Here is a 96910-nt window from a genome sequence, read left to right as displayed (position 1 = left end):
CAGCTTTTGATGACGGGTCTCAAAATCCCAAAATCCTTGTTGTCCCATCAGAAGTCTCCCTGTCAACCCTAATCCGTAACCATGATCTCATATTGAGACTCTATTTTTGAATTAATCGAGGTGCCCACAAGCTACAATATAGCCATGAATACAGCACATCCAGACATTGTCGTAGTCAGTCCTGATGGGGAATATTTAATTGTCGTTGAAGTAAAACTCAATAACAGCTTCACTCATCTTCCAAGTGCTATCCAGCAACTCAAAAGCCTAATGGTTTCCATGGGTTGCTCAGTTGGCCTAGCTGTAACTGGCGACCATATTTTGCTTCTCCGTGATTCTCTAGAAAAGTCTCATGGTGAATCGATTGCAGTGGTTAGTGAAGCAATGCTACCAGAGCATTTATTGCCTTCTGCAAATGAGCAATGGAAAGGGAACTATGGCCTGGAATTTGAATCACGGGTTCAACAGTGGCTTGAGACATTAAAGCAAACTTCAAGTTTAGAAAATTTGCCCAGTGATTTAAAGCAGCTTTTTAGTGAGCCCACCATTAGTCTTCTGAGACTTGGTGAAATTCGGGCAGCTGGCCCCAGGTGGAGCAGAGTAGCCAGTTGAAACCCAGCATAGTTTTAGTGGAAACAAATTGGGTTGTAGATCTTGCGGCACCAGCCCATTTACAGAGTCCACAGGCAATTCAATTATTACAACGAGCTGACGCTGGCGAGTTTCGGCTATTTGTTCCCGCGATATGTCTGGCGGAAGCTCGTGAAACTGTACCTCGGAGATTTACACCCCGATCGCGTTCAGAAGATTTACGCAAATTTGTGCGATGGGCGAGGGATGAGGGGCGCATAAACCTTGAAGATGCAGAAGCCGCATTTCAGGTATTTAACCAGTTTGATGGATTAGTCGTCAATGAACTGACAAAGGTTTCAGAAAGATTAGAAATGTTAGCCTCCCACCCAGGACTCAGTGTTTTTCCACTGTCCGAGTCGATGCTAGAGCGTCAAGTTACGATTGGTGCTATAGGCCTTTCTTTAAAACCCTATGATTTGGCGATTTTGGCAGCTGTGCTCGTTAAATCTGAAGAACTACAGCAAGATGGCTATCCTTGGGTTGGCTTTTGTGAATTGGATTCCGATCTTCAACCTTGGGATAGGTTGGGTACCCGCAAACCAATTCTCAGTAATCTTTATAATGACTCTCGGGTATGGGTTTATGGTGACTTCTTGCTAGAAGAACTTAATAAATTGCCCGAGGGTTGGATCTCTCAAACCTAGCAACTAGAGCCTCACTTCAAGGTCAGCGGCACTTGCTCATCAGGTGTCAATAGAATTTTCTCACCTTGATTTGTAGGATTCGGTGGATTACGCGAATAATCGCTAATCCACCCTACATTTGTTGTTAATCGACTCTGATGCGCTTGGTCAAAATCGCCATTACCTCATTAGGTCGCCCGGTGGGTAAGGGCTTACTCCAATCATTCGGTTCGGCGTAGTTGAGCTTATGCAGTAGCTTCATCGTGTTGCGCACAGCGGTGAGGGTGCCAAACAGGATATGACGCACCGTTTCAAATTGGTGCTCTGGCAAGGGAGCTGGTTCAGATTTCGGCATGACTGCGGACTGGTCTTGAAACATGGATTCTGATCTCCAAAACTTAGAGTTTGCAAGGAAACCAGAACCGAATGCCTTAGCAAACCTCACAAGATGTATGCACACCGAGGGTGCTAAGGCATAATAACCAAAGCCCGCAGTCTGCCAGTTCAGCTGTGGGTCAGCTGTCGGTTAGGTGTGCCACCACCTGCCGACAGTGCCAGGTATTCAGTTCTGTAGTAGAGTCGCCATAAAAACGACTTGCGAGAAACTATAAATCTCTTTTAGAGCCGAGTCAAGATATAGATTGTTAAGACCGATGACAAGAGTTGTTGCTTCGCCTAAAAGCAATACACCTCAGTAATTCAGGCATTGTTATGAGAATTCATCAAAAATACTTGATGAATTAAACCAAGTTTATCGATTCGATGGATTATACAGATCCTGGATAATCCAACCTACACAAGGTTGTTGTCCATGCTGTCTATATCCTCAACAGATAAACCTACCACGCCAGCAATAGCAGCCGTATCCATCCCCGACTGTCGTAAATTTCTCACCACCTGTCGCAGCCGTGCCTCCGCCTCATCTGCCCTTTCCATCGCCTCATCTGCCCGCTGCGCTGCTAATTCCGTATCCGTCAGCAGCCAGTTACCTTCAGCATCACACCACCGCAGCCAGTTATGGTCAATCCCCTCAAAAATCCCAGACCAAATACCCAATCCCAGGTCTAACTCGGGCATCCAAATCTGCTGCTGAGCATCCTGCAATAATTGCTCCTCATATCGTGCCCCCACCAATCGAAAGAACCTCACCACTCCCGTGTAACGGCTAAACACCACATAGTACGGCACCCGCAAAATCTGCTCATATACTTGCCACTTTCGCGGTGGTGATGGCTGACCGTTAGTCTGCTGACCGTTTACAGTTTCAAGAGCCTCTCCATCCCTATAAAACGGCCCTAAATCCTCCGCTTCAGTCCCCGGCGACAAAAACTCAACCACAACCAGTGGGCTTACTCCTTCCTGCCATACCACATAGCTATTGCGCAAATCCTTGCCACCATAGAGCCTTGGTACATCCACCGCCAAAAACCAATCAGGTCGCTTATGCCACAGCGGGTTGCGCACATCATAGTAGAGGTTAATGTCCGTACCTGTGAAATAGTTATCAGCCGCATACTGAGTCAAGCGCAGAGTGCGACTCAGCAGCTGGGGTTGCAAATCATGAAACTCGTCAGGCAAGCCAGGTTCCTCGGGAAATTCACTCGGCAGATCGTACATCGTCGGCAAACTCTCCGACGGTGGCACCGGTGGCACCGGTTGTAGCAACTCTGGGGACTCTTTAGCCTGAGTCATACAGGTACAGTTGTAGGTGTACATCTCAATAGTACTCTGCTACTCCGTAAACCACATCTAAATCACATACCAAGAGCTATAAAGCCCTTTTACCTATGAAGCCCGAAAGACATAGCTGTCTCTCGGGCTTTGAGCAGATATGTAACTATCGAAATATTAGATCGATAGCTGATGTTTTCTCTTCTCTAGTTAACACGACAGTTCTGAACAATTGCCTGAGTGACTTGCTTCACCTCAAGTGCCCACTCTTCATCATTCTGCATCGCCTGCTCCACACTCTCTAGAGCCTGATAAAACAACTGCCAACCAGCTTTCTCACCCTCATAGGTCTTTTGCAGGTTGCTGGGCTCTCCCTGGATAAAGTCTAGACCTTCTTGCAGCTGGAAAACACCTGTTTGGATAAACTCAGTTGCCTCGTCTGACTTGCCGGCATTAAACAGATTTGCCACCTTAAGAGAGAATCTCAACATCGCCACTGTGATCGGGAGTCGAGATACAAAGCAACCTGTAAACGGAGCAATATCTGCTTTAATGCTTTCTGTCGCTTCGGGGAGTGCCTCAGCATACTTGGAGAACAACAGAATCCGTAGATAATCTCCTACCTGCTTACCCACCTTAGCCATGGCAATGGCTTCCTGGGCAAAGCCTTCTTTGTCATGGCGCATAATCAAACCAGACGCATGGGCATATCCCAGGTTAGGCTGCTGCCCACGGGCCGAGAGAATGTAAGCTTGATCTTCTGCACGACCAATAAAGCTAGGCGTAAATGTGTGATAACGGCGTAGAGTATCCACCAATATCCCGTTAGTACCACCGGTCACGTGAATCCGCTGGATGGCTTTCGTCTCTCCATCAAAGTCAGTGCCCGCCTCATAGCGAGTCATCATTTCTGCCTCTGTGGATAGCGCCTGGGGCAGTTTGCTAAAGAACACATACTCATCGGGAGCAAGCTTAGTTCCTGGAACTGTCACGTCAGGTGTAAATACACCTTTGTGAATATCCTTTTGGTTAACCAATGCGCCAGCAATCATGCCTAGCTCAATGGGCTGACCGGCGGAGTCTTTGCCTGTTGCACCCCAGAGAGGTGTCTTTAGATGGCCAAAGGCAGTGTCACCAGTTTGCTCTAGCAACTTAGCCTGGGGAAAGACCTGATCCAGATCAATCTTAAATGTGGCTTTAATCTTAGGATCGACTAGCGCATTCCACAAAGCAACAATCGCCTTTAGGAAGCTGTAGTGGCGGCCATAACGACCATCCACGCCAAAGACAGCCAACATTTCTTTGGCATCTTCACTAGAAGAGGATTTCTCTAAGATAGGCAGTAAGACTTTCTCAATTAGCTTATTAGTATCTGTCTCTGTGAAGGCAAAAATATTCAGATGGTCCAACGGCTCACTGGCCGCTAACACCTGCTTTAAATAGCTCTTACCCAATGTTTGCAAGCGCTCATGGGTGACTGACACTGACAACACACAGTTGACTTTGTCGGTGCTGCCTGATTGCTCATTCTCGTATGCAACTGCATGGTTCAGGTGCTTGAGACCATATAGAATCTCATTGTTCTCAGCGGCGACACCAATGGGAATGGGGTGGTCATACCAGTAAAGCTGAGGATCATCCGCCGCATCTGCTAGTTCGGATTGAAAGTCAGCATCAAATGCGGACAAGTCTGCTGAGCCCAGGGGCATTGTTAGCAGAGCATTAGAGGTGAAGAGCACCTGCTTGGCAGGGTTCTCAATTGGATTGGGGTTGAGCTGATCAATTGAAACTGTACGCTTTTCACGCAATGCGGCAACTTGTTCAGCTTCTCTTTCCCAAATGCCAGTACCTTCGGGAAACAGTACAGACCAAACTGTATTAGCGGCAGCAACTGTATCATCAGCTACACCGTCCAGGGTGGTGGCTACATACTCCAACTTGGACTTTAGATCAGCATCTTTCTCGCAAACTTGCTCTAATTCTTGAGCAATCAGCTGAGCACTTTGGATGTAAAACTTAGCGGCTTTACCCCACTCTGGTGACGTGGATAATTTCTCTAGATAAGTTTGAGCGTTAGAAAAGCTGGGGTGGGTCTCACCAGCCAAAACCATAAGAAATGCCGCGTTAAGACTTTGCAATGACGCTGTTGTATCTTGCCCATCAGCGACACTTGTTAGCTCTAAAGGCAAAATCGCTGCAGTCCCAGAACTTGAGGGCTGGGTTAGAAAATTCAGAATAGGATTGAGGGCTGTCATACGTTTAAAAAAACCGTTTATGGGACAACTCAAACGAAGTAAATGGGATACACCCCATACAGTTTTATGCGAATTTGCCCTTGAATATGGTGATGCGGACTTCAAAATAAGTCGAAGTTCTGCTGAAGTTTTTTGCGAATACTCAAAATTGTGATGAAAAATTTTTGGCCCACGCGAAATGGGGTAGGCACAAGGCACTACCCCTACGTGATCCAACATCATTTTTTATACATGAAGGTGCCTGTGGGCATGGCTAGGCCGTTGCAATGGGCGATCTAATCGCAGCGATCGCAAACCCCATACACAGTCACTTCATAACTATCCACGGTCAACCCAGGACGCAGCTGCGCCGTATCCAAACACTGAAACTTTTCCCACGGGATATCTTCGATGGAGCCACACACCTTGCAGCGAAAATGGTGATGCTGGCCCACATTGGCATCGTAACGGCATACACCTTCTTCCAACAGCACCTCGCGTACCAGGCCGACATCCCGTAATGCCTGTAGCGAACTATATATGGTCGCCTGGGAAGACCGGGGCACATCCTTATTAACATCGCTCAGGATTTGCTCAGCTGTTGGATGATCCTCACGAGAAAGCAGGTTGGCATAGACTGCAAATCGCTGAGGGGTAACCCGCAGATGCTTAGATTTGAGGACTTTTACAATTTCTTCCGTCTGCAGAGACATCGCCGATTAAATCTAAAGAGAATGTGAATGGAGTTTCACACACAAAAGCATTAGAGCATGCAAGATATAGGCATGTATGACGCTGATAGTGCGAGCAAAGTAGTACCATCTTAGCATTCACATTATCTAACAGCTACTTCGAAATTTGAATAATTTCCAATGTTGACATTTTTTAAGATAAGAATTATTCTGATTTAGGAAGTGACCACTCAATGAAATCTGTAAGTCTGTCGTTTGTTCAGTTTGAGCTTTGCTGACAAACAGACAGTACGTTTTCAGTTACTGATCCACCTAACAATTAATCTACAGGAAATTATCATGGCTGTTATTGAGAAAGTGCCCAGCGTTGTTTTTAAGACTCGCGTTCGTGATGAGTCCGTTGAAGGCCCTAACCCCTACCGCTGGCAGGATACTACTACCCAAGATATTTTTGCTGGTAAAAAAATCGTTGTCTTCTCTCTTCCTGGTGCGTTCACTCCCACTTGCTCCTCTAACCACTTACCCCGTTATGAAGAGCTAGCTGATGAAATGAAGGCTCTGGGTGTTGATGATATCTACTGTCTCTCCGTTAACGATGCCTTCGTTATGTTCCAGTGGGGCAAGCAACAGGGGGCTAAGAACGTGAAGCTATTACCCGATGGTAACGGCGAATTCAGCCGCAAGATGGGGATGTTGGTAGACAAGTCTAACCTGGGTTTTGGCATGCGCTCTTGGCGCTACTCCATGGTTGTTAACGATATGGCCATCGAGAAGCTATTTGCTGAGCCTGATTTTGGTGACAACTGTCCCACTGACCCCTTCGAGGTCTCTGACGCTGACACTATGCTGGCTTACCTCAAGGGTGCTGCTGCTCCTGGTGTATCTGCCCCTCGTAAAGAGTTTGTTGGCTAAGCCCTATCAAAATTAAATCCTGTAGGGACTGAATCTTGTGCGTTCGACTGAGGTTTCAACGGTGAGGCTTCGACGGTGAGCTCAGCCGAACCGCTCAGCCGAACTGTTCACGCCGAAGTCCAGCCCTGCAACACTAGACGGCAAAGAAGGCTAATGGTAATGTCTTCTTTGCCGTCTGTATCTCTAGGTACTCAAGGTGTTCTCATTGCTTGAGATAAACACCCATGGAGTTATCCATATTCACTACCAACAGACTCATCCCCAACGCCCGCTTAGGGCAGGTTAGAAAACAATGAAACTATCTAGTGCAAATATTGAAAATCATCTTGATACCCTCTATGACGCGATTGTTGTCGGTGGTGGTATGGGAGGCCTATCAGCCGCTATTTATCTGGCGCGCTACGGTCTGAAATGTCTTGTTATTGAAAAAGGCAAAGGACGCTCCCTATGGATGCAGGATACTCGTAACTACCTTGGCTTAGACCCTAACACTCCGGGACGAGATATCCTCACCCATGGTGCAAAGCAGGCTATGGATTGGGGCGCTGATCACCTGCGAGCATTTGTGGAAGAGGTGACTGACGAAGGGGATACCTTTGCAGTCAAGGTGAAAATCGGCAAGAAAAACGTCAAGTACTATACGCTTCGCAGTAAGTATTTGATTGCCGCCTCTGGCGTCATTGACGTCTTACCTGAGTTAGACGATATGCAAAATGTCTATGATTATGCGGGCTACACGCTGCACGTTTGCATGATCTGTGACGGCTTTGATATGTGGGACCAGAAAGCGGTAGTCATGGTCAGCCGCGAATCTCAAATTAATGTGGCCTTTGTGCTGAACTGGTTCACACCTTATATTTCTGTGCTCACTAATGGTTTCACCGTGGGTCCTGAAATGAAGCAAAAGTTAGCAGACCATGGCTATCCTCTCTATGAAGCACCCATTGCTCGTGTTTTGGGCGAGAACCACAAGATGAGCGGTGTGGAACTCAAGGACGGCACCATTGTGGAAGCGACCACAGGGCTGATTAATATGGGGTCGATTTATCATAATCATTACCTCAAAGGAATTGAGGGTCTGACCTGGGATGGTGAAAACTTGGTGACTAATGGGATGGCTCAAACGACCCACGATCGTATTTTTGCCGTGGGCGATTTGAAGCAGGGTCTGAACCAGGTATCGGTGGCTGTCGCCGACGGTACATTGGCGGCAACCCAGATCTGGCGATATATTCGCCGCGCCAGTGCACCACGGAAGTGGGAAGAAAATCTGATGTCAGTATCGGTTTAGATATCTGTCTAAAAGACCATTAAATACGTCCCCATGGGAGAGACGGGGCCATCAAGTGTTAAGCTTCTGAATCGGTCTATCCTGACTATTGGGCCCGTTTACTTATTCGCTTATGCCGTGGATCCGTATTGCTAGTGGTGGAGTTGCGATCGCAATTGCCCTACTGATGATCATCTTAGGGGGGTGGTATTTCACAATCGCGTTCGGCATTATCGTCTACCTCGGCCAGCTAGAGGTCTTTGCCCTGACCAAAGCCAAAGGTATTAACGCGGCTGTTAAAACCACCCTGATTGTCAGTCAGGTGCTGTTGATGTCAGCCCACATCGCCCCACCCCTAACGGATGCGATTTTATCTTTGGCAGGCACGTGCATCTGTTTTTACGTGTTATTCCAGCCCAAGTTTGCCACCATTGCTGACGTGGCAGCGTCTATTTTAGGCTTGTTTTACGGCGGCTATTTACCCAGCTACTGGATTCGCCTACGAGACTGGGGCAGTGATTTAACGAATTTGCCCCTGGGTGGCTATTGGCCCACCGATTGGCATTTAGAGAGCTTACCCATTGGTTTGGTGCATACCTTTTTAGCCTTTGCCTGCATTTGGGCGGCTGATATTGGTGCCTATGTAGCTGGCCGCACCTTTGGTCGCACTCCCCTGACCAACATTAGTCCTAAGAAGACGGTTGAGGGAGCCTTTTGCGGCATTATCGGTAGCCTATTCGTGGGTTGCACTGGAGCCTGGCTGATGCAGTGGCCCCTGTGGTGGATTACCGGCCCTGCCTTTGGCACCATGATCGGTGTGTCTAGCCTTTTGGGCGATTTGACCGAATCTTTGATGAAGCGCGATGCTGGTGTTAAGGACTCAGGTACCTTAATTCCAGGCCACGGAGGCATTCTAGACCGCACGGATAGTTATGTCTTTACCGCACCGCTAGTGTTTTATTTCATCACCATGTTGTTGCCTAGTTTGCCTGGTGTGTGGCCAGGTAGCTAGGGCTGCACCATAATTCGGCACTGGCACATCAGCTGATCATCTTGCACCTGAAGTGACTGCAAATCAGTCTGTTCGCCTAGATTCCAACAGAAATCTGTGAGGGCATCGCTGCGCACATGCTCTCCAGAAGGCAAGCGCCACTGGGCGGTGGTTAAGCGGAGGATATGGCCATGATCAACGTCTAGAGATCCCCTCAGGCCAATTTCTGATTGCTCGTTACGCACAAGATGCAACATCAAATCTGTGTCCAGGGTTTGCAATTTTGATTGGTACTCAGAGAGCTGTGGATCTTTGAGGGCGGCAATGTTGGCACCATAGTGAGTTGCTATTTCTGTGGCCACATCCTCTTTAGCCACAAGGGTTTGCCAGAAGTCAAGAAGACCATCCGCCAGAATCGATTCTGTGGCAGATGCTGCGAGCGCATCCATATCGAAGGCAACCTGCCCCTCAATGGGAAATTCCTGTTGCAGGCGTAAAGGCTTACCTCGTAGAACCTGACCAATATTGATCTTGATGTCACTGGCTTGCACATTGACATGAGTAATCCGCACGCCCTGATATATCGCCTGCTGTGCCGATAGGGTAATGCCAGGAATATAACCCGATAATACTTGCCGATCGGTGGCTTGAATTTCAAAGGCCAACTCCCCAATTTCATCGAGCTGCGTTTGCAGCCAAAATTTCACAGCCACAGGCAACACACGACTAATGAGACGGCTGCCTTTTGGTGCTGATGGGGCTTGGGTCATAGGACAGTGCTGAATAGTTCCGAACCAATCATTGCATATCTGCTAATGACATATCTGCTTATGGCATATTTGCCGATTGCTGGGTTGCGATCGCACACCCTACGTTCATTTCAAGCAGCATAGGCGAGAACTGATCCCCAAATGTCATGAAAATGTGACATTATTTGCGGGCTAAGTGGCTGCATGGGATCAATAAATCATGAATTCATGACATTTTGTTTCCTGAAAATACTGAATTCTCGATGTGGCCTTGATTTCGTGGGGATCATTTTGGTTGATCCCCACGGGCTTTCCTGGCATGATGAATTCCAAGAGCGATCCCCGGTGGGAGATTTAGCTGTTTGTTCTGCAGTGCTGGAAGTCAAAGGTATGGCCATGGGTAACGGTACAAGGGTTCCATTAGAAGAAATGACGTTGCGACAGCTGCGTCTGGTAGCAAGCGAGTACGAGGTATCTCGCTACAGCCGTATGCGTAAAGTTGACTTAGTTGAAGCAATTCGTTCAGCACAGGCGGCTCGTGGTGAGAGTGCACCTGCTCCCAAAGCGGCAACGGTTGCAACAACTATTGAAGCGCCTGCTCCAGGTATGACCATGGAAGAGCTAGCCGCTGTGGATGATGGGTTTGGTGATTTGCCTGGTGGCTACGGTGAAAGTCGCATTGTATTAATGCCTCGTGACCCTCAATGGGCCTATGCTTACTGGGATATTCCTGGTGTCCACAAAGAAGAAATGCGTCGTCAGGGCGGTGTGCGTCTAGCAATTCGTTTCTACGATGTGACTGACATTGATATCAACTCTGTTGCTCCCCACAGTCTTCAGCAGTATGAATGTGATGAGATGGCACGGGAATGGTTTTTGCCTATACCCGTTAGCGATCGCGACTATATTGCTGAAATCGGCTATGTGGCTGCCGACGGTCGTTGGTTGTTGATGGCGCGCTCTGCACCCATCCACGTTCCTCCCGTTTATCCCTCTGACTGGGTCGAAGACCACTTCGTTTCTGTTAACTGGGATGAAGATCTACGCGGCAAGACCGTGATGACCCTGGTGCCCCCCAGCAAGAAAGCTGCTGGTGTGATGGATGCTGAAGGTAACCCCATTTACGATGAGATCTTTGCCAAGGCTCAGTCCATGGAAGCTCAGCGTATTGCGGGTTCACTGTTTGGCTCCATGCATCAGGTCCCTGAGCAAGCCGTTAGCTCCTTTGTCTTCCCCTCTGGTGTGGGGATGTGGGCCCTGCCAACGGCTTCTGGTATTAACATGTCGGGCGTTGGCTTCTCTGCTTCTGCCCCGCCGGTTCGTCCTCGCAAATTCTGGTTGATCGCGGATGCTGAGCTAATTGTTTACGGTGCCACTGAGCCGGATGCAACCGTTACTATCGGTAGCCGTAAGATTGACCTGAAGCCCGACGGTACATTCCGCTTCCAGATGTCTTTCCAGGATGGTCTAATTGACTATCCCATCAAGGCTGTAGCGGCTGATGGTGAGCAAACGCGCTCCATCCATATGAAGTTCACCCGCGAGACTCCCGAGCGTAACACCAATACTAAGGCGGAAGCGGTTGAAGAATGGTTTGCGTTTTAGTCTAGTTAACGCAAATCGCTTGAGACACGGAAGACTGCTTCCTTAAATCAAATTAGATAGGCAAATTAGATAGGAGGTGTGCGATCGCACACCTCCTTTTTTATTGGGCAAAGTTAGGCGCTAAGTTGCGTTATGGTGCCATAAGGAGGTCTGCCATGGCCGTTGTTTTTGTTCATAGATGAATGACTCCCCAAGATATTACCCACCTGCTTCAGACACGCTTTGGTAATAGCGCCAGCAAAATGGATACGCCTGACGCTTGGCAGGTAGAAACCCCTGAAATGCGACTGCTAGTCCTTTTTACCAATAGCCAAACCTGGCTACGGCTCCTTGTCCCCATTGTCCCCATTGCCGAAGCTCAGCCTTTTTTAGGGGAGATTCTAGAGGCCAACTTTGAACAGACTCACATGGCTCACTACGCTAGCTATGACAACAATCTATGGGGAATATTTCGCCACAAGCTAGCCACCTTAGAAACGGAAACATTCATGTCGGCAATCGATCAATTGCTCGCCATGAAAGAAGCCGGCGTCAGTCCTTTCTTCAATACCTTGATCGAAACTCGGGTACGCCAAATCATTCACGCGGCTAAATTACAGGGACAGTCCTTAGAAAATACCATGCAACTTATCAACCGTTTCTATGCAGAGGGCATCATGGGTGATATGAAAGACAGTGACTATGGTGATCGGGCGTTAGCTGCATGGCAACGTCAGCTAGAGCGGTTATGGTCAGAGGTTAATCCATCAGAATCTGCCAAAAATGAGTGAGCCAATAGCCATGACGGTAATCGAGCAGATTAAAGCAGATTATGCCCGTTTTCCTGAGGCGCAAAGCTATCAAATCTATGCCAAGGATGTCTATTTCAAAGACCCCATAAATGAGTTTCGTGGCATAGAACGCTATCAGCGCATGATCGGGTTTATTGCACAGTGGTTCCATAATATCGATCTGGAACTGCACAAGGTAGAACAGCCTCAGGCGAATACAGTTATCACTCGATGGACGCTGCACTTTACAGCGCCTACGCCCTGGCAACCCAGAATCTCTATTCCGGGTTGGAGTGAGCTACAAATTAATACAGAGGGGCTCATCTGTGCCCACATTGACTATTGGAATTGTTCACGATGGGACGTATTCAAACAGCTATTCGCCCCATGAAATCTCCTATCTCAGTACCTTGCCATGACCAGTCTCAACCCAACGGAACGATTTTCAGATCGAGTGGCAGACTACATTAAGTATCGCCCCGACTATCCAGAAGCTCTTTTTGCACAATTAAAAGAACAGTTTGGTCTCTCAGCATCTCATGTTGTGGCAGACATCGGCTCAGGTACAGGTTTGCTAACAAAACACTTTTTAGACAATGGCCATCGGGTGTACGGAGTAGAACCCAATACCAATATGCGTCTTGCCGCAGAAAGTATTTTGAAAGCATATCCTAGGTTTACCAGCATTAATGGCCAAGCCGAAGCCACCACTCTTCCCGATGCTTCTGTCGATTGGGTGGTGGCTGGTCAGGCTTTTCATTGGTTTGATCTAGAAAAAACACCCGGAGAATTTGAACGCATTCTGAAACCAGGCGGTCATGTCGCTGTGATTTGGAATGTTCGTTTAGAGAGTGATCCGTTTCAGCAAGCCTATGAAGAGTTTTTGCTAACCCACTGTATTGAGTACAAACAAGTTAACCACCGTCGTCTAACATCTGCAACGTTAGCGGATATTTTAGCCCCACGTTCTATGGAAATGGCCGCCTTTGAAAATTCTCAAATATTTGACTATGAAGGATTAAAAGGCCGCCTGTTATCGTGCTCCTATGCCCCCAAAGCAGATGCGTCTAACTATGACATGATGCTGACTGAGCTGAGAAACCTCTTCAATCGCTATAGCCAACAACGAGAAATTGTGTTTCGCTACCGAACCAAACTCTACTACTTTGGCACGTCGTAGCCTTACGAATAAAGCGGCCTCAATATTCACTCAATGGCCCTGATCTCTTCTGCGAAGAGATCAGGGCCATCAGATGCTTCAATTTTGCAACCGTCTTAAGCGGCAAACTTGATCTTTAAATAATCATCTTCCATCTTGGCACCAGCAGGTTGTAATGCGGCTAAAGCCTGGGGTAGAACCAAATTACGGCGGTGGTTACCAATACGAATATTCAATTCATCAGCACTTTTACTGAGTTCAATTTGGCTCTTAGGAATACCTGGTAGATAAACTTCCAGACTATAATTATCCTGCTCTTGAACCACCCGTAATGTAGTCTCCTTATAATATACCTGGGTAGGATCTTCATCGCCGTAAATTGTCTCTTTGAGACGCTCTAGAGCTTCAATGCCACACATCTCTTCAGAGAATAGGGGGACTTCCTTCACAGGCAAGGGACGGAAGTCATCATGAATCTCTTGTCGATAAATTTGCTGATTCTCTTTCCAACGCTGAAAGAACGGATCAGTAACCGTCTCTGGAATGATTCGATTGGCCACCACCATGTCGGTGCCCACATTGTAGAGACTGAGATATGCATGGGCACGAAGAGATTCTTTGATAACCATCTTTTCAGGGTTGGTTACCAGCCGTACGGATGTGGTAGTAGTATCGGTGAGCACCTTCTCCAGCTCGACTAGCTGCTCGTAGAATTCATAAGGTGCATCCATCACCTCAGTAGTCGGCAAAGAGAATCCGGCAACGGGGCGGAAGAGAGGCTCCACAATGGGCCTTAGGGCTGCAGATACGGCCTGAAAAGGCTTATATAGCTTACGCATATACCAGCCTGCAACCTCTGGCAAACTCAATAAGCGCAGTGCGGTACCGGTGGGAGCTGAGTCAATAATCAGCACATCGTACTCACCTTCATCATGGTGACGTTTCATGCGCACCAGACTAAAGATTTCATCCATTCCTGGCAGAATCGCAAGCTCTTCAGCTTCTACCCCTTCTAGACCACGGGCCTGCAGCACTTGAGTGATGTAGCGCTTGACCGCACCCCAATTACCTTCGAGTTCACGCAGGGCATCCAGCTCTGCACCCCAAAGATTGGGCTTGACTTCACGCGGTGTATGCTCCAACTCCATATCAAAGCTATCGGCTAAAGAGTGTGCTGGATCAGTACTGAGCACTAAAGTCTTATAGCCAAGTTCTGCACAGCGTAACCCCGTCGCCGCTGCCACCGACGTTTTACCCACGCCGCCTTTTCCAGTCATCAGGAGTACGCGCATATATACCTTAGAAACGTTTACATTGTTTTACTTTAGCGACTTTTCGCCGTTTCCGGCAGAAGTCTTTAGACTGCATTATGAAATCCTATGGGTTATGCAGCCCAAGGGCCAATTTTAAAGATGGCTAAGCAACTCGTACCCTCCATCGGTAACCGCAAAACATCTGTGCTTAGCTGCTGCATCACTAGCACGACGTTTAAGAAAAAACATGGCAGAGCTTTGCAACCGATAGCTTTGCACTGCTGAGGGAACTCTGAAGAGGATAACGGCCCATCGTCTGCGATGGCGGCCTCCAGCGTCTGCCATAACTGCCATTTCTCGGGCCTCAATCGCCAGCTATGGAACGCATCAATCCGTTAAGTCGGCTTCTACCTATAGAGGATTTGTCATGCTTAAAAACTTACTTTTTCTAAGCTCTGCTTTGGTGATCGCGATCGCGACTCCAGCTGTTCGAGCAGCTGACTGTGTCTACCGATGTGGCTCTAATGAAATCCAATTTGCCCCTGGCCAGGCAGTAACACTGCAAGTCGTCAACCGTACCGGGGGGCGCGTTAGCCTCGAACGTGTTTTGGATTTTGAACCCTACGGCATGTGGCCTGATCAGACCATCACTATTGATGCCCAGATTGGCATAGGCGATTTATCAGTTGTATTTTGGGAAGCGGCTCAGCGCCCGATTGAAGTCAGGCTGCATCGTCCAGAAGCAGATACCCTACAAATTGAATTGCTGCCCAGTGGTGCAGTTAATGACAGTGCTGTACACATTGTTAACGACGGACGCGTGATGATTTATTAAACGATATAGTACATTTGTTGCCGTTGCTGATTTATACACGTAAAAATTAGCAGCCATCATTTGTCTTTATCGTTGGTTGAGTTGTCATGGCAATCATTTCTTCCAAGCAGCCGGAATCAAATAAGCCAGACGATCAGCCACAGAAAGCTCAGTCAAAACCATCACCACCGGCTGCTCCAGCCAAAAAAAATCAGCTCTTAGAAACCTCAGCTCGCCCCGATGAGGTGAGTCGTAATGAAGACGGTATCCGACCTCACAGTTTGGATGATTACATTGGCCAAAAAGCGCTGAAAGAAGTCCTACAAATTGCGATTCAGGCCGCGCAATCCCGTAAGGAGCCCTTGGACCATCTGTTGCTTTATGGACCGCCGGGTCTGGGCAAAACCACCATGGCCCTGATTCTGGCCCAGGAAATGAAGGTGGATTGCAAAATTACAACGGCACCAGCGTTGGAGCGTCCTCGCGATATTGCCGGTCTACTAGTCAATGCAAAAGCCGGAGACATCTTATTTATTGATGAAATCCATCGGTTGTCGCGGGTGACCGAAGAAATTTTGTATCCAGCAATGGAAGATGCTCGCCTGGATATCACCATCGGTAAGGGGCAAAGTGCCAGAACCCGCAGTATTCCGCTACAGCCCTTTACCCTTGTAGGTGCGACTACAAAAGTAGGTGCCCTAACATCACCCTTGAGGGACCGGTTTGGTTTGATCCAGCGGCTACGGTTCTATGAGTTAGATGAACTGACCAGCATCATTTTGCGTACAGCCACCGTGCTCAAAACCGATATTGAAGAATCGGGAGCCATGGAAATTGCCCGGCGAGCTCGGGGCACACCGCGTATTGCTAACCGGTTACTGAAGCGGGTGCGGGACTATGTGCAAGTCAAAGCGTCAGGGCCAATTACGGAACAGATTGCTGGGGAAGCGTTAGAGCTGTTTAATGTGGATCCCTGCGGTCTCGATTGGACCGATCGACGGTTGCTATCGGTGATGATTGAGAACTTTAACGGTGGTCCAGTGGGTTTGGACACTATGGCTGCGGCCACTGGCGAAGATGCCCAGACCATTGAAGAGGTCTACGAGCCTTATCTGCTACAGATTGGCTATTTGCAACGCACACCGCGAGGTCGGATTGCCACTCCAGCTGCTTGGAAACACTTAGGCTACGATATACCCGAGCGACCCATTTTAATAACATCCACTCAGATTGATAGTGACAACGATCAACTATCTCTCATGTAATACAATATGAGAGATAGAGACATAGATTCTATCCTTTACACGCCAAGCTCCCAATCCTCCAATCGTAATCCTTCAACTCGGTCAAATTCACGAGTATTATGGGTCACTAATGTTAAGCCATTAACCATTGCAATTGCCGCAATCTGCAAATCATATGCCCCAATTGGTGTTCCTACACTGGCCAATTGTGCTCGAATCCTCCCAAACGCTTTGGCAGCTTCATCGCCAAAAGGTAATGAAACAAATTGCTGCAAAAATTCTTGCTGACGTTTAACAGTTTCAGTGGGATTATTGCTTCGCATTGCACCATAAAAAAGCTCAGCTTTAACCACCGAACAAACTGCCATTTCATTCAAGGGTGTTGCCAGCAAACGATCTCGCACCTTGGTAGAACGTCCATTCAAATACACTACGCAGACGTTTGTATCCAACAGGTAGTGCATTCCTAATCAAAAGCTCCAGTTAGATCATCATCAAGAGTCTCTGCAACACCCTGGGTATCAAGACTAATTGGATCATTAGCGCATACCCCATAGAGTTGAGCCAGGGGAGATGTCGTCGCAACTAATACCTGTACTGGCTGGTAAATAACCATAACCTCGACTTCTCGATCGATTACCCCAACCGGAATCTCAAGATGAAGGATGCCATCGTTGCCAATATGCTGCCGTACTCTGACGCTCTCCATGCTGGATGACTCCAAACTTATAAACTGAATCTTCTTTTATTCTCGCAAGATCCTTTGTAATTCTGCCATAGCAGCTATGTCTCAACACATCTTTGCCTGACGATTACCTGATAAGATCGGCAGGTTATAAATTTTAACGCGACCTTGGGTGTAGAACTTCGTAGCTACGTATATATTGACAACTTGCAACCTCAGCACGCTGCCTATATGGGCAGCGTTTCCATTGGCTTTTTGCCACTGCCGGGCGACGCTTCTTTATGGGTTGAAATTTCCCCCGGCATTGAGATTAATCGTATTACTGACGTTGCCTTAAAGTCGGCTGTAGTTACCCCTGGTGTACAGATTGTTGAACGTTTATATGGTCTACTAGAAATTCACTCCGGTAGCCAAGGTGAAGTGAAAGCAGCTGGGCAAGCGATTTTAGATGTGCTTGGCGTGAAAATGCGCGATCGCTTAAAACCACGTATGGTGTCTAGCCAGGTGATCCGTAACTTGGACCCACACCATGTGCAGCTGATCAACCGCACCCGACGCGGCAATATGATTCTGGCTGGGCAAACCCTATACGTCATGGAAGTGGAACCTGCAGCTTATGCATCTTTGGCCGCAAATGAAGCCGAAAAAGCCGCCCAGATCAACATCCTGCAAATTTCCTCCATCGGTAGCTTTGGCCGATTGTATCTGGGGGGTGCGGAACGGGATATTTTGGCCGCTGCACGGGCAGTTGAATCAACTTTGGAAAATGTACCGGGTCGCGATCGCAACACCCTAAAACTCGAATAACCGATACCCCATAACTCCAATCACAAAAAAGAAATCACAAAAAAGAAAATCAACGACCATCCCTAGCGCGTTATCCAAAGGATGGTCAGTTGATTAGCACTTTGCGTCCTGCCGCCAGAAAACCCGATATCACTTGATCAACGTCACTTGCTCAATGTTAGTGAAAGGGTCAGCTGCCAATGGCAACGAAAACCTGAACCGGGGATGTTATTGGGTAGATGCTAGGGACAGATATGGCCCATAGATACGGAGGACGCAAATTGGCAGTTGACCGCCAGTGCATTTGCTATGTGGATATACGGTAAAGGTAAACAAGGTTATGCAGTTCATAACCAAAGTTATGAATTAAAGCGGACTCATCACTCATCGCCCCAAAATTGTCAGATCTAAACCAAATATCCCTTAGTGCAGTTCCAATTCTTGGGCCATCAGCACGGGTACATTCCTATCAAAAATAAACTCGCTATAGTCTGCTAAGTCATCGATCCCCAGCATTGACAACACAATTTCTGCTGCTAACCACACAAAAAATTTACCGAAGACAAATCTCCATCGAATATCCATGCAAGGCTTCCTCGACTGACCTGTGCATCGTAGAAAAGCTGCCAATCAGGAGCGCCATAACTGTCGTTATGAATTTAGTGTGATTACCGAAAACCAGACAGGCCCTAGCGTCATCCCCTTATGATAGAGACGCCTATGTGGTTGATGGTATTAACGTGCGTTCTAAAAGCCTGACAAAACGATGGTTTAAGCTGCTCATACTGGCCATAGCGGCACAGGTGCTATGTCTGTTGTTGTGGGGGGTGACCTGGCCAAAACCACCCGCCACAGAACTTTCGTTTGTAGTTCCCCAAGATGAGGTGCAACCTTGGGAAACTGTCATCACTGGCTTTGAAAAGAAATACCCCAATATTCGCATTCACCTGGTTACCGATTTAGAGATTGGCTACACTACGGACCAGCGCAAAGCCATCTACACCGCTGATTTTCAAGCCAGTGTCGCCCAATACGACCTGGTGTATATGGATATCGTCTGGCCACTACAGTTTGCAGAGCATTTACGGGATTTAACCCCCTATGTCCAGAAAGACCACCTAGATTTGTCAGATTTTTTAGCCAGTGACGTGGCAGCGGGGCAACTAGATAACAGCCTGTATCGCTTACCCATGCGGGCAGATGTTGGGGTTTTGTACTATCGCCAAGATCTGCTTAAACAGGCAGGCATGACGTTGCCCCAAACTCTGGATGAATTATCCCAGGCTGTGGACACGCTTAAATCCTCTATCAATACGGGTTACCTGTGGCAGGGCAGTCGTTATGAAGGCTTAATCGCGAATTTTGCAGAGGTCATGGATGGTCTGGGGGCTCAATGGATTGAGCCAGAAACGGACAATGTCGGCTTAGATACGCCCCAAGCGATCGCATCGGCCAACCTATTAAAACAGCTGATTCAACAGAGGATCTCACCTGATGAGGTGATTACTTACACCGAAAAGGATGGGCTCCAACGGTTTTTGGAGGGACAAACCGTATTTTTGAGGGGCTGGCCCTATTTTTGGGAAGAGATACAGCAGTCAGACCTGGCTGGGAAGGTTGCGATCGCACTCCCCTTTGCTTTCAATAACACCCCTGGCATAGGTTGTCGTGGCGGCTGGGGGTTTGGCATTGCCCAAAATGCCGCCCACCCTGAGGAAGCGTGGACAGCCATCAAGTACTTCACCAGTGCAGCCGCCCAAAAACAATTTGTCCTCGCCTCCGGCTTTTTGCCCAGTCGTGCCAGCCTATTCCAAGACCCAGAAATTGTGGCGAAATACCCACAAATGCCCCAGCTACTGGACTACCTGGAAAATTCATCCACATTTCGTCCCTTTATCAAAGAATACGGAGCCGCCTCAGAAATTTTGCAAACAGCCCTGGGCGATGTTTTAAGCGGACAACAATCTGCCGAAACCGCTATGAAGTGGGCCCAAGCTGAGACGGAGAAATTGCTACGCCCGGTATCTCAGGGCGATTAAAGGTTTGCTCAGTCATGCGCTGACGTGCAGACCACCATTGCCAACCCACAAACAGTTGCAATAGCAACAGTCCTATGTTGATGGCCATTAGCCAACGAATTTTGGTTTTCTCACTGTTGCCGTTAGTTTGCTGAACTAGAGACGGATTATTCAGCCGCGCCAGGAGGACCTCGGCGTTGAGGGGACGCTGCCCTGGGAAGGGGGCCATCATGTCATCCAGCAGTTGGACAAACCAGGCATCTAGCTGAGCTGCCTGATCCAGCCAGGTGAGCCGACCAGTGGTGTCATCTTCGGGTAAATCAATGGGATGTTTGCCAGTTAGCAAATATACAAAGGAGCGACCCAGGGCGTAAAAGTCAGACTGAGGCACGGCACGGCCATTGATCTGCTCCAGGGGGGTATATCCCGGTGATACCACACTGGTGATATCTCGCTGACCGGCCACTTTGGCAAAGTAGGTGCTGGTCATGGGGCGGACTGTGCCAAAGTCCACCAGGGCCAGCTGACCCGTGGGACGCAGCATAATGTTGGCTAGCTTAATATCCCGGTGAAAAAGTTCTTCCTTATGGAGCTGAGCCAGCAGATCCACCAGCTGTCTGATCCAATCTATGGCCTGAGCTTGATCGATGGGGCCATGCTGCTGTAACCATTTATCCAGGTTCACCCCCTGGATATTCTCCATCACCAAACAATACAGCTGTCGCCCTTCAATCTCTAACGAGAAATAGCCATCGGGGTCTACCTGAGGAATACCCGGATGCTTCAGGGTTTGCAACGTAGCAGCTTCGCGCTCAAACAGGGGCTGCAAAATTTTCTTTTTGAGCACCTTAAGCACTTTTGTCTGGCCCTGGTCATCAATTTCAAACACCTCAGATGGTTCCCATTCATCTAACTCCCGCAGCGGTCGCAGCAGGCGATAACGACCTTCTATCAATAAAGGCGTTTGACACGACTTACAGTGGGACAGCCCGTCGGGGTTATCGCGATGGCCACACCGGGGGTTAATGCAATAGCTCATGGGTGATTCAGGACGGTAATGTCCGATCGGGTCTTAGGGTAGCTGCTCACGCACATATTCCATCACCACGGGAATCAGGGTAAAACCAGCGGGGCTTTTTTCAATCAGGGATTTACTTAGGAGAGCACTGATGGCAGCGAGTCCATCAGGATGTTTGATGTCTTCAATGGACATGGGCTCTGCTTTTTCAGCCAGCTGCCCCAGAATATCTTGTTCTGCTTCGGACAGACGCTCATACTGCTGATCGATGAGATATTTAATATCGCCAAACATGGTTCTGCCATGTCTGCGGAAGCGATCCACATCGCCATCAAACAACTCCTGAATAGTCATGGCGACAATTCTCAGCATCAGTGGATTCCCCCGATACTGGTTGATCAGGCCTTTCCAATGGGGCTTACCTGAGGCGGGTAGCCGTTCTGCAGTTAAGAGCTGCGCCCCATCATCGTACTTTAGCCCCCCTAATTCTAAATAACGCACAGGACTATTGGTGGCCCTTGACCCGGCAAGTTCGCGGTTACGTTCGCGACTGGTGACCACGATACAGCTCTGGTGAGGCTGTTCGCCCAGACGCTTTAATAGCTCGCGATAGTTGCTGTAGTCTGGTGCATACTCACTGACAAGACTGCCGCTGCTGAGAATACTTTCTAAGTTATCGAGTACCACCAGACAACGGTGCTGTTGTAGGTAAACCATTAGAGCGCTGAGCTGGTCATACCATTCATCTGAATGGGGAATCACATCGTCCGGTAGTTCATTCAGCCACTGACCTAGAACATTATCGAGGGTAGGTCGATGACGCAGGGATTGCCAAATAACCCCATCAAACTGAGTGTGCACTGCCTTGGCCAGGGTAATGGCGAGGGATGTTTTGCCCATCCCCACGGGACCAATAATGGATACAAATCGGCAGGCTGATGTGCCTAACATCCATTGTTGGAGCTGATCTAGCTCTACCTGACGACCATAGAGGACCGGAACATCTGGCATTTGGTCCCAGTTAATGGCCACTTGGGTAGTGCGGTAACCTGCTGCTTCGAGCCAATGGGCGACGTCACGCCAGCTTTCTAGGGCATTGCGATCGCGACCCGTCAGTTGCTCCACATAACGATACAACCCCTGGCTTAAGGCAACTTCCACCGTACGCGCTTCAATCCCCTCATGGTCAGAGATTGCCGCTGGGCTATACCTCAGCAGTAGGCCCCGCAGTCGCGTTTTCTCTAAATCCGTCAGCCCGTAGCGCTTATGGGGCATTAGTTCTGACTTAGCTTTTGCCAAATCCCCATAAAGCTGATCTAGATTCCACTGTGCCGCCGCTTGGGCAAAAAGCTGTTCTGTAGCCATCGATAGGACAACGAACTATGAATGATATTACCCGATCGTCTTCAGCGATATGCATCTATACACCATCAGTCCCAACATTCAGGTTGAAACCCCTTTGACAGTCTCAGGGCAAGACCTACTCCCCAACACTTCATAACCTAATCCATAACCAGCAATAGCCTCTAACCAACAATCAACGCTCCTAATCTGAGGTCATGCACCAAGAGGAATGAGCTTATGATTGCCGTTAAACGAAGAGCGGGTTGGGGATTATGCGCCACCATCTTTACCTGTGTTCTCTGTTTTAGTATCAGCCTGGCCCAGGCAGCCACACCGTTTTTTTGGGATTCCATTGATGTGGATATGACCCTGGAAGCGGATGGTGACCTATTAGTAACAGAAACTCAAAAGTATGTATTTACCCAACCCCACAGCAACGAACGCTATCGCTATATTCCCTTAGAAGGGATTGATAGCATCGCAGATGTGGCGGTTTATGAAAACAATGAACCGTTAACGGTTCAAACGGGTCGCCGCAATAATGATTATTGGATTCGTTGGCAACATTCCTTGAATGCTCCTGCCGCCCATACGTTTGTACTTCAATATCGTGTTGTGGGGGGTATTCAGGTCAAAGGAAACCGTAGCCAGCTTTATTGGAACGCACTCTTTCCTGAGCGGAGTGCTCCGATTAATCGCGGTAACGTAACGCTGCATGTGCCAGAGATATTAGCCGATCAAGTGAATAGTTTTCAGGGTGAAGGGGTGGCGAGTCGCGATCGTAAACTCAATCTCACCACCTATGAGTTTGTGACCAGTGGCCCTCTGGCACCACAACAGTTTTTGAATATTCGGCTCGAATTCCCCACCAGCGCGTTAAATATCCCACAGGCCCAGACAGATTATTGGAGCATCAAGCAGTCATCTTGGGCTCCATTCTTTAGCTGGGCAGTGCCAGGCATCTTTGTGCTCGGTGTTTTTGGCAGCATTGTAGCGATTAGAAAACGTTGTCCCAATTGTGGCCAGATGACTCTGAAACGAACTAATCGAGTTGTGCAGAAATCAACCCGATCTAGGCGAGGAACAAGAGAAGTCAGACACGTCTGCCAAAATTGCAACTACGATCGCAGGTTTAATCAAACCATTCCTCGTAAGTCGGCTTCTAGGTCCCATACGACTGTGTGGGGTGGCTACTATGGTGGCGATGGCAGTGGTGGCAGCGGTGGCAGTAGTGGCTGTGGCAGTAGTGGTTGCGGCGGCGGTGGCTGTGGAGGAGGTGGTTAATGCATACAACTCAACAGCCACGGATGAATTCTCAACAAGCAGAGCTTTATAAACGGCTTCAGATCTATGCTCTAGATCAACCAGGTGTACAGTTTTCGTTTAGTCAGCGTCTCGCCCAGGAAAATTGTTGGTCATTTAAGTACACGTGCAGAGTAATTGAAGAGTATAAGAGATTTGCGTTTTTGGCGGTCGTTGCTGGACATCCGGTAACACCGTCTGACCAGGTGGATCAGGTGTGGCATTTACATCTCACCTACACGCGCTCATATTGGGAGGATTTTTGTCCCAATGTTTTACAAATGTCGTTGCACCATGAACCAACTCAGGGAGGAGGTGTTGAGCATGACAAGTTTTTGGATTGGTATTCGCGTACGTTGGCTAGCTATAGGCAATTGTTTGGTGAGGAGCCGCCTAGGGATATTTGGCCTGAACCGGGAGAGCGGTTTGGGCAAGAGTTGGAGTTTGTAAGGGTGAATTTGCAGAGGAATTGGCTGTTGCCTAAGTTAGGCATTATTAAGACTTTAAAGTGCTGCTTACAGTGGGTTAGACAACGATGTTGGAGAGTATCGCGTCGTTCTATCAAATTCTTTGCTTCATAGTGATTTTTGTTTGAGCCATCTTGTCAAAATACTGATAAATGGGGTGATGGGGCTGCTCAGGGCTTTCCTCCCTGAAACCCTCCTGTTCGTGGGGGCCTAAACTCCCCCACACCCCCCGACAGGGTAGTCGTTTATGGCAACTATTTTGGGTTGGGAGAAGGTTACGGCTAAGTCGATTATTAAGGTTCAGTATCCGTCACTAGATTGGCTTTACGATAGACGTCTTTTAACTGTTATACTCTGGCGATGATGGGACCATGTCAGATAGCTGTTCGCTATCTTCTACCCAGGGCATATCTACAGAAAAGGTTGTGCCAACGCCTACCTGACTTTCTACTTCAATTTTGCCGCCGTGGAGTTCTAAACATTTTTTGACAACGGCTAGTCCTAAGCCACTGCCAGACAATGATTTTACGTTTTGACCACGATGGAAGGAGTCAAATAAGTGTTGCTGGTCGGCGGCTGGAACGCCAATACCTTGATCGCTGACTTGAAACCGAGTTCGACTGTGTTCACCCCAAATATTAAGTTGAATTTCACTTTCTGGGGGTGAATATTTGATGGCATTGGTCAATAGGCTCATCAACATAGCGCGTAATAATCTCTCATCTAGAAAGGCTTCGTCATAGGTCCCTTTTTGCTGTACTAAAATATGGTGCTGCGACTGGGTATTAAATTTGACTTCCTCGACCAGGTGTTCGCAAAAAGATTGTAAATCAATCGTTTGAGGGTTAAATTCTAGCTTGCCTGCTTCAGCTCGGGTCAGTAGCAAAATATCGGACAACAGCTGTGCCATGGTCTTCGCGGCAGACTGAATGCGTCTAAGATTACGGGAACGTTTCTCTTCAGACCAGGCTACATTGCGGTTATCTAACAATTGTGCAGAGACTAAAATGGCGCTCAAGGGAGTTCTTAGCTCATGGGAGGCCAGGGAGAAGAAATTAAGTTTTAGATCGGTTAATTCCTTGGCTTGTTCAATCTCTTTATAGGTGGTTTCGATTTCCTGGCGACGGTTAAGCTCAGTGGTTAAAATCTCTTCTGTATTTTGTAAGGCATTTGTTTTAGCTTGAAGCTTATGGGTGAGCGCCTCTGTTTCTCGTTGCTGTGTTAACAGGGTTTGCTGGTGCTGCTTTAGGGTTTGCATCAGCCAGCCGTACAAAATGCTCAGGAGAATCACACCAAAGCCAGCTACCAACCCTGTCAACCAAAGATCATTATTGATGCTGACGCTGGTGTCTGCCATTTCCCACTGTAGTGCGGCGCTGCCCTCGTCTAACAATGCCTGCATCGCCAGATGGGCATCAACGCGAACTTCACTGCTTTGCTGGGCAATGTCTAGTTGCGCGGTTAGGTCCAGTTGTCCATTGTCGTATTGTTCAATGCCATCTTCTAAAATTTGAATGTGGGTTTCAGTGGCAACCCGTAACCGTTCTAAGGCTTCTCGATACACTAAATCTTCTTCAAAGGCGGCCTCTGTGTCTTCTAAATTTTCATGCTCTGCATCTAGCTCTTCAACATAACTATTAATCAGTTCCAGCTTTGTTTGATAGCGTTCTAAGGCTTCTTCCTCACCTGTATTAAGATAAGAACGATGACTGGCTTCCGCTTCTGCGATCGCAACTAACAAGCCATTCAAATAGGCATATTCATTCCCCTCCACCGCCACCCAGTCAGATGGATTAACTCGACCGACAATTGCATTACGCGCCAGCAAGGCAGTCCCTAGTAGCGTTGCGATCGCAACACCAAATCCTACTGTTAGCCATTGCTGAGTGCGAGAACGATTCATCGGACAGAAGGGGGCAGACCCCTACCTTGAAACTTAAGCTTGCAGGATCCACCATAATCTAGACAGCGCGATTTAACCGTCGTTATAGTCAGAGTAAGGGTCGTTGTTGATTGGGGACATCCCGTCGGAGCTGTGATGACTCTGAACCTCACAGCTTATTCGTACCAAGGATCAGCAACGCCGAGTAATTCACTGGCAACATTTTCCCATGCGCATTCTCTTAGTCGAAGATGACCTACAGCTAGGTGAGGGATTGAATGAAGCACTCACCGATGAAGGGTACGTAGTGGACTGGGTAACGGATGGAGAAATGGGTTGGATTCAGGCAACTGACTTAACCTATGACTTGATGGTACTGGATGTCATGCTACCCAAAATCAACGGCATCCACTTATGTCGACGGCTACGAGAAACGGGCAGACGTTTGCCAATCCTGATGTTGACCGCTCGCGATACCAACACTGATAAAGTTGCTGGCTTAGATGCCGGGGCAGATGACTATGTGGTTAAACCCTTTGACTTACTGGAGTTGCTGGCCCGATTACGGGCGTTATTGCGGCGTGGCACTTTGAATGACACTGGCACAATGCTGGTGTGGGGACAGGCCCAGCTCGACTCAGTCACCCATGAAGTGTTTTACGATGGCTCTCCTCTCCAACTAACACCCAAAGAATTCAGCCTCCTGGAACTCTTTTTACGCAGTGGCCGACGAGTCTTAAGTCGATCCGTCTTGATTGATCAGTGCTGGGCAACCAATGCACTGCCTGACGAAGAAACCGTCAAATCCCACCTGAAAAGCCTACGCCAAAAGTTGAAAAAAGCCGGTGCTCCCGCAGATTTCATTGAAACCGTGCATGGAGTGGGCTATCGATTAAAGCAATCATAGGGGTTACAGCCACTAACCGATTTCTACCCGAATTATTCCCTAGATTCTTCCAAACTGTTTTTTAGAGTGGGTGACGTAGCCTCAAGGAAATCTTAATTTCCAAAAGATTATGAAACTTAAAACTTTGTCTGTTTTACTAGGCGCACTCTCACTTGTGGCAATGCCTTTAGTTCGTCAAGTGCAAGCTGAGGAATTGGTCTGTCCAGACGAGTTCGAGGGGATTGAACTGAGCGAGGACCAACAGGTGCAATTGCTAGCATTAGAAGAGCAGTTGGACGATAGAATTGAGTCCATTATGCCTGCCACGCCTGAGTCAGAGGCGCAATTGGAACAACTGGAACAAACTTTCGAACAGCAAGTCTCATCAATGTTGTCACCTGAACAGGAACAGCAAGTGGGTCAGCTCAATGCCTGGGTTGACGAAAGCGTCGCTAGCGTCGCTCCTGAGCTAGAAATAGAAGAGGATCCTGCCCTCTCAGCAGATCAGGAGGCAGCATTAGACATGATCGCAGAAGAATACGATCGCAACTTTCAGAGCATTTTGACACCTGAGCAACAGCAGCAGGTTGAAGTGCTTGAAGAACAGCTAGACGCCGAAGTAGAGGCTACCATGCCAGAGCCCAACGCTGAGCAAGCAGCCAGTATTGAAGCCGCAGAAGCAGAATATGAACAGGCTGTGCTTCAGGTTCTTACCCCAGAACAGCTACAGCAAATCGAAACCAATTTGGCCGCCTGTGCCGTAAACGAGTTCTAAATCACTCGGACACCGATCTTCTAGGCAATCCTGACTGATAGTGCTCGGTATCGTAGGGCATGGCTTCGACGGTGAGCTCAGCCGAACCGCACAAGGGAGTGCCCCTACAGGGTTGTCCATTTTAATTGGGTTTAATGGATTCGGATTTGATATGACAGGACATTCAGGGTGCTTCCTTTAGGATGCTTCCTTGACAAAAGGCGGTAGAGATTATTGGCTTGGATCTCTACCGTTTTTTATAGAAAAATATGTTGTACTTTTTTCTCTTGCCTTTTCAACAGGGCAAGCTCCAAAGTAAGCTAGCGTTGGGTCAGTAATAATACTTTAGAGCCTTGTTCATATGCGAAAGTCTCTTCTACATTGTATTGTGCTTTAATTTGCTGCTCAAAGTTGGGATAGTCTTGCTCCTTCACCTTTAAAACCAGCCATAGTCGAGTCGGCGCATCTGGAAAATTATCCAACCACTGGCCGATTTCAGCCTCACTTTTGACGCCACGACTCTTATTTGAATAGATCTCTAAAGACCCTTGGTAGTAATGGTTCAAGACGAGCTTTCGAGCAAAGAGAGACCACACAACCACATCTTCAGGTTGCTCATATTGTTCAATGGTTTCAACAATAAACTTATAATCAGGTCGATCTTGCACAGTGTAATAGCGCACCAATCCGCCGCTTACGGCGATTAGATAAGCCAGGCTGACAACTATGGCTGCAAGCCGCCACTGTCGCCATAGTCGGCTCAACCCAGCCGCTAACAGGAGAAATAGGTAAGGACTAACAAAAACAAGATAGCGATTGACCCAAATCGGGATCGATATATAAGAAAAGGCTAAAATCGGCAGCAATGGCAAGGCAAACCAGGCAGCTGCCCACAAAACCTGGGGGGACTTATGCTTTTGGAAAAGGGCTAGACCAATCAATCCTGCTAATAGAAAGGTGAAGAACCTATAAAACGAAGATGCGATCGCATCACTCTGCACTGAAAATGGCCACACCGTCCAGAACTTCAGGGTGCGTACCACATTGCTTAACCCTGGAGGATTGCGCCCAGGATGGTGTGATGCATAGGTAGAGTCTGGAGCAATGGCTTGAAAAACAGATAAAACAAAGGGCGACCACAAGACAAGTATCAAGACTAGCCAGCCTGCAAAGCGGATCAATGCAGCCCGCTGCTGGCGGAAGCGCAAACCATAGATGACAACATCGGGCAACAATAGCACCACATTGAGCGGCACAGCCAAAATTGCCAACCAACGAAATATACACCAGGCAGCCAGGGATACATGGCTGGGAGCCCCTGTTTTATCTGTGGGTTCTTCCATCAGGGCTTTAGCCAAATACCATGTGCCCGCTATCCCCAAACAGGCAGATAGCACATACATTCTGACTTCTTGGACGTGGTTAATAAATAAGGGAGAAAAGGCTAAAAAAGCTGCTGCTGCCACCCCTTCTACTTTTCCTAAAAGCCGAGATCCTAATCGGTAGATTAAAAAGATGGATGCGATCGCAAAAACCACCGACAGACTACGCAACCAGGCATCACTACTGCCAAACTGTTTCCATCCCGTCAGCAATATGTAGTAAAGCGGCCTTAACAAGTTTCTACCAGATTGGATGGCCGGTAGCTGAGAATCTTCGATACTACTGAGCTCATCCAGCCACAGCCCCTCTGCATTAATGCGATAAAAATATAGAACTGTCGCTAGGAGCATCAATAGCGTGATCGGCAACCATTGCTGAATATTAGGCCTAGTATTCTGATAGGTCTTCTCGACAGGGCTGATTTGATCAAGCTTCATCTAAATATCTCCCCTAAACAGAATGATTGAGATGTCTGACACGCTGTTCTTCGAAATCATGCTCAAATTGAACCAATCCCCTAAGTAGAATGTTGGGAAAGTGTTGATTAGTCAACACAATAGCCACAAAAAATTAGAAGCTAACCTTATCGCGAATACGATAAATGGGCTTATTCTGAGACTCATGATATGTTCTCATCAGCAATTCACCCAGTAGCCCAAAACAGAATAGCTGTATACCTGAGAGAAATAAAACCACAGCCAACATCAGCAGAGGACGATCACCAATGGCCTGGTTGAGAATAAATTTAAGAAATACGAGATAGATGGCCAAAAAAGACCCAACTGACAATGATGTCATCCCCAAAACCCCAAATACATGCATGGGACGGGTCAAGAAGGTTTTCATAAAATAGACGGTGAGCAGATCCATCATGACTCGAAATGTTCTGCCTAAGCCATATTTACTCTGCCCGAAACGGCGTGGATGATGCCGTACGGGAATTTCTGTGATTCTGGCACCTTCAATAAATGCTAATGCAGGCAAAAAACGGTGCAATTCTCCATACAGCTTCAGATCTGAAACTAGTTCAGCTCGATAGGCTTTGAGAGAACAACCATAATCATGGAGCTTAACGCCTGTCACCTTCGCAATTAACGAATTAGCAATTTTTGAAGGGAGAAGGCGTGTTAAGGCGGCATCCTGTCTCTGTTTACGCCAACCACTTACGAGGTCATATCCCTCTTTCATCTTCTCTAATAGTCGAGGAATATCTTGTGGATCGTTTTGTAGGTCGCCATCTAAAGTAATAACTATTTGACCTTGGGCATATTCAAACCCAGCCGCCATGGCCGCCGTTTGTCCATAGTTGCGGCGAAAGATAATGGCGCGCAGTTGCCCATGGGTTTGGGAAAGATCTTTTAACCGTTGAGTTGAGCCGTCTTTAGACCCATCATCAATACAAATAATTTCATAGCTATATGCTTCTTGATCTAGGACGGTTGAGACTTGCCCAATGAGCGTAGGCAGGTTGTCAAATTCGTTATAAATGGGAATGACTACAGACAGATATAGGGTCTCCTCAGATACTGCCGGTTGCTCAGACAAAAAATTGTTCGACAGGACATTGGGATGCACAGAAACCGAAGAGACCATAGTGTAAATCCTCAAACTTAGCGAATGATATAACCGCAGTCTAAAAATAAATTGAGAATATCCAGGAAACTCATTGAGTAACGAAAATAGAAAAGCCGAGTAGCTACAGAAATCACAATAAAAGACAGCCCTTTTTGCCCTAGTCCAGAAGCAAAAAGGTCAAATATTGATTTAAATATCACCAGGTCAGTACTTAATAAAACAGAGACACTGTTACTGACTGACCATCATCATCCTGCTTATAGAATACCTAGGAGATGCGTATCTCTACTGAGAAACATGTACGTTTTACGTAATCTTTACAAGTAATTGAGAGGTTTATGGTTTCTCCACACTTGCACATGTTCTACAGAGATTCTAACCGTAAACTCAGACAGCTTTACGGCATATATCAGCAGCTAAACTCACTAACTTTTGTCAAGAAAATAACGCTAACAACTATTTACTAAAGCCTAGCTTTTGTTGCAGTTGGTTAAGCATTGTGCGATCGCTACTTTCCAGACCGAACGTCAGCACCAATGCTGTATAAAGGGTCACAATTATGCCTAAAGTGCAGCTCACTCTTGTTAAAGTGGACCACCCTGCAAGTCCAGCGTTGATGCCAATACCGCATAATAGAGAAATACCTCCCGCAGTAATCACCTTAAGATATCCCCACTGAAACCCATGTATTTTTAACACAGAATACACTTGCAAGACACGCAACAGGTTAACTCCCAGAATGCTGATGCCTGTAGCTACCGCTGCTCCCATCAGACCCCATCGAGGAATCATAAACATGTTCAGGCCAATATTAGTGATGGCTAATACAATATCTCCCATGAGTTTGAGATTTTGATGGCCTGACATGGATAAAATGTGCATAGAAAATCCTCCAGGACCAGCCCTTGCCAATTGGCCAGCAGCAAGAATAATCAGGGGCAGCCAGCCAATTCCAAATTCTTGACCAAATACTTTTAGAATATCTTCGCCAATCACTGCTACGCTCAAAAAGAGAGGCAGTGTCAACGAAAAACTCCACCGAGAAGCCACGCAAAAAAGCTTATCCAACTCCTCTAGTTTGCCGCTGCTGTAAAGGTTGGCAATCATCGGGGTGAAGATAGTTACTAGCGATCGGGTGAACAGCGTCATTAGCAATGCTGTCTGGGATGCGGCTCGATAAATACCAACCTCAGCGGGCGGGCGAAAATATCCCAGCATCAGAATATCCGTCCACAGCATAATCAGCCACAGAAAACTCCCCAATGACAGTGGGATAGAAACAGCTAATAGCTTTTTGCTCTCAAAAATAGGACGAGGCCGTTGTTTGAAAAGAACAGGGCAAAGTCTTTGCAAAACACTGAGAGTGGCTAGCAGCGAAACAATGAGTGCTAACGTCCATGCCATAGCAGCGCCTCGAAGTCCCCAGCCCATATAAAATAAGGCGATCGCCAACACCAAATTTAGTAATGGCAGTAAGACTTCCCAAATAAAAACCTTGTAAGTGGCTGTCTGAAATCCAGTGGTGGCAAAGACACCAGCTGTCATGCTAGCTCCAAATGGAAGCGCTACCGCAAAAGCCTGTAGGGCAGGCACAAGCTCGGGCTGTCCAAAAACAATCTGAGCAACAGGCTCAGCAACCAAAAATAGAGCTGCCCCAAAAACGAGCCCACTGATCAAGGGAAAGCCCAGAGCCTGGAGCAACACACCTTTCAGTCGTCTCTGATCGTGTTGATCGTGATGAATTGAAACGTAGCGAATTGCGCCTGTTTCTAGACCCATCCTGGGAAACAGTTCTCCCAATTGATAGATAATAATACCTAAGGTATACAGTCCAAAGACCTCTGCACCCATTAACCAAGCGAGCAGCACTTGAGTCAGATACTTCAAACCAGTACTGATAACTTGGCCCAGGAAGGATAACCCAGCGCCCTTAATCAGCTTATTAAAAGTGGTATTTATCTGAGCCAAGCCCTATCTCCCGTGGTTAACTAGAAAAAATTTCCTATGATATTGCTATAACCCTAATCTGAGACGGGCATAAATCTGCAGCCTGCGCAGACCATCAGTATGACCTTTCCTATTTTTCAACATAGCCAGGATCTTTCGAGGTGGATGCTCCAGAAATCGAAATCGCATGGCTTCTAGAGCTGATACACGCGGCTGGCTTAGTTGTGGTGTATAGCCATACTGTTCAAGGGTAGTCCCAGCCACTGCTTCAAAAATATGGAGCTGTCGCGCTGTCATTTCAAGCCGCCATTTGCCAATGTTACTAACTAGCGGTGGTTTAGACAGATTTTTCTGATTATTACGATCTGTGGGATAAGCTGTATCTGTTTTATAAAAGGAAAGCATTTCAGGAGAAAACTCTTCATTTAGAAAAGTGCAGATCTTACGCACAACACTTTCGGGTTTTTGCAAGAGTTCTTCGTATTTCACATCCAAAAAAGAGCCATTATCCAGTTCTGTTTTAAGGACAGAAGCAATTTCAAGATGTTGCTTCCATTTTTGGGCCAGTGGATACATATGCTTGGGACCAAAGCGTGCTTTTTCCCAGGACAGAGCTACGTCCCGACCATCCCGCACAATATGTAAAACTTGCATCTTGGGGAACGCACTCAAAATTTCACGCCAATAAAAAAGATGTGCAGGCGTCTTTTCTCCCCAACGCTGTTTACCCTGGGCCTGGGTCCACGTTCGTAGAATGCCGTCCACAATTCCATGAAAGTTATACTGGGATATGGTTGCTAGTACCTCTTGACGGCTAAGACGAGGTGCCCAATCTCGCATAACCTCAGTTGCAAGAATGTCATCCACCAAGCGCTCACGATTTTTCAGCTGACCCAGATCTCCGTAATATTTGAGCCAGGGGTAAAAGGTATTATAAAGATGAGATTCAAAAGGTATGGCAATTCTGGGATGACTCCCAATCAGTCGACTCAGTAGGGATGTTCCTGAGCGAGGACAGCCAAAAATAAAAACAGGAGATTCAACAGTAGTGTGGCTCGGGGCTCCAGATGGGGACAGATTATTGATAATGCTTTGCTTGTTAGTCATTTGGCTAGATCTTTATAAAGCAGTAGCAACAATGAAAACGAAAAACACCATCACTCGGAGCGCTGACGCACCGCCTTAGCAGGTACACCAGTAGCCACGGTATAGTCGGGCAGGTTTTTAGTGACAACAGCACCCGCACCGACAATACAGCCCTTACCAATTTGAACGCCATCTAGCACAATGGCTCCTGCTCCTAACCACACATCATCACCGATCTTGACAGCACCTTTGGTATATACACCTTGTTGCATCATGGGCAAATCCAGCCGATCGGTAATGTAGCGTCCTCCACCGATGTAGCAATTACCCGCAATCAAAACAGATTCACCAATGGAGATGCCACCGCTAGAGGAAATAATGGTGTTACAGCCAATATCTGTATTGTTACCAATCGTGATAGCAGCGGTTTTACTTTGAATCACACAGTTACGAGACACAATCACATTATCCCCTAAGGTAATGCCTGCTGTGGCACCGCTAGCATCTAGTAACCCATAATCATCAATGGCGACACCTTGCCCAAGCGTTATTCGACCAGGACAACGCAGGGCGATCCCTTTTCCAAAAATAGCCCCTCCACCAATGTCTTTAAAGAGCATCGGATAGAGTTTTTTCCTGAGCAGATAGCCTAAGGTGCCTGGCAGATCGCTGAGGAAGAATGTGAATACCTCATAGGTAAGAAAAGGTAATAGTTTTGTGTTACCTAGAACCTTAGCCTGATATTTTGCCAATGCAGAACCGTTCCCTTGATTTAATTGTTCACTCAAGGGTGTCTTGTCAATTCGTTTTTGACCTTGATTTTGATGTTGGGAAGATATCATGGCTAACTTTTGGATAAATAGTTCACTATCAAGTTCAATGTCAAAGCTGCGGTTAGATTACGCTCTTTGTTTTGGATGCCTATGGGTTAGCCAACCGTTATCCAGGTACCATTGAGCCAGTTCGATTAACCCATCTTTATCTTGATGACTGGGGGCAAAATTCAACAGTGTTTGCATTTTGCTGGTATTAAAAGACCGATCTTTGGTGTAGAAAGCTAAACGCCGCCGATAGATTGGTGGCTCTATCCCTAACGGACGAAAGATGAGTTCACACAGATCGGCCAGGGCAAATAATGGGCTGGCTGGTAAGCTGAGAAATCTTGCAGAGACTCGATAGTAGTTGCCAATTAAGCCGACCATCTCTCGAAAGGTAATAGCTTGTTGACTGCCACAAATAAACACTTCACCAATAGCCTGGGGGTGAGTTGCAGCGTGAATAAAGAAATTAGTTAAATCATCCACATGGACAAAGTGCAACAGATTACTACCATTGCCAATGGCAGGCACCCAGCCCTGCATCACCATCTTGTAAATCTTTAGTAGTCGCTTTTCTCCAGGTCCATAGATGCCCGCTGGACGCACCACAGTCATGGGCAAGCCTGATTGTTGACCAAAGTCCCTAATCCAGATTTCACCTTCTAGCTTGGTTTCTTGATAAATATCTCCTGGTTTTAGGGGACAGTTCTCGTCACCAGGCGGCTCATCCACATGACCATGGACGCCAATGGTGGACACATGAACAAAGCGACGGAAGTCTGGCTGTTCTAAGGCCGCTTTTGCCAGGAGCTGAGTGCTCAAAACATGGACATTGTGATAGCCAATGTCTGGTGACTTTGCTTCCCGAAAGGGGGTCACCATGTGAAAGATATAGTTCACATTTTGGGTGGCGGCAGTAACTAAGTCTGGGTCAAAAACATCGCCTTGAAACCATGTGACTGGCAAGCCTTCAAAGGGCTTAAGGTTGGAAGTTTTACGGGCAATGGCAACAACCTCTACCCCCTGTTGTAGGAGTTTTTTTACCAAATTTGAACCGGTAAAACCAGTGGCCCCTGTAACCAGGGCTCGACTCCCAGATGGCAGTTGGTACTGAGTGCTTTCCATATAGGTTTGAATATGCGAGTTTAATCAGTCAAAAGATTACCTGAACCCTCTAACGCTTCTGAAATTTAGCAATCACAGGTGAACCCAATAATCGCGTTAACCCTAGCAGTCGGGGTGCTTGCTCTAATAGCGAAGAGGCTTTTGGCTTCCCTAATGTACGATGAAGCACCATCGGCCAAAAGAATTGAGCATAGCGTTGACTTGGGTGCCAGCCGATAGACTCGCAGTGGTCAATAATTTCTTGTTCGTGATAACAAACAAAGGGACGGGTATTGCCTTCTAACCCTTTTTTGAATTTGAAGAGGGCGGGTGCGATCGCATTTACACTACGCACCGTCGGATAGTCCACAATAACAGCCTTACCAGCCACTCTGATAAGCTCCCTGAGAAACTGCTGCCACTGGGTCACATGGGCCAAAAAGCGATAGCTAATCACCACATCAAAGGCATTATCTGAGTAAGGCATATCCAGCACATTGCCTACCTGAAAGGCGCACTGCCTCTGGTCAAGATAGGTCTGAAGTCTGGCCTTGCAGATCTCGGCACTCCCCAGCACAGTCACGTCATATCCTTGCTCTATCAGGACTTTGGTCAACTGACCGTGACCACCGCCCACATCTAGCACCTTCGCCCCTGGGTAAGCGGCCAACATTTTTAAGGTGGCCGCTTCTTGTACCTGTAATAGCCACTCACCAATGGCTCCAGCAAAACGAGAAGCATAGTCCTCAGAGGATGTTTCGATATCGGCAGTTTCAGGAAAACCGCCAGGAGCTAGTGTGTTTTGAGGTGCCATGGGTGGGGATGGAGATGGCTGGACTCTCCCCCTAAGGGGTACTCCCCTTAGGCCCCCCACCCTGAGAGCAATTTGATTGCGCATAAAGTGCCAGGGTGTCTCTAGGCTACCGTAGGGTTGCCAGCTCACGGCTGGATTGAGCAAACTCGATTTTATGTAATGCCCCGGTTTGTGGCCATCAAATTCTCCCAATCGCATGAGACCATATCTACCTGGGCGAGAAACTTCTAAACTCAAGGGCAACGGATCCGTACCCAGCAAAACGGAGCGTCCTTGCTGCTCTACTTGCGAGAAATAAGGAGGCCTTAGCCAAAATTGAGGTCGCCCACTGTTATCTCCCAGAAATAGGGGGGATAGGGATTTCTGTTGGAGCAGATGGGTAATTAAATTTCCTCGTTTACCAACCCATTTGCCCACTCCCCAGGGCAGTACAGCAATGCCTCCAGCCGCTTGAATGGCTTCAATAGTGGCTTGGGTCGATAACCCATCGGGGAAGGTGCGATCGCAAATTAACGCCGCCACTTCTAACTTTTCAGCCGTAACAATTTGTCGACCCGCCACCAGATAAAGGGTTCTACCTTGAGTATCAGTAGCTCGCAAAGACAAGGTTTCTGCGGTCGCATGAAAGGTCCAGCGATGGGAAGATTCACCCACATGTGTCACTAGGGACTGAAACCAGTTGTGAGATTTACTCTCCGTCAGCAAGAGCACACCAGTAAACCCAGCTTGATGCCCAGTCTGACTGTAAAAATTTTGCCAGGCTGAGTCTAGGAATGTATCGATATTAAAGCAGTCATAAATATGAACATGGGTGTCAATCAGAATAGGCTGACTGCTGGTTGAGGGGAAAGTTTGAGGGTTGGCTCTATTGACTTCAGCGTTGGTTAGAGAGGTCATAGGATTAATCAGTGCTCAGAAGGATTTGGCTGTTCTAGCTCAATCGCATCATGTAATAGTTACTGTTCAAGGCGGGATGTCTTATGTTTTTGCTGCTGCCTAAATGATTTCCACTGAGATAATCCCCACAATAAAAGAACCGTATAGGTAAGCTCAAACGTCAGAAAGAAGAGGTGGATGGAATTGAATAGACCATGGGAATGGTGCACCGCTGGAAACAAAGGGACGGCGGACTGAAACATCTGATCACTAACAGGCCACAGTAACGGGATACCTGAGCCTCCTTGGGTAAAAAAATCTAGAACCAGGTGAGAACAGTAGATAACCAGGGTGAGGGCAAAGATTCTGAGGTACTTAATAGCAGTCCTATTGCTGGCTAATTTGCTCACCATCAAGCTAAATATAAGCGCAAAGATCAGACTGTGGGTAAAGCCGCGATGGGTATTGATCCCAGCCACAATTTTGGGCAGAAAATCAAAATCTGCTGCGATCGCAACAAAGACCGCATATAACGCCAGGGGTAAAACGCTATGAACTTTAGGAAACTCCAGCCCTCTGGCGATGGCATAACCAGAGACGGAATGGGCAATAGGAGATGGCATAGGTTAGTTAAATAAAAGATAAATAAAGCAACAGATCAGGTTTTGAACACAGCTACACGGTGACAACATCTCGACTAGACGTTTTATCTCCAGACATTAGATCTGCGATTTCTGCTTGGGTTTGAGCATAGCTCCAACCTAGCTCTTGAGCCATCGTTTCTCCACAAAGACGAATCATGGCATCACTAGGGACACCAGCCGATCCCAGATCAGTGCGGCGGAAAATCACATCCTTTAATGTTTGAGCCATTTCTGTCTGTACGGCATGACGAACTTGAGCGACAATCGCTTGGGTTGAGTCTGCGCTTTGACCTCTAAAGATATCCGAGTAAACACAACCATAGTTGTAGACAAGATGCCGCACTTCAGAGGGATTTAGCTGACTATGGTCTTGTTCAAGAATCTGTTGAATAAAGTCTTCAATATTTTCAATGGATCCACCTACCAGTGTTGTACTGGCTGAACGTGAGGGTGGGGGTGTCTGCTCCCAGGTACGGAATAAATAATCCACAACCTTTTGGGCCACGTCTCGTGAGGTGGTGTATTTAACACCGGTCACCGATAACAGGCCTCCATAGCCCTCAGCGGCATGGTCCCGAATACAGTAGCGTTTTGCCAGCCGAGGTTCACCACTGCTAGAAAGGCCTATTTGTGGCAGTAACCCACCATGGACAAAGGCCACATCCTCTCTAGTCAGTTGAGCAGGTCGGTAGGCTTGGTTAATCTGTCGCAGCAGGCTTTGGATTTCCGCTTCGTCCACATGCCAACTATCGGGTGACTCGTCACATACACTGTATAGTGTGCCGATCATGGATGTGCCACGCCAAGGTGCTACAAATAGCATCCGAGATTTTTGCTGTGTCTTTTGGGTACCCATGCCTTCAGGTAAACTTTGCAAGGCAATGGCGTAGGGCGTCTTCAACAGCGGTCGACGCAGCACCACATTCCAAGCCTTAGCAAATGCCTGGGGAGATGGAGGCTTAGGCAATCGTGCTAAGACCTGGTTCAGCCAAGGTCCGCTGGTATTGATAACGGCTTTGGCTCGAACATCAAATGATTCATGGGTGAACGCATCTTGGGCAACAATGCCTTGAATCCGATCCCCGGTCTGTAAAAAATCCGTTGCTTTGACATAGTTCGCAACAGTGGCTCCTTGCTGAACGGCTGATTGGATAAAAGCTAATGTCAAGCGTTCAGAATTATAAACTTGGGCATCGTGGAAGGTGGCTGCGCCCGTTAATCCCTGTGTTGTAATCTCGGGTACTTGTTGCTGACACCATTGCCGAGAAAGAACCCGACCCGGAGGGATATACTTTTGGGGATCGCTCAAGTGTTGGTTGCGATCGCAACTAATTAAATCATTGAGCTTCAATGCAACAACCATGGCCTCTTTCCCCTTCAGACCATGCCCATAGGTAGGCACTAAAATCGGCAAGGGATGAACCAAGTGGGGGGCAATACGCATCAACGTCTGCCGTTCTCGAATAGATTGCCGCATGCGTCTAAAATCGGCAGTTTGCAAATAGCGCAACCCACCATGAATGATCTTTAGACTGTTGGCCGATGTGGCTGCCCCAAAATCAGACTTGTCAATTAAAGCAACTGACAAACCCCGTAATGTGGCCTCCCAAGCAACACAGGCACCCTGAATTCCACCCCCGAGAACCAAAAGGTCAAACGATTGATTGGATAATGCCTGTAAGTTTCTCTGCATAATTGTGCCCGTGCTGCTGTGAGCCTCAAATCAACCTAGTTGAGTTACTGACCAGAGACTCTCTTAACCAGAGGACCCTCTTAGTAGCTATTGGAAAGATTAGAGGGTTGAATTTCACCTAATAATTGAGTCTGCAGCCAGTCATATAGCCCAGTCAATTTATCGGAAAATGCCTCATAGGTATGTTGCTTTGCAATCAGGGCTTGAGCTTTAATTCCCAGCTGCTCCCTCAACTCTTGATCTTGCATCAAGTGCAACATTCCTTGGGAAAAGTCCTGGGCTTCAGGCGCTGCAAGTCTAGCCACCTGATGGTTAAGCACCTGAGTATGGGTGGGTAAATTAGTCGCCAATAAAGCCTTACCGCTATCCAGGTAGGAATATAACTTCATAGGCGTATTATTACCCTGGGTACGGGGAGAAACCAGAATATCAGCCTGAGATAAGTAGTACGCCAAATCTTCTACGGGGCGCTTACCAATAAAGTGTACGCAAGCGTCAATCCCTAACTTTCGAGCATATTGCTGATAGTGCTCAATATGCTCAGACACACCACCAATAACGACCAGATGGACTTCATCCATCTGAGCTACAGCTAGCTTAAAGCTATCTAAAAGTAAATTGATCCCCTGATATCGTTCCAGGTTGCCCACATACATTAACAGGGGGCCTGTGATTTTATAGGTCTTTCTTAACTGAGTTAACTGCATTGGTAAATCCCCTTTTTTGATAGAAGCAAACACAAGCAAACACAAGCAAACACAAGCAAATCAGCTCTAGCGAGACTGATGTAGCAGTGAGATATCAGGAATTACAACAACTTTCTTGTTCGGGCTGTAGCGCTGCACCTCAGTAGCCAATGCCCGACAAACAGGAATAACAGCCTCTGCATTTTTCACAGCCGTCCCCTCAAATGCACGCAGCAAGGTCTGGAAAAACCGTAACCTGGGGTACTTATCAATTAGCTGACCTACAAGGGAGGAATCCATATCGTAAACGTACGGAATACCAAAGACTTTCTTTATAAATAACGCAATAAAAACAGCTTCTTCACCCGCATGGACAAGGTCATACCGCCCAGTCCTAGCCAATTTAACTGCCTTGATGAATACAAAAACGTCGCAGAGCAACTTTTTTCCAGAAAATCCAGGACGAATATTTCGAGTGAACCTGAATGATGGGGTGCGATGGATTCTCACATTTGTGTAGTACACATCCTTGCCTTCGGCAAATGTAATAACATCAATGTTTTCACCACGACTTGAGAGAACTCTCAGCACAAGGTCAACTGCGATAGGGGTACCCCTTGCCTGGTAAAAGGGATGTGGAGCAAGCATCAAGATGTTCATCGAAACTCTTCTATGCTCGAATGTTGTTAAAAACGGACAATCACACCGAAAACACAAAACCAAAATAAGCCCTACGAGTTATGACCTCACTAGGGACTAATTTTTAACGTTTCTATTATGCTGTTACGTAAAAATGGATACAGACAATCGAGAGGACTAAGTCCGCTGGATATTGAATCCATTACTTAACAACATTTCCAATAAGAAGCTAGAACCCAATTGGAAACAGTTGGTACTGCCTACAGCTCCTAAAGTCTAGGATGGTACTCCTACTTTACGGACCTTCGTAAATTTTCGGATATGTAACCACGAATATATCCATATATACGTAGTTTTTTCAATAGCTGGATAGGCTTCATTTATGTAATATCTATATTTTGAAGACCTGATTAAAGATTGTGTGAGCTTGGTTCAATTAAGTGAATAAGCTTGCATACTTCTAACTTGGTTTGCCCTACAGCTTGCTCGCTATGATTGATCCTATGATGGTTAGGCTAACATAGCCACCTGGAGCTCCATGGGTTCTCCCCGCATACACCCAGATACCATCGATGATGTGCGCCAGCGAGTGGACATCGTTGATGTGGTGTCCGAACATGTGGTGCTCAAAAAGCAAGGCAAAGACTTTACGGGCCTCTGTCCGTTTCATGATGATAAGTCCCCTAGTTTCAGTGTCAGTCCTTCGAAACAGTTTTATTACTGTTTTAGCTGTGGCGCTGGGGGAAATGCTTTCAAGTTTTTGATGGAATTGGGGCAGCAATCGTTTGCGGAAGTCGTCTTGGACCTGGCGCGACGGTATCAGGTCCCTGTCAAAACCTTAGAACCTGCCAAACAACAAGAGTATCAACGCAAAGTCACCCTGCGGGAACAGCTGTTTGAAATTCTGACAGTGACCGCTAAATTTTACGAACACGCCCTATATCAGAGTGCTGGGCAGGAGGCATTGGCCTATTTGCGATCGCAACGCCAATTTAGTGATGACATTCTCAAGCACTTCACCTTTGGCTATGCCCCCGATGGCTGGCAACCCCTCTATGGTTATCTGGTGGAACAAAAAAACTATTCAGTCAAACTGGTGGAACAGGCCGGTCTGATTTTACCTAATAAAAGAGGTACGGGTTACTATGACCGTTTTCGCAATCGGGTCATGGTCCCCATCCATGATCCCAACGGACGCATTATTGGTTTTGGGGGACGCTGTCTTGGGGATGAAAAACCCAAGTACTTAAACTCACCGGAGACCGAGCTGTTTGATAAGAGTAAAACTCTGTACGGGTTGGATAAGGCAAAGGGGGCGATCGCAAAGCAAGACCGCGCCATTGTTGTCGAAGGCTATTTCGATGTGGTTGCCCTCCACGCGGCAGGGATCACGAATACTGTGGCCTCTTTGGGGACTGCCCTTAATGCCGGACAGGTGAGACAGTTACTGCGCTACACCGAATCAAAGCAAATCATTTTTAATTTTGATGCTGATGCTGCCGGGGTTAAGGCAGCACAGCGAGCGATTGGTGAAGTTACTGAAATGGCTCACCGAGGTGATGTGCAGCTACGCATTCTAAATATTCCTGATGGCAAGGATCCCGATGACTACCTGAAAACCCATGTCGCTGATGAATACAATGCCTTAGTTGATGCCGCTCCGCTGTGGCTCGACTGGCAAATCCAACAAACCCTACAAAATGTAGACCTGAAACAGGCCGACCAGTTTCAAAAAGCATCCCAGGATATCGTCAAACTGCTGGCCGACATTGCCAATGCCGATACTCGCACCCACTATATTCGCCACTGCGCCGAAATCTTTAGCCAGGGTGATGCGCGACTAGTGCCCCTGCTGGCCGAAAACTTTTTAGCCCAGGTACGCCGTCAGCGACGCTCCCCAGACGACGCACCTCAAAAGTTTAAAGTCGCCATTAAAAAGAGTGCGCTGGAAGAAGCAGAAGGGTGGCTTTTACGGGTCTACATTCACATGCCGAAAAATCGCCAAGCGGTTAAACAGGCTCTGGAAGAACGGGATTTGCAACTGAGTTTTTCCCATCATCGTGCCCTCTGGCGCATGATGATGCAGTGGCAGACCGCCGATGAGGCGCAACCTGACACATCTCCCATGCGCCTACTGGAGCAGCTCCGCAATTTAGCCTCAGAATCCACCGGCCCCCTTTCCCAGGTCCATCACCTGCTTTATCTCGATGAAAAGACGCAGCGTGATATTCTCCGTGCCCCTCTAATTATTCGAGCATCCGTGGCCTGCATGGAGAAGACCCTATGCGAAAAGCGGTATCGCTATTTTCTAAAACTGTGGGAAGAAACCGACTTAGAAACTCAGCCTGATGAATGCGCCTACTATCAAAAGCAAAGCTATGCCGAGAAAAAGCGGATCGCTGAACTAGAGCAAGAGCGGCAGGTCGCTTTTGAAGATTTGGCTAGCTTACCCTGGGTTGGTGAATTTTATGGTCAGTTGGATGGATAAGCGGTGATCGAGCTGCAACGGTAGCCATAATTATTACGCACGGCTCCCTTTGAATAGACGCCCCCAACCGCTCCCAGGGCCTTCAACCTCAAAACGAGCACCTAAATTTTTATAGCTGTAGTGGCGATAGGACCCATCGGTCGAACCAGGATAGCCACCATTCACCAAGTCCATCTCTCCATAGGGGTCGTGGATAAACATGCCACTGTCGTCGTAGCCCACTGCCAAAATCATGTGACCACCACCACGGGGGCTACTGACAGGCCCCTTGTGCAACACACCTAAAACGACCGGACGACCTGCATCAAGTTCTTTTTTGACATCATTCATGGAAAGCGTAGTGTGCCATGCCGACTCCACCCCCAGGCTTGACAGTGCTCTAGTCTGAGCGCCATGATCCGTAGTGTCTCCGTAGGTTTCTACTTTAGGTAAGTAGAAATTGAGGTCTGCATTTTGGTCTTCGCCACATTCTTCCCAGAGGGCCGTTTTCATGTAGAGTGCGCCCATCCAACAGCTGGCGGTATTACACGTCCGATGCGCTTGGGCCGCGTTGTCACGCTGGGAAAAGTACATGACCGGCAGCTTTTTACCTTTCTTGGCAGGCTTAGGGGCGGGTTTTGCGGGTGCAGGCTTTGCGGGTGCTTTGGCGGGGGCAGGCTGGGTACTCTTAGTTGCTGACGCTTTAGCTGCTACTGGAGCCGTTGCATTAACCTTAACGAGCCCCTGTTGCTGCAAGCGCTTTAAAATTCCGGCTGCCCCCATTTCAGGGGTCTTCTTTGCCAGGACATTGGTGCTGCCCCACACCCAAGTGGACTGGTTACCTGAACCATCTTGAAAGCCATTCCAAAGGTCAAATCCCCAGAGATAGGCGGCTACAGTGCGGGTAGTTGCTTGGTGATATTTTTTGTCAATGAGAACTTCTGCCACTTTCTTTTCAAAGAGGGCAGGCTCGCGGAAATTCCATTCTTTGTAATGCAAAATGCCAGCAAACCACCAGGGCACAGTGGTTGATTTTTCCACAGCATCATAGTGCGATCGCAAAGCCACCAATCGATTAGTCACCCCCTGCGCTAACCCTAAAGACTCTGACCGTACTGTGCATCGGTCAAACGCTTGTTGATACTCTGCATAAAGGTCCGCTTTTAGTTTTTGACTCATGATGCGCTGTCTAGCCAGGGGATTTTGTGCCATATTACCCAGTTCTCCAGCGATTTTCATCGGTAGTTAGCAGTACTTGATTTTATGCTGACAGCCCAGGGCAATCTAGCTCGAAGGCTTAAACAAGAACGGCTATGCCTGATCAAGATCTGGGAGTGTATGGAGAGCAACTAGTGGAGACCTGGCTGATGCAGCAAGGCTGGGAAATTCTTTATCGACGATGGCACTGTCGCTGGGGAGAACTAGACCTTGTGGCCCAGGGCTACAACACCCAAGGTGGCCAGCTGAGTAGCGAAATGCTGGCATTTGTAGAAGTGAAAACGCGCAGTCGGGGCAACTGGGATCTGGATGGGCTATTATCCATTACCCGCGCTAAGCAGCGAAAACTTTGGACCACGGCTCGCCTCTTTCTCACCCGCCATCCGCATCTGGCTCAGTTGCCGTGCCGTTTAGATGTGGCATTGGTTAGCTGCCATGGGAAGGCACCACAAACCGCCAGGGCTCAGCTAAAACTGCCGGACGGTGCGCGATACCTGGTGCTACAAGACTATTTGGTCAATGCCATTGAAGGATGGGCTTAACCCCCACCCTCCATGAATAATTAATTACGCCAGGGTTTCAGGGCAATAGCCTAAACCTTGAACAAACTGCTTGCGAAATTCTTCAATTTCGTAGCGGTCAGGTTTGCCATGGGAAACAACAGCGACCTGATAACGACGCATGACATCTACGGATGTTTGGCCAGTTTCCAAACCCCATAACGCCATCCGCACGCGATAACCAGGTTTGGAACGACCGCCCAATTCATCTAAAAAAGCTTGAAAGTTCGATGCCGTATCCGGAGAGACACTTTCATGCAGCCTAACCCGAATAATCCAGCCATCGATACGATGAATAACACTTAAGAACTCTAACGGGAGCTGAGTGAGGCGATGTAGCCTTTCAACAACTCGCAGAACAAGACTGGCATTGGATAAATAGTAAACGTAATCCATAGGTATAAAGCGGTGCTACAGTCTAGATCGTTTGAATCACTTAGGCAGCCGGTCCCTAGAAATCCATCTAATAGTCTGGCATTAAATCCCTCGGCTTAGTAAGGCCGAAAACACGCCTTTATCAAAAATCAACGGTATTTCATCTGCTGTTCTTTATAAACTATGTCTCCATCTAATAGCCGTCAACCATCCCATAGTCAAGAATTGATCGATCAACAGCAGGCAAACAGCGATTATTCCTTGATGGCTTATCAATATGAACTACCGCCAAGTTTGATTGCACAGGAACCGGTTATACCCCGAGATCACTCTCGCTTAATGGTGATCTCATCAAACACCGATCACCAGCATGCCTATTTTAAAGACTTGCCTAAGTTTTTGTGTGCTGGAGACCTCCTCGTGATTAATAATACGCGAGTCATTCCGGCAAGAATGTATGGATACAAACCAAGTGGGGCGAAGGTTGAAGTTTTATTACTAGAACCCCGTATCCCACCCCATCAATGGTTGGCACTGGTCAAACCAGGACGACGCTTAAAACCAGGGAGTTCAATCTATTTTGGCCCAGATTTAGAGAACCCTCTGCTAACGGCCAGGGTAGAGGATTGCGATCTCGACACCAACGGTCGATTACTCACGTTTGAAACCACAACGGATACCCCCATCGACAAACTTATGGAAGCTTTCGGGGAAGTTCCGTTACCGCCTTACATCACCGACTCCCATGCGGAGCCGGACCAATATCAAACAATCTATGCCCAAAACCCCGGTGCCGTGGCAGCTCCTACAGCTGGTTTGCACTTTACCCCAGAGGTATTTCAAGCGCTGGAAGAAAAAGGTGTGCAGCGAGCTGAAGTTACGCTGCATGTAGGGTTGGGCACCTTTCGCCCGGTAGAATCAGAAGCGATTACTGACCATAAGATGCATGCAGAATGGGTTCATTTACCCCAAAGCACAGTCGATCTGATTAAAGAAACTAAAGCACGAGGTAACCATGTTTTTGCTGTCGGCACTACGACCACTCGCACCTTAGAAGGCGTGGTTAACCAGGAAGGCAGTCTCAAGGCGTACCAAGGTGCGGTTAATTTATTTATCTACCCTGGCTATCAGTGGCAAGTGGTGGATGGATTGATCACTAATTTTCATTTGCCTGGCTCCAGCTTATTGATGTTAGTGAGCGCACTAGTGGGCCGTCAGCGACTGATGGATCTTTATCAAGATGCGATTAAACAGGCCTATCGCTTCTATTCCTTTGGTGATGCCATGGTGATTTTGCCGGATGTTTATCGTTTAACTTAGGGAACTCAAAAATAGCCTGTTCGTCATTCTCCATGTCCCCCATGGAGAACGTGCCGCCGTACGAGCTTCTTTTGAAGTTATGTTTCGAGGCCGTTCTCCCTTTCTTACCATGGCTTGCAGAACATTTCAGGACGGTACTGCATGCATCCCTAAAAGATCAGGTTTCTTTCCAGCAATACAGGTTTACTATGGTGGGTGATATTGGCTTGCAAGCCAGCACTGATGCGATCGCACCGCTATGACTCCAACGGCTCACTCCGATTCAGGTACTGAGAATCCAGTAATTGGCACAGTCAAGGGCCCTGGCGAAGATGGCAACCAATATGTCTTTATTACTGCCGATAACAAGCGGGTCAAAATCGGTGAATTTGTCTTTTATGCCATCGAAGCACCCGATAGTAATGGCTCCTGGGAAATTTTAGGGAAGATTTCTGACCGTCGACTCATTGATCATCTACCGGATCGGATTTTTGCTGACACACAAATTAGCCCAGATACCATTGCCTCACTGATTGGGTTTGCGTATCCCAACCCAGAAATTTATGAGGTCACGGTGGATGTTATTGGCTACTTCCATCCGGCCCTTGGGTTTATTAACCCTCGCATAACCCCAGATCCAGGGGCCAAAGTCCATATTGCAGCAGATAGCCGCCTACAACAGGTCGTCAATAAAAAGCAGCCAGGCGAGGTGGGATCTGCCCAAATTGGCTCTCTACTACTGCGTCCTGGCGGCAGTGTCCCCGTCGCCCTGGACGTGAAAGAAATTGTCAGTACCCACATGGCTATCTTGGCGGGGACGGGCTCAGGCAAAAGCTACACAGCCGGTGTCCTCATCGAAGAATTTTTGCAGCCCTATAACCGAGCAGCGGTGCTCATCTTCGATCCCCATGGAGAATACAGTACCCTAGCAGAAATGCGAGGTCATTCAGCCTTTCATGACAGCGATGGCTATGCCCCTAAAGTCCAAATTCTCACACCTGAAGATATTCAGATTCGGATGTCGTCCCTGGACTATTACGATATTCTGACCCTACTGCCCGAGATGAGTGACCGTCAACAGTCCATACTCAACAAAGCGTTTACCATTTTGGGTAAACATAAACGGGGAGACTACCGGTGGAATGTAAATGATCTCATTGCAGCAGTTTACGAGGCTGACACCACAGCTGATGATGAGGGCAATGACAAGGTGGGCTCGTCTGCGCCTGCGTTGGAGTGGAAGCTGGACCGTCTAGCTCGATCTCCTTACTTTCATCAGATGAACCACATGGCCCCCCGCGATTTATTTGAGCCGGGGCAGGTGACCGTCTTGCAGATGAACGAAATCAGCCAGGAAGAACAGCAGGTTATCTGTGCAGCGGTGCTACGTCAGAGCTACCATGCGCGCATCAACACGGCCCGCGATAAAATCGAAGAAGGTGATGAAAACTATTTACCTTTTCCTGTATTCGTCTTGATCGAAGAAGCCCATCGCTTTGCTCCAGCCAAGGAACCATCTCGCTGCAAAGCAGTGCTCCGTACGATCCTTAGCGAAGGTCGTAAATTTGGCTTGGGTGTGGGATTAATCACCCAACGACCCGGCAAACTTGATTCTGATGTGCTCTCCCAGTGCATGAGCCAGTTTCTCATGCGCATTGTCAATCCAGTGGATCAAGAAAGTCTGAAGTATGGTGTAGAAGCCGCTGGACGCGATTTACTTAAGGAACTACCAGCCCTCACTAAGGGGCAGGTGATTATTTCTGGAGCCTGTGTTAATACTCCTGTCCTTTGTCAGGTACGTAAACGCCTTACTCAACATGGTGGTGAGACTCTCAACGCTCCCCAAGAATGGCAGGGATATTTTCAAAAGCATCGACTACGCACGCAACAAATTAAGTCTGCACCTGTGGCAGCTAAGCCTAAGGCAACTACCTTTAAAGGGGTGAGTATTGAGTAAGAGTGGGTTCATAAACAAATACTCAGCAGCCTGAGGAGTCTTTGACGTCCACCATCGTCGATTATCGGTTAACCGACGCAGCCTTAAGCGAATCATGATCCCATAGACCGCTCCTTCATGGTTTTCAGGTAACATCTCATAGTCTCGGTACAGATGTCTGGCCTTATCTAACCAAGATAATGTTCGCTCAATTACCCACCGATAATGCGCAAGAATAAAACTCTCTCCTAGTTTTGTTGTAAGTTCTAAAATACAGTGATAAACCTGTTCTATAATCTCTCCTAAGACTCCCAGAATTAATATCCATAGACTCTTGCAAGGGTGAGTATTGAGTGAGCTTGGCCATAGGCCTTTCTGGGTTCTTCAGCTCCAAAATTCGTCTAAATCGACTTCGGCTATTTCCTGCTGTACTTCCTGAAAGTAGCTGCTGGCAGTTAGGGTGACGACTTCCTCTTGCCGCTGCTGCTGATCGATTTCAATTTTTAGCTCGGCCAGCTGGCGTTTTAGCTCGTCTTCGCGCCGCTTGCGTTCCGTAATGTCTTGGACAATGCCCTCATAGTAGAGCACTTGACCTTGGGAGGTGCGAACGGCTCGGGCGTGGATTTGGGCCCAAATAATACTGCCGTTTTTGCAGTAGCACTGATATTGAAACCCGGTAATGCTGTCTTGCTGGTCGATTTTTGCTTGAAAGTCTGCCCGTTTTTCTGGATCAACATACAGCTGCGTACCAATGTTGGTAATGCTATCGATCATCTCTTGGGGAGAGTCATAGCCATAGATGTTGGCTAGGGCTGGGTTGACATTGATAAAACGGCCTTCAGGGCTAGATTGAAAGATCCCCTCCAGGGCGTTTTCAAAGATGCTGCGGTAGTTTTCCTCGGCAATGCGGATAGTCTCAAAGGACTGCTTCAGCTGCCGAGTCATTTTGTTAAATGAGTTGGCCAGGGTATCAATTTCGGCAATAAAACTGGACTTCACCTGCGGGTCTAGATGGCCTTGGGCCAAGCGATCGGAGGCTTGAGATAGCCGTAGAAGCGAACGGGTGATTCGACGGGCCGTCAGCACGCTTAAGGCAATAGCAACCAGCAGCGCTAGCCCACATAGCAGGATGGTATTGCGGGTGTTGGCATTAATCTGGCCCATAAAATCGGCTTCGGGCACAACGACCACAATCAGCCAATCGAGACCAAACCCATCTTGGAACGGCAGCACTTCTAAAAATTGGTGTTTACCGTTGAGCTGTAGCTGTAGCTGCTGAACTTCGGTCACGTTAGTAAACCCATTGAATCGCTGGGCGAGGTAACGGGCCGTATCTCGGACTAACTGATCGCTGCTATTGATAGCTAGCAGGGGGGTGGCAGTATCCCCATCGTTGACCATCAGGGGTTCATCGGTTGAGTTGGAAATCAGCTGCCCCTGGCGATCGATCACAAAGGCTTGCCCGGTTTGCCCGATTTGTAGGCTTTGTAAAAAGGTTCTAAATTCCTCTGGGAGCACCACATCCGTTGCACATACTCCCAGCACATCTTTGCCGGAGCGATCATACACAGGGAGGCTGGCAGTAATATTGGGTAGCCCAGTGGTAAAGGCAATGTAGATATCTGTCCACTGGGGCCGCTCGGCCAAGGCTGCCGCTTTATACCAGGGACGTTGGCGAGAATCATAGGGTGTATCTGCCTGCCATAGAAAGTTAGTGCGTTCTCCCCGGACATCTAAGCTGTAATATCGGCGCAGTTTTTGGGTGGCGGGATTACTATAAGTTAGCTGCAGTGCCCCATTCTCAGGCGATCGCAACACTCCAAAAAATTCGCCACTGCGGGCGCTACCGCAGTAGGCCAGGGCAATGGTGGGGGCAATCCGCATCTGTTGATAGAGCTGGGTTTCACCATTGCCTGCTCCGTCTACATCCAGTATGCCTCTGGCAAAGGCGCTGGCGTTGAGTCGATTGATCTCGTGGGGGGTTTCAAAATAGCTCTGTAGTTCTTGTTCAATCCGGGCTGTGACCTCATGGCGTAGTTGGATAGCCAGCCCATTCACGGCCTTTTGACCATTGCGAAAGGACAGATAGCCCACTAGACCGACGGCTCCGACAATTTGGCCAACAAACAGCACAATCAAGACCACTCGTAGGGGCAGATTGTTGGGCGACTGCAGGCGAGCTAGTAGTTTCATGGGGTATCTACCAGCTATCCACATCGTTGCCATCAATCCAGGCTTGCAGCTCTCGCTCAGGCTTGGCGGCGTTAAATAGATGTAAGCCAAAATCTGTAGCTAAGGCTTCACAAACTTTGATGCCCCGGACGCTGTTGCCTTTGGCATCTAGCGGTGGGGAAAAAGTGCCTATGCCCAGCTGCTTGGGCACTACGGCTAAAATACCGCCGCCGACACCGCTTTTGGCTGGCATCCCCACTCGATAGGCCCATTCGCCAGAGGCATCGTACATGCCGCAGGTGAGCATCACGCTAATTACGTCTTGTACATAGTACTCATCAATGGCGCGTTCTTGGGTGACAGGGTTGATGCCGCCGTTGGCCAAGGTGGCGGACATCATGGCTAAATCACGGGCGTTGACCATGATCGAGCACTGCTGAAAGTACAGGTCCAGGGTTTCGTCAATTTTGTCGCCCACCATGCCAAAGTTCAGCATCAGGTAGGACATGGCACGGTTACGGTAGCCAGTGGCCTTTTCGGATAAAAAGACAGGCACATTGATGTCGTGTTCTCGACCGGTGTAGCGCTGAAACATGGCCAGCATGCGCTTGAGTCGTTCGGTGCTGCTGCTGCCTTTGATCAGGTCTGTGGTTGCGATCGCACCTGCATTCACCATCGGGTTATAGGGGCGATTCGTTGCCTCATCCAGCACAATGGCATTAAACGCCTCCCCTGTCGGCTCTACACTCACCTTGCTATTCACATACTCACGACCATGATCTTCTAGGGCTAAACCAAACACAAAGGCCTTAGAAATCGACTGAATCGTAAACAGCTGGTCACACTCCCCCACTTCAAACACCTGACCATTTTGGGTGACCACACAAATCCCAAACCACTCCGGCTTGGCCAGCGCCAGTTCAGGAATATAGTCAGCTACATCACCGTCGTTAATGGCTTGAAACTTTTCGTGTAGCTCGGTCAAATAATTGCGAAACGGGGAGGTGACCGCCGTGATTGAGCTGGCCAGGGACTGCAAATCTCCGATGTCTGACATCCTGGCTAATCCCCTACGATTTGCTGGGCGACTTTACGAAATTCTTGACTGACTGGATGCTCCGGGTAGTTCACACAAAATACCCCTTCACTCGCCAGCTGTACAATGTCCTCAGATAGAGGAAACAGACCTGCTACGGTTTCACCGTAGGTTTCCTCCACTTTTTGCTTGAGGGCGTCCATATTTAAGCTGCTATAAACCTTATTGATCGCCAAGAGCATTTTACGAACCTTGAGCTGTCGGGCCACATCGACAGTCACTGCCGTGCCCTGATAGTCCTGTTTATCGGGACGCAAGATCAAGATCAGCACGTGGGAAATGGCAATGGATAAAAAGGTTTCTTTAGATAGCCCTGGGTGGGTATCGATGAATAGATAGTCAAGTTTTAGCGTCTTGACTAAGCTACGAAAGCCATCGTTCATCAGCCTGACATCGTAGCCATCCTTGAGAATGCGGGCAATATCATCGGCCCTGACACTAGAAGGAACCAAGTAAAGCTTGCCATCGCCAGCCACACCCAACTTTTCACCCACATCATAGGCGGCATCTTCAATAGAAGTTTCCCCCCAAAGATAATTATTTAGGGTTTTGTGGGTGTGCTCAGGCTCTAGACCAAATAGGTTATGAATACCAGGGGAAGGCACATCAGTATCCACAATACCGACGCGATTACCCTGGAGGGCGATAGTGGTCGCTAAATTAGCAGTAAAGTTGGATTTACCAGTACCGCCTCGATAAGAATGTACCGAAACAACTTTGGGCATACCTGGGAAATTATGTTGGAAGCTTCTCAAGAAAATACCAGATATAAATCTGCTATCAAAGAAAATGCCAAATTCCTTAGTAAAGCACCTCCTGACCCTGTGTTAGATCTTCATGACATCAGGCAGAGCTACCCCTGTTAGCAGAGCCTGGACCAGGGGTAGCTCCGTCTGCTTCAAGATGGCAGGAATATTCCCAAGGCGCGCAGAGGAGTGCAATCCTCTCCCCAAGGACGATTCCTGAGCGTCAACCCAGCCCTGGCCAAAATTTATGGCTATGACTCTCCCCAGGAAATGATTGCACAAATCACTAATATCGGTAAACAGCTATACGTTGATCTAGAGCGGCGAGCCGAATTTAGAGAACTGCTAGACCAACAAGGCTTTGTCAAAGACTTTGAATATCGCTGCTATCGCAAAGATGGCGATATTATCTGGACTCAAATCGATACTCGTTCTGTAAAAGATAACAACGGTAATGTGCTGTATTACGAAGGCATTGTGCAAGACATTACCGAGCGCAAGCGGCGCGAAGATGAACTCAAACGGCAATTAGAAGAGTTGCAAATCGAGATTGATCACAAAAAACTGGAAGAAGAAGTTAAAAGCCTGACTTCAAGCACCTACTTTCAGGAAGTACAGGAGGAGATATCAGATGTCAACCTAGATGAATTCTGGAGCTAGAGGTAGAATTTAAAGGGAAAACACTTCAGTAGTCAACTTAGGAGCCGAAAGAGCCGGGATAAGACAGCACGGGCCGCCAAACGTCCTGACTGTGCCGCACCATTCATATAGCCCTGGTATTCATCACTGGTATGTTCTCCAGCAAAGATTAAGTTCCCCACAGCAAACTCTTGCTCCTCTTCCCCTTCAATATAGACATAATCTTGCATAAACCCGGTGTACTGTCCCGGTTGCCAGCAGGCATAACTTCCCAGGGCATAACTATGGGTTGGCCAGTGTAGGCGAGTTGCTTTGCCATTCCAGGCTGCTGCTAAACCGGGAATTAGATCATTGAGCATTTGTGTATAGATTCGAGCATTTTCGCGAACGCTATAACGCTTGCTCTCAAATCCAACATTTCCCCCTAAGTAAAAGGTGAGAGATCCTGTTTCTGTTTCTTGAAGTTGCGTGGTTTCAAAAAAGGTTTGGTAAGGAAGATTGGTATGCCCCACCCCACTTAATTTTTGTTCTCGCCAAATAGATTTGCTGTACCCCGTAGCGACTTTGACATTATTGGCATAACCTACTTGATGAATGAATTGACGTAGGGATCGAGGTAGGTCCAACTGCAGCGGAATGCGGCGAAGAACGCTAAAGGGAATAGCAAGAATAACAATATCCGCATCGACATCCCTGTAGTTAAGTGTGAGTCGGAATCGTTCACCCTGGCTGCGAATAGAAGTCAAGGTCATTCCTGTTTCAATTTGGCCTTGCACCTGTTGGGCAATCGCGTCAGTGATGGCCTGAGTCCCATTTTGGACAAGGTATCGTTCGTCGGACTCCCCCGTTGGTTCAACGTTCCCGTCTTCACCGACGCTGGGAATCAACCAAACTAGATTGAGAGCGGTAATCTCGTCAGTTTCAAGTCCCATTTCTGCAACCATGACAGTCTCGATAAGCTCTCGCACCCAGCCTGAAATGCCAAGGCGATCGCAATAGTCAGAAACCGAGAGGGCATCCAGTTCAACGCTAACCGTATCCTAATCTTCATCCAGCCGCTTGGCATCAACGGCAATTCGTTCGGCAATGGGGATCAGTGCTTCTCCCAGTTCGGCCTCAGAAATTGTGCGCCCGTCGAAATAATACAGATTCTTCAATGCCAGCTCATCGGGAGTAAAGCGATCGATCAGGGGAATATTCAGTTCTTCAGCCAGGGCGATCATATCCTCATGATCGCTATTGATATACTCGGCTCCGAGGTTCACCCAGGCATTTTCTCCAATGGCATCGTGTACTGTATACATCCTGCCACCGACACGGTTTGAGGCTTCGTAAATTGTGGCGCGATGGCCTGCTTTTTTTAATTGGTAAGCGGCATTAAGTCCGGCAAGGCCTGCCCCCACAATCACAATTTTCGGAGGATTAACGACCTGGGCAAGCACGACATTTCGAAACCCTTGACTCCCAGTGGCCAGCATTGTCCCACCTCCAAAGGCAGCAGCTGTTTTCAAGAATTTGCGTCGTCCCAGTCTGCCTTTCTTTTGATTTTTTTGGAGTTCATACAGTTCATCAATAGGCATTCGGTAAAGCTTCGCAAGAGTTGCAGACCTCAGAGCGCGAGAAAACAAGCTAAATAGAGGAGTCCGTGCCATATCCTGTAGATTTCTCCAGTAGATTTGGTTTAAAGAAAAGCTAGATGTGAGAAAGGTAAACTGATTTCAGCCAAGTCAAGAGATAGTTGAGTTAGTATTTAATTACATAAGAAAATGCGGACCAATAAAATGATCCGCATTGGCAAACATCAAAGAGTCTTTTCAAACTTTTTAAGTTGCCTTTTAATTTGCTGTATTCTCAGTTGTGAATACATTACATATATAGCAAAAGACAAAAGTAAGTAAAGTCGGAAAAGACGGCTGAAGAGCGACTTTACGCATTCTTTTTATTTCATATGAAATGATACTTTTAAAGTTTGAATCTTCATGGTGAGCGAATCAAAAAACAGACTAAAAACAAGGAAATGTTGATGTTTGCTAATTCTGTATCTCTAAACACTAAGTTGTTGTTGAAAGTATGAGCGATAGATATTGCAGCTAGGGATGGCCTGATATCCGTTGATGGTAATAAGACCAAGGCTTTCTAAACGATACATAGCAACAGCATCTAGTTCCACACCTGTTGTGGAAGAGACCACTTGTTTGAAAGAAATAGCTAACTCTGGCTCTTTTTTTAGGAGCGCTAGATAATTCCGCAGATGAGTCCCATAAATACCGGATGGCATGGATACTGTTTTGAGTAATGTATCGATCGATAGGGACTCCGTAGCCAGATAATATAGAAAGATATTTACCAGATAAGGATGTCCGCCGACCAAATCTACAAGGATTTTTCCTAATGTGTCATTGCTTTTTGCCACACCATAGCGGGCTGCTAATTCTGCCACCTGGGTAGCAGTGAATTTAGGTAATTTGATGGCTTGACCAATGTTAAAGGGTGATTGATGGATTTTTAATGGAGCATAGATTTCGGTAGCGTGTGCAATGACAATACGGAGGTTACGCCAAAGAAAGTTCCATCGAGCTTTTTCATGCCAGGAACGCAGCAGCGGAAAAAAATCTTGGGCGATCTTAGGATGTTCAATCAGTCGTTCAGCTGCATCAATAATCAATATCGTAGGCGTTTTCCTATTTTCCAGCAGATATTCCTGGTAATAGAGTTCACTGCTGACCTTGTGCCCCATGGAGGCATCCCAAAAATCAAGGAGTTTTGGCGCTAACTTTAATGATTGGCTGCTGCGTACACAAAACCATTTTAGAAACATGTCAATATTGCTAAAGACATCTTGATCCACGGTTTGTAAATCGAGATGGACCGTTTGATAATTGTTTTGATGGGCAATTTCAATCAATCGAAACATCAGGGAGGTTTTCCCCATCTTTTGAGGTGCCTTGATCCGCACAAAACCTCCAGGGCGCTGAATTTCTGAGTACGCTAATTCTTCGCCTGGAGAACGCTGTATATAGAACGGAGAATCAGGCGGTAGGGGGCCAGATAGGTACGGTCGTCGTGCTGATAGTGCCTCTGTATGTAAAGGTACAAAAGTCTTGGTTAGATTCGACGATGATGGGAGCGGTTGTAGGTGTGATGATGGGAGCGGTTGTAGGTGTGATGATGAGAGCGGTTGTAGGTGTTCTTGTAACACGAAGAGTAAACTCTTCTTAGTGACGCGCTGTCCAAGAGCTTGAGAGATGGCTCGCCACAGCTTGTAGCCTGTGTCTTTGAGGTGAGCATCTCCGTAGCCTGAATGCTTGGCCATTTGATCATAGGTTTGTTTGTTCCAGGTTTGTCCTAGAACGATCCGCTCTGCTGGAGTTAGCTTCCGTTTAAGAAATCGCTCTTCAATGGCCAGAAGAACTTCATCAGAATTCATAGGCGATTACAGGAACTAGAGATTCTACAGGAAATCACCTAAACATTCTCACATAAATATTAAACTCAGGTAAGTTATTAGAGGTCTTCCGACTTTTCCGACTTTTCTTACCTTTGTTTGTTTATATTTTGAAATATACTACATCTATATGTCTATTTGTCTAGTAGTCTTTGCAGAGGATGCGATAGATGATTCTTTGCAAGGAATCATCGCCTATCTATATTTTTGAATTTTCTCTAAATTTATTGGATAAAAGAGATTTGTTTTATAGTAATCTTCCAATACTCCTGAGGGATTACTATCGGAGTACTGACCATGATCGCACGTCCCCTAACGTCACTGGAACGGTATCTTTTACATCAATTGTGAAGCGGAATACCTTTTTTGCTCGATGACTGTTTTCTGGATCTAAAAACATCAGTATCACGTCCCAGCAGTCGCTATTAATGCGGCAGAAAGGGCTTTTTTCAACCTCAATGCTATCAAGTTGCATCCCTAGGGCAATCGCTTCAGCAAAAGTAGATGCAGCTTGGAAGGCATTAGTGGCGGCAAAGTTAAGGGCGCGCTCCCGAGCAAGTTGTCCCAAATTTCCCAATTCAAAGTAGATGCGCTGCAAAAAACTGTCTAATGAACGCTGCATGGCGACATCGGTAGCTGTGGGGATGCGATCGCGAACCATTGTAAAGGCCGAACGGACTAATTCATTGACTTGCCAACCATACATTCCCCGCGAATTTTCAATTTCGACCACAGGCAAAACCTGTCCCGAAAACAGGTCTACCGTTTTATGTTGCAAGCGCCCAGGTATGCTCACCCGCTCAATGTAATCTTCGCTGTTTTCCGCTTCCAACTGCCCCGCTAGCATTTGGATTAGAGTCTCGTAAATATCATTAGCAAACGCATTCTTAGGCTCAACCACATAGATGGGATTTAAGTCTAAGTTCAGTGTCCAGATGAGCGATTTTGCTGCCGTTGGGTTCTGATCCAGATAGTTCACCATCTGACGAGCATCATAGGGATTGGCCGGCACGATCGTGCCATCACTGGCAACAGCTGGCATCTTTTGCTTGAAGGTGTCGCGTCGCGCTTCAGTGCCAAAGTCATAGCCGATGGTTCCCAAGGCATACACTTTGTTGGAGACTGCACTGGGTGTCACAGTCGCTGAAGAAAGGGTCGTCGCTGGCGGGGCGACTGGAGCAGAGGCGGCAGCAGGGAGAACAGTGGGGAGAGAAACGGGTTGTGAGACCGGAGCTGTCGCCGTTAGGATTGGTGTTGGTTCAGGGCTAGGTGCTGCTTTGAGGGGTGCAACTGGGGCGTGGATCGGTGCCGGTTCAACCAGGCCGAGGGCCAGAAGATTGGCCGTGGGCCGCGTTATAGTTGACGGCATGACCGTAGCCGGCTGCACCCCAGGCAATGATTGTCCAGTCAGGCAGTGATAAGCACCCGCAAGATTTAACCGACCCGCCAAACAGCGCTCGGGTTCTTCAACCGTTTCAGGATCGCAAGGCAGGGCACTATTCAGCCAAGCCAACCGCACAGCTTCTGCATTCGGTTGCTCACCGCGTTGCAGTTGCAAACTCATTAATAACGCAGAGAGACCGGTCATCAGGGGGGCGGATAAACTCGTACCTTCTTGACGAGCAGGTTCATTAGTGCCTGGTTGAGCGGCTACAATGTTCTCACCTGGAGCCAGAATGCCTTGATGCTGATATTGTCCCCCCCAATTGCTATAGCTGGCAGGTTGCCCATCATCTTTCATCATGCCGACGGACAGAACATTGGGGAGAACGGCAGGAACACAAAAGCATTCCCCCTTGTCGTTGCCTGCCGGAGCCACAATTAGGATATTGTTTTCCTGGCATTGCTGGACGGCTTTCTGAATCATTTCGTGGGCAAATCCGGTTTGGGTAGGGTGGCAAGCCGCACAATGAATGATATGTACCCCCAGGTCCCGTGCCAGGTTAAAGGCATGGGCCAGACTCAGGGGGGATAGAGCTTCACCGGTTGTTGCCGTCTCAAACAGGGGAATGTTGATTGCTGTGCAGTGGGGGGCTATCCCTTCGACTGGAGAGCCCGGTTGCCCAAACATTGTGCCAAAAATACCTGTGGCGTGGAAAACCCCATTCAAACGTATTTTCACTGATTCAGGAATCGCTTCTACCAGCTCTTTTATTTCTGCCTCTAAGGCGTCAATGGCATCGGTATGGTCAATGTTTTGGGGGATGTTGGGCGGCGATGATAGTTGCTTGGCATCCCTTAACTGACGATAGTAGTCCCGCAAAGGGGCATCCATGTCTTCTAGCAAAGCATTGAAAATTTTTCTCAGTGGGCCAGTCGTGCGCCCTGACTCAGAGGGTGTCACCTGAGTATTTGATGGCGATTGCGGCTCATCGTTGCCATCGGTTGGAGTCGAAGGGATAATCTCTGCATCCTGCTTTTCGCATTCCTTCATGGACTTTTTCAGCGCTTTTCGTTGTTCCGTCAGTGCTCTGATTTTGAGTTCCTGCTGAATATAGACCGGATCAATGGGCTCCAGTTCTTCTTGCCAATAGGGGTTGACTCGGCTCAAATTGGCACCTTTGAAACAGGTGCGATCAAGATCGGCAGGCCCGTCCAAAACCGCGATTTTGATGCGAGAATCTCCAAGGGTCAGTGCTTGGAGGGCAGCAAATCCAGGAATAGCAGCAAAGTCAGGCATGGTAGCTTCAGGTTAAATGAGAAGTGAATGGCGTTATCAGACAGGTGAAACGTTTAGGGCAGCTCGTGATTATGTCGCTTTAATGAACCGAGACTAAACTCTCCGACAGATGCTTCTTCAATCTCATCCAGGGCGGCCACTTTACAAAATTGCTCTGAGTTCCCTGATCCGATCGCACAGGGGGCTAATTGCATCGCTGTGGCCACCAAATAAAAGGTCTGATATAGCACGCCAATATGTTTCAAAATTAAGCCGTAACCAAAACTGGGGTATTTCCAGAACAAGCGACCAAATCGGGCTGTAATGATTAACAGAACCTGGGGAATATCTTGTTGTCCCGTTGCCTTCCAGGCATCGTAAAGCAAATTTTCTACGGGAGATTGTCCATCAACAAGTAGGTGTAATGTGTGGGCGAGGGGTTGGTAATGATAGAGCCCTGCCGCCAATCCCTCGCACTCATTGATGACGGGATAAATTTCTAATTCATATAAGGCTCCGCCACAGGGGTAGGGGCGCTGAGTGAATTCTTTAATATTGAGCCAATCTTTTTCCAGGGTAGAGAGTTCTTTCACCCTGGCACAGCGATATAAGAACTCTCCCAATTGAGCAATCGAAATGGGCTGATCGTCATATTCTCGAAGGGACTGACGCGCCTCGATCGCCTGGGTTAGTGACATATCGTTGGCTGTCACATGGGCCAGATCAGGTTTGACTAATGAAATCACCTGATCGCCCATGGGGGGTTTGAGGGTGGGATAGCGATCGCGATCTTCAAAGAAAGGCAATTCCGCTTGGTGTGGGTCGTCTAATCGTTGCAATCGAGTTTGACGATGAAACAATAGGCTATGAAATTCCCAGTGGGTCAACGCCTTAGGTTCAGGTTCAACAATTGCCATGCCAGTGGCGATTAATAACTGTATAAAGCGTTGGGCAGTATCTAGATCAATCAGTGTCTCTGTAATCTCCTCTAAGGTCAGAGATTTATTAGGGGTAGCCAACTTTGCCACCATCGCAGCAGCTCGATAATCCCACAGAACAATCTTGGCTTTGGATAAGGGAGACTCTAGAACGAATTGCTGGTTGTCCTGATGCAAAAAAGCAAAGCGAGAAAGCGTTGGTAGTTGCCATGGCCCATCTGCACTGCCATCTGCACTACCATCCGCACTACCATCTTCGAACTGGTAATTATCCGTAATTGGAATAGCCGTTACCAGGGGAAGAACAGAATGGCAGATCCAGCCCAGGCGAATCAGTTTTTGTAATTCAGGCTCAAAGGTGAGACCCGCTTCAGGCCCATCCAGTTCTACCACCTTAGCCACCAACTGGGTGAGGGTGAGTGCTGAATATTTTAGGTGCTCTAAGGCGGCCTTTAAACCCGGTTGAGGATGATCCAATGTCAGGGTCTGTTGGGGCGATCGCAAGGCAATCTGCTCGGCTTCCACCTCAAGGGTAATATCGGATCTAAAGGAGAGAGTGAAAAGATCAGCCATCTTAAAACACCATGGGCATGGGATTCATCTGCTCTTCTGCCAGCGATGCCGACAGCCAACCTAGTTTTACCGGCACATCGTATAGGCGTCCGGCCCCAAAGCGTGACCAGAAGTGGCGCAGTCCCGGCACAATAACTTTAACCACAGGTAAGCCAATGTCAGGACGAGTCTGGTTCAACACCAACATCTCTAGTCCTGCTCGTCTGACGACTTCAACACACTGCAAGACATCTTGATGAATGTCATCACTCCACTCCTGCTGATAGTCAGTGTATTGTTTGAACGGGACTTGGGGGGCAGGAGCCAGATAGGGCTGGTTGGCGATTGTTGCCTGGGTGAACCAATAGTTCAGGGCTGAGTCCGCTTCGGTGGGAGGATGCTTTTCTGGCAGGTGGCCTCCCATCTGGTTCACCTCTGTGACCGCGCGTGAGATGGCAATTTTAGGGTCGAAGTGCGCGCCATAGCCAGCAACAATGTATTCTTGATCGTCACCGGTATACCGAGAAACCGCAGCAAAGGCTGGAATGTTTAAGTCTGTTGTTAAGTCTAAGACCCACAGTTCTCGCTGGTGAGTTTTGTACCAGGCTTGCAAATCTAGTAAATAGGGGTCGTTGAAACTGGCTAAATCTACCCCCGGACGCGGTAAGCGGTTGTACCACCAGAGAGCCACGCTATCCCGTTCCGCCAATTCTAAAAAGCCCTGAAGAATGGCATCCTCTAATGTTCCACCGGCTGCATTGCCGTTGGAGTCTGCCGAACAGAAGCGCTGCCCTTTGGGTAATTTGTAGTTGTAATAACAAAATGCGGTGGGGAGATATTTATGGGTTTGTTCGGTGAGTGACCAAACAGGCGTCCAATCAATGGTTTGAGTGTTATCAAAGGGTTGAGCAATCCAATCATGCTCGACCCGTGCTGCCTGATTCAACTGCTCTCGATTTTGATATTGTCGCTCACTAAATAGCAAACATTGGTAGGGGTGAATGGCGGCCCCGTCCAATTCCATAAAGGTGGCGCTCACTTTGGGTTCGTCGCCCTGATAGATGCCCGAATAGCGTTCAATCGCTTCACAGAATCCACTGGCTTTTGACTGGTGATCGGTTTTGCCTTTGCCACCACTTTTGTGCCGCAGCGATTGCCGCAGTTGATTCAGGCTAGCCGCCGACCCAAAGGCATGCACAGCACTGTAAGTATGCACAAAAGAATTATCCGGGGCGGACGAGCGCACCAGACTGCTGACCACGCCGGTAATCGGGCTAATCAAATGCTCATGACGGCTGACAATTTGTTCTGGGGTAAAGGCGCGATGTCCCCCATCTTGGGTGAACAACTTTTTGCGACTCGTGAGGGCAAGCGGCTGGTTAACTTGTTGACTGATGCAGTCAGCATCGCCACAAGCAGGACATTGCGGACGATGGGGTGATTGATGGGTCTTTAATGTCAGGGTGGCCTGATCCAGTGTGATCACTTTTCCGGCTAACGTCTGGATCGGTGAATCTGTGATGCTCTGCTGCACTAGCCACTTTGCGATCTCAGTTGTCGTCAGCCCAATGGCTGTCTGCACCATCGCCGGAAACTCAGCAAATGCTACGGGTAAACACGCCTGATGATCGCTTGCGTTCCCGCGCTGACCCAGCTTCCCTTTTTGCCGTAACACCGACGATTCCACCTCGCGATTGCCCCACAAGCGCTGCGCTAAGCAGGCCCAACACCCCGTTTGACCGGGATGAAAGATGGGGCCGAACCAAAGCATATTCCCCATGGGCTTGATCAACAGCCAGGGTTGCTGAGTGCTCAAGGCGTTTTGATTAATCTGTCTGAGCTCAGGCTGAAGATAATCATCCGTCAGCACAACCCATAAAGAATTCTTGGCTTCTGTTTTCCTAGCTGCCCCCGCTCCTAGACAGTCCTTTAACTGTCGTTGTTGCACTGGAATGCCAATCGCCTGGAGAGCATCGAGCAACGGCTGAGGATTCGTTGCTCCAATCGCCGTCACCGTTACCTGGCTCTGCGGTAAGTACTCTGCCACCTGCTGAGGTTCCACACCCAACCCGCTCCAAAATGCCGCCATCTCTGGGGTTAGTTCATGGGCCGCATCCGTTAGAAAGCCTCTGTCTTGCAAGCGATCGAGCACATAATTTACATGCTCTGGTGGCACTTGCCCATCCAGTTTTTGAATCAGCTCTTCACGGGTGTGCTGTCCATTCAACAGGGGCAAAATTTGGCAGTAAAGCCCTCCCGTGAGTGCTTGGGTGGAATATTCACTCAACAGATAGACGTGTTTGGGCTCAATGATTTCTAGACGAAAATGGGGCTTGATTTGGGGGTTTTTCATGCTTCATTCAGATAGACTGAGGTGCTTGCGGCAAGAAGAAGAGTTTCCAAGGGCACTCATCGCCAGATCCGGCCCCGCAGGAAAGGGGGATCTGCCTCTGTCTTCGCTTTCTGTTGTTTTGCCATTTCTCTATACCAGTAGCCATAATCTTCCAATCCGGTGGATCGGGTTAATCGCTCCTGGGGTTCGAGCTGTAGTTTTAGGGGAACGTCTACTTCCTCATAGGTGATTTCACCCATCAGATCTCCGGGTGCTCGGTAGGTTGTTTTGTCGGAAATCTTGGCTCCAGAACCCTCATTCAATGGCCAGTAGCGGATTAATCCCAGTTCTTGACCGGTGAGGCGGTAGGACATATTGGCTTTGATTTCTGCTTGCGATCGCACCACTCGCCAGACCCGAACCTCGGTTAAATAGCCCTGGAATTTCGCATCAGCCAGGTTGGGATGGCCCCCCAGGTAGGTGCTGCCACCTGATGCGATCGCGCCAATCGCCAGCTGATTATCATTTCGTTCACCACTGAAATAGAGCTTGGTGCCATCAGCCTGGGAACCGCTGCAAACCACCGCAATGTGATACCAATTGCCCGCCGTCAGGCCAGCATTTTTGGAGGCAAGGGGCTCAGCATTGGCATTAGCTCGAAACTTAAGGTCGCCCCCTTCCAGATACAACAGAGCTTCTCCATCTGCCAGAATCACTTGCTGTCCAGTGATGCCGCTGGGGCAAACCCAAGCTTCTAGGGTGAATTGTCCCTGGGGCGACAGGGCACCGCTACCAACGGCAATTCCCTGATGATTTTGCCCCAGCTTTAAGACAGGCTGACAACTTTCGATAATAGAGAGCGGTGCGGGAGACGTTGTGATTGGAGTGACTGGGTTTGGCATAGGTTTCGGTGGACTAACGGAAACGGGGGCGATTGCCAGGCCAGCAGAAGAGAGCCAAATGGCCCCCTGCATGGTGCCGTCGTAGGTATCGCCAACTTTGTTGAGAATCGTTTTGCCTGCGCCTCGCTGCATGGGATAGTAGCTGATTAATCCAGATTCAGTTCCCGTTAGTGCAGAGTTCATAGACTGCTGAATTTCGGTTTGGGAGCGGGCGTAATTCCAAAACTGAACTTCCGCCAACATTCCCTGATAGTGATATGAGTCAGCCGTATAGCCACCAAATTGGGCTCTGATGGCCTTGGGAATAGGGCGGGTCTTGCCCGATCCACTGTGCCACAAATCACCATTCAAATAGATCTTCATTTCGCCCGTTGCACAGTTTTTAGTAAACGCCCAATGGGACCATTTACCCTTGAACTCAGCTGGACTACTCTGCTTATTTATGCGGTCATAGGTGCTATTAACACAGCCACAATCAAAATATATAGATCCATTCCCCCACGGTAAATGGATGTTTAGTAGACGAGTCCCCTGCGCATCAAATGCAGCAAATATTGAATTACTCGTGGGCAAAGCATCTCCACCATAAGCCCAAAAACTAAAGGTAATCTCATTACCAGAAGGGATGCTTGCCGGTGGCAATTCAACATAATCATCTACCCCATCAAACTGTAAGACCCATCTCGAAGCAGACGTTGTTGTATTAGGTTGTGTTGTCATGGCTGGTGGACTCGTGGTGTCTGGAGAAGTTGTGTTTCCTGTTGGATTCGTGGTGTCTGGAGAAGTTGTGTTTCCTGTTGGATTCGTGGTGTCTGGAGAAGTCGTGGCATCTGGCTGATGAGGGGGTTCAGCTGCGATTGGTAAGCCAGACGAAGTTGTCCAAGTGGCACCATAAACATTGCCCTGCTTGGCATCCGTTGTCTTACCATTTGTGGTGTTGCCAACCCCTTCACTGATTGGGAAATAGGCAACTAACCCCGGTTCATTACCGGTCAGGCGGCAGGTTCCATCTGCCTGAATCTCAGCTTGAGTTCTAGCTCGATTCCAGATGCGAATCTCACTCAACTCGCCCTTAAATAGACATTCACGATTACGATTGCGGCCAAAAATATAGTCTTTAAAGCTAATGGTTAAGGCTTTCTTCCGTTGGTTAGCAATCTCACCATTAACGTAGGTAACCAAGGTCGAGCCATCATAGGTCACAGCTAAGTGCAGCCATTCTTCACTCACCTGTGTGAACAAAAGCTGAGTATTGCTGTGGAGAAACCGATAAGAGCCATTCAAGATATCTAGTTGGAAAGACCCCTTTGGCGTCGCTCCATCCCAACTATTGAACAAGGAAGAGTAGTTTCTCTGGGAGATAGTTGCAGCCTTAGCCCACAGTTCGATGGAAAAGGTTGATGTTTCCCAGGGGGCAATCGCAACGGCTACATAATCATCCTGGCCATCAAACTGTAATACTTGGGGAGACTCTGATGTTGGGGTGTTGATTGTTTCCAGCACCCACTCATTACCAACGCCCGTACTCCAGCTGGTCACGCCTTGGGTCGAATCAGGGCGATGCAGGTAATCCCCTTTCCACGACTTCAGCTTGATTTTGTTGTTATCGATCGCTTCAACCGTCCACTCGTTCCCAACGCCTGTATGCCAGGTCGTCACCCCTTGAGCCGAATCAGGGCGATGCAGGTAATCTCCTTTCCACGACTTCAGCTTGATTTTGTTATTATCGATCGCTTCAACGATCCATTCGTTCCCAACGCCTGTACTCCAGCTGGTAACGCCTTGAGCCGAGTCAGGGCGATGCAGGTAATCCCCTTTCCACGACTTCAGCTTGATTGTGCTATTGTTAGGCAGCGTTACTGTCGCGATCTGTGCAGAACTTTCAGCGGCCTCAGTGGGATTGAGGATAGGTAAGGCTGACTCGCTCCAGCTCGCTCCACTAATGGAGCCATGGCTTGCATTTGTAGTGTGGTCATTAGTAGTAGTACCAGACCCTTCAGCCATGGGCCAATAACCGACTAAACCTGCCTCTGTACCGGTTAGACGACGACCCATTGCTCCCTGAATCTCAGCTTGGGTGCGGGCGATCTCCCACAAGCGCACATCGGCAATGCTGCCGTGAAAGGCGTAAGTCTCATTATCATCCCGGTACATCCCAAGTCGCAAATTGTTATCAGGGACGTAATCAATGCTGGAATCAGCCAGGGTTTGAAGCGCTTTTTCCACACCATCCACATACACGCGCAAGCACTCGCCATCATACGTTGCAGCGATGTGATGCCATTCTTTCAAGGGCACAGTACCGGCACCGCTACTCAGGTATTCCATCTGGTGACGAGGAACTTTTACACCAAAGTAGACGCCGCTATTACCATCTAGCAATAGCCCGTACCCACTTTCCGTAGACCCCGTATCAAAAATCTTAGAGATTAGGCCGGCCCATTGTCGTTGGCTTTCGATCCAGACCCAAAGTTCTAGCGTCAAATGTTTCTGGACTTTAAAGTGTGGTTGTACCCCTAAATCAACACAATCACCCTGGCCATTAAAGGAAAGAACCGATAAAAGAGCAGGAGGGTTCGAGGCTGGAGTGTTATCTGGTTGCTGGGATGAATTTACTTGAGCCATAGCGCCAAATCTCTATACTGATGAACCGCTGCTTGAGTAACAGGATAGCCACAAGGGGAACATCCTCCACTGCAGGCAAACAACGATTTGGGATTCAATTACTTTTAGTACTTAAACAGTGGGGGAGGATATCTATCTGCCATAGCCCCAACCGGAGCCTTTGAGCTGTTGATAGGTACGGTGTTGAAAAGCAGGCGGATCGTTATAGTTAGCGCCGTGCAGCAAATCTATCCGAATAGAGACTAGTTCTTCAATGCTGCCGTGAACAACATCCACGGTTTCATGGGGTTTGATCAGATCAGGACGTTTAACCGGTGGCGATTGTTTGGGAAGCCTCATGGTTTCAGTTTCCTTTGAGTAAATTGAGATAAATAATAATGGAGAAATTTAGAGGATAAGGAGGGTGTGAGTTTCTATTCTTGTGCTTTTCCTGATCTTCTCTAAACAGAAAAGATAATTGAATCAGACCTTATTCGGCATCATCCCCATCATAAGAACAAAAGCAACCACCGCCGCTAACGTTACCACCACCAGTAGCGATGCCCCCTAAACCAATACCAATACTGAAGCAGAGAAAACAGCCACTGGACGGTATAATGCCTCCGTCGTTATGACCGCATAAAGTTTCTTCGGCTAGTTCTGCCAGTTCTAGAGGCAGTTGACCCGCCGTGCTTCGGCTGATTGGGCTGGCCTGGCTGGGCATTAAACTTATCTTATTCATGAGAATTTTTCTCCTACTCTCCAGAACCTATTTGAGTTTTGAATCGTTTTTGAAGCCGTCCAAAATGAGCAACTCAGTGGACTTTTACACTTTTACTTCTTAGTAGCTCTCTTTGATTTTTTGTAGGGTGTGTCGTCGCCATCCGCGACGCACCAATTCCTAATTTAGGTTATTGCGCGTTAGACTAACAGCCTATGCTAGCGTCATAACACACCCTACAATTCAATTCCTTTTAACCCTTATTCTGCGTCATCTCCATCATAAGAGCAAAAGCAACCACCACAACTGACGTTACCGCCACCAACACCACCCAAACCAACACCAACGCACGCGAAACAGCCACTAGATGGTGCGATGTCTCCACCGTCATGGCTGCACAGAATTTCTTCCGATAGTTCTGCTAGTTCTGGAGGCAGTTGACCAGCAGTGATACGGTTGATTGGGTTAGCCTGGTTAGGCATCAGGTTTTTCTTGTCCATGAGACATTTCTCCTATCATTAGTTTGTTTGAGTTTCGACCCGTCTTTGAAGCAGCAAACGTTAGATTTAACCGTTAATGGTTAAGTTTCAATTACCTTTTGCCTACCTCAATCGGTGGGTCAGGCCGCTTCTTTTTGTGGAAGAAGGCTGTTTAAAAAGGAGGGAATTCTACCCCCTATATTCTCTGCTCCCTTTTGTTGCTGCTATCAAGAGAGCAGAAGATGGCAGCAGACTTTACTCGGCATCATCACCGTCATAAGAGCAAAAACACTGAGCATCATTCCCACCAGTAATACTAATAAGACCTCTACAGCCACTAGAGCAAAAGAAGCTACAACCACTGGAAGCTGTCATGAAACCGTCTCCGTCATGATCGCATAAGGTTTCTTCTGACAGTTCCGCCAATTCGGGAGGCAATTGTCCCGCCGTCATCCGGTTGATTGGGTGAGCCTGGTTAGGCATCAAGTTTTTCTTATCCATGAAAAGTTGCTCTTGAAAATTTACCCGAATCTAGACCCATTCTTAAGCAGTAAAAAGAACTTCCTAAACTCAAAAAAACAACTGTTGATTTTCTATGGCTTTTTACTTTGCTAAATCGGTGGGTCAAACCGCTTCTTTAGATGAAAGAAGACTGTTTAATAGGGTGATGACCAGGTTCTAACTTCGCCCAACGTCACAGGAATCAAATCACTCACATCGATCGTGAAACGGAAGATCTTCTTAGCACGGAGGCTATTTTCAGGGTCAAAGAATTTCAACTTCACATCCCAACAATCGCTATCCTGTCGACAGAAGGGACTTTTCTCCACATTGATGCTGTCCAATTCCATCCCGGTGGCAACCGCTTCAGCAAACGCAGAGGCGGCTTGAAACGCATTGGTCGCCGCAAAGTTAATGGCCCGATCCTGGGATGTGGTGCCCAGGTTACGCAGATCGTAGTAAATCCGGTTGAGGAAGCTGCCCAGGGTGCGCCGCATCGCCTCTTCACTGGCACCTTCAGCCGTTGTTTGCACCGTTTCCATGGCGGCACTGACGAGGGTGTTAACTTTCCAGCCATAGATTCCCCGTGGGCTTTGGGGCACAATCAGCGGCACCACCTGGCCCGAGAATAGCTTAACGGTACGCCCCGTTAAAATGCCAGGGATGCTGACCCGTTCCACATAGGATTCACTGCTTTCAGACTGTACCTGTCCTGCCAGTAATTCCTGCAAAGCAGCATAAACATCACGACCGTAGGCCCCTTCAGGTTCGATCGCATAGACCGGTGTTAATTCAATATTCAACGTCCAGATCAGCGATCGCGCCTCCGATGGGCTTGCACCGAGATAATCGACCATTTGCCGAGCATCGTGGGGATTCGCAGGAACCGTCACGTCTCCCGTAGTATAGGCGGGCATCAGTTGCTTAAATGAATCGCGTCTGGCTTCAGAGCCAAAGTCGTATCCGAGGGTGCCAAGGGCATAAACAAGTTGGCTATCGACCAAATCGCTCGGCGCTTGGCTGGCAGTCACAAAGTTAGACATGGAGGATTTGCGATTAGATGATTGATGAGTGGATATTTGATCAAGCGATGGCTGGGCCACCGCAACAGCGGGAATTGACGGAGCAACTGAGGTGCCAACGGGCGGAGCACTGCCCGCTGGCACCAGGTCGCGCGGTACCTCAGGGTGAGCATTTTCTCCCACTTCAGACTGAGCCCTAATCGCCATCTGTTCGTCCGGTGTACCTGATGAGCTAATCTCTTCCATTTCACCTTCTCCAGAGCTGTCTATATCTGCCCCACTACCACAGCCACAGCCAGCTGCCACAATGGTTTCGGATGGTTCTGACATTATTCCTCCTGTAAACAATTCAAATAAGCCTGCAGTGTTTAACATTCCTGCCAAACATTGATGTCCCTGTTCTGGATCGGCATGACAGGGCAATGCCGTTTGCAAAATAGCCGCCCGCACCTTTTGAGGATCAGGCGTTTCTCCTCGCTCCATCTGCAAACTGAGCAACAGTGCGGCCACACCAGCTACGATCGGTGTGGCAAAACTCGTGCCGCTCAGCTGAACGGTACCCCCGTCAGGTCTGGCTCCCAAGATATTTTCCCCAGAAGCCAAAATGCCTTGTTTCTGATAGATTTCTCCCCAGTTGCTAAACGCCATCGGTTGACCTTCGCCATCCATGGCCCCTACCGCTAAGACAGCGGGTAAGGCAGCAGGAACATGCAAACAATCGCAGCCATCATTTCCGGCGGCGGCAACAATTAAGACATTGTTGTCTTGACAAAGCTGCACCGCACGCTCTAACCAACCTTCCGCTTCTCCTTCATCCGTTAGTTGTCCTCCACTGATATTAATGATGTGTGCGCCAGCGTTGACCGCCTGTTCAATTGCCCGAGCCAAATCAAGCTGGGACGGGGATCGTCCGCCATCAGAAAAGACTGGAATAATTAGCCCTTTACAGCGAGGAGAAATTCCAACTACCGGACTTCCTGGCTGACCAAAAAGTACGCTAGTAACATGCGTACCGTGAAGTGACATTCGGCCATTGGAGACTACTTCATCACTCACGAGAGAAGGAAGCAACGTCAAGTCTGCCCCTTGAAAGCAAGGATGATTCAAGTCAACTTGACCATCTAAAATAGCAATACAGACTTCTGATGAGCCGAGTATTTTTTGCGGCATTACTGAAGAGCTGAAGAGTATTCAGCCTTTGGATGACAATTTATAACGTTTCTCTATCTGATGAGAGATAGGTTTAAAGCGTAAAGGCCTGACAGCTAATGGGTTCGATGCACCTTGCGTGAGTGAAAATCGTTATAATATAAATGTTAGAGAATCACTCACATCGTTATCTTAGCCTCAGATATTAGCGAAGTAAAGTCGGATTGTTTGGTAATTTAATCTTAAGCTAAAGAGAAAACAACACAGTGATAATGAATAGTTCGGAATTGACGGAATTGTCGCTCATAAGTTAGCTCCAACTCAGACGATCGGCAAACTAAAGTCAGCTTGTTTGGTAAATTCACCTTAAATGAGATCATCCTGATCTCATCCCTAACAGAATAATTAATAGCATGAATTATGGATGATGCTACAAGTTTAGTCCACATCAAATGACTGCATCCTTCAATGTTTGAATGCTGTATGGCATTGGGCTACCACACTGATTAGAATCTTTGCCAGAAAGTCTCCCATTGATGATAAATTCTTTACCCATTAACGCTTGATTCCATTTCACAATCTTATCAGCCTATAAGTAGTAAATCTTGAAAATCGCCTGAGTTTCAATTTATAGCCGACAATTCCGACTTATTTATTTTTCTTTATATTTAATCTGACTCAAACAGGCTAAATGATCGAATAATCAGGCTTTACGCTGACTGCCTTCTTAGCCTTCAATAATGTGTAGACACCTTTCCTGTGAACATGGTTTTGATGTGATACATCATGGTTTCATTCAGGGAACGCCGATGATAATGGCTGTCTTCTATACTCCCATCAGCTCGAAGATAGACCCCGCAAAGCCAATCGTTGGCCGTCAAGCCAGGTCATAGCCCACTTTGAAGGTCAATGCTGATTACTCTCCCTGAGACACAGACACAATAAACAACGTACATGAAAGAGGATGTGTGTTTTCTCTTTTGAAATGTCGATTTTTTCCACAACCTTAAACCCATAGTCGTTTAAATAGTATTCCAGCTCCATTGCTGAAAACAAACGAAACTCAAAATAATTTTCTCTCTCTGTATCTTCTAAACTCGAAATAGCCTAGATGCGTTTACCAATTAATCGTTGTTCAAGGTCGACAAAATCAAATGTTGCTTTAGATATTCCGGCATATTTGCCCGATGGAATATCATATGTAACATGGGTCTTGAAATTGCCTACACACAAAAAAGCATTGTAAACTCCAAGAATCAATAAAGTTCCTTCGCGGGCATGTTTGGCAAATGTTTTAAAAGCTTTTTAGATCCTTCCCAATGAAAAATTCCTGCGATTACATCAATTAAAATCCTGAGCATGGTCAGCGTATGTTTGAGCTTGCCTATGGGTAAGTCAGCCTGTGTCTGTTGTATCCCACACATACGACCATAGCGATGCAAGTTCAAACCTCACCAATATCCACTTGCGATCGCTATATCAAGTTATCGAGAAAGATTAGTTCAATGGATATTCTCTGAGGAATAAATAAGAACCTTCAATGTCAGGGGTAAGAACGCGGTCAACATCTAAAAACGGAACTACTTGTCGATAATCATTGAAGAAAGATCGAGTTGTTCCCGATAATCTCAAATCTGGGTAGGCTTGCTGTCTCAAGTCAATCGCTTGAGCCACATGCATCATTTCAATTCCCAGAATGTAATAGTGGTTGTCAATCATTTGGTGAAAGCGCCGAACCACGCGAGGGGCATTCGTTGATGTATCCTCAATGTTCCCTGCGATTGATACCAAATCCATAGATACGGGAAGCGCTAACGATTGATTCTCTGCGGCCAAAGATGCGAAGACTTTTTGGATGGCACCATAGGCATGAAAGGTATTTTCAGTGCCTAAAAATCGACTGAGATAGGTAAAGTGCGGATCTGCCAGTTTAATGGTGCGCTGAGCCGAGGCATTGGACAAATGGCTGAGGGCGATTGCCGCCTCCTGAAACGAAATCACCCAGGGTAACGGCGAAAAGTTTCCCGTTGGAATCAAAGCTCCTGTCAGCCCATCTTCATCCACATAATGGGACACTTCTTCAGGCCAATCCGAGGGGGCCACCACATCTAGCACCACAGCAGGGTTATCATCTGAAGAATTGAGTTGAATCTGTACCTGGGTTGCCAACGCTGCTAGCGATCGCTCCACCGCACCCAAGGTGTAGGCTCCCGTGCGGAAACTTAGGGGATCCTGGAGGGCTCGATTTTCGGATGGCTCCCATAAATAACTATCTGCTAACAGTGTGCGAATATCCATCGCCACTGAATTGACATAGGGAAAGGGGCGGATGACATGGGTATCTTGCAGAAACGGTTCAATATTGCCATCCAAGGCTTCCAAACTCAGGACAAACAAAAGCTTATTGACTTCCAGCAACTGCCTTAAGTCTTCAATCGCCAGTGCTCCAAGGGCGGCTGAATAGGCATTGGAACTAAGAATGGAAAGCGCATCTTTACCAAAGGGGACTAGCGGTTCTAGCCCAACGGCATCCAAGGCTTGACGTGCTGGGACTTTTTGACCTCGAAAATACACATCTCCCTCGCCTATCATGGCGAGCCCGATATGGGTAATTAAGGTAATATCAGCCTCACCAACGGACCCTCGCGAAGGCGTGACAGGGGTAATATCATTGTTCAAGAAGTCTCGGTAGAGTTCTGCAACTCCAGGCTGGACACCCGTTGAGCCAAAGAGAATAGAATTGAGCCGAGTGGCCATAATGGCTCGCACCACCTCCTCGGACATTTCAGGCCCTGCACCCGCGCTGTGGGCGTAGATCAATTTACGGTTAAATTCTCTAGAGAGCTGAATCACTTCTTCACTTAAGCCACCGCTAGCATCGACAAATGCCTGATCTTTATTCAGCCCTACTCCGGCAGTCAGTCCGTAAATCTGGTGTCCACTTTCAGCCGCCAATAAGAGGATGTCATGGGAACGCTGAACGCGCGCGAATATCTCATCACTAATGGTGACCCTAGCTCCATGTCTAGCAACCTGAACCACATCCGCTGTGGTTAAATCTTGACCTGTAAGAGAGATTGTTTGGCTGCTCTGACTGAGTAGTGCGATCGCTTGTGATGTTTCTGAATTCGTTAAAGCAGGTGTATTTTCTAGATAATTTTCCAGATTCTCATTAGCACGCACACTTACTGCTGTTGAATTAAGACATAGGATTGTTAATACAGATAGACTCAGAGATTGGACTTTGATTTTCATGATTCACCTCTGGCAATCCTTATATCAGTAGTATTGACCCTGTTCACCTGATTTGAGCTGACGAATACCGTTTTTGAGGGGTTGCTTGCTTATACAGCAGTAGCATTGAATAATCAATAGCTAAAATCGTCTATAACTTCAGTGCCCAAATTTTCTCGCTCTGCTGGCCAGTGTCAATAAAACCAGCATAAAGGGAATGATGCAGATTCTAACAGATTGGAGATATATATTTTTACAAATCAATTGTTATGAGGAATGTCAATCCTTTTAAAATACAGCACTCAATGAGTCGAAAAAACAAATGTTTGACCGACCTTTCCGTCTTTACTTTTCCTAATTACCTTGACTACGATGGGGTCAGGTAATTTCAGGAGAAATTGATATGCCTCCATCCATTATTGCCAGTACGTCACCCCCGATCATCCCCCCTCCCTTAATTCCAACTTCTGCAAGCGTAACAGCAAGTACTTCAGGGGTTTGGACTTCGGTTAAACATAAGGGAGATACGGCAAAAAGTAGACTGAGTGGAATTGCTACAAGCCAGGTCAATTGGGGGGTGCCTTATACTACAGACAATCCACAAAATCGACAAAGTGCCTATCGATTTGACGGTTTAACTCAATCAGTTCTCACCCTAGATGGGGAAGACTGTTTATTAGGGACATTTACTCATTTCAATTATACGATTACAGGGGATTATAGTATCTCCGGGGCAGTTCTTAAACTGTCTATTAATATTCAGGGCGCAGGCATAAAAGAGTTTGACGTCGTATTTCAGCACAATGAAACTCCCAATGTTCCTGGGCCTGTCCCAGATATTGTTTCCATTCCAGAAATTACGTCCCAAGAAAAAGTCACCATTCAGGGAAAAGTTTACGCACTGACCATCACTGGTTTTTTGCAGGGTGGAAAAGTCACTAGAAACTTCAAAACGGCTGAGAGTCGAGATAACAAGGCTGAAATTTATGGCAAGTTGGTATTGATTGAGGATCCATCACCAGAGATTGTGGAGCCAGTTACAGTCCCGCCCTGCTACGTCATTGTTTGTCCGCCCTGTCCCTGCCCAACACCCGTGCAGCCAATTTACATAACCGGGCAACCAACCAGTGTAATTCCAGGGAACCTAGCCCCAACGGTGATTAGTGGCGGTAAGCTAGGCCCAACCGTCATTGGCGATGGCAACCCCAACCCAACGATCATTGGCGGTGCTACCTTTGGTTCAACGATTATTAATGGTGGTAAAACAAACCCGACAGTAGTTGGTGGCGGTATTTCTGGTTCAACGATTATTAATGGTGGTAGCAGGACAGGCCCAACGGTCATTGGTGGCGGTACAACAGTCATTGGTGGCAGTACTACAACTGGGACAACAATAACCGGGAGTGGTGGACGTCCTGGAACAGGTTTTCCGGGTGGAGTAGTAACAGGCCCAACGGTCATTGGTGGTGGCACAGGAACGGTCACACAACAAATATCGTCTACCGTATTCTCTATCAGCAGCCTTGGGGTTTGGTTAAATGTCCTAGAATCTGCACCTGGCTATACCTATTTGAACGGGCTTGGGACTAATCAGATTAGCTGGGGAAATCCTGGTTCTCAAGGTAACCAAAGCGCTTATACCTTTGAAGGTATCGCAGCGATGTCCATTGCTTTAGATGGTACTTACTTTACCTTAGGAACATTTAGCCACTACAACTATCCTATCTATGGTTATGGTATTCGCTCTGCCATCTTGAAGTTGATAGTTAAAATCAACGGTGTTGATGTCAATTTCAATTTCCAATTCAACCACAATGAGGTGCCTAATAATGGCATCAATGGAACCTGCCCTCTAACGCCTAACTTTTCTCCACCTTGTCCTGATGTTGTTTCAATTAGCAATAATTACTCTCAAGAGACAGTGACCATCAATGGTAGACAATACGCTTTATGTCTTGTCGGCTTTTTCCAAAACAACCAAATTGAGAGCAAATTTATCACTTTGGAGAATCAGGTGAATGTTGCTCAACTTCTGTGCCAGTTTGTGGAAGTGAATACCCCTTCTGTTGCTGTTAGCGCTAACTAATACTGCTGCTGTATTTTTTTATTGTCATCATGTCTAAAACAATGCTTATTTCTGAGAGTAAGCAGATCTTAACTGCGAGCTTAAAACTATACGTTGCCCCTACTGGCTCTGACGAAACGGGGCAAGGGACCGACACTAACCCGTTTGCAACCATTGATTATGCTGTTGTTTGGGCCAATAGAAATTATGACTTTAGCCAAAACTTTGATCTCATCATTGTGGTTGAACCAGGAACCTATGATGCGGTTCAAATCTATGGTCATGATGCACGACAGGTAGAAATTATTGGCTCTCCTGCTAATCCTGGTGCCGTGAAAATCATGCCCATACGGGAAGATGCTGACTTCGGGCTGGCGATAAGCTATTCTTCTTCTGTGGTTGTTAAAGGATTAGATTTAGCTTCTGTTAATGTCACAGGTTTTTCAGATCTTGAGATAGAAAATTGCCACCTATCTCCATCATCATCATCATCACCTTCGCTTATCTTTTGTAGTAACCATAGCTCAATCAACATTGAAACGGCCTTGGTTAAATCAGGACGCATCGGTAATGAACAAAAAAGCTCATGTTATGAATGTGAATTGCATTCTCATATTGAAGTCGCTGAAGTTGACTATGAAACGACTGTTGACTGTGGGATTTTTTGTGATGCGCGATTTTTTGCCTCTATTAGTCTAGAGGCAGATATGGACACAAAGAATAATGTCAAGGCCGCGCGCCTGGGTCGTGCCATTGCTCAAAGTGTCATCTGTGATTCGGATTTCTTCCCTGAGCGGTCAGAGCAACAAAACCTGGTCAAATTGGGAGGTCAAGTTGGACAGTTTCAAGATATTTGAATCTAGGATTTTCCGACTCTGACATCTGAGAAATATAATTGAACACCTTTTTTATTCATTGAGGAGAAAATTATTCCTATGGGTTGTCGTAGAAGAAGTCCTCGTTGCCGCCCCAAATGTCCTAAGCCTTGTGGGCCTTGTGGGGGTGGAGGAACCGTATGTCCCCCGACCAAACCTACCATAGACCCACCTGTCCAGCCGCCTCCCGGATCAAGTAAGCCTCCCCAAGGACCACCAATTTTTGTGGTTTGTTGTTGCCCACCAGGTTCTGGGAGCTCAGGGCAAACAGGTTACGTTATTCCTGGTCAATCTGGAAATATCATTCCTGGTCAATCTGGAAATATCATTCCTGGTCAATTTGGAAATATCACTCAACAGATATCATCTCTCGCCTTGTTTGTAAGTACTGTTGGGGTTTGGTCAAATATCGTTGAAGCCGTTCCTGGCTCAACGTCTTTAACTGGTGTTGGGACGAACCAGATTTGTTGGGGACAGGGAAATTATACAAGCCAGCAAAGTTCCTATTACTTTGAAGGCATTAGTTCAGCATCAGTTTCTCTGGATGGTTCTTATTTTGTTTTAGGAACCTTTGTTCATCACAACTATCCTGTTTATGGTTACAGCATCCGTTCTGCTACTTTGCAGTTAACGGTAACCATTAATGGAGTTGAAGTGAGTTTCAATTTCCAGTTTGACCATAATGAAACACCGAATGATGGTGTCAATGGAACCTGTCCTCAAACACCTGGGTTTGGCCCACCTTGCCCTGATACGGTTTCTATCAATAATAGTCGATCTCAAGAAACTGTAATCGTTGATGGGAAGCAATACGCTTTATGCCTTGCAGGCTTTTCTCAAAATAATCAAATAGGGGGGCAGTTTGTTACTTTGGAAAATCAAGCAAATGCTGTCCAGTTGCTAGGACAATTTGTCGAGGTCAAATAGGGCTCTTCGCGGTTGTTGCTAGTGTGCATCTACCCAAGACTATTTCACTCTAAAAAGATGTTTTAGTCTTTCTAATGCTAGATTACCCTTTTCACACTTTGGTATCTACGCTACCCAAAGCTTCAGACTCAATCAACCTGATTGAGAAAATTTAGGAAGAATACATGTTGAATATTAATCGTTATGTCTTGGACTGGGTGCCGGACACTGGGGGTTATCGGCTCTGGGATTTCGACCCCACGAGCCGTGATCCATTGCCAGGTTCAGCGGTTCAAAGTGAAGCTTAAACCCACGTTGGGTTCAAAACCCAACGCTAATTGAGGGCTGTCCACTCAAGGGACAAGGTTGGCTGGGCAGCTCTAAATATAGAGCTTTTAGGGATTCTTTAACCGCTTGAGCGGTTTTGAGCCAGTTAGCCTTGCGACTTTGAGTCCAATGCGGGTTAATGCTGCCTTGCCAGGTGCAAGATCTCAGCATAATCTTCTCCGGTTTTACTCAAGAGATGATACGTTTGTGGTTGCGCAGACTTTTTTTGAAAACACGAAACTCCCCCATCCTTGTGGCAATCATTGCCTGCTGTGTACAGACATGAGTGCAACCGCTCAGTCAGAAAGAAGATGGCACAAAGAGAAGACCCCGACTTTTTCTCTATCCTTTACTAAAATTCACTACTCCATATTTCTCGCGCTCAGGAACTCTTTCCCATATCTAGGCCGGACCGGAAGAGCCTAATTTTTCCCCACTTCACTCATTTGATCTACCATGAATTGGGCTTGCAAATTAATGACCTCTCGATACATATCGGTTGATTTTCTATCCCAAAGATTATGTCCTGCATCAAGGATGTGCAACTGGTTTTTTTCGTCATTGTCGGAAAATGCTTTCAGTGCATGAGCGTACTGGGGAAACAAGTTAAACGGATCGCCCAAGCTAACCAGCGTCAAGATTGGCGATAGCGATCGCATAGATGGATAGTCAAAAGAAGGCGTGAAAGTCTTGTATGCTTTCCAACTCCGATCATGTAGGGTCACCCCTGGAGCATGGAGGAGATCAGCCAAATCACAGGCCTTATCCTCTAAGTATTGAACAGTGAATCGAAATAGTTCAGGATCGGGATGGGGCGGATTGATCGCAATTGCCCCAGCTAGATCCTCATAATGCTGAGCATACAAAATAGCCGCTATACCGCCTTGGCTACGTCCAGCCATAAAAACTGGTCGATCGGGATAAAGTCTTGACAATACAAGATGCACATGACGCATTACCGTCATCAGTCCCTGCTTACTAGCAAATTCAAATGGGGCATCCGACCCCATGCCATTCAGTGGTAGATCAGTGGGAAAAGAGGCCACACGGAACGTTTCATCCCCGGGCAGTAATTGAGTTAGCAAACTTTGGTTACTTTTGCGCCCCCCTCCACGGTTCTTGCTTTTGCGCCCATGAAAGGTTCCTGCAACATCACAGAGTGTCTCAGCTACAGAGAACGTGGTGCCTGTGCCTGGTAACAGAATTTGGATGGCGCGATGGGCTTCATTGACTGACTTCTTGGGTTCTAAGATACCTGTGAAAGCCATTGGTAAGTATAGCTTTGTGAATGGTAATTGTTGACCAACCCCATGGGTTGCCCCGACTCGATGAACCAACTCTTGGCTCTCTCGAAGCACGTTCATTTCCAATAACTGATGACGGTCAATATCACCGAGCTTTTCCAGTTCCTGATTAATGCATTCGAGTTTTTGCAATTCTGAACTCATTGTTCACAAAGATGATTTTGTTTTACGCTCTAGTCGTGCTGTGTGCATAGACATCGAGTATTGGCCTAGGCAATCTCTCACATTCCACCTTAAATTAAGCGTAAATTCTATAGGCGAGAACATGCACCGGATCGTCATAAATCGGCATCACTTTAGTATCAATCAGCGTCCAACCTGGCTGATCAAGGACGCCCTGGAGTTTAGACAGAAAGCTCCGACGTGCAGTGAAAACCAAGATACCTTCAGGCTCAATCCTTTCTTGCAATGCCCTGAGTTCCGCTGAACCAGCATGAGTTTCAGCAAAGACACCTGTGGCAATAATGCCATTTACCCGCTCTAGATCCCCGAATCGTTCATCACCGATGGCGCAGCAAATCAAGGAACGATATATCCTTTTTTCAGCGGCTTGTTCTAACATCCCAGGTGAGATATCAATACCTATCAAATTGTCGAATCCCAATTCTGCCAAGGCCATACCCACCAGACCTGTACCAACCCCAACATCCAAGATCACGCCTCGTTTGTTGCTTATCTGCTCTGAAAGCATGAGAGCAGCGGCTAATGGAACTGGTTTCCATACACTACTAACATCGATTTCATAGGTAGCGGCCCACTGATCGTAGTTCCTACGTAGCTCATTTGGATTCTGGCTAGAGCAAATCCATTTCAACCACTCATTGGGTAGTGTTTCAGGCATTTCCCTCATCAATATTCACTATCTGAAAGTTGTTAACTTGATATTATTTGTGCCTTTTCTAGTTTTCTAATCAATGTAAAGCATGGGATCTTGGGACATCTTGCTGGTCTCGATGTAGTAACGACCAAAACGGTTTGCGAGAAAATCATCTAGATTGATTTGCTCTTGTTTTACGAAACCACTTTGGAGAATTTTGCCATTGAGATACATATCCACGACTGCACAAAGAGAGGCAGCTGTTGAGATCTGGATAGAACTCAGGGTTTCTCCATATAAATTCAGCGGGTAGATCTTGCGGGCATCGCTGATTTGTTCGAAACGACCGTTACGCCAGCCACTAATGGTGCAGAAGCTAACTACTACATCTTGCTGAGTCGTGGGAATGGCACGTTCAAAAATTTCTTTAAGTAGGTCACGTTGATCGCTTAAACGTAATTCGTTGATTAAAAAGGCCATGAGATCTCGATGGCCCTGATAGCGTACAGTTTTGTAATTAAGAGTACGCACCTTGCCATCGAGAGTCTCGCACAGAGTTCCTAGCCCACCAGACGTATTAAACGCTTCGTAATTGATGCCATCTAGGGAGAAATACTCCACCTCTTCCAAGGGAATCGCTTCGATTTTATGACCGTTGCGAATAGCATCACAAGGGTTACAGTATTCGTTAATGAGCCCCTTTGTAGACCAGGTAAGGTTGTACTTCATCTTATTGGAGGGATATTGAGGCAGAGCACCAACCCGCATTTTGACCTCGTCAAGCCTCTCAAAGTAGCTGCACAGATGATGGGCAAGGATACTAATAAATCCTGGAGCTAGACCACATTGGGGCACAAAGACCAAGCCATCAGAACTCATCTCAGCAACAGTCCGAATGGCATTGGTGGTTGCGATATCTTCGGTTAGGTCGAAATAGCTGACCCCAGCTTTTGCTGCGGCACGGGAAATTCCTGGATTGACCCAATAGGGACAAGCAGAAACAACACAATCTTGATTCTCTAACTTTTCCGCGATCGCAGCTTCATCAGTGACATCAATAACGGATGTGTTAACTGGCACTAGCGCAGATAAATGATCTAAGGATTGACTATCAATATCGCCAACCAACACGTTGTAATCATCGCTTCGATGTAGGAGCTTAGCGATCGCGGATCCGATTTTTCCAGATCCTAAGATAGTGACATGATGCATAGCGTTCTTATTCAGGCGTTTCTTATAGAAATCAGAGAAGAATTTGCTACAAATCTAATGGTGGATGGGCATTTCTGGAGGTAGACATATATTTGAGAATAATCAGGATTACTCTCAGCTTAATTTTTATCTAGCCGGAGTGGTAAAAGAGGGATATGACATAAAACACTCGGCTTATTTTAATTCCCATAGAATGGGAATTAAATAAGGGGATCATTAGAGTGTCTTGGGAATCCATCATGGCCGGTGTCCTCAAAATCGAGATTAGTGAATCAGCAGATCTCTTGAAAACTCGCCGCCTAAATGAGACCCTTGCTGAGTATGAAGGCTAGGCTTCAACAGCAAACTCTAGTTATAGGTTTCTTCAACAATCCACTCATTTGCTTGAAATTTGAATCTTGCTTTTGTCCCCATTAAAATTCCCACTAAGCGATCACCTAGAAAAGGAAGACGTCCATGGGCAACTCTAAGATTATCTAAAATCAATAAATCGTTCTCTCTCCATCTATCAAAATAGAAAATTCGTGCCAGCTTAATAGCATTTTCCATTTCATGGAGCAGTTCTTCAGGCAGAGGTTTTCTGTCACTCCATTGCAGTGACAGCTGTGGCTTCTTATCGCCCATTACCTGACGATACCAGTAAGCCGCTGCACCTACCACAGACGCATTTAAACAAGTTCTGCCTTGATAATGATAGACAAATGGACGTTCGAGTTGAGTTTCTAAAACGTCGATCGGTGTTCCGTTGTAATCTTCTTGATATAAAAGACAGGTGTAGCCTAAATTTTCCCAATGAGCGATCGCATCTTGACTACTTCTAGCTGAAATATCTTGCCAACTAGAGTTATACTCTTCATGATCTCTTTGTTCGACATGTTTTCTTACAAAAACGACATTCCTCCCTCTTATTTCTTGCTGGCAAGTAGATGACAGGTTTTTGAAAGCTTGTTCACAATCATATATTGTTGTTTCTCCTCCATGCTGAGCAGGTTGTTTGCACATAAAGCAAACATATTTCGGAAATTCCGTATGGTGACTTAGTTCATTATGCGGCAGTATTTCTTCCTTATGTGACCAGGGAGTAACATAGGAAAAAATTGAGTGAGGAACCTGATTTCGTGCGTTAAGACCATGCTTATAGCTAATAAGCTTGTCTTTTCCACCAATTAATTCGGTAATTTTCTTCTCATCAAAAGGTTGATCTGCTCTAAATAGGGCATATCCATGCTCACTTAATTCTTTATCTAGTTGATCCCTTGACATTGGGAGCTCTGCAAATGTATTGCTAGTAACTGGAGGTGATACTCTAAGTACTTGCTGACAAACAGTCTGGTTCAATAGGCTTTGTTCACTCAACCGATACTCTCCAGGAAATAATTTAGCTAATTGCTCTAAAATATTAAGCGAAACCTTGTCATAAGAGGATATTTTATCCCCTGGTTGTATCTCACCTGAAATATGGAGCTGTTTAAGGGTCTCGAAAATATCAGATTTCCCCAAATCTTGTTGATGTAAAATAAGATTCCAAGGATGCTTTGAACAAAGGTTTGCTAATTTCATATCGCAGGATGTTCAGTTATCTAGTGTATGAACCCAGAAATAACGTTAGGCAATCTGACTCGCAATATATATCGAAGCGGTTAAACCATCCTCATCATCATTGGAGTATCTATTTTGAAGCTTGAGATTTGATGTGATTTTTAGCCGTTCTTCGTCATTTTTATAATTACGCTGACGAACATGACCAAGCTTCTTCAAATGTAGATTAGAGTCATCAAAGATTTCTAAAAAGGAGTCACAAATAAAACTAGCTAAAGAAAAATAAAAATGCTTTACATTACTTTCTCCTATCAGTTTGATAAGGTGCTTAAAGTTATCGAGTCCTATATAGGTTGTAGCCCCTACACAAACTAGTAAATCAGTGTCATTTTTAACAACAGTGGATAGTTTCTCTGGCCATGGATTTGTTAGATCGCATATGTGGAAATGTTGACATAGCCCCACATCATAGGCAAAACGCAAAGGAGCCTCATTAATATCTACCATTGTGATGGTCAAGTTAGAGTTGCCCTCTGAAAAGATATGCTTTTTAGGATCACTAGCCAACCAATGCTGCAGAATTTTTTCATAGCTATAGCCATACTTTAAAGCGGCAACTTCTGTGCCATGGCCGCTACCAAGAAATAAAACATTCAAATTCTCAAAGTAATCTAACTGTTTAAGGTGACTGCTTACAATTTGCATTGCATCAAAAGGAAGCGTGTATTGAGTTTCCTTTAATAGTGCCTGAACGTAGGGTTGAGGTGAGTAAAGATGATAATACTCGTTAAAAGATGCTTTTGGATTTGATATCTTCGTTTCTAGTGTCATAGTTGCATTAGAGATTCTCAGTACTACAGTACAAGATTGAAACCTAAGCGATAATAATTCATAAGAGGAGAATCTATCTAACTGGAATTAAGTTTATTCGTGTATGTCTTCATCTCAATATAACTACAAATCACATATTTCATTACTGTATTATCTCCATAAATTCTTATCTTTAGTTAACTCTAAGGATTTATCAACGCCGTGGTGGCATTGATGCAGATAAGCAGTCAGTTCTTTAGCGAGGACCTGGATATGGGGCGATCTCATGATCTCGTAATGGTCGCCCTCAATCGTGTTAGTTTCAAACTGACCGGTGATAATTGAACGCCAACCTCGGCCTTGCTCTGCCGAGGAACTCGCACAAAACAAGACAACCCGCCCCGAATAAGGCTGGGGCTGATAGTTCCCTAGGGCAACTCGGTTGGCTTTGAAAACATGAAACAACTGCTCCATTTGCTCCATACCAACCCCCGGCGGTAAAAGATGCAGACGTTTGGCTACGGAGAAGATGTGCTGTAATTTTTCTTGAGGCTGGAGTTGCATCAGATTAAACTGTGCCAGGGACAGTTCGGTTTCCAGTAAACCGCTTAAATCCGCTACTAGAGAATTGGCTAAAGAGACTTCATCCGTGGAGTCTAGGTCGGTCATGGTACTAGGGGCATAGCTATCGATTAAAGCGACGAGCGCCACTATTTGCCCAGCATTTTGCAATTGCTGTGCCATTTCCATTGCAATGACACCTCCCATGGACCACCCTCCCAAATAATATGGGCCATTGGGCTGAATTTCCTGCAAGGCTTTGATATAGGTTACCGCCATTTCCTCGATTTTGGCTAAGGGGTCTGACTCACCAGATAACCCCGAAGACTGCAAGCCATAGAGCGGTTGATTGTTACCCAGATGACGGGCTAATTCTGCATAGCAGAGAACATTGCCGCCAATGGGATGCACGCAGAATAAGGGTGGCAACTCTCCTGACGGTTGAATGGGGACCAAAGGAGAAGAGGATCGAACATCGTTATAAGAGTTCAGCAAAGTGGCTTGGCTTTCAATGGTGGGTTCAGTGAACAGCGTTGTCAGTGGTAAATGAATGCCCAACTGCTGTTCGATACGAGCCATCAAGCGCACAGCTAGCAGGGAATGACCCCCCAAATCAAAGAAATTGTCTGTGACGCCAACAGCACTGATATTGAGAACCTCCGACCAAATTTGAGCTAGTTGCAGTTCTGCTGAGTTGCGGGGGGGGATAAAATCAGACCGATCGGAGATATCGTCAGCATCAGGTGCAGGTAGGGCACGGCGATCGCGTTTGCCATTGGGCGTTAGAGGGATTTTCTCTAAAAAGACGAAAGCAGAAGGCACCATGTAGTCGGGTAGCTTGCTTTTCAAGAAACTGCGCAAATCAGACGATGCCACTTCTTCTTCGGCAACGACATAGGCAACAAGGCGCTTATCACCTGGAGAGTCTTCCCTGGCAACAACCACGACTTCCTGCACTTTTGGGTATTGGGCGAAGGTGGCTTCAATTTCTCCGAGTTCGATGCGGAAGCCTCGGATTTTTACCTGGTTGTCGATGCGTCCGATAAATTCAATGTGGCCATCGGGGAGATAACGTGCTAAGTCTCCAGTTTTATAAAGACGTTCTTCTTTTGAGTTTTGAGTTTTGAATTCTGAATTGAAAAAGGGAGTGGGGATGAACTTGGCTGCAGTTAATTCGGGACGGTTAAGATAACCTCGGGCTAACCCTGCACCGCCAATGTGGAGTTCCCCCGGTACACCGATGGGGACGGGTTGGCGATGGCGATCGAGAATATAGGTTTGAGTGTTTGCGATCGCAGTCCCGATCGAGACTGAGACATCTTGGTGATGCGCTATTGTATCTAAGGTACTCACTGGACAAACCGTTGACCACACGGTCGCTTCCGTAGGGCCGTATAGGTTCCACACAGAAGCCCCTTTTTCTCCCAGGTTAGTGGCGAGTTGCATCGATAAGGCTTCGCCACCACAGATGATTTTCAACGATCGCTTACCCTGCCAACCAACCGCCAGCAGCATCTGCCAGGTTGCTGGGGTGGCTTGCATCACCGTCGCACCAGAGTGTTCCAATTCTACTGCCAGTTGTTTGCCATCAGCAGCGACGTCTCGACTGGCGACAACCGTTTTTGCGCCGACGATGAGCGGTAAGTAAATCTCTAGGGTAGCAATATCAAAACAAAGGGTCGTGACCGCTAAGACCACATCAGCATCGGTTAAACCTGGGGTAACTCCCATTGAACAGAGAAAGTTAACAAGAGATTGATGGCAGATTTCTACGCCTTTGGGATTTCCAGTAGAGCCGGAGGTATAGATCACATAGGCCAAGTTATCCGGTTGGACATTGGATTGGAGATTATCTGTGCGGTGGGTAGAGATCACGTCCCAGTCATCATCATCTAAACAGATGAGGTGCTTGGGTAAGCAGGGCAATTTGGCAGCTAGTTGATGGGTGGTGACTAGGGCCGTTGCCTGGGAGTTATCAACGATATAGGCGAGGCGCTCGGATGGATAATTGGGGTCTAACGGCACATAAGCCCCACCCGCTTTGAGAATGCCTAACAATCCCACCACCATTTCGAGGGATCGCTCGATGTAAATCCCCACCAAGACCTCTGGCCCAACGCCCAAGCTTTGCAAGTAATGGGCGAGTTGGTTGGCGCGATTGTTCAACTCCTGATAGGTCAGTTGTTCGTTTTCAAAAACGACTGCCACGGCATCCGGGCTACGTTTTACCTGTTCCTCAAACAATTGATGAATGCACTGATCTTGGGGATATTCAGCTTGGGTATTATTCCACTCGACGAGCACCTGATGGCGTTCTGCTGCGGTCAACAAGGGCAGTTCGTCAACGCCCATTTGGGGCTTAGCCACGAGCGCTGCAAGCAACGTCTGAAAATGCCCAATGGCCCGACGGATGGTGGCTGCCTCAAATAAATCGCGATTATATTCCCAATATCCCCTCAACCCCGTTTCCGTCTCCTCCATGGACAAGAACAAGTCAAACGGGGCTCTGGCATTTTCGAGGGGCAGCCAGTTGAAACTCACTTCCGGTAACTCCAGAGTGGCCATCGGCGCATTTTGCAGGGCAAACATCACCTGAAATATGGGTGTGTAGCTGAGGCTGCGTTCCGGTTGCAAGGCCTCCACCAACTGCTCAAACGGAACATCCTGGTGAGCGTAAGCATCCAAAGAAGTCTGCCGCACCTGATTTAATAATTCAGCGAAAGTGGGATTGGCTTCAAAGCGCGATCGCAACACCAGCGTATTCACAAAAAAGCCCATGAGTCCTTCTAGTTCGCTGCGGTTGCGGTTAGCAATGGGCGTGCCCACAAGAATATCGGCTTGGTTGCTATAGCGATACAGTAAAGTGCTAAATGCGGCCAATAGCGTCATAAATAGCGTCACGCCATTTTCTTGACTCAGACGCTTGAGTTGTTCCGTGAGTTTGAGCCCGAACTCAAAAAATTCTTTGCCCCCTTGGGAAGTCTGCACTGTTTTACGGGGGCAGTCTGTGGGCAGTTCTAAGAGAGGTGGCGCTCCTGCTAACTGTTGTTTCCAGTAATCCAGTTGAGGTGCTAGGACTTCAGCAGTTGTAGGTTGTCTCTGCCAGCCAGCAAAGTCTGCATATTGGATGGGCAGTGGGGGTAACGGTGACGGTTTCCCTTGAACAAATGCTCCATAGAGTGCTGCCAATTCATGGCAAAATACCCCTGTTGACCAACCATCCGTAATAATGTGGTGCGTGGTGAGCAACAGCACATAATCATGGGTCGCCAACTGCAATAAAGTCACTCGCAGTAGGGAATCGGTGGCGAGATCAAAGGGTTTCTGAATTTCTTGCTTACCCAACTGTTGCACTTGCGCGAGTTGTTTGTCCGTTGGCAATTGCTGTAAATCAACAATGGACATCTTTAAGTCTAATTCAGAGCGAATCACCCGCACGGTCGAGCCATCCACAGCCTGAAAATTAGTGCGTAATATCTCATGACGGCAGACGATTTCTTGCACCGCGCTCTGTAGCGCTTCTATCTGCAGTGAACCGGTCAGACGTAACGCTTCTTGTTCGTTATAAGTTGTGCTGCCTTCTTGCAGTTGATCTAAAAACCATAATCGTTGCTCGGCAAACGATAGGGGTAAATCTCCCCCCCGTGGAATAGGTTTGATTGCAGTGAGTTGCTGGCACCTTGCGCCTAAAATATCTTCACTAAGTTCCGCCACTGTTGGGGATTCAAACAACCGATGCAGCGACAGTTCAATTTTGAATGTATCCCGTACCCGTGAAATCAGTTGAGTTGCCTGAATAGAGTCCCCTCCCAAGAGAAAGAAGTTATCGGATACTCCTATCTCATTGAGGTTCAAAACTTCTGTCCAAATGCCTGAGAGAATTTCTTCTGTGGGTGTTCGCGGTGCCACTAGCTCTACATCCAGAATCGGACGAGATCTATCGGGGGCCGGTAAGGCCCGTCGATCTACCTTTCCGCTAGGCGTCAGGGGCAATGTGTCTAGCATGACAAATGCCGAGGGCATCATATAATCCGGCAGCTTTTCTGTGAGAAAATCCCGTAATTGAGGAATTAATTGACTGGGTTTGAAGCCAATATATGGCTGATTGGTATAAGTACTCCAATGTTGAAGTCCGCTTTGTGGAGGGGAAATGATTGTACTGTCTGCAATGATGTTGATATCGTTGCGCACGAACACCACATCATAGTAAGCTTCGCCCCCATCACCAGACCCGCTAATGTTAATCTGATAAGGGACCTCAGACTGCCATGCCCACCAGTCTTCTGGTTCAATCCCCTCTGGAGAAATCTGTTGGCGCAGGTCTCCTACGGTTTCAGGACAATCGGGATTGGCTAATAGTTCCATTGCCTTCACATCTGCCCAAATTCTGGCATTAGGCACATGGGTGACAACGAGTATCTCTGGGGAGGTTTCTATCAGCTGCTGGCGAACGGTCGCTGCCGTTAAATTATCCTGCTGCCAATTGAGAGAAATGGGAGAAGGGGTGGGAGGAGAGACTTTTTTGCCTAGGTGCAAAACCACATCGTAACGGAAGCGAGTTAGTTCATTTTGATAATGTCCCCGCTTAAGTTGAATTTCCACATGGCTAATTTGAGGCAAGTGCTCTTTAAGGGCCACAAAGAATTCTGGAGCGATCGCAAGTTTTTGAGTTTGTGCCGTGTGCTTTTGAATGCGATCGCGCAGTGCCACTGTCGATAAGGAAGCAGAGGCTTGCGTCCGTTGCACCGATGTGTGGAAAGCCTCCAGCAAGGGAAAGCTCTCCACATCCCCAATAAAAATCGTGCCGCCCGGTTGCACTAACTGGACAACTCGTTCAACCACGCGCACCAGGTAATATGCATTGGGGAAAAACTGGACAACTCCGTTAATCACCACCGTATCAAAGGAGTCGGCAGCCATGCCCTCAAGTTCATCCGCTGCACTGTGATGCAGGGTTACCGATGCCTCTAAAGGGCTATCTTGAATCTGATGCTCAATATAGTTAAGCCCTTCGGATGCAATGTCAGTACCGCAGTAATCCTGGCAATGGGGCGCAATCTGGAATAACAGCAACCCTGTACCGCAGCCAATTTCCAATACTCGCTGAGGATTTAGGGATAGAATCCGTTTGACTGTAAAGTCAACCCATTCCCGTACCTGTGGCTCTGGTAGAGCTTTTCCAGTGTAGGTATCGTACCAACCACCAATGTGAAAACCTGACTCCCAATCATCTGCAGGCTGCCCGTACGCTTCGTCCCAAATTTTTTCCCATTGCTGAACTTGCTCTGTCTCAATGTGACCCTCTAACTTTGGCGATTCTGCTCCTTCAGCAACCGGCACCACATAAGCAATCAAGCGTTTGCCCCCTGGACTATCTTCCCGAGCGACCACTGCAGCTTGTTTCACCGTTGGATATTGGCTCAACACCACCTCAAGCTCTCCAAGTTCAATGCGATAGCCACGAATTTTTACTTGAGCATCGATGCGACCGAGAAATTGAATGTTGCCATCGGTTAGGTAACGGGCTAAGTCGCCGGTTTTGTATAGACGGGGAGAAAATTCTGGGCTGAAGGGGTTCGGAATAAATCTTTCATGGGTGAGGTCCTCTCGATTGATATAGCCCCGCGCCAAACAGGCTCCCCCCACATATAGCTCCCCGGCCACACCCATGGGAACAGGTTGTAGGGACTCATCTAGCAGGTGAACCTCAGTATTGTTGATGGCACAACCAATGGGTGGCAAGGTTGACCAATCCTGGGGTAAACCTTGCAGTGTAAAGGCTGTTGTCACATGGGTTTCTGAAGGGCCGTATTGATTGTGAAGTGTACAATTCGGCAATTTTGCGAAAAAGGAAACAATCGCCTCAGTGACCTGCAACTGTTCCCCCGCCGTAATGATCTCTCCCAAGTGCCTCGGTAACACCTCAAAACTCTTTGCAACTTCAGCAAGTTGCTGCAAGGCAACAAAGGGCAGAAATAGTCTTTCTATTTCTCTATCTGTCAATAAATGCAACAAGGCTACGGGATCTCGTCGCACTTCCTCTGAAATTAAAACTAGCGTCCCACCTCCACACAAAGTGGTGAAAATCTCCTGGAAAGAGACATCAAAGCTAACAGGAGAAAATTGCAGGGTTTTGGCATTTTGAGACAGGGTTGTCTGTTCTAGCTGCCAACAGATCAGATTAACAAGGGCACCGTGCTCCATCATCACACCTTTTGGCTTTCCCGTAGAACCGGAGGTGTAGATGACATAAGCCAAATTATTTGGGATCGTACAATTGGGGAGATTGCGATCGCTTTGGGTTGAGATTGCTTGTCTATGGGGCTCTATACAAATAACCTGCGCTTCACCATCGGGCAGCCGTTCCAGAAATTGGCTTTGAGTCAACAACACCGATGCTTGCGAGTTAGCCAACATATAGGCTAAACGCTCACTTGGATATACAGGGTCTAAGGGCACATAAGCGCCCCCTGCTTTCAGGATCCCCAACATGGCGATCACCATGTCTAAAGAGCGCTCGATACAAAGCCCCACTAACACGTCTGGCCCTACCCCCAGCCCTTGCAAATAGTGTGCAAGTTGGTTAGCACGATTGTTCAACTCTCGATAGGTGAGATATTGCTCCTCGAATACCACTGCTATTGCATCAGGAGTTCGTTCCACCTGAGATTCAAACAATTGATGGATACACGGATAATCTGGAGACTCTATGACAGTATCGTTCCAGGGCAGCAGTAGACGATATTGCTCTAAAATTTTCTCCATCAACATATATAACTTCCTCTACTTAAAAACTGAGGGAAAAAATCTTCTGGACTGCATCCACATTCACCATGATTGAAGACTCCTTATCCGCCCATCAGGCAAAACTATGAATTGTTTTGGCAAATGTATGCATATACTCTATGAGAGAATTTACAGCTTCTAGTGAGATCCCATCGGTCGATAACGCAAGAACTTGAAATATCGACATCGCTGAGACATGGGCACCTCAATGATCTCGTCGCCGTCGACAAGTAAGACATCTCTGGCATCGGCGTTAAAGAACCCGGCCGACTCAAAATAAGGGGTTTTGAAAACATGATCAGCATAATCGACCGGTTCTGGTCGTCGGATAATGCCCCCTCTGCCTCAAGCACTTCTTGAAGGTTATCAAGGGCTTTGGCCGCTTTTTTAACGAACTCTATAGGGTAAGGTTCTTTCCCATATTTCTGATAGAAGTTCCAGTAGTCTTTTCAGAGGAAGGTTTTCATTTCATGGGTCAAAACAGGTGCCGTGATCCCACTAATTGTGCCAACCATTATTGACTTAGGAGAACCTTTTCATTCATCACAAGCCATTAGCTTCATGGTTGTGTGGACGGTAGTTGACTGGCTACAGCAGATGATAGTTGAGTTGCCATTGTGTCAGCAGCACTCTGGCCAAACTTAATTTCTTGAACAGGAGCTGCTAACTCAATACCCATCTTGTCAAGTCGTATTTGCAACTCTTTCAGCAATTCAATATACACAGTCCAATAGACATCTGTTTTAGTCCATGCCGACAAGCCGACACAAATGTGGTAATCGTAATGGCCATTCCAGGGAAACCAACCCGGTGCAGGATCCTCTAAAACTTGTGGATGCGAGGCAGCAAGCTCTATCCACATCTGGTAGATCTTGTCCAGATCCTGGGTGAACTTGACATAGATGTAAATCATCTGTTTCCGAATGTCTGAATGGGTGAAGTTAATGATGTCACCGCCCCAAACGGTATTATTCGGCAAAGTTACTACACTGCCATTAAAGGCTTTCAGCTTGGTACTGGCTAGGGAAATCGAGTCTACATACGCCCAGTATCCAGCAACTTTCACTTCATCACCCACATCAAAGGGTTTATTCACCAGCAGCATGAGCCCACTGGCAAAATTGCCTAAATTGCTTTGGAGCGCAAAAGCTAATACAAAACTCGCACCCCCAACCAGTGCCAAAATTGGACCTAAGCTCACCCCTAGTGATGCCAGTGCCAGCAGCGCACCGGTCACCAGCACACCGCGTTGAACCACCATGACGGCAAAATCACGAAATAGATTGGATGTTCCACCAATGCGAGTAAGCACGCGATCAATGACTCTAGCGAGTAAGCGAGAAACGATCACCGAGGCCAGTAAAATGCCGACAAATTTGGCAAGATTCAGCCCCCAGCGGAGTCCCCCTTCTTCTGATCTCAACCAGCTAACTAGTCGAACGCCCAGCCCCTCAGTATCAGTAATGTCAAGTTCAATACCACTGACAGCGTCAATGTATTTCCGATAGGAAGTGGTATCGCCACCCTTTTGGTCTAGGGCATCTAAAACCACGGTGAAGCGATCTACAAGCCCAGTTTGCTCCCCTTGCAAAGCGGTGACATTCACGACCAGTTGATTTTTTAAATCTGACTCGGCATCGGCCACGGCCTCAAGTTCCTCGGCCACACCTTCCAATTGCTCTCCAGAGTTTTCTGCCGCATCGGCGGCGTCTATATCCCCACCGGCTTGCACTTCGATCACTGAAGGTGCTTCAGTCTCAACGTTATCCCCATCGGCCTGCTCTTCTGCCGATTCAATATCAGCAGCAATTTTCTCTAGTGCTGATTCAGCCTCTTCAGACTGTATTGCTCCTTCCTCGGCGGCTTCCTCAGGTGCTAACCCTGCCTCAGAAATGGCCTCGGCAGCCTCCATTACTGCCGCCCTTGCCGATTCAACTGCTTCGGTTAGTTCCTGATGTTCGGGTGAGCCCGGAACGGCTTCTTCTAGTGCTTCCTCTGCTGATTCCAGGTCAATGAGAGCCTGGTCTAGGGCATCAATCCTCTCCGTAGCCACATCGTAGGCCGCCGATCCAGCCGTGAGGTCATCTCTTTCATTTCTCGCCTCTTCTAAAATTTGCCGAGCAGTGGCAATCTCTTCCTCACTCTCAGCTTCCTCCAGGGTTTCCCGTAGCGCTTCGTTCTCCTCTAGGTCGTCACCGGTTTCAACGGCTTTCTCAACTGCCTGGTTGGCTTCCTGAAGAGATTGCTTTGCGGTTTCCAGTTGTTCGGTGGCTTTCTCATATTCGGAGGTCCCAGGCGAAGCTTCGGCCAGAGCTGCTTCCGCCTCAGCCAGAGCCGCTTCTGCCTCTGTCACCGCTTGGGCCGCTTCTTCCTGAGAGGCAATGGCCTCATTTTGGCGCTTGATGGCAATTTCGGTCTGACTAATTTCTTGAACTTTATCTTTCAGGATTAAGAACCAGGCGGCAGCTTCGACCTGTAATTCTTCCAGGGTCAAGGGTTTGAGAAATAACTCAAGCTGATCAATCGGGATTGTCAGATCTTCTACCGTAATCGCTGTGGCTGGATCAACATCTCCTACGATGGTGGATTCCACTAAAATAGATTGCTCTTCGGTAGATTCTGTTTCACCGTCCGCTTCTTGAGAAAAGGCGGGGAACCCGGAAACCGAGAAGATCGCAATAATACCCGTTGCAATTACTGCGTGAATTCTGACAAAAATAACTCTACGCATTATCTCAAAAATCCCTTGAACGTTAGACTGTTGCTAGCACAAAACTCGCTATCTGCGAGCACCCAAAAGAATCTGACCTTAACACCTTAGAGTAGTTAAAAACCTGGTGTAGATTAATTCTCTGATCGAAAAATTTCTCGATTAAAAAAATACCAGATCGCCTCTTTTGACTGGCTCACATATCTAATCAAAGCGGATGGGGAAAGTAAAGACGGAAAAGTCGGTTGCCAGCTATAAATAAGTAACATAGAGCACAAATAACTTAAGAATTTGACCTTTAAAAACTCAACTGCTGTTGAAAATATGTGCGATACACTTCACAACTGGGGACAGCCTGACAGCCTTTGACTGTTATGAGCCCAAGACTTTCTAGGCGATACATAGTAACGGCATCTAGTTCTACGCCATCTTCAGAAGAGATCACTTGTTTAAACGCGGTAGCTAGATTTTGTTCTACTCTCAAAAGAGCTAGATAGTTACGTAGATGAGTGCCATAAATCCCAGAGGGGGTCGAGGCTGTTTTGAGTAGGCTGGTAAGAGCTGTAGGCTGGGTAACAAGATGGTAGAGAAAAACATTGACCAGATATGGGTGTCCTCCCACCAAATCTAATAGGGCTTTCCCCAATGTATTATTACGCTGCTCTAGGCCATAGCGAGCAACTAATTCGGCCACTTGATCAGCCGTAAATCTGGGCAATTTAATGGCTTGACCAATATTGAAGGGCGATTGATTAATTTTTAATGGGACGTAAATTTCTGTAGAATGAACAATAACGATACGCAGGTTACGCCAAAGAAAGTTCCATCGAGCTTTTTCATGCCAGGAGCGCAATAGTGGAAAAAAATCTTGGGCTACTTTAGGATGCTCAATCAGTCTCTCAGCCGCACCAATAATTAGTACGATGGGTGTTTTTCTATTCTCTAGGAGATACTCCTGATAATAGAGTTCACTGCTGACCTTGTGTCCCATGGATGCATCCCAATAATCATCGAGTTTGGGTGGTAGATTTAGGGCTCGGCTGGTTTGGGTGCAAAACCATTTTAGGAATGTGTCAATGCTGCTAAAAATGTCTTGATCAACGGTTTGCAAATCGAGATGTACCGTCTGATAGCTGTATTGGTGTGCGGATTGTATCAGACGAAACACCAGGGACGTTTTCCCCATTTTTCTGGGTGCTTTAATGCGCAGAAACCCACCAGGAAGCTGGATCTCTGAATGGGCTAAGTCTTCGCTGGGCAGACGCTTAATATACAGTGGAGATCCCGGTGGCAACGGCCCAGATGGGTATAGTGGTTGAATCGAGCTTGCACCTAGTTGTTTACTTAATGCTGGGGATGTAGTAGACGTTGTAGCTGGCGTTGAAGGTATAGAGACAGTTTTTAGATATTCGCGTAATACAAACAGCAAACTCTTTTTTGTGACCCGTTGTCCTAATGCTTGGGATATGGCGCGCCATAGCTTATAGCCTGTGTCTTTAAGGTGGGCATCTCCATACCCTGACTGCTTGGCCATTTGATCATAGGTTTGCTTATTCCATGTTTGCCCTAAAACAATCCGCTCCGCTGGAGTAAGTTTACGTTTAAGTAGGCACTCTTCGATGGCAAGAAGAACTGCATCAGGGTTCATAGAAGGTAAAAAGACAGGAGGCAATCTACAGGAAACTACCTAATATTTTCGCATAAAATATTAGGTCTCAAATAAATCATAAAGAGCTTTCCGACTTTTCCGACTTTTCGGTCAGGCATGTTCATACTTCGATACATTCTTGATTTCTCAAATCTTTATAGCGATCTCGTCGAACAGATCTCGTCGAACAATTTAAATACGGTAAGTGTAGTCGACAAATGCATTTTTAAGCACAGCAGGTTTTCTATGTTGTCTATAGATATTGCTCGGCAAATTGTTGGACTGACTTAAAACTCACGCTCAATCTTTGCTGTCATCTATTAGGCAAAGGCTACGGATTGTTGTATTTTGTGGGGTTTAATGTTTTGGACGGGAATGTGGGCCGTGAGTAATGAGTAGGATTTCAGCGATGACAATCATTTGATTGCTTTCTTTTTTTATCCCAATCTTGAATCCTGGTGAACCACTAGCAGTTCATGATTTCAGGCGTAGTGAATTCTCTCAAATTTTCTTCTGCCATACAGGTGTTCAGACTTTTCCGTCTTTTTTGCGAAAATTTATATAGCAGCCCTTTCTTAAAGGAATAATAATTCTGTCGGGTTGACTACATTACATTCATGACAATTATGCCAAAACATATAGGCAGAACTCTTGTGTATACATAATGTTCTGTCTATTGTCATTGTTCAGTTCCAATACTTTTCTCCACCGGTAGCGTTTGTTACTGCTTTATCTATAATTTGATTAGCTTCCTCCTTGAGGAGGCAACTTTAGATTTAGTGAATTTTTTACTCTTTTTGGGTAGACGTTAGTTATCAAGCATTAAGCGAGTTTCAGGTATTATTTTCAGTGCCTGGTAAATCTTGGCAGAGCGTGCGATCGCTATCCACCACGTCAACGTTTGTCCGCAAATAGTCAGCAATCCAGTCGCATGCATAGCTCAGCTCATTTAAGGCTAGTACTTTCTCCAGATTCCAATGGGTGATGTTGCCATCTTCAGCAACGGTCAATAATTCTCCATTGGGGCTAAACTTCACACTTTTGAAACCTGCTCCATTGCCATAGAGGGTTTTGATTTTGTTGCCATCTATAGACCATAGAACAAGGGTATTATCAGAGCCAGCGGTGGCTATCATTTGTCCATCAATACTGAAATCCACCCCGAATAGGCCATTTGTATGGCCATCAAAGGTCCTGACCAATGTGCCATCCCAGCGCCAAAGCTTAGCGGTTTGATCAACACTGGCGGTGATAAAAAATTGACCGTCAGGGCTGAC

At 47.2% G+C, this 96910-nt stretch carries 75 protein-coding genes and 2 pseudogenes (1 of these 77 cut by a window edge); 25 read left to right on the top strand and 52 right to left on the bottom strand.

All coding sequences use genetic code 11. The annotated features are described in order from the left end of the window. The first annotated feature begins 144 nt into the window (after nt 1–144). Both QGP82_RS33730 and QGP82_RS33725 read left to right on the top strand, forming a co-directional pair. Nucleotides 145–612, top strand: a complete 468-nt coding sequence (locus QGP82_RS33730; RefSeq protein WP_499062218.1) for a hypothetical protein — start codon at nt 145–147, stop codon at nt 610–612. After that, complete coding sequence (locus tag QGP82_RS33725) at nt 609–1277, top strand: hypothetical protein (protein WP_499062217.1); 669 nt, start codon at nt 609–611, stop codon at nt 1275–1277. Before QGP82_RS33730 ends, QGP82_RS33725 begins: the two co-directional genes overlap by 4 nt. Before the next feature lie 124 nt (nt 1278–1401). On the opposite strand, the gene QGP82_RS33720 is transcribed toward QGP82_RS33725, so the two are convergent. The 4 genes from QGP82_RS33720 to QGP82_RS33705 form a co-directional block, all read right to left on the bottom strand. After that, nucleotides 1402–1635: a hypothetical protein gene (locus QGP82_RS33720; protein WP_499062216.1), complete on the bottom strand. Its 234-nt coding sequence runs from the start codon at nt 1633–1635 to the stop codon at nt 1402–1404. A gap of 413 nt (nt 1636–2048) precedes the next feature. Then, nucleotides 2049–2948: a Uma2 family endonuclease gene (locus QGP82_RS33715; RefSeq protein WP_499062215.1), complete on the bottom strand. Its 900-nt coding sequence runs from the start codon at nt 2946–2948 to the stop codon at nt 2049–2051. A 185-nt stretch (nt 2949–3133) separates the two neighbouring features. After that, nucleotides 3134–5182 (bottom strand): hypothetical protein, encoded by a 2049-nt coding sequence (locus QGP82_RS33710; protein ID WP_499062214.1) that lies wholly within the window; start codon nt 5180–5182, stop codon nt 3134–3136. A gap of 275 nt (nt 5183–5457) precedes the next feature. Continuing rightward, on the bottom strand, nt 5458–5874 hold the full coding sequence (locus QGP82_RS33705) for a Fur family transcriptional regulator (RefSeq protein WP_163663794.1): 417 nt from the start codon (nt 5872–5874) through the stop codon (nt 5458–5460). A gap of 318 nt (nt 5875–6192) precedes the next feature. Here QGP82_RS33705 and QGP82_RS33700 point away from each other — a divergent pair, with 318 nt between their 5' ends. The 3 genes from QGP82_RS33700 to QGP82_RS33690 all read left to right on the top strand — a co-directional run bounded on the left by QGP82_RS33700 (nt 6193) and on the right by QGP82_RS33690 (nt 9047). Then, nucleotides 6193–6765 (top strand): peroxiredoxin, encoded by a 573-nt coding sequence (locus QGP82_RS33700; RefSeq protein ID WP_163663792.1) that lies wholly within the window; start codon nt 6193–6195, stop codon nt 6763–6765. Between the two features lie 292 nt (nt 6766–7057). Further along, entirely contained in the window at nt 7058–8056 is a 999-nt protein-coding gene (locus tag QGP82_RS33695) for an NAD(P)/FAD-dependent oxidoreductase (RefSeq protein ID WP_163663790.1), read from the top strand. Between the two features lie 112 nt (nt 8057–8168). After that, nucleotides 8169–9047: a phosphatidate cytidylyltransferase gene (locus QGP82_RS33690; RefSeq protein ID WP_163663788.1), complete on the top strand. Its 879-nt coding sequence runs from the start codon at nt 8169–8171 to the stop codon at nt 9045–9047. Here QGP82_RS33690 and QGP82_RS33685 read toward each other — a convergent pair. Further along, the gene (locus QGP82_RS33685) at nt 9044–9796 is read right to left on the bottom strand and encodes an LmeA family phospholipid-binding protein (RefSeq protein ID WP_163663786.1); all 753 of its coding nucleotides are present in this window, start codon (nt 9794–9796) and stop codon (nt 9044–9046) included. The two genes, QGP82_RS33690 and QGP82_RS33685, sit on opposite strands and share 4 nt — an antisense overlap. 375 nt (nt 9797–10171) lie before the next feature. On the opposite strand from QGP82_RS33685, the gene QGP82_RS33680 reads away from it, so the two are divergent. From QGP82_RS33680 to QGP82_RS33665, 4 genes are all read left to right on the top strand, one after another. Beyond that, on the top strand, nt 10172–11380 hold the full coding sequence (locus tag QGP82_RS33680) for a DUF4912 domain-containing protein (RefSeq protein WP_163671631.1): 1209 nt from the start codon (nt 10172–10174) through the stop codon (nt 11378–11380). A gap of 182 nt (nt 11381–11562) precedes the next feature. Continuing rightward, nucleotides 11563–12150, top strand: a complete 588-nt coding sequence (locus QGP82_RS33675) for a hypothetical protein (RefSeq protein WP_163663784.1) — start codon at nt 11563–11565, stop codon at nt 12148–12150. 10 nt (nt 12151–12160) lie between these two features. Further along, nucleotides 12161–12541: a C6orf136 family protein gene (locus tag QGP82_RS33670; RefSeq protein ID WP_499062220.1), complete on the top strand. Its 381-nt coding sequence runs from the start codon at nt 12161–12163 to the stop codon at nt 12539–12541. Nucleotides 12542–12565: 24 nt separating this feature from the next. Beyond that, nucleotides 12566–13330, top strand: coding sequence for a class I SAM-dependent methyltransferase (locus QGP82_RS33665; RefSeq protein ID WP_499062213.1), 765 nt, complete (start codon nt 12566–12568; stop codon nt 13328–13330). A 95-nt stretch (nt 13331–13425) separates the two neighbouring features. Here QGP82_RS33665 and QGP82_RS33660 read toward each other — a convergent pair whose 3' ends face one another. Further along, nucleotides 13426–14601, bottom strand: coding sequence for a TRC40/GET3/ArsA family transport-energizing ATPase (locus QGP82_RS33660; protein WP_163663781.1), 1176 nt, complete (start codon nt 14599–14601; stop codon nt 13426–13428). A gap of 114 nt (nt 14602–14715) precedes the next feature. Beyond that, nucleotides 14716–14907 carry a hypothetical protein gene (locus tag QGP82_RS33655; RefSeq protein WP_499062212.1) on the bottom strand — a complete coding sequence of 64 codons (192 nt, stop codon included), beginning with the start codon at nt 14905–14907 and terminating at the stop codon, nt 14716–14718. A gap of 82 nt (nt 14908–14989) precedes the next feature. On the opposite strand from QGP82_RS33655, the gene QGP82_RS33650 reads away from it, so the two are divergent. Together QGP82_RS33650 and ruvB are read left to right on the top strand one after the other, a co-directional pair. Then, nucleotides 14990–15397, top strand: coding sequence for a hypothetical protein (locus tag QGP82_RS33650; protein WP_163697864.1), 408 nt, complete (start codon nt 14990–14992; stop codon nt 15395–15397). Nucleotides 15398–15483: 86 nt separating this feature from the next. Continuing rightward, complete coding sequence (ruvB, locus tag QGP82_RS33645; RefSeq protein WP_163663760.1) at nt 15484–16641, top strand: Holliday junction branch migration DNA helicase RuvB; 1158 nt, start codon at nt 15484–15486, stop codon at nt 16639–16641. 35 nt (nt 16642–16676) lie between these two features. Here the strand turns inward: ruvB and vapC are convergent, their stop codons facing one another. Continuing rightward, nucleotides 16677–17084: a type II toxin-antitoxin system tRNA(fMet)-specific endonuclease VapC gene (gene vapC / locus QGP82_RS33640; protein WP_163697866.1), complete on the bottom strand. Its 408-nt coding sequence runs from the start codon at nt 17082–17084 to the stop codon at nt 16677–16679. A gap of 2 nt (nt 17085–17086) precedes the next feature. Further along, nucleotides 17087–17329: a hypothetical protein gene (locus QGP82_RS33635; protein WP_163697868.1), complete on the bottom strand. Its 243-nt coding sequence runs from the start codon at nt 17327–17329 to the stop codon at nt 17087–17089. A gap of 144 nt (nt 17330–17473) precedes the next feature. Here QGP82_RS33635 and ccmP point away from each other — a divergent pair, with 144 nt between their 5' ends. Next, entirely contained in the window at nt 17474–18112 is a 639-nt protein-coding gene (gene ccmP / locus QGP82_RS33630; RefSeq protein ID WP_490793006.1) for a beta-carboxysome protein CcmP, read from the top strand. 402 nt (nt 18113–18514) lie between these two features. Here ccmP and QGP82_RS33625 read toward each other — a convergent pair whose 3' ends face one another. After that, nucleotides 18515–18676 carry a hypothetical protein gene (locus tag QGP82_RS33625; protein WP_499062211.1) on the bottom strand — a complete coding sequence of 54 codons (162 nt, stop codon included), beginning with the start codon at nt 18674–18676 and terminating at the stop codon, nt 18515–18517. 137 nt (nt 18677–18813) lie between these two features. Between QGP82_RS33625 and QGP82_RS33620 the strand changes: the two genes are divergently transcribed. Beyond that, nucleotides 18814–20130, top strand: a complete 1317-nt coding sequence (locus QGP82_RS33620) for an extracellular solute-binding protein (protein WP_163663754.1) — start codon at nt 18814–18816, stop codon at nt 20128–20130. Here QGP82_RS33620 and QGP82_RS33615 read toward each other — a convergent pair. Beyond that, on the bottom strand, nt 20069–21148 hold the full coding sequence (locus QGP82_RS33615) for a serine/threonine protein kinase (RefSeq protein WP_499062210.1): 1080 nt from the start codon (nt 21146–21148) through the stop codon (nt 20069–20071). The genes QGP82_RS33620 and QGP82_RS33615 overlap by 62 nt on opposite strands. A gap of 33 nt (nt 21149–21181) precedes the next feature. Next, the gene (locus QGP82_RS33610; protein ID WP_499062209.1) at nt 21182–22492 is read right to left on the bottom strand and encodes an NACHT domain-containing protein; all 1311 of its coding nucleotides are present in this window, start codon (nt 22490–22492) and stop codon (nt 21182–21184) included. A gap of 216 nt (nt 22493–22708) precedes the next feature. On the opposite strand from QGP82_RS33610, the gene QGP82_RS33605 reads away from it, so the two are divergent. Both QGP82_RS33605 and QGP82_RS33600 read left to right on the top strand, forming a co-directional pair. Next, nucleotides 22709–23755, top strand: a complete 1047-nt coding sequence (locus QGP82_RS33605) for a DUF2207 domain-containing protein (RefSeq protein ID WP_499062208.1) — start codon at nt 22709–22711, stop codon at nt 23753–23755. After that, nucleotides 23755–24354 (top strand): glycine-rich domain-containing protein, encoded by a 600-nt coding sequence (locus QGP82_RS33600; RefSeq protein WP_499062207.1) that lies wholly within the window; start codon nt 23755–23757, stop codon nt 24352–24354. The genes QGP82_RS33605 and QGP82_RS33600 overlap by 1 nt, the downstream gene beginning before the upstream one ends. A 226-nt stretch (nt 24355–24580) precedes the next feature. Here the strand turns inward: QGP82_RS33600 and QGP82_RS33595 are convergent, their stop codons facing one another. After that, nucleotides 24581–26143, bottom strand: coding sequence for a sensor histidine kinase (locus QGP82_RS33595; protein WP_499062206.1), 1563 nt, complete (start codon nt 26141–26143; stop codon nt 24581–24583). A 208-nt stretch (nt 26144–26351) separates the two neighbouring features. On the opposite strand from QGP82_RS33595, the gene QGP82_RS33590 reads away from it, so the two are divergent. Then, on the top strand, nt 26352–27029 hold the full coding sequence (locus tag QGP82_RS33590; protein ID WP_163663742.1) for a response regulator transcription factor: 678 nt from the start codon (nt 26352–26354) through the stop codon (nt 27027–27029). Nucleotides 27030–27138: 109 nt separating this feature from the next. Then, nucleotides 27139–27783, top strand: a complete 645-nt coding sequence (locus QGP82_RS33585) for a hypothetical protein (protein ID WP_163697885.1) — start codon at nt 27139–27141, stop codon at nt 27781–27783. Nucleotides 27784–28082: 299 nt separating this feature from the next. Here the strand turns inward: QGP82_RS33585 and QGP82_RS33580 are convergent, their stop codons facing one another. The 11 genes from QGP82_RS33580 to QGP82_RS33530 form a co-directional block, all read right to left on the bottom strand. Then, nucleotides 28083–29582, bottom strand: coding sequence for a glycosyltransferase family 39 protein (locus QGP82_RS33580; protein WP_499062205.1), 1500 nt, complete (start codon nt 29580–29582; stop codon nt 28083–28085). A 133-nt stretch (nt 29583–29715) separates the two neighbouring features. Continuing rightward, complete coding sequence (locus tag QGP82_RS33575) at nt 29716–30738, bottom strand: glycosyltransferase family 2 protein (RefSeq protein WP_499062204.1); 1023 nt, start codon at nt 30736–30738, stop codon at nt 29716–29718. Between the two features lie 438 nt (nt 30739–31176). After that, complete coding sequence (locus QGP82_RS33570; RefSeq protein ID WP_163663735.1) at nt 31177–32688, bottom strand: oligosaccharide flippase family protein; 1512 nt, start codon at nt 32686–32688, stop codon at nt 31177–31179. Between the two features lie 45 nt (nt 32689–32733). Then, nucleotides 32734–33774 (bottom strand): sulfotransferase family protein, encoded by a 1041-nt coding sequence (locus QGP82_RS33565; protein WP_499062203.1) that lies wholly within the window; start codon nt 33772–33774, stop codon nt 32734–32736. A gap of 50 nt (nt 33775–33824) precedes the next feature. Further along, nucleotides 33825–34595: an acyltransferase gene (locus tag QGP82_RS33560; protein ID WP_499062202.1), complete on the bottom strand. Its 771-nt coding sequence runs from the start codon at nt 34593–34595 to the stop codon at nt 33825–33827. Nucleotides 34596–34652: 57 nt separating this feature from the next. Further along, on the bottom strand, nt 34653–35696 hold the full coding sequence (locus tag QGP82_RS33555; RefSeq protein ID WP_499062201.1) for an NAD-dependent epimerase/dehydratase family protein: 1044 nt from the start codon (nt 35694–35696) through the stop codon (nt 34653–34655). A gap of 49 nt (nt 35697–35745) precedes the next feature. Further along, entirely contained in the window at nt 35746–37386 is a 1641-nt protein-coding gene (locus QGP82_RS33550; RefSeq protein ID WP_499062200.1) for a class I SAM-dependent methyltransferase, read from the bottom strand. A 59-nt stretch (nt 37387–37445) separates the two neighbouring features. Next, a complete protein-coding gene (locus QGP82_RS33545; protein WP_163663727.1) occupies nt 37446–37988 on the bottom strand; it encodes a metal-dependent hydrolase in 543 nt (180 codons plus the stop codon). A 52-nt stretch (nt 37989–38040) separates the two neighbouring features. Then, entirely contained in the window at nt 38041–39702 is a 1662-nt protein-coding gene (locus tag QGP82_RS33540; protein ID WP_499062199.1) for a glycerol-3-phosphate dehydrogenase/oxidase, read from the bottom strand. Between the two features lie 80 nt (nt 39703–39782). Further along, the gene (locus tag QGP82_RS33535; protein ID WP_163663723.1) at nt 39783–40409 is read right to left on the bottom strand and encodes a glycosyltransferase; all 627 of its coding nucleotides are present in this window, start codon (nt 40407–40409) and stop codon (nt 39783–39785) included. A gap of 66 nt (nt 40410–40475) precedes the next feature. Further along, nucleotides 40476–41048: a glycosyltransferase gene (locus QGP82_RS33530; protein WP_163663721.1), complete on the bottom strand. Its 573-nt coding sequence runs from the start codon at nt 41046–41048 to the stop codon at nt 40476–40478. 517 nt (nt 41049–41565) lie between these two features. On the opposite strand from QGP82_RS33530, the gene dnaG reads away from it, so the two are divergent. After that, on the top strand, nt 41566–43515 hold the full coding sequence (gene dnaG / locus QGP82_RS33525) for a DNA primase (protein WP_499062198.1): 1950 nt from the start codon (nt 41566–41568) through the stop codon (nt 43513–43515). Nucleotides 43516–43548: 33 nt separating this feature from the next. Here the strand turns inward: dnaG and QGP82_RS33520 are convergent, their stop codons facing one another. Continuing rightward, nucleotides 43549–44733, bottom strand: coding sequence for a C39 family peptidase (locus QGP82_RS33520; protein WP_499062197.1), 1185 nt, complete (start codon nt 44731–44733; stop codon nt 43549–43551). A gap of 74 nt (nt 44734–44807) precedes the next feature. On the opposite strand from QGP82_RS33520, the gene QGP82_RS33515 reads away from it, so the two are divergent. Beyond that, the gene (locus tag QGP82_RS33515) at nt 44808–45254 is read left to right on the top strand and encodes a YraN family protein (protein WP_163663715.1); all 447 of its coding nucleotides are present in this window, start codon (nt 44808–44810) and stop codon (nt 45252–45254) included. Between the two features lie 24 nt (nt 45255–45278). Here QGP82_RS33515 and QGP82_RS33510 read toward each other — a convergent pair whose 3' ends face one another. Next, complete coding sequence (locus QGP82_RS33510) at nt 45279–45668, bottom strand: hypothetical protein (protein ID WP_006517587.1); 390 nt, start codon at nt 45666–45668, stop codon at nt 45279–45281. Nucleotides 45669–45911: 243 nt separating this feature from the next. Here QGP82_RS33510 and queA point away from each other — a divergent pair, with 243 nt between their 5' ends. Further along, on the top strand, nt 45912–46967 hold the full coding sequence (gene queA / locus QGP82_RS33505; RefSeq protein WP_163671628.1) for a tRNA preQ1(34) S-adenosylmethionine ribosyltransferase-isomerase QueA: 1056 nt from the start codon (nt 45912–45914) through the stop codon (nt 46965–46967). Nucleotides 46968–47205: 238 nt separating this feature from the next. After that, entirely contained in the window at nt 47206–48903 is a 1698-nt protein-coding gene (locus QGP82_RS33500; protein ID WP_499062196.1) for an ATP-binding protein, read from the top strand. Between the two features lie 363 nt (nt 48904–49266). Here the strand turns inward: QGP82_RS33500 and QGP82_RS33495 are convergent, their stop codons facing one another. The 3 genes from QGP82_RS33495 to QGP82_RS33485 are packed head-to-tail and all read right to left on the bottom strand — an operon-like array spanning nt 49267 to nt 52875. Next, a complete protein-coding gene (locus tag QGP82_RS33495; RefSeq protein WP_499062195.1) occupies nt 49267–51075 on the bottom strand; it encodes a PAS domain S-box protein in 1809 nt (602 codons plus the stop codon). A 7-nt stretch (nt 51076–51082) separates the two neighbouring features. Further along, complete coding sequence (glsA, locus tag QGP82_RS33490) at nt 51083–52111, bottom strand: glutaminase A (protein ID WP_499062194.1); 1029 nt, start codon at nt 52109–52111, stop codon at nt 51083–51085. 5 nt (nt 52112–52116) lie between these two features. Next, a complete protein-coding gene (locus QGP82_RS33485; protein ID WP_163663707.1) occupies nt 52117–52875 on the bottom strand; it encodes a MinD/ParA family ATP-binding protein in 759 nt (252 codons plus the stop codon). A 213-nt stretch (nt 52876–53088) separates the two neighbouring features. Between QGP82_RS33485 and QGP82_RS33480 the strand changes: the two are divergent. Next, nucleotides 53089–53556: pseudogene (locus tag QGP82_RS33480) on the top strand (PAS domain-containing protein); the annotation flags it as partial. 32 nt (nt 53557–53588) lie between these two features. Here QGP82_RS33480 and QGP82_RS33475 read toward each other — a convergent pair. From QGP82_RS33475 to QGP82_RS33415, 13 genes are all read right to left on the bottom strand, one after another. Further along, the gene (locus QGP82_RS33475; protein WP_499062192.1) at nt 53589–54479 is read right to left on the bottom strand and encodes a flavin monoamine oxidase family protein; all 891 of its coding nucleotides are present in this window, start codon (nt 54477–54479) and stop codon (nt 53589–53591) included. Nucleotides 54480–54575: 96 nt separating this feature from the next. Next, nucleotides 54576–55187, bottom strand: coding sequence for a flavin monoamine oxidase family protein (locus QGP82_RS33470; protein ID WP_499062191.1), 612 nt, complete (start codon nt 55185–55187; stop codon nt 54576–54578). A 392-nt stretch (nt 55188–55579) separates the two neighbouring features. Beyond that, nucleotides 55580–56962: an AAA-like domain-containing protein gene (locus tag QGP82_RS33465; protein ID WP_499062190.1), complete on the bottom strand. Its 1383-nt coding sequence runs from the start codon at nt 56960–56962 to the stop codon at nt 55580–55582. A 298-nt stretch (nt 56963–57260) separates the two neighbouring features. After that, nucleotides 57261–59660: a S8 family peptidase gene (locus QGP82_RS33460; protein ID WP_499062189.1), complete on the bottom strand. Its 2400-nt coding sequence runs from the start codon at nt 59658–59660 to the stop codon at nt 57261–57263. A gap of 53 nt (nt 59661–59713) precedes the next feature. Next, nucleotides 59714–61150 (bottom strand): SagB family peptide dehydrogenase, encoded by a 1437-nt coding sequence (locus tag QGP82_RS33455; protein WP_163663700.1) that lies wholly within the window; start codon nt 61148–61150, stop codon nt 59714–59716. Nucleotide 61151: 1 nt separating this feature from the next. Continuing rightward, the gene (locus QGP82_RS33450; protein WP_163663699.1) at nt 61152–63482 is read right to left on the bottom strand and encodes a TOMM precursor leader peptide-binding protein; all 2331 of its coding nucleotides are present in this window, start codon (nt 63480–63482) and stop codon (nt 61152–61154) included. Between the two features lie 56 nt (nt 63483–63538). Beyond that, on the bottom strand, nt 63539–66988 hold the full coding sequence (locus tag QGP82_RS33445; RefSeq protein ID WP_499062188.1) for a LamG-like jellyroll fold domain-containing protein: 3450 nt from the start codon (nt 66986–66988) through the stop codon (nt 63539–63541). Between the two features lie 132 nt (nt 66989–67120). Next, a complete protein-coding gene (locus tag QGP82_RS33440; protein WP_499062187.1) occupies nt 67121–67327 on the bottom strand; it encodes a cyanobactin biosynthesis system PatB/AcyB/McaB family protein in 207 nt (68 codons plus the stop codon). Nucleotides 67328–67457: 130 nt separating this feature from the next. Beyond that, nucleotides 67458–67709 (bottom strand): DUF5837 family cyanobactin class RiPP, encoded by a 252-nt coding sequence (locus QGP82_RS33435; protein ID WP_499062186.1) that lies wholly within the window; start codon nt 67707–67709, stop codon nt 67458–67460. A 239-nt stretch (nt 67710–67948) separates the two neighbouring features. Then, on the bottom strand, nt 67949–68188 hold the full coding sequence (locus QGP82_RS33430) for a DUF5837 family cyanobactin class RiPP (RefSeq protein ID WP_163663691.1): 240 nt from the start codon (nt 68186–68188) through the stop codon (nt 67949–67951). A gap of 234 nt (nt 68189–68422) precedes the next feature. Continuing rightward, nucleotides 68423–68668 carry a DUF5837 family cyanobactin class RiPP gene (locus tag QGP82_RS33425; RefSeq protein WP_163663689.1) on the bottom strand — a complete coding sequence of 82 codons (246 nt, stop codon included), beginning with the start codon at nt 68666–68668 and terminating at the stop codon, nt 68423–68425. A gap of 155 nt (nt 68669–68823) precedes the next feature. Beyond that, nucleotides 68824–70860, bottom strand: coding sequence for a S8 family peptidase (locus tag QGP82_RS33420; RefSeq protein ID WP_499062185.1), 2037 nt, complete (start codon nt 70858–70860; stop codon nt 68824–68826). 1476 nt (nt 70861–72336) lie between these two features. Beyond that, nucleotides 72337–74094: an HAL/PAL/TAL family ammonia-lyase gene (locus tag QGP82_RS33415; RefSeq protein WP_499062184.1), complete on the bottom strand. Its 1758-nt coding sequence runs from the start codon at nt 74092–74094 to the stop codon at nt 72337–72339. Nucleotides 74095–74476: 382 nt separating this feature from the next. Here QGP82_RS33415 and QGP82_RS33410 point away from each other — a divergent pair, with 382 nt between their 5' ends. From QGP82_RS33410 to QGP82_RS33400, 3 genes are all read left to right on the top strand, one after another. Then, nucleotides 74477–76159, top strand: a complete 1683-nt coding sequence (locus QGP82_RS33410; RefSeq protein WP_499062183.1) for a choice-of-anchor K domain-containing protein — start codon at nt 74477–74479, stop codon at nt 76157–76159. A gap of 29 nt (nt 76160–76188) precedes the next feature. Next, the gene (locus QGP82_RS33405; RefSeq protein WP_499062182.1) at nt 76189–76995 is read left to right on the top strand and encodes an acetylornithine aminotransferase; all 807 of its coding nucleotides are present in this window, start codon (nt 76189–76191) and stop codon (nt 76993–76995) included. Between the two features lie 243 nt (nt 76996–77238). Beyond that, complete coding sequence (locus tag QGP82_RS33400) at nt 77239–77940, top strand: choice-of-anchor K domain-containing protein (RefSeq protein ID WP_499062181.1); 702 nt, start codon at nt 77239–77241, stop codon at nt 77938–77940. Nucleotides 77941–78240: 300 nt separating this feature from the next. Here QGP82_RS33400 and QGP82_RS33395 read toward each other — a convergent pair whose 3' ends face one another. The 10 genes and pseudogenes from QGP82_RS33395 to QGP82_RS33350 form a co-directional block, all read right to left on the bottom strand. After that, nucleotides 78241–78417 carry a hypothetical protein gene (locus QGP82_RS33395; RefSeq protein ID WP_499062180.1) on the bottom strand — a complete coding sequence of 59 codons (177 nt, stop codon included), beginning with the start codon at nt 78415–78417 and terminating at the stop codon, nt 78241–78243. 251 nt (nt 78418–78668) lie between these two features. Beyond that, entirely contained in the window at nt 78669–79694 is a 1026-nt protein-coding gene (locus QGP82_RS33390) for an alpha/beta hydrolase (protein WP_499062179.1), read from the bottom strand. Nucleotides 79695–79788: 94 nt separating this feature from the next. Beyond that, nucleotides 79789–80391 carry a class I SAM-dependent DNA methyltransferase gene (locus tag QGP82_RS33385; protein WP_499062178.1) on the bottom strand — a complete coding sequence of 201 codons (603 nt, stop codon included), beginning with the start codon at nt 80389–80391 and terminating at the stop codon, nt 79789–79791. Between the two features lie 66 nt (nt 80392–80457). Then, entirely contained in the window at nt 80458–81579 is a 1122-nt protein-coding gene (locus QGP82_RS33380; RefSeq protein WP_163663677.1) for a saccharopine dehydrogenase family protein, read from the bottom strand. A gap of 348 nt (nt 81580–81927) precedes the next feature. Continuing rightward, nucleotides 81928–83139 carry a TauD/TfdA family dioxygenase gene (locus QGP82_RS33375; RefSeq protein ID WP_499062177.1) on the bottom strand — a complete coding sequence of 404 codons (1212 nt, stop codon included), beginning with the start codon at nt 83137–83139 and terminating at the stop codon, nt 81928–81930. 45 nt (nt 83140–83184) lie between these two features. Next, complete coding sequence (locus tag QGP82_RS33370) at nt 83185–83949, bottom strand: hypothetical protein (RefSeq protein WP_499062176.1); 765 nt, start codon at nt 83947–83949, stop codon at nt 83185–83187. Between the two features lie 150 nt (nt 83950–84099). Beyond that, nucleotides 84100–91260 (bottom strand): annotated as a pseudogene (locus QGP82_RS33365) (amino acid adenylation domain-containing protein); the annotation flags it as partial. Between the two features lie 574 nt (nt 91261–91834). Beyond that, nucleotides 91835–94006 carry a mechanosensitive ion channel domain-containing protein gene (locus QGP82_RS33360; protein WP_163696028.1) on the bottom strand — a complete coding sequence of 724 codons (2172 nt, stop codon included), beginning with the start codon at nt 94004–94006 and terminating at the stop codon, nt 91835–91837. 277 nt (nt 94007–94283) lie between these two features. Then, complete coding sequence (locus tag QGP82_RS33355) at nt 94284–95633, bottom strand: AAA-like domain-containing protein (protein WP_163663667.1); 1350 nt, start codon at nt 95631–95633, stop codon at nt 94284–94286. Between the two features lie 833 nt (nt 95634–96466). After that, nucleotides 96467–96910: the final stretch of an AAA-like domain-containing protein gene (locus QGP82_RS33350; RefSeq protein ID WP_499062175.1), read on the bottom strand. 3060 nt of this gene lie beyond the right edge of the window; 444 of the gene's 3504 nt are visible here — the last part of the coding sequence; its start codon lies beyond the right edge, outside the window; its stop codon occupies nt 96467–96469.

The sequence above is a fragment of the Leptothoe sp. LEGE 181152 genome (assembly GCF_032906605.1).
Lineage (GTDB): Bacteria > Cyanobacteriota > Cyanobacteriia > Phormidesmidales > Phormidesmidaceae > Leptothoe > Leptothoe turfae.
Note: the sequence above shows the minus strand (reverse complement) of the source record. Positions and strands in the feature narration are given on the sequence as shown.

Bases quoted from the DNA above. Each gene is read 5' to 3' on its own strand.
- QGP82_RS33730 (WP_499062218.1), top strand. From the start codon at position 145: ATGAATACAGCACATCCAGACATTGTCGTAGTCAGTCCTGATGGGGAA.
- QGP82_RS33720 (WP_499062216.1), bottom strand. From the start codon at position 1,635: ATGTTTCAAGACCAGTCCGCAGTCATGCCGAAATCTGAACCAGCTCCC.
- QGP82_RS33715 (WP_499062215.1), bottom strand. From the start codon at position 2,948: ATGACTCAGGCTAAAGAGTCCCCAGAGTTGCTACAACCGGTGCCACCG.
- QGP82_RS33710 (WP_499062214.1), bottom strand. From the start codon at position 5,182: ATGACAGCCCTCAATCCTATTCTGAATTTTCTAACCCAGCCCTCAAGT.
- QGP82_RS33705 (WP_163663794.1), bottom strand. From the start codon at position 5,874: ATGTCTCTGCAGACGGAAGAAATTGTAAAAGTCCTCAAATCTAAGCAT.
- QGP82_RS33700 (WP_163663792.1), top strand. From the start codon at position 6,193: ATGGCTGTTATTGAGAAAGTGCCCAGCGTTGTTTTTAAGACTCGCGTT.
- QGP82_RS33695 (WP_163663790.1), top strand. From the start codon at position 7,058: ATGAAACTATCTAGTGCAAATATTGAAAATCATCTTGATACCCTCTAT.
- QGP82_RS33690 (WP_163663788.1), top strand. From the start codon at position 8,169: ATGCCGTGGATCCGTATTGCTAGTGGTGGAGTTGCGATCGCAATTGCC.
- QGP82_RS33685 (WP_163663786.1), bottom strand. From the start codon at position 9,796: ATGACCCAAGCCCCATCAGCACCAAAAGGCAGCCGTCTCATTAGTCGT.
- QGP82_RS33680 (WP_163671631.1), top strand. From the start codon at position 10,172: ATGGGTAACGGTACAAGGGTTCCATTAGAAGAAATGACGTTGCGACAG.
- QGP82_RS33675 (WP_163663784.1), top strand. From the start codon at position 11,563: ATGACTCCCCAAGATATTACCCACCTGCTTCAGACACGCTTTGGTAAT.
- QGP82_RS33670 (WP_499062220.1), top strand. From the start codon at position 12,161: ATGACGGTAATCGAGCAGATTAAAGCAGATTATGCCCGTTTTCCTGAG.
- QGP82_RS33665 (WP_499062213.1), top strand. From the start codon at position 12,566: ATGACCAGTCTCAACCCAACGGAACGATTTTCAGATCGAGTGGCAGAC.
- QGP82_RS33660 (WP_163663781.1), bottom strand. From the start codon at position 14,601: ATGCGCGTACTCCTGATGACTGGAAAAGGCGGCGTGGGTAAAACGTCG.
- QGP82_RS33655 (WP_499062212.1), bottom strand. From the start codon at position 14,907: ATGGCAGACGCTGGAGGCCGCCATCGCAGACGATGGGCCGTTATCCTC.
- QGP82_RS33650 (WP_163697864.1), top strand. From the start codon at position 14,990: ATGCTTAAAAACTTACTTTTTCTAAGCTCTGCTTTGGTGATCGCGATC.
- ruvB (WP_163663760.1), top strand. From the start codon at position 15,484: ATGGCAATCATTTCTTCCAAGCAGCCGGAATCAAATAAGCCAGACGAT.
- vapC (WP_163697866.1), bottom strand. From the start codon at position 17,084: ATGCACTACCTGTTGGATACAAACGTCTGCGTAGTGTATTTGAATGGA.
- QGP82_RS33635 (WP_163697868.1), bottom strand. From the start codon at position 17,329: ATGGAGAGCGTCAGAGTACGGCAGCATATTGGCAACGATGGCATCCTT.
- QGP82_RS33625 (WP_499062211.1), bottom strand. From the start codon at position 18,676: ATGGATATTCGATGGAGATTTGTCTTCGGTAAATTTTTTGTGTGGTTA.
- QGP82_RS33615 (WP_499062210.1), bottom strand. From the start codon at position 21,148: ATGAGCTATTGCATTAACCCCCGGTGTGGCCATCGCGATAACCCCGAC.
- QGP82_RS33610 (WP_499062209.1), bottom strand. From the start codon at position 22,492: ATGGCTACAGAACAGCTTTTTGCCCAAGCGGCGGCACAGTGGAATCTA.
- QGP82_RS33605 (WP_499062208.1), top strand. From the start codon at position 22,709: ATGATTGCCGTTAAACGAAGAGCGGGTTGGGGATTATGCGCCACCATC.
- QGP82_RS33600 (WP_499062207.1), top strand. From the start codon at position 23,755: ATGCATACAACTCAACAGCCACGGATGAATTCTCAACAAGCAGAGCTT.
- QGP82_RS33595 (WP_499062206.1), bottom strand. From the start codon at position 26,143: ATGAATCGTTCTCGCACTCAGCAATGGCTAACAGTAGGATTTGGTGTT.
- QGP82_RS33590 (WP_163663742.1), top strand. From the start codon at position 26,352: ATGCGCATTCTCTTAGTCGAAGATGACCTACAGCTAGGTGAGGGATTG.
- QGP82_RS33585 (WP_163697885.1), top strand. From the start codon at position 27,139: ATGAAACTTAAAACTTTGTCTGTTTTACTAGGCGCACTCTCACTTGTG.
- QGP82_RS33580 (WP_499062205.1), bottom strand. From the start codon at position 29,582: ATGAAGCTTGATCAAATCAGCCCTGTCGAGAAGACCTATCAGAATACT.
- QGP82_RS33575 (WP_499062204.1), bottom strand. From the start codon at position 30,738: ATGGTCTCTTCGGTTTCTGTGCATCCCAATGTCCTGTCGAACAATTTT.
- QGP82_RS33565 (WP_499062203.1), bottom strand. From the start codon at position 33,774: ATGACTAACAAGCAAAGCATTATCAATAATCTGTCCCCATCTGGAGCC.
- QGP82_RS33560 (WP_499062202.1), bottom strand. From the start codon at position 34,595: ATGATATCTTCCCAACATCAAAATCAAGGTCAAAAACGAATTGACAAG.
- QGP82_RS33555 (WP_499062201.1), bottom strand. From the start codon at position 35,696: ATGGAAAGCACTCAGTACCAACTGCCATCTGGGAGTCGAGCCCTGGTT.
- QGP82_RS33550 (WP_499062200.1), bottom strand. From the start codon at position 37,386: ATGACCTCTCTAACCAACGCTGAAGTCAATAGAGCCAACCCTCAAACT.
- QGP82_RS33545 (WP_163663727.1), bottom strand. From the start codon at position 37,988: ATGCCATCTCCTATTGCCCATTCCGTCTCTGGTTATGCCATCGCCAGA.
- QGP82_RS33540 (WP_499062199.1), bottom strand. From the start codon at position 39,702: ATGCAGAGAAACTTACAGGCATTATCCAATCAATCGTTTGACCTTTTG.
- QGP82_RS33535 (WP_163663723.1), bottom strand. From the start codon at position 40,409: ATGCAGTTAACTCAGTTAAGAAAGACCTATAAAATCACAGGCCCCCTG.
- QGP82_RS33530 (WP_163663721.1), bottom strand. From the start codon at position 41,048: ATGAACATCTTGATGCTTGCTCCACATCCCTTTTACCAGGCAAGGGGT.
- dnaG (WP_499062198.1), top strand. From the start codon at position 41,566: ATGGGTTCTCCCCGCATACACCCAGATACCATCGATGATGTGCGCCAG.
- QGP82_RS33520 (WP_499062197.1), bottom strand. From the start codon at position 44,733: ATGAAAATCGCTGGAGAACTGGGTAATATGGCACAAAATCCCCTGGCT.
- QGP82_RS33515 (WP_163663715.1), top strand. From the start codon at position 44,808: ATGCCTGATCAAGATCTGGGAGTGTATGGAGAGCAACTAGTGGAGACC.
- QGP82_RS33510 (WP_006517587.1), bottom strand. From the start codon at position 45,668: ATGGATTACGTTTACTATTTATCCAATGCCAGTCTTGTTCTGCGAGTT.
- queA (WP_163671628.1), top strand. From the start codon at position 45,912: ATGGCTTATCAATATGAACTACCGCCAAGTTTGATTGCACAGGAACCG.
- QGP82_RS33500 (WP_499062196.1), top strand. From the start codon at position 47,206: ATGACTCCAACGGCTCACTCCGATTCAGGTACTGAGAATCCAGTAATT.
- QGP82_RS33495 (WP_499062195.1), bottom strand. From the start codon at position 51,075: ATGAAACTACTAGCTCGCCTGCAGTCGCCCAACAATCTGCCCCTACGA.
- glsA (WP_499062194.1), bottom strand. From the start codon at position 52,111: ATGTCAGACATCGGAGATTTGCAGTCCCTGGCCAGCTCAATCACGGCG.
- QGP82_RS33485 (WP_163663707.1), bottom strand. From the start codon at position 52,875: ATGCCCAAAGTTGTTTCGGTACATTCTTATCGAGGCGGTACTGGTAAA.
- QGP82_RS33475 (WP_499062192.1), bottom strand. From the start codon at position 54,479: ATGGTTGCAGAAATGGGACTTGAAACTGACGAGATTACCGCTCTCAAT.
- QGP82_RS33470 (WP_499062191.1), bottom strand. From the start codon at position 55,187: ATGGCACGGACTCCTCTATTTAGCTTGTTTTCTCGCGCTCTGAGGTCT.
- QGP82_RS33465 (WP_499062190.1), bottom strand. From the start codon at position 56,962: ATGAATTCTGATGAAGTTCTTCTGGCCATTGAAGAGCGATTTCTTAAA.
- QGP82_RS33460 (WP_499062189.1), bottom strand. From the start codon at position 59,660: ATGCCTGACTTTGCTGCTATTCCTGGATTTGCTGCCCTCCAAGCACTG.
- QGP82_RS33455 (WP_163663700.1), bottom strand. From the start codon at position 61,150: ATGGCTGATCTTTTCACTCTCTCCTTTAGATCCGATATTACCCTTGAG.
- QGP82_RS33450 (WP_163663699.1), bottom strand. From the start codon at position 63,482: ATGAAAAACCCCCAAATCAAGCCCCATTTTCGTCTAGAAATCATTGAG.
- QGP82_RS33445 (WP_499062188.1), bottom strand. From the start codon at position 66,988: ATGGCTCAAGTAAATTCATCCCAGCAACCAGATAACACTCCAGCCTCG.
- QGP82_RS33440 (WP_499062187.1), bottom strand. From the start codon at position 67,327: ATGAGGCTTCCCAAACAATCGCCACCGGTTAAACGTCCTGATCTGATC.
- QGP82_RS33435 (WP_499062186.1), bottom strand. From the start codon at position 67,709: ATGAATAAGATAAGTTTAATGCCCAGCCAGGCCAGCCCAATCAGCCGA.
- QGP82_RS33430 (WP_163663691.1), bottom strand. From the start codon at position 68,188: ATGGACAAGAAAAACCTGATGCCTAACCAGGCTAACCCAATCAACCGT.
- QGP82_RS33425 (WP_163663689.1), bottom strand. From the start codon at position 68,668: ATGGATAAGAAAAACTTGATGCCTAACCAGGCTCACCCAATCAACCGG.
- QGP82_RS33420 (WP_499062185.1), bottom strand. From the start codon at position 70,860: ATGCCGCAAAAAATACTCGGCTCATCAGAAGTCTGTATTGCTATTTTA.
- QGP82_RS33415 (WP_499062184.1), bottom strand. From the start codon at position 74,094: ATGAAAATCAAAGTCCAATCTCTGAGTCTATCTGTATTAACAATCCTA.
- QGP82_RS33410 (WP_499062183.1), top strand. From the start codon at position 74,477: ATGCCTCCATCCATTATTGCCAGTACGTCACCCCCGATCATCCCCCCT.
- QGP82_RS33405 (WP_499062182.1), top strand. From the start codon at position 76,189: ATGTCTAAAACAATGCTTATTTCTGAGAGTAAGCAGATCTTAACTGCG.
- QGP82_RS33395 (WP_499062180.1), bottom strand. From the start codon at position 78,417: ATGCTGAGATCTTGCACCTGGCAAGGCAGCATTAACCCGCATTGGACT.
- QGP82_RS33390 (WP_499062179.1), bottom strand. From the start codon at position 79,694: ATGAGTTCAGAATTGCAAAAACTCGAATGCATTAATCAGGAACTGGAA.
- QGP82_RS33385 (WP_499062178.1), bottom strand. From the start codon at position 80,391: ATGCCTGAAACACTACCCAATGAGTGGTTGAAATGGATTTGCTCTAGC.
- QGP82_RS33380 (WP_163663677.1), bottom strand. From the start codon at position 81,579: ATGCATCATGTCACTATCTTAGGATCTGGAAAAATCGGATCCGCGATC.
- QGP82_RS33375 (WP_499062177.1), bottom strand. From the start codon at position 83,139: ATGAAATTAGCAAACCTTTGTTCAAAGCATCCTTGGAATCTTATTTTA.
- QGP82_RS33370 (WP_499062176.1), bottom strand. From the start codon at position 83,949: ATGACACTAGAAACGAAGATATCAAATCCAAAAGCATCTTTTAACGAG.
- QGP82_RS33360 (WP_163696028.1), bottom strand. From the start codon at position 94,006: ATGCGTAGAGTTATTTTTGTCAGAATTCACGCAGTAATTGCAACGGGT.
- QGP82_RS33355 (WP_163663667.1), bottom strand. From the start codon at position 95,633: ATGAACCCTGATGCAGTTCTTCTTGCCATCGAAGAGTGCCTACTTAAA.